99 protein-coding genes, 4 tRNA genes, 1 other RNA gene and 1 pseudogene (2 of these 105 running past the window's edge) are annotated in these 113,883 nt (G+C 68.9%); 51 read left to right on the top strand and 54 right to left on the bottom strand.

The features are described from left to right. The 5 genes in view from IPJ59_RS05990 to IPJ59_RS05970 are tightly spaced (each overlapping or abutting the next) and all read right to left on the bottom strand, a layout consistent with a single transcriptional unit that may run on beyond the window. Positions 1-326 carry the 5' portion of a GNAT family N-acetyltransferase gene (locus IPJ59_RS05990; RefSeq protein WP_293249075.1) on the bottom strand. The gene continues 307 nt to the left of window position 1, outside the view, so 326 of the gene's 633 nt are visible here — the first part of the coding sequence; its start codon is at positions 324-326; its stop codon lies beyond the left edge, outside the window. Then, positions 319-1,404, bottom strand: a complete 1,086-nt coding sequence (locus tag IPJ59_RS05985; protein WP_293249078.1) for a C45 family autoproteolytic acyltransferase/hydolase — start codon at positions 1,402-1,404, stop codon at positions 319-321. The genes IPJ59_RS05990 and IPJ59_RS05985 overlap by 8 nt, the downstream gene beginning before the upstream one ends. Next, positions 1,401-2,837: an NAD-dependent succinate-semialdehyde dehydrogenase gene (locus tag IPJ59_RS05980; protein ID WP_293270122.1), complete on the bottom strand. Its 1,437-nt coding sequence runs from the start codon at positions 2,835-2,837 to the stop codon at positions 1,401-1,403. The genes IPJ59_RS05985 and IPJ59_RS05980 overlap by 4 nt, the downstream gene beginning before the upstream one ends. Continuing rightward, the gene (locus IPJ59_RS05975; RefSeq protein WP_293249084.1) at positions 2,834-4,189 is read right to left on the bottom strand and encodes an aspartate aminotransferase family protein; all 1,356 of its coding nucleotides are present in this window, start codon (positions 4,187-4,189) and stop codon (positions 2,834-2,836) included. The genes IPJ59_RS05980 and IPJ59_RS05975 overlap by 4 nt, the downstream gene beginning before the upstream one ends. Then, entirely contained in the window at positions 4,186-5,409 is a 1,224-nt protein-coding gene (locus tag IPJ59_RS05970; RefSeq protein ID WP_293270120.1) for a hypothetical protein, read from the bottom strand. Before IPJ59_RS05970 ends, IPJ59_RS05975 begins: the two co-directional genes overlap by 4 nt. 91 nt (positions 5,410-5,500) lie before the next feature. Here IPJ59_RS05970 and IPJ59_RS05965 point away from each other — a divergent pair, with 91 nt between their 5' ends. The 3 genes from IPJ59_RS05965 to IPJ59_RS05955 are packed head-to-tail and all read left to right on the top strand — an operon-like array spanning position 5,501 to position 8,229. Continuing rightward, on the top strand, positions 5,501-6,814 hold the full coding sequence (locus IPJ59_RS05965; RefSeq protein ID WP_293270118.1) for an NAD(P)/FAD-dependent oxidoreductase: 1,314 nt from the start codon (positions 5,501-5,503) through the stop codon (positions 6,812-6,814). A gap of 60 nt (positions 6,815-6,874) precedes the next feature. Beyond that, entirely contained in the window at positions 6,875-7,729 is an 855-nt protein-coding gene (locus IPJ59_RS05960) for a hypothetical protein (protein ID WP_293270116.1), read from the top strand. Then, positions 7,726-8,229 carry a GNAT family N-acetyltransferase gene (locus IPJ59_RS05955; RefSeq protein ID WP_293270114.1) on the top strand — a complete coding sequence of 168 codons (504 nt, stop codon included), beginning with the start codon at positions 7,726-7,728 and terminating at the stop codon, positions 8,227-8,229. The genes IPJ59_RS05960 and IPJ59_RS05955 overlap by 4 nt, the downstream gene beginning before the upstream one ends. A gap of 30 nt (positions 8,230-8,259) precedes the next feature. Here IPJ59_RS05955 and IPJ59_RS05950 read toward each other — a convergent pair. Both IPJ59_RS05950 and IPJ59_RS05945 read right to left on the bottom strand, forming a co-directional pair. Further along, a tRNA-Ser gene (locus tag IPJ59_RS05950) sits at positions 8,260-8,346 on the bottom strand. Positions 8,347-8,396: 50 nt separating this feature from the next. Continuing rightward, positions 8,397-11,921 (bottom strand): tetratricopeptide repeat protein, encoded by a 3,525-nt coding sequence (locus IPJ59_RS05945; RefSeq protein WP_293270573.1) that lies wholly within the window; start codon positions 11,919-11,921, stop codon positions 8,397-8,399. Positions 11,922-12,143: 222 nt separating this feature from the next. Here IPJ59_RS05945 and IPJ59_RS05940 point away from each other — a divergent pair, with 222 nt between their 5' ends. Together IPJ59_RS05940 and IPJ59_RS05935 are read left to right on the top strand one after the other, a co-directional pair. Further along, the gene (locus IPJ59_RS05940; RefSeq protein WP_293249102.1) at positions 12,144-13,412 is read left to right on the top strand and encodes an HD domain-containing protein; all 1,269 of its coding nucleotides are present in this window, start codon (positions 12,144-12,146) and stop codon (positions 13,410-13,412) included. Between the two features lie 10 nt (positions 13,413-13,422). Then, the gene (locus tag IPJ59_RS05935; protein ID WP_293270112.1) at positions 13,423-14,055 is read left to right on the top strand and encodes a tRNA-uridine aminocarboxypropyltransferase; all 633 of its coding nucleotides are present in this window, start codon (positions 13,423-13,425) and stop codon (positions 14,053-14,055) included. Positions 14,056-14,067: 12 nt separating this feature from the next. On the opposite strand, the gene IPJ59_RS05930 is transcribed toward IPJ59_RS05935, so the two are convergent. The 3 genes from IPJ59_RS05930 to IPJ59_RS05920 form a co-directional block, all read right to left on the bottom strand. Then, positions 14,068-14,144: transfer RNA gene (locus IPJ59_RS05930), tRNA-Asp, on the bottom strand. A 77-nt stretch (positions 14,145-14,221) separates the two neighbouring features. After that, positions 14,222-15,310 carry a class I SAM-dependent methyltransferase gene (locus IPJ59_RS05925; protein WP_293249108.1) on the bottom strand — a complete coding sequence of 363 codons (1,089 nt, stop codon included), beginning with the start codon at positions 15,308-15,310 and terminating at the stop codon, positions 14,222-14,224. Positions 15,311-15,369: 59 nt separating this feature from the next. Then, the gene (locus IPJ59_RS05920; protein ID WP_293249111.1) at positions 15,370-16,200 is read right to left on the bottom strand and encodes a class I SAM-dependent methyltransferase; all 831 of its coding nucleotides are present in this window, start codon (positions 16,198-16,200) and stop codon (positions 15,370-15,372) included. Between the two features lie 52 nt (positions 16,201-16,252). Between IPJ59_RS05920 and asnB the strand changes: the two genes are divergently transcribed. Continuing rightward, on the top strand, positions 16,253-18,136 hold the full coding sequence (gene asnB / locus IPJ59_RS05915; RefSeq protein ID WP_293270110.1) for an asparagine synthase (glutamine-hydrolyzing): 1,884 nt from the start codon (positions 16,253-16,255) through the stop codon (positions 18,134-18,136). 3 nt (positions 18,137-18,139) lie between these two features. Here the strand turns inward: asnB and IPJ59_RS05910 are convergent, their stop codons facing one another. The 3 genes from IPJ59_RS05910 to IPJ59_RS05900 form a co-directional block, all read right to left on the bottom strand. Continuing rightward, on the bottom strand, positions 18,140-18,784 hold the full coding sequence (locus tag IPJ59_RS05910; protein WP_293270108.1) for a glutathione S-transferase family protein: 645 nt from the start codon (positions 18,782-18,784) through the stop codon (positions 18,140-18,142). An 83-nt stretch (positions 18,785-18,867) separates the two neighbouring features. Continuing rightward, entirely contained in the window at positions 18,868-19,671 is an 804-nt protein-coding gene (locus IPJ59_RS05905) for a metallophosphoesterase family protein (protein ID WP_293249121.1), read from the bottom strand. Between the two features lie 56 nt (positions 19,672-19,727). Then, complete coding sequence (locus tag IPJ59_RS05900) at positions 19,728-20,156, bottom strand: TfoX/Sxy family protein (RefSeq protein WP_293249124.1); 429 nt, start codon at positions 20,154-20,156, stop codon at positions 19,728-19,730. Positions 20,157-20,230: 74 nt separating this feature from the next. Here IPJ59_RS05900 and IPJ59_RS05895 point away from each other — a divergent pair, with 74 nt between their 5' ends. Then, complete coding sequence (locus tag IPJ59_RS05895) at positions 20,231-21,091, top strand: class I SAM-dependent methyltransferase (protein WP_293249127.1); 861 nt, start codon at positions 20,231-20,233, stop codon at positions 21,089-21,091. Positions 21,092-21,142: 51 nt separating this feature from the next. On the opposite strand, the gene IPJ59_RS05890 is transcribed toward IPJ59_RS05895, so the two are convergent. The 5 genes from IPJ59_RS05890 to IPJ59_RS05870 all read right to left on the bottom strand — a co-directional run bounded on the left by IPJ59_RS05890 (position 21,143) and on the right by IPJ59_RS05870 (position 29,091). Next, positions 21,143-22,360, bottom strand: a complete 1,218-nt coding sequence (locus IPJ59_RS05890; RefSeq protein WP_293270106.1) for a pectin acetylesterase-family hydrolase — start codon at positions 22,358-22,360, stop codon at positions 21,143-21,145. Next, positions 22,360-24,093: a PQQ-binding-like beta-propeller repeat protein gene (locus tag IPJ59_RS05885; protein WP_293270104.1), complete on the bottom strand. Its 1,734-nt coding sequence runs from the start codon at positions 24,091-24,093 to the stop codon at positions 22,360-22,362. The genes IPJ59_RS05890 and IPJ59_RS05885 overlap by 1 nt, the downstream gene beginning before the upstream one ends. A 66-nt stretch (positions 24,094-24,159) precedes the next feature. Continuing rightward, positions 24,160-25,437 carry a hypothetical protein gene (locus IPJ59_RS05880; protein WP_293249136.1) on the bottom strand — a complete coding sequence of 426 codons (1,278 nt, stop codon included), beginning with the start codon at positions 25,435-25,437 and terminating at the stop codon, positions 24,160-24,162. Between the two features lie 70 nt (positions 25,438-25,507). Continuing rightward, positions 25,508-27,994 (bottom strand): FG-GAP-like repeat-containing protein, encoded by a 2,487-nt coding sequence (locus IPJ59_RS05875; RefSeq protein ID WP_293270102.1) that lies wholly within the window; start codon positions 27,992-27,994, stop codon positions 25,508-25,510. A 155-nt stretch (positions 27,995-28,149) separates the two neighbouring features. After that, on the bottom strand, positions 28,150-29,091 hold the full coding sequence (locus IPJ59_RS05870) for an FHA domain-containing protein (protein WP_293249142.1): 942 nt from the start codon (positions 29,089-29,091) through the stop codon (positions 28,150-28,152). Positions 29,092-29,266: 175 nt separating this feature from the next. Here IPJ59_RS05870 and IPJ59_RS05865 point away from each other — a divergent pair, with 175 nt between their 5' ends. Together IPJ59_RS05865 and gloB are read left to right on the top strand one after the other, a co-directional pair. Beyond that, positions 29,267-30,751, top strand: a complete 1,485-nt coding sequence (locus tag IPJ59_RS05865) for a hypothetical protein (protein WP_293270100.1) — start codon at positions 29,267-29,269, stop codon at positions 30,749-30,751. Positions 30,752-30,857: 106 nt separating this feature from the next. Next, positions 30,858-31,610: a hydroxyacylglutathione hydrolase gene (gloB, locus tag IPJ59_RS05860; protein ID WP_293249148.1), complete on the top strand. Its 753-nt coding sequence runs from the start codon at positions 30,858-30,860 to the stop codon at positions 31,608-31,610. Here the strand turns inward: gloB and IPJ59_RS05855 are convergent. Next, a complete protein-coding gene (locus IPJ59_RS05855) occupies positions 31,607-32,752 on the bottom strand; it encodes an ArsA family ATPase (protein ID WP_293270098.1) in 1,146 nt (381 codons plus the stop codon). The genes gloB and IPJ59_RS05855 overlap by 4 nt on opposite strands. Further along, positions 32,749-33,768 carry an ArsA family ATPase gene (locus tag IPJ59_RS05850; RefSeq protein ID WP_293270096.1) on the bottom strand — a complete coding sequence of 340 codons (1,020 nt, stop codon included), beginning with the start codon at positions 33,766-33,768 and terminating at the stop codon, positions 32,749-32,751. Before IPJ59_RS05850 ends, IPJ59_RS05855 begins: the two co-directional genes overlap by 4 nt. A gap of 146 nt (positions 33,769-33,914) precedes the next feature. On the opposite strand from IPJ59_RS05850, the gene IPJ59_RS05845 reads away from it, so the two are divergent. Then, positions 33,915-34,823 (top strand): prenyltransferase, encoded by a 909-nt coding sequence (locus IPJ59_RS05845; RefSeq protein ID WP_293270094.1) that lies wholly within the window; start codon positions 33,915-33,917, stop codon positions 34,821-34,823. A gap of 13 nt (positions 34,824-34,836) precedes the next feature. On the opposite strand, the gene IPJ59_RS05840 is transcribed toward IPJ59_RS05845, so the two are convergent. From IPJ59_RS05840 to IPJ59_RS05830, 3 genes are all read right to left on the bottom strand, one after another. Beyond that, positions 34,837-35,883 carry a photosystem P840 reaction-center cytochrome c-551 gene (locus IPJ59_RS05840; RefSeq protein WP_293249160.1) on the bottom strand — a complete coding sequence of 349 codons (1,047 nt, stop codon included), beginning with the start codon at positions 35,881-35,883 and terminating at the stop codon, positions 34,837-34,839. Positions 35,884-35,952: 69 nt separating this feature from the next. Then, positions 35,953-36,234, bottom strand: a complete 282-nt coding sequence (locus IPJ59_RS05835; RefSeq protein ID WP_293249162.1) for a hypothetical protein — start codon at positions 36,232-36,234, stop codon at positions 35,953-35,955. Positions 36,235-36,242: 8 nt separating this feature from the next. Continuing rightward, positions 36,243-38,300, bottom strand: coding sequence for a thioredoxin domain-containing protein (locus IPJ59_RS05830; RefSeq protein ID WP_293270092.1), 2,058 nt, complete (start codon positions 38,298-38,300; stop codon positions 36,243-36,245). Between the two features lie 163 nt (positions 38,301-38,463). Between IPJ59_RS05830 and IPJ59_RS05825 the strand changes: the two genes are divergently transcribed. The 3 genes from IPJ59_RS05825 (at position 38,464) to ffs (ending at position 38,802) form a co-directional block, all read left to right on the top strand. After that, positions 38,464-38,551, top strand: a tRNA-Ser gene (locus tag IPJ59_RS05825). Positions 38,552-38,606: 55 nt separating this feature from the next. Next, a tRNA-Ser gene (locus IPJ59_RS05820) sits at positions 38,607-38,691 on the top strand. A 23-nt stretch (positions 38,692-38,714) separates the two neighbouring features. Beyond that, positions 38,715-38,802, top strand: an RNA gene (gene ffs, locus IPJ59_RS05815) — signal recognition particle sRNA small type. A gap of 104 nt (positions 38,803-38,906) precedes the next feature. Here the strand turns inward: ffs and IPJ59_RS05810 are convergent. The 6 genes from IPJ59_RS05810 to IPJ59_RS05785 all read right to left on the bottom strand — a co-directional run bounded on the left by IPJ59_RS05810 (position 38,907) and on the right by IPJ59_RS05785 (position 46,637). Next, on the bottom strand, positions 38,907-40,037 hold the full coding sequence (locus IPJ59_RS05810) for a hypothetical protein (protein WP_293249168.1): 1,131 nt from the start codon (positions 40,035-40,037) through the stop codon (positions 38,907-38,909). 119 nt (positions 40,038-40,156) lie between these two features. Further along, positions 40,157-41,578, bottom strand: a complete 1,422-nt coding sequence (locus IPJ59_RS05805; protein WP_293249171.1) for an MATE family efflux transporter — start codon at positions 41,576-41,578, stop codon at positions 40,157-40,159. Positions 41,579-41,623: 45 nt separating this feature from the next. Further along, positions 41,624-42,358, bottom strand: coding sequence for a TlpA disulfide reductase family protein (locus IPJ59_RS05800; protein ID WP_293270090.1), 735 nt, complete (start codon positions 42,356-42,358; stop codon positions 41,624-41,626). Further along, positions 42,355-43,590 (bottom strand): aspartate aminotransferase family protein, encoded by a 1,236-nt coding sequence (locus IPJ59_RS05795; protein WP_293249177.1) that lies wholly within the window; start codon positions 43,588-43,590, stop codon positions 42,355-42,357. The genes IPJ59_RS05800 and IPJ59_RS05795 overlap by 4 nt, the downstream gene beginning before the upstream one ends. Before the next feature lie 39 nt (positions 43,591-43,629). Next, positions 43,630-44,628, bottom strand: a complete 999-nt coding sequence (locus IPJ59_RS05790; RefSeq protein WP_293249179.1) for a hypothetical protein — start codon at positions 44,626-44,628, stop codon at positions 43,630-43,632. 125 nt (positions 44,629-44,753) lie between these two features. Next, complete coding sequence (locus tag IPJ59_RS05785) at positions 44,754-46,637, bottom strand: serine/threonine protein kinase (RefSeq protein WP_293249182.1); 1,884 nt, start codon at positions 46,635-46,637, stop codon at positions 44,754-44,756. Positions 46,638-47,222: 585 nt separating this feature from the next. Here IPJ59_RS05785 and IPJ59_RS05780 point away from each other — a divergent pair. The 7 genes from IPJ59_RS05780 (at position 47,223) to IPJ59_RS05750 (ending at position 53,620) form a co-directional block, all read left to right on the top strand. Next, complete coding sequence (locus tag IPJ59_RS05780; protein WP_293249185.1) at positions 47,223-47,450, top strand: hypothetical protein; 228 nt, start codon at positions 47,223-47,225, stop codon at positions 47,448-47,450. Positions 47,451-47,650: 200 nt separating this feature from the next. After that, the gene (locus tag IPJ59_RS05775) at positions 47,651-49,231 is read left to right on the top strand and encodes an alkaline phosphatase family protein (protein ID WP_293249188.1); all 1,581 of its coding nucleotides are present in this window, start codon (positions 47,651-47,653) and stop codon (positions 49,229-49,231) included. A gap of 34 nt (positions 49,232-49,265) precedes the next feature. After that, positions 49,266-51,305: a DNA polymerase III subunit gamma/tau gene (gene dnaX / locus IPJ59_RS05770; protein WP_293270088.1), complete on the top strand. Its 2,040-nt coding sequence runs from the start codon at positions 49,266-49,268 to the stop codon at positions 51,303-51,305. Positions 51,306-51,359: 54 nt separating this feature from the next. Next, the gene (locus IPJ59_RS05765) at positions 51,360-51,686 is read left to right on the top strand and encodes a YbaB/EbfC family nucleoid-associated protein (protein ID WP_293249194.1); all 327 of its coding nucleotides are present in this window, start codon (positions 51,360-51,362) and stop codon (positions 51,684-51,686) included. Beyond that, positions 51,683-52,291 carry a recombination mediator RecR gene (gene recR, locus IPJ59_RS05760; RefSeq protein ID WP_293249197.1) on the top strand — a complete coding sequence of 203 codons (609 nt, stop codon included), beginning with the start codon at positions 51,683-51,685 and terminating at the stop codon, positions 52,289-52,291. Before IPJ59_RS05765 ends, recR begins: the two co-directional genes overlap by 4 nt. A gap of 247 nt (positions 52,292-52,538) precedes the next feature. Then, positions 52,539-53,015, top strand: a complete 477-nt coding sequence (locus tag IPJ59_RS05755) for a roadblock/LC7 domain-containing protein (RefSeq protein ID WP_293250244.1) — start codon at positions 52,539-52,541, stop codon at positions 53,013-53,015. 17 nt (positions 53,016-53,032) lie between these two features. Continuing rightward, positions 53,033-53,620 carry a GTP-binding protein gene (locus IPJ59_RS05750; protein WP_293249200.1) on the top strand — a complete coding sequence of 196 codons (588 nt, stop codon included), beginning with the start codon at positions 53,033-53,035 and terminating at the stop codon, positions 53,618-53,620. Between the two features lie 5 nt (positions 53,621-53,625). On the opposite strand, the gene IPJ59_RS05745 is transcribed toward IPJ59_RS05750, so the two are convergent. Then, a complete protein-coding gene (locus IPJ59_RS05745) occupies positions 53,626-54,711 on the bottom strand; it encodes a hypothetical protein (protein WP_293249203.1) in 1,086 nt (361 codons plus the stop codon). A 134-nt stretch (positions 54,712-54,845) separates the two neighbouring features. On the opposite strand from IPJ59_RS05745, the gene IPJ59_RS05740 reads away from it, so the two are divergent. Continuing rightward, the gene (locus tag IPJ59_RS05740; protein WP_293270086.1) at positions 54,846-55,805 is read left to right on the top strand and encodes a hypothetical protein; all 960 of its coding nucleotides are present in this window, start codon (positions 54,846-54,848) and stop codon (positions 55,803-55,805) included. Positions 55,806-55,884: 79 nt separating this feature from the next. Here IPJ59_RS05740 and IPJ59_RS05735 read toward each other — a convergent pair whose 3' ends face one another. Further along, positions 55,885-57,492: a tetratricopeptide repeat protein gene (locus IPJ59_RS05735; RefSeq protein ID WP_293249209.1), complete on the bottom strand. Its 1,608-nt coding sequence runs from the start codon at positions 57,490-57,492 to the stop codon at positions 55,885-55,887. A 124-nt stretch (positions 57,493-57,616) separates the two neighbouring features. Between IPJ59_RS05735 and IPJ59_RS05730 the strand changes: the two genes are divergently transcribed. The 4 genes and pseudogenes from IPJ59_RS05730 to IPJ59_RS37570 all read left to right on the top strand — a co-directional run bounded on the left by IPJ59_RS05730 (position 57,617) and on the right by IPJ59_RS37570 (position 64,131). Next, positions 57,617-58,567 carry a M48 family metalloprotease gene (locus IPJ59_RS05730; RefSeq protein ID WP_293249212.1) on the top strand — a complete coding sequence of 317 codons (951 nt, stop codon included), beginning with the start codon at positions 57,617-57,619 and terminating at the stop codon, positions 58,565-58,567. Continuing rightward, the gene (locus IPJ59_RS05725; RefSeq protein WP_293249214.1) at positions 58,567-60,384 is read left to right on the top strand and encodes a dynamin family protein; all 1,818 of its coding nucleotides are present in this window, start codon (positions 58,567-58,569) and stop codon (positions 60,382-60,384) included. The genes IPJ59_RS05730 and IPJ59_RS05725 overlap by 1 nt, the downstream gene beginning before the upstream one ends. Continuing rightward, a pseudogene (locus tag IPJ59_RS37575) lies at positions 60,381-62,519 on the top strand (dynamin family protein); the annotation flags it as partial. The gene IPJ59_RS05725 and the pseudogene IPJ59_RS37575, both read left to right, overlap by 4 nt. 940 nt (positions 62,520-63,459) lie before the next feature. Then, positions 63,460-64,131, top strand: coding sequence for a ribonuclease H family protein (locus tag IPJ59_RS37570; RefSeq protein ID WP_293249220.1), 672 nt, complete (start codon positions 63,460-63,462; stop codon positions 64,129-64,131). On the opposite strand, the gene IPJ59_RS05715 is transcribed toward IPJ59_RS37570, so the two are convergent. The 5 genes from IPJ59_RS05715 to IPJ59_RS05695 all read right to left on the bottom strand — a co-directional run bounded on the left by IPJ59_RS05715 (position 64,119) and on the right by IPJ59_RS05695 (position 69,962). Beyond that, entirely contained in the window at positions 64,119-64,748 is a 630-nt protein-coding gene (locus IPJ59_RS05715) for an RNA polymerase sigma factor (RefSeq protein ID WP_293249224.1), read from the bottom strand. The genes IPJ59_RS37570 and IPJ59_RS05715 overlap by 13 nt on opposite strands. Before the next feature lie 93 nt (positions 64,749-64,841). Continuing rightward, on the bottom strand, positions 64,842-65,705 hold the full coding sequence (mutM, locus tag IPJ59_RS05710; RefSeq protein WP_293249227.1) for a bifunctional DNA-formamidopyrimidine glycosylase/DNA-(apurinic or apyrimidinic site) lyase: 864 nt from the start codon (positions 65,703-65,705) through the stop codon (positions 64,842-64,844). Further along, positions 65,689-66,546, bottom strand: coding sequence for a 16S rRNA (adenine(1518)-N(6)/adenine(1519)-N(6))-dimethyltransferase RsmA (rsmA, locus tag IPJ59_RS05705; RefSeq protein WP_293249230.1), 858 nt, complete (start codon positions 66,544-66,546; stop codon positions 65,689-65,691). The genes mutM and rsmA overlap by 17 nt, the downstream gene beginning before the upstream one ends. Further along, complete coding sequence (gene tsaD / locus IPJ59_RS05700) at positions 66,543-67,574, bottom strand: tRNA (adenosine(37)-N6)-threonylcarbamoyltransferase complex transferase subunit TsaD (protein ID WP_293270082.1); 1,032 nt, start codon at positions 67,572-67,574, stop codon at positions 66,543-66,545. Before tsaD ends, rsmA begins: the two co-directional genes overlap by 4 nt. Positions 67,575-67,625: 51 nt before the next feature. Beyond that, a complete protein-coding gene (locus tag IPJ59_RS05695; protein WP_293270080.1) occupies positions 67,626-69,962 on the bottom strand; it encodes a DUF4388 domain-containing protein in 2,337 nt (778 codons plus the stop codon). A 283-nt stretch (positions 69,963-70,245) separates the two neighbouring features. Here IPJ59_RS05695 and IPJ59_RS05690 point away from each other — a divergent pair, with 283 nt between their 5' ends. Then, positions 70,246-71,367, top strand: a complete 1,122-nt coding sequence (locus IPJ59_RS05690) for a rhomboid family intramembrane serine protease (protein ID WP_293249239.1) — start codon at positions 70,246-70,248, stop codon at positions 71,365-71,367. Positions 71,368-71,420: 53 nt separating this feature from the next. On the opposite strand, the gene IPJ59_RS37565 is transcribed toward IPJ59_RS05690, so the two are convergent. After that, positions 71,421-71,969 carry an RsmG family class I SAM-dependent methyltransferase gene (locus tag IPJ59_RS37565; RefSeq protein WP_366524557.1) on the bottom strand — a complete coding sequence of 183 codons (549 nt, stop codon included), beginning with the start codon at positions 71,967-71,969 and terminating at the stop codon, positions 71,421-71,423. A gap of 137 nt (positions 71,970-72,106) precedes the next feature. Here IPJ59_RS37565 and IPJ59_RS05685 point away from each other — a divergent pair, with 137 nt between their 5' ends. Beyond that, on the top strand, positions 72,107-73,189 hold the full coding sequence (locus IPJ59_RS05685) for an aminotransferase class I/II-fold pyridoxal phosphate-dependent enzyme (RefSeq protein ID WP_293249242.1): 1,083 nt from the start codon (positions 72,107-72,109) through the stop codon (positions 73,187-73,189). Between the two features lie 60 nt (positions 73,190-73,249). Here IPJ59_RS05685 and IPJ59_RS05680 read toward each other — a convergent pair whose 3' ends face one another. From IPJ59_RS05680 to rpmH, 5 genes are read right to left on the bottom strand one after another with little or no spacing between them, the layout of a single operon-like run. Continuing rightward, positions 73,250-73,807, bottom strand: a complete 558-nt coding sequence (locus IPJ59_RS05680) for a Jag family protein (protein ID WP_293249245.1) — start codon at positions 73,805-73,807, stop codon at positions 73,250-73,252. 16 nt (positions 73,808-73,823) lie between these two features. Then, entirely contained in the window at positions 73,824-75,431 is a 1,608-nt protein-coding gene (yidC, locus tag IPJ59_RS05675; protein ID WP_293249248.1) for a membrane protein insertase YidC, read from the bottom strand. Positions 75,432-75,434: 3 nt separating this feature from the next. Further along, positions 75,435-75,701 carry a membrane protein insertion efficiency factor YidD gene (yidD, locus tag IPJ59_RS05670; protein WP_463673348.1) on the bottom strand — a complete coding sequence of 89 codons (267 nt, stop codon included), beginning with the start codon at positions 75,699-75,701 and terminating at the stop codon, positions 75,435-75,437. Then, positions 75,695-76,072 (bottom strand): ribonuclease P protein component, encoded by a 378-nt coding sequence (gene rnpA / locus IPJ59_RS37560; protein WP_366524548.1) that lies wholly within the window; start codon positions 76,070-76,072, stop codon positions 75,695-75,697. The genes yidD and rnpA overlap by 7 nt, the downstream gene beginning before the upstream one ends. Beyond that, positions 76,069-76,221: a 50S ribosomal protein L34 gene (gene rpmH, locus IPJ59_RS05665; RefSeq protein WP_293249251.1), complete on the bottom strand. Its 153-nt coding sequence runs from the start codon at positions 76,219-76,221 to the stop codon at positions 76,069-76,071. The genes rnpA and rpmH overlap by 4 nt, the downstream gene beginning before the upstream one ends. A gap of 713 nt (positions 76,222-76,934) precedes the next feature. Between rpmH and dnaA the strand changes: the two genes are divergently transcribed. From dnaA to gyrB, 4 genes are all read left to right on the top strand, one after another. After that, positions 76,935-78,290, top strand: coding sequence for a chromosomal replication initiator protein DnaA (dnaA, locus tag IPJ59_RS05660; RefSeq protein WP_293249254.1), 1,356 nt, complete (start codon positions 76,935-76,937; stop codon positions 78,288-78,290). A gap of 329 nt (positions 78,291-78,619) precedes the next feature. Further along, complete coding sequence (dnaN, locus tag IPJ59_RS05655; RefSeq protein WP_293249257.1) at positions 78,620-79,723, top strand: DNA polymerase III subunit beta; 1,104 nt, start codon at positions 78,620-78,622, stop codon at positions 79,721-79,723. Beyond that, positions 79,647-80,876: a DNA replication/repair protein RecF gene (gene recF / locus IPJ59_RS05650; protein WP_366524547.1), complete on the top strand. Its 1,230-nt coding sequence runs from the start codon at positions 79,647-79,649 to the stop codon at positions 80,874-80,876. Before dnaN ends, recF begins: the two co-directional genes overlap by 77 nt. Positions 80,877-81,004: 128 nt before the next feature. Continuing rightward, complete coding sequence (gene gyrB / locus IPJ59_RS05645) at positions 81,005-83,500, top strand: DNA topoisomerase (ATP-hydrolyzing) subunit B (protein ID WP_293249263.1); 2,496 nt, start codon at positions 81,005-81,007, stop codon at positions 83,498-83,500. Between the two features lie 28 nt (positions 83,501-83,528). Here gyrB and IPJ59_RS05640 read toward each other — a convergent pair whose 3' ends face one another. Next, on the bottom strand, positions 83,529-84,014 hold the full coding sequence (locus IPJ59_RS05640; RefSeq protein WP_293249266.1) for a hypothetical protein: 486 nt from the start codon (positions 84,012-84,014) through the stop codon (positions 83,529-83,531). A 259-nt stretch (positions 84,015-84,273) separates the two neighbouring features. Here IPJ59_RS05640 and IPJ59_RS05635 point away from each other — a divergent pair, with 259 nt between their 5' ends. The 4 genes from IPJ59_RS05635 to IPJ59_RS05620 all read left to right on the top strand — a co-directional run bounded on the left by IPJ59_RS05635 (position 84,274) and on the right by IPJ59_RS05620 (position 89,934). Then, entirely contained in the window at positions 84,274-85,761 is a 1,488-nt protein-coding gene (locus IPJ59_RS05635; protein ID WP_293249269.1) for a hypothetical protein, read from the top strand. A gap of 73 nt (positions 85,762-85,834) precedes the next feature. After that, the gene (locus IPJ59_RS05630; RefSeq protein ID WP_293249272.1) at positions 85,835-86,440 is read left to right on the top strand and encodes a hypothetical protein; all 606 of its coding nucleotides are present in this window, start codon (positions 85,835-85,837) and stop codon (positions 86,438-86,440) included. Positions 86,441-86,479: 39 nt separating this feature from the next. Beyond that, complete coding sequence (locus tag IPJ59_RS05625; protein WP_293270077.1) at positions 86,480-87,904, top strand: hypothetical protein; 1,425 nt, start codon at positions 86,480-86,482, stop codon at positions 87,902-87,904. After that, the gene (locus IPJ59_RS05620; RefSeq protein ID WP_293249278.1) at positions 87,901-89,934 is read left to right on the top strand and encodes a 4Fe-4S binding protein; all 2,034 of its coding nucleotides are present in this window, start codon (positions 87,901-87,903) and stop codon (positions 89,932-89,934) included. The genes IPJ59_RS05625 and IPJ59_RS05620 overlap by 4 nt, the downstream gene beginning before the upstream one ends. An 11-nt stretch (positions 89,935-89,945) precedes the next feature. Here IPJ59_RS05620 and IPJ59_RS05615 read toward each other — a convergent pair whose 3' ends face one another. Next, positions 89,946-90,437: a CarD family transcriptional regulator gene (locus tag IPJ59_RS05615; RefSeq protein ID WP_293249281.1), complete on the bottom strand. Its 492-nt coding sequence runs from the start codon at positions 90,435-90,437 to the stop codon at positions 89,946-89,948. A 255-nt stretch (positions 90,438-90,692) separates the two neighbouring features. Between IPJ59_RS05615 and IPJ59_RS05610 the strand changes: the two genes are divergently transcribed. Beyond that, complete coding sequence (locus IPJ59_RS05610; RefSeq protein WP_293249284.1) at positions 90,693-91,187, top strand: hypothetical protein; 495 nt, start codon at positions 90,693-90,695, stop codon at positions 91,185-91,187. 64 nt (positions 91,188-91,251) lie between these two features. Here the strand turns inward: IPJ59_RS05610 and IPJ59_RS05605 are convergent, their stop codons facing one another. Beyond that, on the bottom strand, positions 91,252-92,724 hold the full coding sequence (locus IPJ59_RS05605; RefSeq protein ID WP_293249287.1) for a leucyl aminopeptidase: 1,473 nt from the start codon (positions 92,722-92,724) through the stop codon (positions 91,252-91,254). A 242-nt stretch (positions 92,725-92,966) separates the two neighbouring features. On the opposite strand from IPJ59_RS05605, the gene IPJ59_RS05600 reads away from it, so the two are divergent. After that, positions 92,967-93,332: a hypothetical protein gene (locus tag IPJ59_RS05600; protein WP_293270075.1), complete on the top strand. Its 366-nt coding sequence runs from the start codon at positions 92,967-92,969 to the stop codon at positions 93,330-93,332. Between the two features lie 89 nt (positions 93,333-93,421). Here IPJ59_RS05600 and IPJ59_RS05595 read toward each other — a convergent pair whose 3' ends face one another. Then, a complete protein-coding gene (locus tag IPJ59_RS05595) occupies positions 93,422-93,784 on the bottom strand; it encodes a hypothetical protein (RefSeq protein WP_293270073.1) in 363 nt (120 codons plus the stop codon). Positions 93,785-94,305: 521 nt separating this feature from the next. Between IPJ59_RS05595 and fsa the strand changes: the two genes are divergently transcribed. Further along, positions 94,306-94,959: a fructose-6-phosphate aldolase gene (gene fsa, locus IPJ59_RS05590; RefSeq protein WP_293249296.1), complete on the top strand. Its 654-nt coding sequence runs from the start codon at positions 94,306-94,308 to the stop codon at positions 94,957-94,959. 13 nt (positions 94,960-94,972) lie between these two features. Then, positions 94,973-95,644: a tRNA (guanine(46)-N(7))-methyltransferase TrmB gene (gene trmB / locus IPJ59_RS05585; protein ID WP_293270072.1), complete on the top strand. Its 672-nt coding sequence runs from the start codon at positions 94,973-94,975 to the stop codon at positions 95,642-95,644. Here trmB and IPJ59_RS05580 read toward each other — a convergent pair. Next, positions 95,616-96,131 carry a hypothetical protein gene (locus IPJ59_RS05580; protein ID WP_293249301.1) on the bottom strand — a complete coding sequence of 172 codons (516 nt, stop codon included), beginning with the start codon at positions 96,129-96,131 and terminating at the stop codon, positions 95,616-95,618. The genes trmB and IPJ59_RS05580 overlap by 29 nt on opposite strands. Before the next feature lie 539 nt (positions 96,132-96,670). On the opposite strand from IPJ59_RS05580, the gene IPJ59_RS05575 reads away from it, so the two are divergent. Next, complete coding sequence (locus IPJ59_RS05575; protein WP_293249304.1) at positions 96,671-97,048, top strand: hypothetical protein; 378 nt, start codon at positions 96,671-96,673, stop codon at positions 97,046-97,048. 64 nt (positions 97,049-97,112) lie between these two features. Here the strand turns inward: IPJ59_RS05575 and IPJ59_RS05570 are convergent, their stop codons facing one another. From IPJ59_RS05570 to IPJ59_RS05560, 3 genes are all read right to left on the bottom strand, one after another. Continuing rightward, positions 97,113-97,505, bottom strand: a complete 393-nt coding sequence (locus tag IPJ59_RS05570) for a helix-turn-helix domain-containing protein (RefSeq protein WP_293249307.1) — start codon at positions 97,503-97,505, stop codon at positions 97,113-97,115. A 39-nt stretch (positions 97,506-97,544) separates the two neighbouring features. Continuing rightward, the gene (gene uvrB, locus IPJ59_RS05565) at positions 97,545-99,659 is read right to left on the bottom strand and encodes an excinuclease ABC subunit UvrB (protein WP_293270071.1); all 2,115 of its coding nucleotides are present in this window, start codon (positions 99,657-99,659) and stop codon (positions 97,545-97,547) included. A 229-nt stretch (positions 99,660-99,888) separates the two neighbouring features. Then, the gene (locus tag IPJ59_RS05560) at positions 99,889-100,272 is read right to left on the bottom strand and encodes a cytochrome d ubiquinol oxidase subunit II (RefSeq protein WP_293270069.1); all 384 of its coding nucleotides are present in this window, start codon (positions 100,270-100,272) and stop codon (positions 99,889-99,891) included. Positions 100,273-100,314: 42 nt separating this feature from the next. Here IPJ59_RS05560 and IPJ59_RS05555 point away from each other — a divergent pair, with 42 nt between their 5' ends. Beyond that, on the top strand, positions 100,315-100,983 hold the full coding sequence (locus IPJ59_RS05555) for a thiamine phosphate synthase (RefSeq protein ID WP_293249316.1): 669 nt from the start codon (positions 100,315-100,317) through the stop codon (positions 100,981-100,983). Between the two features lie 95 nt (positions 100,984-101,078). Further along, positions 101,079-101,249: a hypothetical protein gene (locus tag IPJ59_RS05550; protein WP_293249319.1), complete on the top strand. Its 171-nt coding sequence runs from the start codon at positions 101,079-101,081 to the stop codon at positions 101,247-101,249. Between the two features lie 28 nt (positions 101,250-101,277). Here IPJ59_RS05550 and IPJ59_RS05545 read toward each other — a convergent pair whose 3' ends face one another. Beyond that, positions 101,278-102,483, bottom strand: coding sequence for an acetyl-CoA C-acetyltransferase (locus tag IPJ59_RS05545; protein WP_293249322.1), 1,206 nt, complete (start codon positions 102,481-102,483; stop codon positions 101,278-101,280). A gap of 164 nt (positions 102,484-102,647) precedes the next feature. On the opposite strand from IPJ59_RS05545, the gene IPJ59_RS05540 reads away from it, so the two are divergent. Then, entirely contained in the window at positions 102,648-103,361 is a 714-nt protein-coding gene (locus tag IPJ59_RS05540; protein ID WP_293249325.1) for a hypothetical protein, read from the top strand. A 4-nt stretch (positions 103,362-103,365) separates the two neighbouring features. Here IPJ59_RS05540 and IPJ59_RS05535 read toward each other — a convergent pair whose 3' ends face one another. Both IPJ59_RS05535 and IPJ59_RS05530 read right to left on the bottom strand, forming a co-directional pair. Next, positions 103,366-104,121, bottom strand: coding sequence for an ABC transporter ATP-binding protein (locus tag IPJ59_RS05535; protein WP_293250250.1), 756 nt, complete (start codon positions 104,119-104,121; stop codon positions 103,366-103,368). A gap of 5 nt (positions 104,122-104,126) precedes the next feature. Further along, positions 104,127-104,900, bottom strand: coding sequence for an ATP-binding cassette domain-containing protein (locus IPJ59_RS05530; protein ID WP_293270067.1), 774 nt, complete (start codon positions 104,898-104,900; stop codon positions 104,127-104,129). A gap of 178 nt (positions 104,901-105,078) precedes the next feature. Here IPJ59_RS05530 and IPJ59_RS05525 point away from each other — a divergent pair, with 178 nt between their 5' ends. The 8 genes from IPJ59_RS05525 to IPJ59_RS05490 all read left to right on the top strand — a co-directional run bounded on the left by IPJ59_RS05525 (position 105,079) and on the right by IPJ59_RS05490 (position 113,488). Next, complete coding sequence (locus IPJ59_RS05525) at positions 105,079-105,894, top strand: energy transducer TonB (RefSeq protein ID WP_293270065.1); 816 nt, start codon at positions 105,079-105,081, stop codon at positions 105,892-105,894. 18 nt (positions 105,895-105,912) lie between these two features. Next, positions 105,913-106,584 (top strand): MotA/TolQ/ExbB proton channel family protein, encoded by a 672-nt coding sequence (locus tag IPJ59_RS05520; protein ID WP_293249334.1) that lies wholly within the window; start codon positions 105,913-105,915, stop codon positions 106,582-106,584. Then, positions 106,559-107,008 carry an ExbD/TolR family protein gene (locus IPJ59_RS05515; RefSeq protein ID WP_293249337.1) on the top strand — a complete coding sequence of 150 codons (450 nt, stop codon included), beginning with the start codon at positions 106,559-106,561 and terminating at the stop codon, positions 107,006-107,008. Before IPJ59_RS05520 ends, IPJ59_RS05515 begins: the two co-directional genes overlap by 26 nt. Before the next feature lies 1 nt (position 107,009). Continuing rightward, complete coding sequence (locus tag IPJ59_RS05510) at positions 107,010-107,441, top strand: ExbD/TolR family protein (protein WP_293249339.1); 432 nt, start codon at positions 107,010-107,012, stop codon at positions 107,439-107,441. Between the two features lie 58 nt (positions 107,442-107,499). After that, positions 107,500-110,658 carry a TonB-dependent receptor gene (locus IPJ59_RS05505; protein ID WP_293270063.1) on the top strand — a complete coding sequence of 1,053 codons (3,159 nt, stop codon included), beginning with the start codon at positions 107,500-107,502 and terminating at the stop codon, positions 110,656-110,658. Between the two features lie 150 nt (positions 110,659-110,808). Further along, positions 110,809-112,110 (top strand): hypothetical protein, encoded by a 1,302-nt coding sequence (locus IPJ59_RS05500; protein WP_293270061.1) that lies wholly within the window; start codon positions 110,809-110,811, stop codon positions 112,108-112,110. 87 nt (positions 112,111-112,197) lie between these two features. Further along, positions 112,198-112,707: a hypothetical protein gene (locus IPJ59_RS05495; RefSeq protein WP_293270059.1), complete on the top strand. Its 510-nt coding sequence runs from the start codon at positions 112,198-112,200 to the stop codon at positions 112,705-112,707. A 67-nt stretch (positions 112,708-112,774) separates the two neighbouring features. After that, positions 112,775-113,488, top strand: a complete 714-nt coding sequence (locus tag IPJ59_RS05490) for a response regulator transcription factor (RefSeq protein WP_366524555.1) — start codon at positions 112,775-112,777, stop codon at positions 113,486-113,488. Positions 113,489-113,494: 6 nt separating this feature from the next. Here the strand turns inward: IPJ59_RS05490 and IPJ59_RS05485 are convergent, their stop codons facing one another. Then, positions 113,495-113,883, bottom strand: partial view of a hypothetical protein gene (locus IPJ59_RS05485; protein WP_293270057.1) — the final stretch only. The gene runs 595 nt beyond the window's last position; the window shows 389 of its 984 coding nt (coding positions 596-984); its start codon lies off the right edge, out of view — the gene reads right to left on this strand; it ends in the stop codon at positions 113,495-113,497.

Below are 113,883 nucleotides of genomic sequence, written 5' to 3'. Positions count from 1 at the left end.
TACGCCGGGTGGACCGCGATATCGGTGCCGTAGTACCAGGCGCCGTTGGGGTCGTGATTACCGCACTGGTGGACGCCGGTGATCGACAGGATGTTGTGCTGCGGGCGCGCGAAGTCGAAGTCGAGGAAGATGCCCGCGCCCTGACCGACCACGCGCTCGCCGTCGAGGACGACGAAGAAGCCCTCGGGGAAGGTGCGCGCCGACTCGACCGCGTCCTCGAGGTCGATGAGCTCAGTCGGGTCGGCGTGCGGGAAGCACAGGCGCTCGAGCTCGCCGACCGCCGGCGCCAGCGCCTCGCTGATCTGGACCACCTTGAACTCAGTCATGTCGACCTACCACGAAGCGCTGGAAGGGTCGGTCGGCGGGGATGCCCCACACCGCCCACAGCTCGCGCGTGTCGGGGCGGCAGATCACGGCGCCCGAGCTCTCGACGTGGAACGGCGGCGTCGAGCGGCGGCAGATCGCCCCCGGCTCGCGCAGCAGGGCCTCGAGGCCCGCATGGTCCATGTTGTCCGCCAGCAGCCGCTCCGCCGTCGCCAGCCGCTCCAGCGACGATGTCACCATCTCGGCCGAGCGCGGCGCCTCGCGGGCCTGGCACGCGCGGTCGAGGCAATGGTTGGTGTGGGCCAGCGGCAGCCCGGCCAGCGGCGTCACGGCGGCGTGGGTCGGCATCGCCTCGACGTTGTATCCGCGGCCCTGCGCGTCGAGCAGCAGGAAGTCGTGGCCGCCGGCCAGCGGGGCCCGCAGCACGCAGGCGAGCGCCGCGGCGAGCGAGTCCTGGCGCAGCACCTCGCGGACGACGAAGGGCCAGGTGACGCCGACGCGGCCGTCGGCGGCGGTGAGGTTGTTGATACCGACGCAGAGCCCGCGGTCGTTCATGCCGATCTGTCCGAGGCAGCCGGCGGTGCTAAACACCAGCGCGCTGGGTTCGTCGGATTGCCCTTCGGGCTGCAGGTCGAGCAGCACCACGTGCGGGGTCGCCGTATCGTGCATGTCCCAGGTCTGGGCGAACCACGGACCGCCGCGCCCGGGCGGGACCAGCACCGCGGTGCAATCGTCCTCCTCGGGCGCCGCGTGCCCGAGCGCCCGCACGGCGTCGACGAAGTCCGTGAAGCCGCCGACGATCACCGCCTCGGCCGCAGAGATACCCGCCGCCTCCGCCAGCGCCAGCATCTCGGCGTAGAGCTCGGGCGAGTAGGCCGCGTGCGCCGGGAGCATCGCCTCGGCGAGTCCGAGGATATCGGCCCGGGTCGCGCCGCGTCCGGCCCAGCTGCCGTTGCAGGCCAGCGCCACCCGCTCCTCGACATATTCGCGGATCGACGACGCGAGCGCGCGACCGTGGCTCGCCCCGCGGCGCTGTGCGTCGCCGCGGAGGACCAGGGGCCGCAATTCGCCGCCCCTCACGCGAGCCCCCCGAAGTATCGCGTCTTGGCCTCGACGTACTCGTGCACGCCCTCGCGGCCCGACTCCCGCCCGAGGCCCGACTGCTTGAAGCCGCCAAACGGCGCCTCCGCGGTCACCGGATACCAGTCGTTGACGCCGACCATCCCGAACTCGAGCCGCTCCGACACCCGCATCGCCGTACCCAGGTCGTCGGTGAACAGATAGGCCGCGAGGCCGTACTCGGTCGCGTTCGCCAGGGCCAGCGCCTCGTCGGTCGAGTCGAAGCGGACCACCGGAGTCACCGGCCCGAACACCTCCTCCTGGATCGCCGGCGCCGCCGCGGGCACGTCGCGCAGCAGGGTCGGGGCGAAGAAGAAGCCCGGGCCTGGCAGCGCCTCGCCGCCGACGACTGGCACCGCCCCCGCCGCGATCGAGCCGCGGACGATCTCCGCGACGCGGTCGCGCTGACGGGCGTTGATCAGCGGTCCGACGGTGCAGCGCGGGTCGAGGCCGGAGCCCACCACCTCGGCGCGGACCGCCGCCGCCATCGCGTCGACGAATTGTTCGTAGATCGAACTGTGCACATAAAACCGCTGCGGGGCGATGCACACCTGCCCACAATTGCGGTGTCGCGCCGTCACGGCCGCGCGGGCCAGGCCCGCGATGTCCTTCACGTCGGGGAACACGATCACCGGCGCGTTGCCGCCGAGCTCGAGCGCCAGCCGCGTCACCGTGCGCGCGGCGCCCTCCATCAGCAGCCTCCCGACCCGGGTCGAGCCGGTGAAGGCGATCTTGCGGCAGCGCGGGTCATCGAGCATCGCCTGGCCGATCGCGTGCGGCTCGCCGGTGATCACGTTGAGCACCCCCGGGGGCAGGCCGGCGTCGTGCAACGCGCGGGCGTAGTCGAGGGCGGTGCGCGGGGTGAACTCCGAGGGCCGAACCACCGCGCAGCAGCCGGCCGCCAGCGCCGAGGCGACGGCGCGGTTGACGTTGTAGATCGGGAAGTTCCACGCCGTGATCACGCCGACCACCCCGAGCGGCGAATAGGTGACGTCGATCCGCCGACTTGGCAGGCGCGCGGCGATCCATCGCCCGCCGAGCTGGCGCGCCTCCTCCGCGGCGGTGCGCAGATAGTTCGGCGCCCCGGCCCACTCGCCGCGCGACTGCGCCAGCGGCTTGCCCGACTCCTCGCTGGTCCGCCGCGCATACAACTCGACGCGCTCGCGGATCAGCGCCGCGGCGCGCTCGAGGATCGCCCCCCGCTCGTACGCTGTGCGTCGCGACCACGCGGGGAACGCCGCCGCGGCGGCGTCGATCGCTGTGCGCGCGTCATCACCATCGCCCCACGGCACCTCGGTGATCGCCTGGCCGGTCGAGGGATCGACGACGGTCCACCAGCGATCACCGTGGGCCGCTTGCCAGGCCCCGCCGATGAAAAACAGCTCGCGGCTCATGCCGGCCTCAGGCGCGCGGCGACGGCGTCGATCGAATGATCGAGCACCGTCATCGCCTCGGCGAATTGCTCGTCGGGCAGGTCGAGCGGCGGCAAGAAGCGCACGCAATTGGAGTGCAGGCCGGCGCGGATCGTGATGAGCCCGCGCTGCAGGGTCTCGGCGTTGACGGCCTGGGTCGCCTCGACCCACGGCTCCTTGCGCACCGGGTCGCGGACCAGCTCGATCGCCAGCATCGAGCCGAGCCCGCGCACGTCGCCGACGAAGCTCGGGTGCCGGGCCTGGATCGCCAGCAGGCGCCCGCGCAGGCGCTCGCCGAGCCGGGCAGAGCGCTGCAAGAACGCGGGCTCCGAGATCTGCGCGATCGCCTGCAACGCGGCGACGCAGGCCAGCGGATTGCCGGCGTAGGTGCCCCCGAGCCCGCCCGGGTGCGGCGCCTGCATGACCTCGGCGCGGCCGACCACCGCCGACAGCGGCATGCCGGCCGCGAGCGACTTCGCGGTGAGCAGCAGGTCGGGCACCACGCCCGCGTGTTCGATCGCCCACAGCTTGCCGGTGCGACCCATGCCGCACTGCACCTCGTCGACGACGAGCAGCATCCCGTGCTGGTCGCACAATTCACGGAGCCGCCGCAGCCAGCGCGCCGGCGCCGGATGAAAGCCGCCCTCGCCGAGCACCGGCTCGATGAACACCGCCGCCACGTGGCCCGGGTCGACGATCGCGGTGAAGCCGTGGTCGAGCTGTTCGATGTGCCAGTCGACCCAGGCCTCCTCCGTCAACTCGGCCGGGCGGCGGTAAGTGTTGGGGAAGGGGAAGCGGTACACCTCGGGCGCGAAGGGCCCGTAGCCCTTCTTGAACAGCGCGAACTTCGAGGTCATCGCCAGGGTCAGGTTGGTGCGCCCGTGGTAGGCCCCATCGAAGACGACGATGCCCTGTCGGCGGGTGAAGCTGCGGCAGATGTGCACCGCGGTCTCGACCGCCTCGGCGCCGCTGTTCATCAGCACGGTCCGGCGTGGGAGGTCGCCGGGGACGATCGCGTTGAGGCGCTCGGCGAGCGCGACCATCGGCTCGTAGCTGGCAACGATCGCGCACATGTGCAGCAGCTGACCGGCCTGTTGCTGGACCGCCTCGACCACCGCCGTCGGCGTGTGGCCGAGCGCGAGGGTGCCGATGCCGCCGGCGAAGTCGAGGTAGCGGTTGCCGTCGACGTCGGTGACGACGGCGCCGTGGGCGGAGGCGACGGCGATCGGCGTGAGCCGGGCCGCGCCGCTTGGCATGGCGGCGTCGCGGCGGGCGACGATCTCGCGGCTACGCGGTCCGGGGATCTCTGTCTGCAGGTGGATTGCGCGGGTCATTTCGGGGTCTCCTCGTTAGCGATATCGTTCGCCATATCGTTCGCCATATCGTTCGCCATGTCGTTCGCCATGTCGTTCGCCATGTCCGCGGCCCAGATGCCCTTGTCGCGCGAACTGTAGACATAGTGCGGCGTCTTCGCCAGCTCGACGCCGAGCGCCGCCACCTCGTCGTCGAACCACCGCGGATTGCCGGCTAGCAGCGTCTTGATGCGCTCGAGGTAGTCGCTCGCGCCGCCCACGTCGGCGTAGTAGCGGCGCAGGTTGTCGTAGCGAAACAGCCGCTTGAGCCGCTGGAGGTTGGTCGGCCCGGTCGGCAGCGGCAGCAGCTCGACGTCCTGCTTGCCCTTGGCCCGCCGCTCCTCGAGCCGGGCCTGGACGATGTCGACGCTGTTCTGCAGGAACTCGGGGGTGCAGAAGCAGGCGAACTCGTCGTAGAGGTGGCGAATGGTGATGCGCGCCTCGTCGATCGGCAGCCGGGCCTGGCGCTCGCGGCCCATGCGACGCAATAGCAGCATGAAGGGCACCGGGCGGTTGCCGGTCTCGGCGATCACCTCCGGCGCGCGAAAGTCGGGCTGGCGGTACGGGAAGTGGCGCGGGTCGATCACGTCGAAGCCGCCGCGCCCGTAGAACAGGATGCGCTGCAGCGACAGGCGGTCGTCGGGCGAGAAGAACTCCATCTCGGCGGCGAGGTTCAGGCGCACGCCGAAGTTCTTGCCCGGCTGGTCCGGCAGCGGCAGCTGGACCAGGCCGCGCTGCTGCAGCTGGTACAGGTACTCGACCGCGAGCTCGACCGGGGCGATGCGCAGCCAGTAGGTGAGCACGGTCCCGCGCGCCTGCGGCAGCAGGTTGATGTGGCTGAGGTACACGGTGCACAGGTCCGGCGCCCAGCTCGGGTTGTAGAGCACGGTGCCGTCCCGGACGCCGCGCAGGTTGCCGTCGCGGTCCTTGGCGACGATGAGGAAGTAGCGGCAGAAGGTGCCCGAGGGCAGCGGTTCGAACGAGTCCTCGAGCAGGAACTGGCGGATCGCGGACTCGGGCTCCATCTCACCGGTCGCGCCGAACACGTCCCACAAGATCTGGTAGGCGCGCGTGAAGTCGGGGTGGTCGGGGTGCTCGATCGACTCCAACGCGTAACGCCGGGTCTCCCGCTCGATCATCTCGACGATGTCCTGCTGATACAGGTCCTTCAGGCACAGCCGGACGCGGGTTCCGAGGGTCATGCGGTCTTTCGCGCCCCAGGATGCCCAGCTCGTCGCGCTGGTGTAAAGTGCAGCGGTCTCGGCACGCGCGGCCGCGGCCGCGGGACACGGCATGCGACAGGGCCTCATCGACGACAACCGATCCGCGTGGCTGGAGGCGCTCCCGCCCTACGAGCGCCTCCCGGCGCTGCGCGGGCATGTCAGCGCAGACCTCGCGATCATCGGCGGCGGCATCACGGGCGTGTCCACGGCCTGGCACCTCGCCGAGCGCTATCCCGACCGCCGCATCGTCCTGCTCGAGGCCCGGGGCCTCGGCAACGGCGCCAGCGGGCGCAACGGCGGCCAGGTGTTGAACGGCATCAACGGCGTCGAGCCGCGCGAGGCGACGCTGGCCCAGCGGGTGTTCGCGGCGACCTCGGCGGGCATCGACATCGTCGAGGCGCTCGCGGCCGCCTCGACGATCGACTGCGGCTTCTCACGCCGCGGCTGCCTCGAGGTCTACACCACCGAGGCCAGCGCGCGCGAGGCCGAGGCCCGGGTCGCGACGTGGCGCGACTGGGGCCTGCCGATGCGTTGGCTCGCGGGCAACGCGACCGGCAACGCGATCGGCATGCACGGCATCCACGGCGCCGTCCTCGATCCCACGGCGGGCATGGTCAACTGCGCGGCGCTGCTGCGGGGCCTGCGGCCGCGGCTGCTCGCGCGCGGCGTCACCGTCCACGAGGACACGCCGGTGCTGCGCGTCGAGCAGGGCCAGCCCGTCATCCTCCACACGGCCGAGGGCAGCGTGCGCGCCGCGGCGGTCGTCGTCGCGACCAACGCCTACACCCCGCAGCTCGGCCTGTTCACGCGCGGCATCCTCCCGCTGCACTCGCACGTCGTCGCCACCGCCCCGCTGTCGGCAGAGCGCTGGCAGCAGCTCGGCCTCGAGGGCTTCGCCGACGACCTCGATCGCATCGCCTACGGCGGGCGCATGAGCGACGGCCGCATGCTGTTCGGCGGGGGCAGCAACGCTGCGTACACCTGCAGCTTCGGCGGCTCGCCGGTGTTCCCCGCGGACGCCGGCGCCCGCAACTTCGCCGCGATCGAGGCGCGCATGCGCGGCTACTTCCCGGGCCTCGCCGACGTCCCGGTGACCCACCGCTGGACCGGCCCGCTGGCGATCACCTTCGATCGCATCTGCTCGATGGGCGTCACCGGTCCGCACCGCAATATCTACTATGCGCTGGGTTACAGCGGTCACGGCCTCGCCCTCGGCGCGCTCGCGGGCCGGGTCCTGCGCGACCTCTACAGCGACGACCACGGCCCCTGGCAGGGCCTGCCATTCTTTCAAAAGCGCCTGCCGATCATCCCGCCGGAGCCGTTTCGCTGGCTCGGCTACCAGCTCTACACCCGCCTCACCGGCCGCTCGCCGCGACAGCGCTGATATCGAGTCGGCGATCCATGGCTATCGGCCTGGTTGGGCTTCATGACAAACTCGCCCGCGATGCAGCCGCTGCGGATCGTCCCCGAAGACCTCGCGCCGGGCGACGAGCGGGCCCGCGAGCTCGACTGGTCGCGCCTGCGCGTGCAGGCCGTCCACGATCCGCGAGACCCGCTGTTCGCCCGCATCTATGACCGCCTTTGGCAGGAGTTCGGGGCCCGCGGCGAGATGGAACAACGCGAGGTGATCCGCGACCGCCTCGCGTGGGACCCACGCACGCTCGTGCACGGTCACGCGCTGCGCTACGAGCTGATCGCCGTGCTGGCCGGCGATCAGCTGGTCGGCCTGCGCGACCACACGGCGATCGTCCCGCCCAGCGCCGGGCCTGGCGCGCCGACCCGCGTGCTCGTCCACCTGTCACACGTGATCGTCGAGCCGGCCCTGCGTGGCGGCGGGCTCTCGGCCTGGCTGCGCGCGCTGCCGCTGCAGACCGCGAGGGCCTGCGCCGCGGCGGCCGGCCGTCGCTGCGACGCGATCACCCTGGTCGGCGAGATGGAGCACCCCAACGACAGCTCGCCCGACGGCTCGCCCGACGTGCTCGCTCGCCTGCGGTCGTACGCCCGCGCCGGCTTTCGCAAGCCGGACCCACTGCTCGTGCACTACCACCAGCCCGACTTCCGTCCGTCCGCGGAGATCGACGCGAGCTCGCCGCAGCCGGTGCCGTTGCTGCTGGCGCTGCGCCGCGTCGGCGCCGAACACGAGCGCTGGGTCACCGTGGCCGAGCTCCGCGAGCTCGTCACCGGCATCTACACCATGTTCGCCGTCCACCAGCGCCCCGAGCACATGGCCCCGCTGTGGGCCCAGCTGGCCGCGATGCCGCGCGAGGGCCTCATCCCGCTGCTGCCATTGCTGCCGTGACGCTTACCCGCACACCCCGCGAATCTACGATGATCGAGCCAACCACACTCCGTGTCACCCTGCGCGCCGTCGACCTCGCCGACGAGCGCGAGGTCGCGACGCTCATCGCCTTCGTGAACGCCAACTATCGCAGCCCCTTCCCGATCGACGCTGAGCTGGTCCGCGATCGCCTGCACCGCTTCTTCTGGGCTCACGACGACGCCGGCGCCCGGGTCGGCAGCGCCGCCTATGTGCGCAAGACCGCCTTCCTGGCCGAGAGCATCAAGACCGTCGTCGACCCGGCCCACCGCCAGCGCGGCGTCGGTGCCGCGATCTCGCGGGCGATCGAGGCGGAGATCCGCCGCGCCGGCTTCACCAAGGCGATGTCGACGATCTACATCGATAACATCCCGATGATCGTCATCAAGCTGCGCCAAGGCTACATCATCGAGGGCCTGCACCGCGACCACGAGCAGCCGGGCCTGCACGAATACTCGCTCGGCAAGCTCCTGACCCAGTAGTCGGGCGACGACCGACAAACAAGCTGTGAGCGGAGGAGGAGGGATTCGAACCCTCGGTGGAGTCACCCCCACGACGGATTTCAAGTCCGCTGCCTTAGACCGCTCGGCCACTCCTCCGGGGGGACGGAGTATGGGCAAGGCGCGTCGCCACGTAAAGCCCAATATTCTCAGCGCTCGCGCAGCAGCTTCTCGACTTCGGCGCGGGCGGGGGCCTTCTCGCCGGCCTGCTGCAGGTAGACCGTGAAGGCCGCGCGGGCCTCGGCGCGGCGACCGAGGTGGTGCAGCGCTCGTCCGAGCCACAGCTGCGCGTCCGGCAGCCACGACGTACCGGCGCCTGCCAGCGCGACGGCGCGGCCGAGCTGCGGCACGGCCTCGGCGTGCCGACCGAGCTCGACCGCGGTGCGCCCGGCCCAGTACAGCGCCTCGTCGGGGTTCGGGTCGTGGTCGATCGCGTGGGTGAAGCTCTGCAGCGCCTCGGGCAGCTGCTCGCGCTCGCGGAGGGCCAGGCCGAGGGCGAGGTGGGCTCCTGGCGGGACCTCGGCGGCGCGCGTGACCGTCTGCAGCTCGGCGACGGCCTCGCGTGCGAGGCCCTGGGCCAGCAGGGCGCGGCCGAGGAGGAAGCCGGCCTCGAGCAATCCGGGGTCCTGCTGACGGGCGCGGCGGTAGGCGATGACGGCCTCGTGGCCCTTGCCGCCGCGCTCGGCGATCTTGCCGGTCCAGAGCTCGACCTCGGCGTCGGGCGAGCGCGGCCGGGCCAGCCGGATCTGCGCCGCCGCGTCGCTGTTGCGGTCGCGCTCGTACAGCACGCGCGCCTTGACCAGGTGCGCCTCCCACGAGCCAGGGTTGCGCTGCAGCACCTTGTCGACGTGGCTGTCGGCCGCGTCGCGGTCGCCCTGCGCCAGCCGCAGCAGCGCGTTCATCAGCACCACGTCGTCGGGCGCGTCCGGGTCAGCCGCGTATGGCTGCACGAGCTCAGCCAGGCCCGCCAGATCGCCGTCGCGGAGGTACAGGCGACCGAGCGGAGCGACCAGACCCGGGTAGCCACCCGTGCGCACGAACACCGCCGTCAGATCGGCGCGCCCGGCCGCACCGCGGCCCTGCTCGAGCGCCAGCACCCCGCGGCGCAGCTGGGCCGCGTTGTCGTCGGGGTCGACTGCGAGGGCCGCGTCGAGCACGGCTACCGCCTGGTCTTTGCGACCTGTCTCAACGAGCAGGTTGGCGTGGGCCAGGGCCAGCGCGCGCAGGCCGGGGCGGACGGGCGCGCGCGGGTCCTCGCGCAGCAGCGCCGCGGCGCGGGTGATCGACGCCAGCGGGTCCTCGGCGCCGGCGCGCGTGCGCAACTCGGCGAGGGCGATCGCCGCCGGGACGTCAGTGGGGTCGTCGGCCAGCGCCGCGGTGAAGGCCGCCGCCGCTTCATCCATGCGCCCGCGCATCACGTGGACTCGCCCGCGCAGCACGGCGACCCGGCCGCGATCGCCCTCGGCGGCCGCGAGGCGTTCGATCGCCCGGACCGCGGTGCTCTCGTTGCCGGCGGCGATCGCCAGCTCGGCCTGCAGGGCCGAGGTCTCGGGGTCGATCGGCGCGTTGCGCAGCAGCGGCGCGAGCTCCTGCTGCACCCGCCCGAGATCGCCGGCGGTCAGCAGCAGGCGCACGCGGGCCAGCTGCGTCGCGGGGTCGGCGGGCGCCAGGTGCACCGCCTCGTCCGAGACCCAGCGCGCCTTGCTGAATTCGCCGGTCGCGGCCGCCACCTCGGCGCGCAGCAGCACGAGGCGCGCCTGGTGGACCGTGCTCGCCCCGGCGACGCGCTGCGGTAGATCTGCGAGCCGCCGCGCCGCCGCCAGACGACCGCGCTCGAGCAGCGCACGCAGCAGCGCACGCTGATACTGCGGGTGGTCCGGGTGCGCCGCCGCGGCGTCCTGCAGCGGCTCCAGCGGCGCGTCACGCCGGGCCGCCAGGGTCGCCGTCGCCAGCACCAGCGCCGCCGCGACATCGCCGGGGCGCTCGTGGAGGGCCAACGCCGCCTCGCGCTGCGCGCTGCGCTCGTCGCCGCGGCGCTCGGCCACGAGGGCGCGGTAGAGGCGGGCACGCGCGTCGTCCTCGCCGGCGAGCAGGCGCTCGGCCCCCGTCAGGTCGCCGTCGGCGAGCGCGGCGAGGCCGGCGACGCGGGCCGCCCGCGGATCGTCGGGGGCGGCCTGCGTGCGCCACACGGCGGCCGCGCTGCGACGCACCGGGTCGGGGCCGTAGCGCAGGTGCATGCACAGCGCCGCCTCGGCACGCCCGAGGCGGTCGCCCTGGGCCTCGGCCTCGGCCAGCGCTGCGAGGTAGTCGGGCACGCGGTCGGCGTCGAGGAGGGCCGCCTGCGCCTCGAGATAGCCCTCCGACCATGTCGCTCGGGACATGTCCGTACGAGCAGGTTGAACGCTGCTATCGGCGCCGAGTCCGGGCCCGCGGGTGAAGTAGAACCACCACAGCCCGAGCAGCCCGAGCGCCAGCCCGAGCAGCCCGACGTAGGCGATCGCCGGTGGTGGTGGTTGGAGCGCGTGCGGGGCCAGTCGCCGCGGGCGCGGACGCATCGTCGGTCGCAGCGAGCTCCGATTCGCCGACGGCCCCGGGCTGGCGTCCGGCGAACTCGGCGGCGTCGGGGCGATCGGCGGCTGGCTGGGTTCGCCGTGGAGGTCGTCGAGATCGAGGTCGACATCGTCGGGCCGGGTGCTCCCGGGCGGCCGCGGCGAGGCCACCACCGTCTCGATCGCCGGCGGTAGGTTGGTCATCGCCGCGAGCTGCGGCAGGTCGAGCTCGGCGCTGTTGTCGAGCTCGGTCGTCGCGGCGGTCGCCGCCGGTACGGAGATCCGGCGGACGATCTTCGGCAGCGTGAACGGCCGCGTCGAGGCCACCGGCGCCGGTAGGTCGTCGTGCTCCCCCTCGACATCCCGCACCCCCGAAGCCGCCGACGCGACCAGGACGGCCGTCGCGCCGTCGGCCCCGCCCACCTCGAGGCCCGGGCTGACGGCCGTGCGCGACGCCTCGACTGTGGCGGGTGCGGACGCGGGCTCCGCGTCCGTCGCCACGCGCGACGCCTCGAGCTGCGCAGGCGCAGGCGCGACGGTAGCGACGCGCGACGTCTCGCTCGCGCCTCCGCGGCTCGCGGTCACCGTCTGCGCAGGCGCAGCCGCAGCCGCGACCACGGGCGCAGCGCCTGGTGCGTCGCGTCTGTCCTTTGAGGCAGCTTCCGGCGAGCGCGGCGGCGCGAACAGGCCGGGCCGGGCCGGCGCGTCCGGGACCGCGGTGAAGAAGCCGGTGCCACGCCGAGCCGCACCGGCGGGCCGCGTCCCGGGCACGGCGGCGCGCGGCAGACCGGTGATCGCCGCGACGCTCGGGGCCAAGGCGGCGCCCGGGCCCGCAGCTCCGACACCCGTCGACCTGTCCCCAAGACCAGCCACCCCGGCGCCCATCGACCTGTCCCCAGGGCCAGCCGCCCCGGCGCCCTTCGACCTGTCCTCCGGGACAGCTGCGTCAGGGTCCCGCGATTCGGCGCCGGCTGGCTCGCCCGCGCCGCGCCGCCACACCGTGCCGAGGGCGACGGGCAGCACCGGCTCCGGCTCGTGCGCGTGGACCAGGGTGCCGCAGTTGGGGCAGCGCTCGAAGGTCTCGCCGTCGTCCGACAAGTACGAGCATTTGCGGCAGCGGAGCATCACGGGCGACGGGCCAGGATATCACCGACGCAGCGGAGGTACCGACGCTCGCGTCGGCTCAGGGCCTCGCCGTCGCCGTGCGGAGCTTCGCGGTGCACGACCTTGTCATGCCCTCACCGTCGCGGACATCGCGCGAGCGGTCCCGACACACCAATCGCGGCCCGGCGGCGCGGGCCATGTTTGACGGCTCGCCACGAGCGCCGCCGGTGTAGGCTGCGGCCGATGATCCTGCGCGATCCCGTTCACGGGCTGATCTCCTTCACCGGCGCGGCCGAGCGGTGGATCTCTCGGCTGCTCGCGTGCCCGGAGGTCCAGCGGCTGCGGAGGATCCGTGCGCTCGGGCTCGCGTCGCTGGCGTTTCCGGGGGGCGAGCACTCGCGCTTCGCTCACGCGCTCGGCGCGGCGCATGTCATGCAGCGCTACCTCGATCGCGTCCGCACCCTCGAGGCCGAGCTGCCGGCGCACGACCGCATCGACGACGGCACCGCCCTCGCCGCCCTCGCCGCGGCGCTGCTCCACGACCTCGGTCACGGCCCCTACTCGCACACCTTCGAGGCGGTGCTGCCGGGCGCGCCCCGCCACGAGACCTGGACCTCGCGGATCTTGCTCGACCCGGACACCGGCGTGCACCGCGTGCTCGCCGAGCTCGACGGCAGCATGCCCGCGGTGGTCGAGCGCCTCATCCACGGCGAGAGCCCGGTCGGCCACCTCGCGCGCGCCGTCTCTGGCACCTTCGACGTCGACCGCTGCGACTACCTCATGCGCGACAGCTACATGACCGGCGTCCGCTACGGCCTGCTCGACGTCGACTGGCTGCTCGCCTCGCTGCGCCTGTATGTCCCGAAGGACAGCCACAGCGCCCGCCTCGCCGTCGACGGTGAGAAGGGCCTCACGGCCGTCGAGGGCTTCTTCCTCGCCCGCCTCTACATGTACCGCCAGGTCTACCTGCACAAGGCCGTCCGGGCCGCCGAGCACATGATCGTCGCCCTGTTTCGCCGCCTCTCCGAGCTCGATCGCCAGCCCGCCACGCCGCCTGTCCTCGAGGACATCTTGCGCGGGCGCCCGGTCAGCGTCGGCGCCTACCTGCAGCTCGACGACACCGTGCTGATCACGGCGATCGCCGGCTACGCGGGCGGGCCCGACCCGCTACTGGCCGAGCTCGCCGCCGGCCTGCACGATCGGCGCCTGTACAAGACCCTGCGCCTGTCGCCCGCGGCCGACCCCGATGAGGCCCGGGCGCGGCTCGCCGAGCTGCTCGCGGCGGCCGGCCTCCAGCCGGCCTGGCTGGCGGCGATCGACTGCGTGCACATCGACGCGTACAGCGACGACGAGGCGATCGGCGTGCTGCGCTCGGGCGGCCGGGTGCAGCGGCTGGTCGACGCCTCGCCGGTGCTGCGCGGGCTCAGCCGCGAGCGCTTCGTCCACCACCGCGCCATCTTCCCGCCCCCGCTGCGCGCCCGCGTCGCCGCCGCGCTCGCCGACCTCACCTGACCCTTCGACCATGTCCCGCAAATCTTCCCGCCCTCGCTGCCCCGTCTGCGGCCTCCACCAAGAGCTGTGCCTGTGCGATGAATTGCCGGTACGCGAGCTCGCAAGCGACTTCGTGGTCGTGCAGCACAACCGCGAGCGCAACAAGCCGACCAGCACGGGCCGGGTGACGGCCGCGGTGCTGCGGGCACCGGTCCTCAACTACGGCGCGCAGGACGAGGTCTTCGACGCCAGCGCGCTCGAGCGGCCGGACACGGACTATTACGTGCTCTACCCGATCGAGGGGGCCGCGACGGTCGACGACGCCGGCACCCGGCCCGCCCCCGGTCGCCGCCGCTGCTTCGTGATCCTCGACGGCACCTGGCATCAGTGCTCGCGCATGGCAAGGCGCGCGCCGCGGGTCGAGGCCATGCCGCACCTCGCCCTCCCGCCGGGCCCGCCCTCGCGCTGGGGCGTGCGCACGCCGCCGAACCCCGCGGCCGTGTGCACCTTCGAGGCCGCCACGCGCCTGGTCGAGGTGTTGTACGGGGCCGAGGCCGCCGCGCCGATGGTCAGCTTCTTCACCGAGCTCAGCGCTCGCATGCTCGGCATGCGCGGCAGGCAGCCGGGGCACGACGACGAAAACAAAAAAGCCCCGAGTGGTTAGCTCGGGGCTCTTTGGCGGGGCGGACGGGGCTCGAACCCGCGACCTCCGGCGTGACAGGCCGGCGTTATAACCGACTTAACTACCACCCCTCCCTTGCAGCCGTTTTGGCGGCTGACAGGGACCGGGAGAATGCGGCAAGGCGCCCGGCACTGTCAAGCGCGATCCATCAGCCGGTGGTGGTGGTCCCGAGGATCGCCACGAGGTTGGCGCCCCACGGGCATTGCCCGCCGAACACCCGCTCGAGCGCAGGGTCGAGGCTATCGAGGCCGGCCAGCACCAGCGGAGTGAGGGCCCGACGCAGCGTGCCCGCGAGGTTGCCTCCGCCCACGCGCGTGCCAGCCACGCCTGGCGATGCGGAGAGATCTCCCCCGGTCGTGAGGTGATTACGGCTGGAGAGTCTGGCTCGCAGCTCGAGGCCGAGGTCGAGACCCGTGAGCAAACTCGGGATCACCACGCTGCCGGCCTGCGGCGCGCTCCACAGCGCCAGCACGGTGAGCCCGGCCCGCTCGGCCGCGGCCTGCAGCGTGCCGCGTTCGAAGAAGCAGACGTGGTCGCCGAGCTCGAGCGGCCGGTAGCGGCGGCCCCACAGCGGTCGCAGCCCGTCGCCCCAGTTCGGCACCTCGACCACCGCGAGCCCGGCGGGCGCGAGGTGGCGGCGGATCCACACCAGACCGGAAACGGGCCGACGCAGGTGCTCGAGCACGTGCGTCATCGAGATGAGGTCGTAGCGCGGCAGGCCGAGCTCGTGGGTCTCGATGTCCAGCGCGTGCACAACGTGCCCCGCCGCCAGCGCGCCCTCACCGGCCGGCGAGCGCTCGATGCCCTCGGTCTGGTAGCCGTACTCGCGCCAGACATCGAGCAGGAGCCCGGTGTTGCAGCCGATGTCCAGCGCCCGCGGGCTCGCTCGTCCATCACGTCGCGCGTCGCCGATCTGGCCACCGCGGCCGATGCGGCCGATGCGGCCGATGCGGCCGATGCGGCCGATGCTCAGGCGATCGTAGAGCGCCGCGTTGCGCCGCTTGCGGGCGCTGCCGGGCCGCTCCGTGACGTCGCCGCGGACGCGCTCGGCCCGGCCCGCGTAGTAGTCCTCGCTGAGAAATTCGGCCGCATACTGCCCGGTCGCGTGGACCTGCTTGCAGCCGCGACAGCGGACCACGCCGAGCCCGGCCCGGGCCGGCAGCAATACGGTGTGCGCCCGCACACCGCACACTGGGCAGCGCTCGACGGCCTCGATCGTGGGTGTCGCTTGAGACATGTCCTTGGGGCCAGCTCCGTTCAGGTAGGCCGATCAGCTCGGCCGATCAGCTCGGCCGATCAGATCGGCTTGTTCGCGGTGATGAGAAGGCCGAGGCCAAGCCGCGCGCCGAAGCGGCGGATGAGCCCGCGCGGGTAGATCGCCCACAGCAGGCGATGGACGCGGCCCTGATAGCGCTCCGACGGACGCATCGCCAGCAGGTCGCCGGCCAGCAGCGCCGTCTCGACGCGCACGTCGACGAAGCCCCGCATCAGCGCGTGCGCCTCGGCGACCGTGTAGGCCTTGGTCCCGGGGCTCTCGAGGTGCTCGTAGATCGCCCGTCGCGGGGTCAACCACGGGCGCAGGCGGGCCGCGCCGTGCACCGCCCACAGCAACAGCCCGGTCCACGAGGGCACGTGGTAGATCATCACGCGCGCCTCGCCACCGGGCCGCAGCACCCGCAGCACCTCGGCGATCGCGGCCGCGGTGTCGGGCGAGTGGTGCAGCACGCCGTAGGAGTAGACGAGGTCGAAGCTGGCGGCGGCGAAGGGCAGGTGCTCAGCGTCGGCGACCGTCAGCGGAGCCTCGGCGTGGCCCTCGGCGGCGACCCGCGCGCGCGCCTCGGCGAGGCTGTTGGGGCTGAGGTCGACGCCGGTGGCCCGCGCTCCGTGACGCAGCCACTGCACGAAGTCGGTGCCCGCACCGACGCCGATCTCGAGCACGTCGAGGCCGCGAGACTCGCTGAAGCGGGCGAAGCCGGGGATGTGCTCGTCGACGGCGTAGCGCTCGGCCTCGGCCTGGGCCTGACGCGCCCGCGGGTCGGGCTCGTCGAGGCCCCGGGTCCCGCAGGGCTCGCGGTCCCAGTGGGCCCGGACACGAGCCTTGAGCGCGGGGTCATCGTGCTTGTGCATGCGGGCGCCCGATCTTACTTGAGATCCGTCCTCGCGCTAAGCTCCCGCCGGCATGTGCGGGATCGCCGGGATGATCGGTCGCCACGACCCGGCCCTGCTGGCTGCGATGACCGCGAGCCTGCGCCACCGCGGACCCGACGGTGACGGGCTCTACCAAGGCGGCCCGGTCGGCCTCGGCCACCGCCGCCTCGCGGTGCTCGACCTGGCCGGCGGGGCCCAGCCGATGCGCTCGGCCGACGGTCAGGCGGTCGTCAGCTTCAACGGCGAGATCTTCAACTACAAGGCGCTGCGCGGCGAGCTGCTGGCGGCCGGCCAGGTGCTGCGCAGCGAGGGCGACACCGAGGTGCTGCTCGCCGGTTACCAGCACTGGGGCCTGGAGGGCCTGCTCGCGCGCCTGCGCGGCATGTTCGCGTTCGCCTTGTACGACCTCGGCACGCGCACGCTGTGGCTGGCCCGCGACCACCTCGGGATCAAGCCGCTCTACCACGCGACCCTGACCGACGGTGCGCTGCTGTTCGGCTCGGAGCCGAAGGCGCTGCTGTGCAGCCGGGAGATCGATCGTGGCCTCGACCTCGACTCGCTCGACGCCTACCTCGATCTCTTCTACGTCCCCCCGCCGCGCTCGATCTTCCGCGGGATCTGCCAGCTGCCGCCGGGCCACTGGCTGCGCTGGCAGGCCGGCGAGCAGACGATCGTTCGCTGGTGGGACCCGCAGCCGCGACCCGCGGACCCGCGACTCACGAGCCTGAGCGCGTGGGCCGAGGCGGTCGAGCCGGTGCTGCGCGAGGCCGTCACGCTGCACACCGTCTCCGACGTGCCGCTCGGCGCCTTCCTGTCCGGCGGCCTCGACTCGTCGGCGATCGTCGCGTTGATGGCCGAGCGCAGCAACCACCCGATCGCCACCTTCTGCGTCGGCTACGGCGCCGAGGGGGCCTCCTACGAGGAGCGACCCGTCGCCCGCCGCGTCGCCGAATTCTTCGGCGCGCAGCACCGCGAGCTCGAGCTGGACATCGACCTGCTCGGCGACCTCGCGCCGCTGGTCCGCGGCTTCGACGAGCCCTTCGGCTCGTGGGCCGCGCTGCTCAGCCACCGACTCAGCCGCTTCACCCGGGAGCACGTGACCGTCGCCCTCGCCGGCGACGGCGGCGACGAGGTGTTCGGCGGCTACCCGCGCTACCTCGGCCTGCGCCTCTCGGAGCACCTGTCCCATGCGCCAGGTGCCGCGCTGAGCCTGGCCAGCGGCGTCCTCGCCCGCGCGGGCGAGCCGACCACCGCCCGCAGCCTGCGCCGCTGGGCCCGCCAGTTCCTCGCCGGACTGCGCCTGCCGCCGGCGGAGCGCTACGCGGCGTGGGTCGGCTACGCCCCGCTCGAGGCGCGCGCGCGGCTCTACAGCCCGGCGCTGCGCGAGCGGCTGGCGAGCGCTCCGCGGCGCTCCGCGGTGGCCGCAGCATTCGCCGAACCTGACTTTGGCGACATGGTCCAACGGGCAGGTTACGCGGACCTGCGCGGCTTCTTGGCGGAGAACGTGCTGCGCGGCTCGGACCGCATGAGCATGGCGCACGCGCTCGAGGTGCGAGTGCCGTACTGCGACCGGGTCCTGGTCGAGCTGATGGCCGGTGCGCCCGCGCCGATGCGAGTGACGGCGCTGGCCTCGAAGCGGATCTTGCGACGCGTGATGCGGGGCAAGCTGCCGGACGAGGTGCTGCGGCGCAAGAAGCTCGGGTTCACGGCGCCGTTCGGGGTGTGGCTCAAGCGGGCCGAGCCGCAGATCGCGGCGGACCTGCTGCATCCGGCGCAGATCGCCCGGCGCGGGCTCTTCGATCCGGCGGAGGTCGAGCGGCTGTGGGGCGAGCACCGCAGCGGGCGCCGCGATCACAGCCACCGACTGTGGTCGCTGATCGTGCTCGAGCAGTGGCAGCGCATGTACGCGGATTGACGCTCAGGCGTCGAGCCCCGGCATCGACGGCTCGAGCCCCGGCATCGACGGCTCGAGCCCGGGCATCGACGGGTAGTTGGGCAGCGACTTGACGCGATCGATCCAGGCGCGGACCGCCGGGTAGGGCTCGAGCGACACCTTCCCCTCCGGGGCGAGGCCGACGTAGGGGAAGCAGGCGAGGTCGGCGACGGTCGGTCGCTCGAGCTCGAGCCAGGTCCGCGTGGCGAGGTGCGACTCGAGCAGGCGGAGCACCTGGCGGGTCTGCTCCTGGGCGGCCGCGAGGTTCAGGTCGACACCGAGCAGGAAGTGCAAGCGGGCCAGGTGCGGCCCGTGGTGCAGCTCGTTGGCCGCGAGCGACAGCCACTGAACGATCGCCCCGGCCTGCGCCGGGTGGCCCGGCAGCCACGCCTCGCCGCCGTACTTGCGCGCGAGGTACACGAGAATCGCCAGCGAGTCGCGCAGCACCACCTTGCCGTCGACCAGCACCGGCACCTGACCGAGCGGGTTTAGCTGCATGAAGCGCTGCGAGTGCTGCTCCCCGTGCGACAGGTCGACCGTGACCTCCTCGTAGGGCAGCTCGAGGAAGGCGAGCAGCAGCCGGACCTTGTGGCTGTTGCCGGACAGCGGGTGGGCGTAGAGCGTGCGCATCGCGGCGAGTATAGGCCCGGATCTGGCCCGTGCGTGTCCACGCAGCGGGCGACGCGTGACGGCGGCCTCACGCGGCTCGGCCGCTAGCTGGCCCGCTCGAGCAGCACCACACGAGCGTCGACGTTGAGCAGCTGCGGGCCGGTCGCGAGGGTCACGAGCGGCCTGTCCCAGTGGACATGTCCGCAGATCACCAGCACCTTGCCGCTGCCGAGGGCCGCGCGCACCTCCGGGTTGCCGCGCAGACCCGGCGAGGCGCCGTCTGGGCCCTCGTGCAGCACCAGCAGCTGCGGGCGAGCAGCCAGGCGCTGGCGCACCGCGGCGACGAAGGCCTCGGGGGCGCGGCGGTTGGGCTTGTTCGGGTTGCCACAGATGCCCCCGACGCCGGCGATGCGCAGGCCGTCGAGCAGGGCCGTGTCGCCGTCGAGCAGGTGCACGCCGGGCTCGCGGGTGAAGCGGCTCTGCTCGTGCGGCGTGCCGAACAGGTCGTGGTTGCCGGCGACGCCGGCGACCCAGCGAAAGCCGCCGGCGAAGGCGCGCCAGACCTCGCGCACGTCGCCGGTGGCGCCCATGCGGTCGGCCGCGGGGGCGGCGAACAGGTCGCCGGCGAGGACGACCCCGGTGAAGTCGGGCGGTGGGACCTGCTCGAGCTCGGCGAGGGCGGCGTACTCGAAGGCGAGCGCCTCCCCGAGCAGACGGAGCTGGCCGTCACCGGCGCGAGCGCGACCTTGCAGATCGGAGCAGATGAGCAGCGCGTCGAGCTCGGCGGGCAAGCCCTCGGCGCGGCCGCGCAGCAGCGGCAGGCGCCGCAGCTGGGTCCCCCCGCGGGGCGCCGCGTCGAGGTACTCGAGCTCGTGAAACGGCTCGCGGTCGATCTCGACGATGTGCATCGCCGGGCGAGTATGCCAAATCGCCGGGTCGATCGAGCGAGGCGTCGCGGCTCGCCTCAGCGCTCGCGGGTCGCGGTCGCGCGGCGGGCCGTCGGCTTCGCGGAGCTGTTCCGGGGCGAGCGCTTGCGCGGCTTCGCGGCCTTCTCGCGCGCGGCCTCGCGGGCGCCAGCGAGGCCGCGTGCGACCCACTCGTCGAGCTCGGCCTCGCTGCGAAAGCCGTCCGGTGCGACGTAGACGAAACCCCGCAGCGGCGTGCCGGTGAAGTCCATCGGTCGCGCGTGCGGTCGGCCCAGGGCCTCGGCGGCGCCGGTGGCTCCGGTGCGCACGACCAGGTCGTGGCCGATCACGCCGCAGCACATGCAGCCATCGAGCATCAGGGCGATGCCGCCGAACATCTGGCGCTCGTCGATCTGCTCGCGGCCCTCGGGCCCTGTGCGCAGGACAGCAGTGCGCAGGCGCTCGGCAGTGGCTTGATCGTAGGCCATCGTGGTCCTCCGTGAGGCCGGCAGTGTACACCGCGAATTGGCCCGCCCCGCCCGGGCCGTGTTAGGTCTGGCGCATGTCGCCAACGCCCGCCCGCGCCTGTCCGGCCTGCGGCCACCAGCGGGCGCGCTTCGCCTTCGCCAGCGCCGGCTTCGTGCACGTCCGCTGCGTCCGCTGCGACACCCTCTTCGTCGCCGAGCTGCCGCCGCCGGACCAGGTCGAGGCGACCTACCTGGCGCCCGACTACCACAGCACGGCGGAGGGACAGGAGCAGCGCATGCGGTCCGAGGCCGACGCCCGGGCCCGGGTGCTGCGCAAGTTCGGCTGCCGCGACGTGCTGGAGATCGGCTGCGGTCCGGGGCACTTCCTCGACGCGGTGCGCGAGCTCGGCATGCGCGTCGAGGGCGTCGACCGGGCCCGCACCGCCGCCGCCGCGCGTGCTCGCGGGCACACGATCCACGACTGCTGGTTGCAGGACCTCGCGCCGGTCGCGGCCCGCTTCGACGCCGTCGCCATGTGGGAGGTCATCGAGCATGTACCTGACCCAAAGGCCATGTTGATCAGCGCCCGCCAGTGGCTGCGCCCCGGCGGCTTTCTGGCGCTGTCGACCCCGAGCAGCAGCGGCATCCCGGCGCGCGCGCTCGGGGCCCGCTTCCCGATGGTCTGCCCGCCCGACCACCTCGCCCTGTTCAGCCGCCGGGGCCTGACCGCGCTGCTCGCCGCGGCCCGCTTCGACCCGGTGCGCTGGACCAGCTTCTCCGGCCTCGGCCGCGAGCAATTGCGCCGCGGCTTCCAGCGCTTCGGCCTCGGCAGCAGCCTGCCCGGGCGCGCGCTGGCCCGCGGCCTCGCCGTCGCGGCCGAGCTGCCCGTCCAGCTGATGGACCGCGCCGGGCTCGGCAGCGCCTTCGAGGTCTACGCCGTCGCCGCGCGCGACTGAGCCCGCGAGCCGGGTTACTGGCCTGCTTCGCTGGCCTGTCCCAAAGGACAGTCAGGGGCTGACGTGGCGGACCTCACCGGCGAGCAGGTCCTCGAGCCAATCGACCAGGCGGACACCATCGACTTCGGTGTCGTAGTAGGCCGAGTAGCCGATCCACGTGTGGTCGGTGCCGGGGATGAAGTAGCTGCCCCAGTTGCCGGTTGGCTTCATCACGGCGTCGCGCAGGTCATGCAGGCCGTCGCGAAACCGGACGCTGGTGTAGGCCGCGCCGAGGCCAGCGCACTCGTCGAGGCCAAAGCTGAAGAAGGTGCCGATCGTCTGGTCCCCCTCGCTGGAGACGAGGCCCATGCGCTGCTCGGGGTGGGCCTGGGCGATGTAGCGGATGAGCTCCGAGATGCCGCCGCCGTCGATCGCGTTGCAGCCCTCGCAGCCGGGCGGCAAGGTGTCGGCGAGTCCCCAGACCTCGCGCCACATCTGCTGCAAGCACGGCGTGAGGTACTCGTCGCGCAGCGGCGGGCCCGAGTCGTCGAGCAGCGTGACCTTGGCGGGGAACACCCGCGCCAGGCGGTGATAGTTGAAGCCCGCCCCGAAGCCGCCCGCGCTCACGCCGGTGACCAGCACATGCGGCGCCGCGCCGAAGCTGGGGACGATGCGCTCGAGGAACAGCTCGACGTTGGTGTAGCCGGCGAAGTCCTGCACGCCGACGACGTCCGCGATCTCCACCCCGGTGTTGTCGCCCGCGTGCACGTCGCCGCTGCAGTAGGGGACGTAGATGAACGACCAGTCCTGGACCGGGTTGTCGTCGCGGGCGTCGTTGAAGATGCCGCCGTGACCTTCGCCCAACCGCCACGAGACGAAGTCGTCGGCGTCGAAGTGCGGGTCGTTGGCGAGGCAGGTGAAGCCGTTGAAGCAGGCGCCGCCGCCCTCGAAGTAGATCACCAGGTTGTCGGAGGCGCCGTAACGCACACCGATGCCGGTGCTGCTGCCATCGCGGCAGCGGCTGTCCGGGAAGTCGACCCAAGTCCACACACCCTCGGGCGCGTCCGGCAAGGGCTCGCCGTCGAAGGGCGGCAGCGGCGGGTCCTCGGGCGCGTCGCTGCCGCTGCTCGCGGACGCCGAGCTGCTCTCGGACGCCCCGCTGCCCTCGGACGCCGAGCTGCTCGAAGTACCCGCGCCCGACTCGTCGTCGGCGAAGGGCGCGAGGTAGCCCTCGCCGCAGGCGGTGCCGAGCACGAGCGACAGCGACGGGACGGCGACGCGACGCCGCATCACGGCACGAGTCCGCTGCGCAGCAGGTTGCCGCGGCCGGTCGGCCACGGCAGGCAGTTCATGGCCGACCCGGGGACGCGGTAGACCTGCACGCTCTCGACCTTGTCCTCGGCGTCCTTGAGCGAGACGACGATGTCGACGACGCCGTCGCCGTCGATGTCGCCGAGGCTCGGCACCGGCATGGCGCCGCGGCGCGGCAGCGGCAGCTGGTGCAGGAGCTCGCCGGTGGCGCTGAGGATCACGAGCTCGCCGCGGTCGCTCGCGGTGCTGTAGGTGTTGAACACGATCTCCGGCGAGCCATCGGCCGAGAGGTCGCCGATCGCCACGCCGGCGGCCGCGACCACGGCGTCGTCCGTGTACTTGCGACTCCACAGCACCTGGCCCGCGGCGGACACCGCGTGGATCGCCCCGTCGAAGCCCGGGAACACGATCTCGAGGCCCGGCTCAGGGCTGATGTCGGCGACGCTGGCCTGGTTGGTGATGGCGACGATGTTGTCGCCGTAGTCCCACAGGCCCGAGAGGTAGTCGGGCAGATGTACTGGCGTCATGAAATTGGGGTGGCGCGCGCCGTCGCGGCCGACCACCCACACGGCGACGCCCTTCTCGCGGTCGGTCTGGGCCGCGTTCTGCACGCTGGCGAGCAGGATCACCTCGCGCTTGCCGTCGCCGTCGATGTCGGCGATCGCCGGCGCGGTGTTGGTGAAGTGGGCCTGCAGCGCGGTCTCCTCGTCGTCGGCGTAGCCCTGCATCGCCTCGGCCAGCTCGTGCAGATAGCGGACCCCCGGGGTCTTCTTCACCGGGTAGATCGCGGCCGCGTCGAAGGCCTCGCCGGTGCCCTCGTGGATGCTGACGTACGCGTTGTCGTGCGGCGCGACCAGGTCGGCCTTGCCGTCGCCGTCGAGGTCGCCGAGCGCCATGTTCTGGTCGTAGCAGCCGGCCAGGTAGCACTTGTCGTCGCAGCCGCTGCTGCCGGTCGCGTTGGGCGGGAAGCCGGCCACGGGGCTGCCGTCGCTGCGCCACGCGTGCATCACATCGGTGGGTCCGCCGTGGGCCGGCGCGGCCGCGAGGTCGAGACCGCCGTCGCCGTCGATGTCACCGGCGGCGAGGCTGCGCAGCTCGTCCTCCCACTCGAGCGGGAAGCCCGGGAGGACCGCGCCCGCGGCGTCGAGGAGGGTCACCTGCTGGCGCGATGCGAACGCGACCTCGAGCTTCGCGTCACCGACGAAGTCGGCGACCACCGGGCTGGACCAGATGCGACCGGCGGCCGGCACCTTCCACAGCACGGCGCCGTCGGGGCTCCAGGCGATCAGCGCCTCGCCGCGCGGCACGACGATCTCCATCGTGCCGTCGCCGTCGAGGTCGGCGATCGCGGCCGAGCCGAGCCACGCCTCCTCCCAGCGGTCCTTGAGGATCACGTTCAGCTCGGGCGCGTTGACCGTCGCGCTGCCGCCAGCGGCCTCGCAGGTCGCGGGCGGTGGTTCACCGGTGTCCGTGGTGGGCCCGCTCGGGTCGGCGCTGGGATCTCCGCTCGGGTCCGTGCTCGGGTCGCCGCTCGTCGCGCTGCTCGCAGCGCTGCTCGTCGGTCCGCCCGGATCTCCGCTCGGATCTCCGCTCGGATCGCCGCTCGGGTCACCGCTCGTCGGGGTGCTGGTGGCGCCGCTCGGGTCGCCGCCGGTCGCGGCGTCCGTGCTCGCGTCACCGCCACCGCCGCACGCGAGCAGGCTCACCCACACGCAAACACCCATGCTCGCTGTCCGCCGCATCGGCCACCTCCGAGCGGCGAGTGTATCGCGGCCCGCTCAGGCCCGGCAGACCGCCTCGGTGTCGAACTCCGCCTCGTAGTCGACGCTCGGCTGGCCGAAGCCGCGGGTCCGCGCGTACTCGTCCATAAAGCGCTGGTACAACGCGACATCGAAGGGGTCGCCGGGCCGCAGGTGCTGGTAGCGGCGCTCCACCTCGCCCTGGACGTCGGCCGTCAGCTCGCGGTCATCCATGCGCAGCAGGCCGTGCTCGTCGAGCGTCGCGTCACCTGTCCCAAGAGGCAGCCCGAGAGGTAGCTTGGTGTGGAACATGCGCAGCATCGAGGCGAGCGGGTCCTCGAAGCGCGGGCCCATTACGTCGAGCAGCTGGGCCATGTAGTACGGGACGCCGGGGATGCCGCCGGAGGCTTCGGTGACGACGGCGGGGCCCTCCACCGCGACCGCGCGGCCGCCGACGCGAGCCCGGAGCAGCTCGTGGAGGGCGCGGGTGTGAAACTCGAGGTCGGCCTTGGCGAGGCCGATCAAGCCGTCGCGATAGACGGCGGCGTTGGTCGGGTTACCGCGGTACGAGATGGTGACGAGGGTGAAGCCGGGGGCGAGCAGGTCGGCGGCGAGGAGGGCGTCGACCCACTGCTCGACGATGCGGCCGCCCATCACGTACTGGGTGGCCACGGCCTCCTCGGGGCTGCCCGGCGGGAGCGTGAACTCGGCGATGCGGGGCGCGTCGGCCGGGCCGTCGCCACGGCCGGTGAAGGTGTGGATCGTCGCCGCCTTGCCGAGCGGCTTGAGCACGCTCTGGACCACCTTGCCGGTGCGAGGGTCGAGCGCCCGCGGGGCCGCGAGGGCCCACACGAGCCCGTGCAGACGGCCGCCGAAGTGCTGTCGCAGCTCGGCGATCGTCTGCTCGCGGATCGCCGGATCAAAGGCGTCGCCGGTGAGCGAGCGGGCGACAAGCCCCAGGCCCCGCAGACGGCGCTCGATCGCCAGGCTGCGATGAAAGCCGGGCGAGCCGATCTTGCGCTGCTTGTTCGAGCTCTCGGGCTGTGGACCTGCATCAAAGGACAGGTTGAGGGTGTGCGCCCCGAAGCCGGCGGCGAGGGCCACCCGCGCCGCGCTGCCAAAACCACCCGAGCCGCCGACGAGCAGCCAGTTGCCGCCAGCGCCGGCGACCGGTCGCTCCGGCGTCGCCACGAGCGCTCGATCGACCAGCGCCGCGGCCCCCACCTGCGCGCCCACCGGGTGGAAATTGCCGGGATGGATCACGTTGCCCATCGCCGGCACGAAGCGGAACTGGAAGCGAGGGATCGCCAGCTGCATGCGCCTGCCTGTACCACAGTCGCCCTCGCGCAAGCCACCCGGATGCGGGCCGACGCGAGGGACCCCGCGCTCAGCCGGGCGGGATGCAGACCTGCGACTTGGGCAGCGAGTTGTTGACCTCGTCGCACTCGTTGAGGATGCCGTTGCCCATGCCGTCGTCGTCAGCGACCGCCCACACGGTCGCCGAGTCGAACATGCCGGGGACGGAGATCTTGACCTGCTCCGCGGCGCCGGCGACCAGCGGGCCCTGGGTCTGCACGGTGCCGAGCAGGCCGAGCTTCTCCTCGTAGAACGAGACGTTCACGCCGGGGCCGACGCCGAGGCAGCCCTGGTTGGCGACGTAGACCGAGAGGTCGAGCTTGTCGACGCAGACCCCGGCGTCGAAGTCGAGGTCGTAGGGGACGAGGTCGGGGGCGCAGAAGTCAGAGGCGCCCTGCACGTTGTTGCGGTAGCTATTGTACGGGTCGTCCATCGGCGTCGACCAGTTGTTGTCCTCGACCATCGGGATCTCGCCGACGAGGCCGACGTTGGTGATGTGGTACGAATGTTGGTTCCACACGGGGCGGGTCGAGACCCAGTTGTCGAGGCTGTCCTTGAAGACCTCGATGCCGGCGTCGGTGACCAGCGAGGCCATCGAGTCGTTGTTGGTCGAGAACACGATGTCGGCCTTGAAGTCGCCGTCCACGTCGGCGACGACCGGATACTCGGTGCGCGTGCGCGACGAGTTGCGATCCTTGAACAGCACCTCGGCGTCGGTCATGTTCTTGTCGCACTTGGGACCGGGCGGGTTCAGGGTGCAGTCGGGCTCGACGCCGGGGTAGATGCGGATATAGGCCTCGTCGTTGTAGATGACCTCGTTGCGGCCGTCACCGTCGAAGTCGAAGACGGAGGAGCCGGTCACCTGCGAGGAGTCGTCCTCGGTGGCCGCCGTCCACAGCTGGGACATGGTGTTGGTCTTGGGCGCGAACTGGAACACGGTGTAGCGCGCTGAGCCAGCGACGCCGATGTCGCGGAAGTTGTCGCCGTCGAAGTCGGCGATGTTCGGCGAGCCGCCGGTGCCGCCGGCGGGGATGTTGGCCTGGGCGCGGATGGCCCCGGTCTGGCCGTTGAGCACGTAGACCTTGCCACCGGACACGACCACCACCTCGGGCTTACCGTCGGGGTCGAAGTCGGCGACGCCGCAGAAGCCGTCGGTGGCCGGGCTGTTCCACAGCAGGGCGCCCTTGAAGTTGTTGCCCGCGACCGTGCCGCTGGTCTTGTAGGCCGAGTCGCCGCCGATGAGCTCCGGGCGGCCGTCGCCGTCCAGGTCGGCGACGCAGGAGATCGGGCCCTGACCGTTGAGGCCGATGCCGTTGGGGCCCTCCCACAGCTTCTTGCCGACGTTGCTAAACACCGCCGCGCCGAAGATGATCTCCGGACCACCCTCACCGTCCATGTTGGCGATCGCCACCGAGCCGCTGCTGTCCGCGCCGGTGAACACGTCGGACTTCCACAGCGGCTTGCCGTCGCTGTCGATGGCGATGATGTGCTTGGCCTCGCCGACCGCGACCACCTCGGGGAGCCCGTCGCCGTCGATGTCACCGACCGCGAGGTTCGAGGTGCTGTTGCTGCGGTAGGCCGCGTCGGTGACGGTCCACAGCTTCTCACCCGTATCGCCGCGGATCGCCCGGATCACGCCGTTGGAGGTGATCGTCGAGCCGGTGTAGGTGTTGAAGATGACGTCGGGGACGCAGTTGTCGTCGAGGTCGACGACCAGCGGGATCGACGAGACCTGATACCAGGTCGGCATGTCGTCGGGCGCGGGATCCCAGTGCTTCCAGGTCGGCGTGCACACCTTGTTGGTGCACACCTCGGCGACCTGGCACTGCGTGTCCATCGTGCAGGCGATCTTCTTGCGCTTGCCCCACGTGAACAGCGGCTCAGGCTTGAACACATTGGGCGGCGGGACGTACTGGCAGGCAGGGTTCGCCTTCGAGGGCAGGCACAGCTTCTGCGAGGGGTCACACACGAAGCCGTCGCCGCAGGTGCTCTGGAACGGCTTGGTCGCGCACACCTGATCCTCGCAGGCCGGCCCCGGCGTCACGCACTCGCCGAGGTAGCACAGGTCGCCTCCGGCGCAGCACTGCTTGGCGTCGCCGCAGGGCGGCGGCCCGCCGCAGTCAGGCACGCACTCGCCGTTGTCACACACCTGGTCGGCGCCGCAGCACTCGCCCGCGCACTTCTCGATGTCATCGCACACGCCGGCGGTGGTGCTGCCCGTGGCAGCGTTGGTGTCGGTCTGTGTCCCGCTGGCGCTGGGATCGCTGGACTGCGTGGTGCCGCTGGTCGGCTCGGTCGCCGAGTTCGAGTTCGAGTTCGAGTTGCTGCCCGCGGTGGTACCGGCCGACTCGCTGTCGACCACCATCGTGCCTCCGCCGGTGGGTGTGTCGGTGAGGCCGGTGAGCGAAGCAGCCGTGCTGACGTCGGCGGACTCGCCAGCGCGACCGTCGTCGCCGCAGGCGGTGAGAGCGAGCAACAGCGCGAGGCAAGGACAGGTCAAGCGGTGCGAAGACGACATCGGGCTCCTCCAGGCTAGAGACCCGCAGGTTAGCCAAAACGGGCGCGCGATGGCGCTGCGTCGATGACCGACGACGCGGGCGCGGACGCTCATGCGGACGGCGGCCAAACGCGGCCAAGCGCGGGGCCTGAAGCTGTCCCTTCAGACAGGTCTTGTCACTCGTACTCGATGACCCGCTTCTTGCGGAGCTCGACGATGAGGCGGGTGAGCTCGAGGTCGTCGCCGTTGTAAGTATCGAGGATAAAGGCCCAGCCGCGGCCCTCGGCGAGATCCTGGACGATGTCCAGCTGCTCGGGGGGGAGCGTGCGCCAGCGGACCGGCGCGGGCTGGACCAGCGCGACCTCCTGGCTGTAGCGCGGGACCGGCGTGCGCTCGGAGAGGTGGACGATCTCGTCCTGCTGGCGGGCCGACTCCATCAACACGTGCTCGATCGACGCGACCACGCGGTCGTCGCTGGCCTCGGTGGTGGCGTTGTCCAGCGAGAAGGTGCCCTTGACCCACCCCAGCATGCGCGTGACGGCCTTCTCCGGGCGCAGGCCGGGGGCGCTGCCTTCGATGCTGGCGTTGACGATGAAGCCGTCGCGCATCGACACGCGACCGACGCGGTTGGTCTCGCCGTCGCGGACCTGCAGGTTGCCGGACTTGCGGCTGGCGGCGAGGAACTGCAGGACCCCGGCGAGCGGGATCTCCTCGATGCTCCCGGCCATCGAACGATTGGAGAAGTCGACGTTGGGGCGTGCACGTGACTGCTTCTTCTCGCCGGCGCGAGGCGCCGCGCTGACCTGACTCGGCTTGGCGAGCTGCACGCTCATCAAGCTGGCGCCGATGCTGATTCGATCGCCAGGGCGGAGGCAGTGGCGCTTGACCGGCGTGCCGTTCACGAGCGTGCCGTTGCGCGAGCACAGGTCACGCACCCAGGTCCGCCGGCGCTCGATGTAAAACCGGGCGTGCTTGCGACTGACAGCGTCGTCGGCGAGCACGAGGTCGGCCTCGCTGCTGCGACCGGCGATGAAGTGGCCTCCATCGGGACCGAGCGGGAATTCCTCGCCCTTGTACTTGCCCGTCAGGAACTTCAACACGTGAATTTCCGCACTCATAGAGGTCCAGGGCAGGATAGGTTCGGAGCCACGAGGCCGTCAACCGCCGGTTATTCCGTGGCCGATGCCGCCTAAACGGGTTAGCCTGGATTGGCGGGCGAAGCTGGCCGCATGGCCTGTGAGATGCGGTGAACACGGGCTCACGGGTAGCAGTCTCGACTTCCACGGTGGTGCCATGCAGAAGCGTCTCTGGTTTCAATCTCCGAAGGCTCTGAAGGTCGTCGCGCTCGCTCTGGCGGTGTTGGGTGGCGGTGCATGCAGCCGCAACACGCTGTACGAGACCGCCGATCCCGACACGACCGGGCAAGCGCCGATGCGCACGGTCGCGGCCACGCCGGCGGCGTATCAGACGGTCCAGGTACAGAGCCAGGCCTACGCCACGCCGACGGGTGCGCCGCAGCCGCACGGGTATGCGGCGCCAGGGGACCCGGCCACGGTTGGCGCCGTGGCCGACCCCAACGCTCCGGTCGATCCGAACGCACAGCAGGCCGTGCCCGACCCGGCAGATCTGGTCGGGTACGAGACCCTCAGCGACGGCAAGCAGGTCAAGGTCGTCACCTACGTGCACACCTACCCTGAGCCGATCGAGACCTACCCGCGGGTCTACTGGTCGGACCGTTGGTACTACAACGTCAACGGCAATTTCGTGTTCTACAGCCCGTACTACGGCGGCTGGGCCTACTACTGGGGCCCCCCCTACCCGCTCGTCTACGCGTGGAACGTCTACTACCCGTGGGCCCCGTACGCCTGGGGCTACGGCTACTACGGCGGCGGCTATTACTGGGGCGGCGCCGGTTACTACGGGTGGCACGCGTACGGCGTCGCGCCGGGCTACTACCAGGGCGGCTACTACGGGAACGGCGGCTACAACCGCCCGAGTCAGCCGAGCGCCGGCGGCCCCACTGGCAGCACCCGTCACACGCAGAACGCCGCCACTGGCGGGGCGAGCGGAGGCAACCGGCCCTTCGACGACAAGCGCCCGGGCCCGGCGGGCACCGGCACCGGCGGGTCCTCACGCCCGCAGGGCCTGGCGAGCGCGCCGACGGGTGCGGGCAACCGTCCCTCGTATGGCCCCGGGGACATGTCCTCCGGGGCAGGTACGCGCCGCGTCGCTGGCCAGGCGGCGCCGGGGCTCACCAGCTCGCCGGGACGCGGTTACACCGCGCCTGGCACGACCTCCGCGTTCGCATCGAGCGCGCATGCTCCCGGCGGCGGTGCTGGCAACAGCACCGGGGCGGCGGCCTCGTATCGCCCGACCTACGCGCCGTCCTCGGGCATGGCGTACCCCAGCGGGGGTAACCGCGGCAGCGGCGGGGGCAGTTCGCCGTCGTCGAGTCACCGACCCACGTACACCGCGGGCGGCTCGCACAGCGGTGGCAGCAGCTACTCCTCGGGGCGCAGCAGTTACACCCCGTCAGTGAGCAGCGGCAGCTTCCGCGGACAGGGCGGCAGTTACAGCGGCGGCTCGAGCAGCAGCTTCGGCGGCGGTGGTCGCGGCGGTGGCGGCGGTTTCAGCGGTGGTGGCGGCGGCGGCGGTGGTCATCGCGGCGGTGGTGGTGGTTTCAGCGGTGGTGGCGGCGGCGGTGGTGGCGGCGGCGGTGGTGGTCATCGCGGCGGTGGTGGTGGTTTCAGCGGCGGTGGTGGTCACCGGGGTCGCTGAGTTTTCGGGGATCTACCGGGCCTGTCCGCAAGGACAGGCCCGAACTCGTCGTGTGGGGTGCGCTGACCCTGCCAGACACGCGGGTGCGCGGGTATGCTGCGGGCCCATGGCGACGCTGAGCATCGAGCCGATCCCCTGCCTGCGCGACAACTACGCCTATCTTATCGCCGACTCGGACACCGGCGATGCATGGCTGGTCGACCCCTCCGAGCCTGGCCCTCCGGGCGCGCTGCTGCGACGGCGCGGACTGCGACTGCGCGGCGTGCTGGCCACGCATCATCACGTGGACCACGTCGGCGGGATCGCCACGCTGCTCGACCAACACCGCGACGTCTGGGTTGCCGGGCACGCGCGCGATGAGGGGCGCATCCCACGACAGACCGTGTTCGTCGACGCGCCGGCCGAGCGCTTCATCACCACGGAGTTGCTCGTCGGCGGGCACGCGCTGCAGGCGATGTACATCCCCGGGCACACGCTCGGGGCGATCGCCTGGTATCTGCCGCCGCGGGCCGACGCAGTCGCGGGCGACGTGTTCACGGGCGACACCCTGTTCGCGGCCGGCTGCGGCCGCCTGTTCGAGGGCTCACCGACGCAGATGCACGCCAGCTTGCAGTCGCTGGTCGCCCTGCCACACGAGACCCTGCTGTGGTTCGGTCACGAGTACACGGCAGCCAACCTCCGCTTCTCCGCGGCGATCGAGCCTGACAACCTCGCGGTGACGGCCCGCGCTGCCGACTTGCCGATCTGCACGACGCCGACCACCGTCGCGCTCGAGTTGGCCACCAACCCGTTTGTGCGCGCTCGCTCGGTTGAGGAGCTGGCCGAGCGGCGCCTGGCCAAGGACGAGTTCCGCGGCTAGCCCGCGTGGACCGCGGCGCACAGGCGATCGCCGAGCTGCGCCAGGGCCGGCAGGTCGCGCAGCTCGCGGGCGAAGCTCGGCACCTGAACTTTGAGACATGTCGGATCGAGCTGGCCGGCGAACTGCGCGACCGCCTGCGCGGCAACCAGGTTCTCCGCCGCCGCCGCCGCGCGAAGGACATCCAGCTGAGCGAGCAGACGACGCCGCGGGTCACCGTCTGGATAGCGACCCGCGGCGTGTGCGAGTGCCCGTGGCGTCGCGGTGGTGACGACTTGATCGGGGTCGTCGCCGAGCTGCACGTAGGCGCGGTTGAACACCGTCGCCTGCACCCGGATGCCGCGCGCGACCAGGCCATCGTGGAGGAACTGGGCGTCAGCGAGGTTGGAGCTCATGGCCGAGGACACCAGGACAAAGGCGCTGCTGTCGGCGCGGAGGCTCCGCTGGACCTGCTCGGCGCGCTGCTGGAAGCCCTCCCGCAGGCTCATGAAGACGGCGAAGAATTCACCGAGCTCCTGAACCAGCGCGTCACCGGCGATCTTGCCGAGCAACCTGGTCGCCGCGGCGCCACCGCGGGCGAGCAGGCGCCCGCGCAGGCCGACTCCCGGGTCGCGCACGAACCACTTCACCACGCCCTCCTCGAGGAAGGTGGCGAGGCGGTTGGGCGCGTCGAGGATGTCGAGGGCGTTGCGGGTCGGCGGTGTGTCGAGGACCACGAGGTCGTATCCGGCGCCGAGCACGTCGTGCAGGCGCTCCATCGCCACATAGGCGTGTGCGGCCCCGAAGGAGCGCGACATGACGCGGTAGAGGCGGTTGTCGAGGATGCGCTGGCGGTGCTCTGGATCGCTGGCGATGCGGTGGATCAAGGCGTCGTAGCTGGCGCGGGTGTCGAGCATCGCGGCGTCGAGGTGACCCCGCGCGCCGGGCAAAGTCTCGACGGGGACCGGACGCACGGCGTCGTCGAGGCCGTCGAGGCCGAGCATGGCCGCGAGGCGGCGCGCCGGATCGATGGTGAGGACCAGCGTGCGTCGGCCCGCGCGGGCCGCCTGCAGGGCGAGCGCCGCGGCGACCGTGGTCTTGCCGACCCCGCCCGGACCGACGCACACGAGCAGCGACTTGCGATGCAGCAGGTCGTCGAGGCTCACGCCTGCTCCTGTATGTCCCATTGGACAGGCGATGGCGGGGCCGCGAGGCTGCTGAGAGCGGCGCGCCCGAGACGCCGGAGACCGGGGATGTCGAACTCGTGCGGCGCGAGACGTGGCAGAAGGGCGAGCGGCAGGTCGACCTCGTGTTGCATCTGCGCAATCAGGGTAAGGACGAGCTCGTCGCGGGCGATGGCTTGCTCGGCGAGCAGCACGTCGGCGGAGAGATCGGGCAGACCCTCCCGCGCAGCCAGCCCGGCGAGCTCAGGCAGATACGAGCGCAGCTCGCCGTCGATCGCCGACGCCGGGACGTTGTTGACGAACAATGCACCAAAGGGAACGCCACGCTCACGGCGCAGCCGGTGGTAGAGCTCGAGGGTCTCCTGAACGGGGATCTCGGCGGGCAGGGTGACGAGGTTGAGGAGGGTGCGCGCCGGGTCGGTGAAGAGGCCGGTGAGGGCGTCGACGAGGCCGCGCAGGGGACCGTCGGCCAGGAGCTCACCGACCACTCGCGGCATCTCGAGCAGCATGAGGGCGTGGCCGGTGGCGTCGAGGTCGACGAGGATCGGGCCCCAGGTCGGCCGACCTCGGGTCACGGCGCGCTCGAACAGGCGCAGCTTGTTGAGCATGACGATCTCCCGCACCGCCGGCGCGGCCCGGAACAGGCCCTGCAGTGCGCGGTTGCCGACGATCGTGCGGGCGACGCTGCGAAGCTTCACCTGGTCGGCGACGTAGTCGACGATCGCGGCCTCGAAGTCGAGGTTGGCGGCCCAGATCGTCCGGTCGGCGGTGACCGGGACGGGCTCGTGGCCGATCGGCTGAGTGGCGCCCATGTCGGCGAAGATCCCCTGCATCGTCGCGCGGTGGCCGAGCTCGACGATCAGCGGACGCAAGCCACGAGCCGCCGCCTCGGCTGCGAGCGCCGCCACGACGGTCGACTTGCCGACCCCACCCTTGCCGGTGAAGAGGAGGAGGCGGCGATCGAGCAGGTGACGAAGTGGATCTGGGCCTGACAACACGATGTGAAGCCGGGGAGGTAGCTCAGGTCGGTGGACAAGACAAACCCGATGCGACGAGAGGCCGCGCGCTGCGAGGCCGGTGCGTCGGTCGACTCACACGCGCGGCAGATCTCTCGGCGCGCGGCTGATCTAGCCTGGGCCTCGCAATGTTCGACCCGGCCGCGTGGATTCAGGCGGCGCGCCCGCTCGCGCAGATCAACATCGCCTTGCCGCTGCTGCTCGGCCAGGCGATGGCCTTCGCGGTGCTCGGTCGCTTCAGCGTGGGGCTCCTGTACTGCGCCGGGGTGTTCGGGACGCTCGCGCAGCTGGTGATCGTGTTCGTCAACGACTTCGCCGATCGCGAGACCGACGCGCACAACACCACCTTCTCGCGCTTCTCCGGCGGCTCCCGCGTGTTGCCGGAGGGGCGACTCGCACCGGCGACGCTGCGCCTCGCGGCGCTGGTGATGCTCGCGGTGTTCGTGCTGTTCTGCGTCGGGCTCGCGGTGGTATCCCGCCCGTGGGCGCCGGCCTTCGCGCTGGCGACGGCGCTGTTGGTGTGGGCCTACAACCATCCGCCGCTGCGCCTGGCGTACCGCGGGCACGGCGAGCTGCTGCAGGGGCTGGGGATCGGTGTGGTGTTGCCGCTCGCGGGCTACTACTTGCAGGCCGGGACGCTCACGGGCTTCGTGTGGCCGGCTCTGGTGCCGCTGCTGCTGCTCGGCTACGTGGGGAACATCTTGACTGCGCTGCCCGACGCGCCCTCGGACCGCGCGAGCGACAAGCGCAGCTATCCGGTGCGACGCGGGCAGTGGGTGGCGCGGCGGCACGCGCTCGAGCTGCTGGCGATGGCGGCGGCGATGAGCAGCTGGGTGCTGCCCGGGCTGTCGCTCTTGGGAACGGCGCTGGTGGCCGCGCCTGCGCTGGTGATGGCGGCGATGGCGGTGCCGCTGCTCGGCAGCGCGGACGCCGAGAACCGGACGGAGTGCGAGCGCTTCGTGCTGCTGACCGCGGGCGCGGGGCACCTGCTGGTGCTTGTGTGGGGTCTGGTGCTGGTGCTGCGCGGGCTGTGGTGAGCTGGCTCTTGGGTCAGCCGGTCTTCTTGCGCGTCTCGGCGAGGAAGCGGACGATCGTGCGCGCGTCCTCCTCGTTGACCTCGGCGCCCTCGTTCTCGACCATGCGCTTGACGATCTTGGACCAGCCGGCCTCGTCGTCGCCGCCGTGGGCGGTGACCTCGTCCTGGTCGTGGCACTGGGTGCAGCGGGCCTTGTACAGGGTCTCGGCGGCGGCGAGGTCAAAGGCGGCCGGGGCGGCCGCGGTGTCCTCGGCCATCGGCATCACGGCGACCCCGGCGGCGCGCTCGGCCTGGTCGTTGATCGCCTTCATGCGCACCTTGGCGGACTGCTGCATGTCGGGGGTGATGGCGACGAGGTAGGCGGTGACGACCGGGAGGTCGCGCTCGTCGAGCGGGTCGCCCATGATGATCGGCTTCTCGGCCATGCGCAGGACGACGTTGTACCAGCCGGGTCCGCTGCGCGGCTTGGCGAGGATCGTGCGCATGTCGTGGCAGACGGTGCACTTGCGAGTGAGCACCTCTCGGCCGTCCTCGAGGCGGCGCGGGGTGGCCAGCGCGGCGGGGTTGCTGCCCTCGGGCAGCGACAGCCCGGTCAGCACATCGCGCACGCGGTCGAGGTTCTGCGGGCTGAGGGTGTCGCCGGAGATGCTGTGGGCCCGCAATGCGTAGGGCAGCGAGAGCGAGCCGAGGATCACGGTGTTGATCAGCAGGCCGAGGCCGAGCGCCGGCAAGGCGCCGGCGAAGTGGGGGAACAGGCGGATGATCGCCAGCTTGGTCAGCAGCAGCACGCCGATGACGATGGCGCAGGTCGCGTGGATCACCGTGCGGGCCGGCAGTTCGACCTGGTACTGCCACAGGCGCGGCACCATGAAGATCATCATCGTGATGTAGATCGCGACGAAGGAGAGGCCGACGAGGCGGTGGATGTTGGTCCACAAGCGCGGGGCGGTGGAGCGGTTCCCCTCCATCGGGAAGCCCCACAGCCAGGCCTGGAGCATCACCGCCGTGACGCCGAGCACGATGAAGGCGAGACCCAGGGCGATGCTCAGAGTGCTGCTCATATGCGCGCGGCCCACGGGCCTGCGGCTACGCTCGCACGCCGGGGCGGGTGCTGTCGAGTACGCCGCGATTCAGTAACGGACCGGAGGCTTGCCCTCGCGCGCCCGCGGCGTGCGGCGCTCGAGGCGTTGCTCCCACTCGCTGGCGCTGACGGGGATCACATAGATCGTGGGGCACACGAGGCGGCGGTCGCTCGAGCCGAGGCGCCGCGCCCAGTACTCGACGTCGACGACCTGGTAGGGCGCGTCGTCGATGACGACGACCTCGTGGATCCGCGGGACGAATTGGACGTCCTCGGTGGTCTCGGTGCGAAACAGGAGCCGGCCCTCGCAGGCGTACTCGACGTAAGGCATGTCGCGGGTCAGTGTAGCGCCGACACGAGGGCACCGGGGTCCTGAAGCGGGAGGCTGCAGGTCTGGCCGCGGCACACGATCGCGGCCGGGAGGCCCTCGGCGTGGACGTAGTGGAGGCTCAGCGGGGCCGCGAGGCCAGCCCGTTCGGCCCGCGCCTGACGCGCGAGATCGGCCGCGGCGGCCGGCGATTCGGCGAGCAGCTTGACGTGCACCGCCGCTTGCGTGGCGTGGCGTGAGGCGGTGAGCAAGCTGGCGTAGGCGAAGGGCTGGGCGACCGCGCCGCGGTATCGGTGCATCACCGCCTCGGCCGTCGCGCGAGCTCCGGGCGGGCCAGCGTCGCTGAGGTCGAGGCGCAGCAACACCTCGACGAGCAGGCCGAGGCCGCTGGGGAGCGCCGAGTCGTGCTCGCACTCGCTGCGCTCGATCAGCACCTCGCCGTCATCGGCGGTCATGTAGAAGCCGGCGCTCGAGCTGGCGTGATGAGTGAGGGCGTGGTGCGCGAGGTCGCGGGCGCACTGCAACCAGCGAGGGACCAGAGTGTGCTCGTGGAGGTCGAGGCAGGCGCGGGCGAGAGCGCCGAGATCCTCGGCGTAGCCGCGGGTGTGGGTGTGACCGGCGAAGGCGGCCCGCAGCACGCGTCCGTCGGCGGTGATGTGGTGCTCGACGAGGTAGGTGGTGGCGGCCTCGGCGAGGGCGAGCCACTCGCGGGCGAGCTCGGGGCGGTCCCAGGACTCGGCGGCCTCGACGGCGCGGAGCAGGCCGGAGACGGCCAGTGCGTTCCAGGCGGTGAGCAGCTTGTCGTCGCGCAGCGGTGGCACGCGGGTGTAGCGGTGCGCGAGCAGGCGCTCACGCAGCGGGGTGAGGCGGGCGCGCAGTGCGGGCTCGGAGAGCTCGCGGGTGGCGGCCTGATCGGCGAGGCTGCGCGGGAGGTGGAGGATCGACAGACCGTGCTCGAAGTTGCCGGCCGCGGTGACCCCGTGGATCTCGGCGAAGAGCTCGGCCGCCTGGGAGTCGCCGAGCACCTCGCACAGCTGGGCCGGCGTCCAGCAGAAGAACTTGCCCTCGACGCCCTCGCTGTCCGCGTCGGTGGCGGCATGGAAGCCGCCGCTGGCGTCGCGCATGTCATCGACCAGGTAGGCGACGGTCTCGACGACCACGTCGCGCAGGAATCCCTGATCGGGCCACACGCGGCTGGCCTCGGCGTACAGGCCGAGCAGCTGGGCGTTGTCGTAGAGCATCTTCTCGAAGTGCGGCACCAGCCACACGCGGTCGACGCTGTAGCGGGCGAAGCCGCCGCGGAGGTGGTCGTAGATGCCGCCGCGATGCATCTTCGTGAGGGTATGGAGAACCGCGGTGGCGGCCGGCTCGGCGACGTCGATCGCGGGCGATCGGCTGGCCTGCAGCAGCAGCTCGAGCGCGGTGGGGTTGGGGAACTTGGGCTGGCGACCGAAGCCGCCCCACTCGCCGTCGACCTTGAGGAGCAGGTGGCGGGCAGCCTCGTCGAGGGCGTTGGCGTCGGCGAGGCTGTGCTGGACCGAGACCTGGCGGCTGTCCTCGTCGGCGAGGCGGGCCAGGTCGGCCATGCCCTCGCTGAAGTTCTCGACCTGCTGGTCGAGCTCGCCGCGGCGCTGCTGCCAGAGGTCGCTGAGCGCGAGCAGGACCTGGCGGAACGAGGGGCGGCCGTAGTTGGGCAGCGGCGGGAAGTAGGTCCCGCCGAAGAAGGGTCGCTGGTCGGGGGTGAGGAACACGGTGAGCGGCCAGCCTCCGCCCTGGCCCATGAGCTGCACGACCTTTTGGTAGATCGCGTCGATGTCGGGCCGCTCCTCGCGGTCGACCTTGATGTTGATGAAGCGGGCGTTCATCAGCGCCGCGGTCTCCGGGTCCTCGAAGGACTCGTGGGCCATCACGTGACACCAGTGACAGGCGGCGTAGCCGACCGAGAGCAGCACCGGGCGGTCCTCGGCGCGTGCGCGCGCGAAGGCCTCTGGGCCCCACGCGTACCAGTCGACCGGGTTATCGGCGTGCTGGCGAAGGTACGGGCTGGTGGTCTCGGCGAGTCGATTCACGCGTTTCTCCCGGCGGTCGGCCCGGTTATGGCCGGTTTTGCCTGTCGTGGCGTGTGCAGGCACCCCTGAAGGCGTGAGACATCCCTCAAGTGGGGGTCTTCGGGGTTCGGGGAATTCTGCTATGGTCCGCCCCCGCTCGGTCGGGCCGGAAGGGCCGACCACTGGAGAGGTGTCCGAGTGGTCGAAGGTGCCTGACTCGAAATCAGGTGTGGCGAAAGCCACCGGGGGTTCGAATCCCTTCCTCTCCGCCAAGCTTCCTGTCAACTACAGAGCCACAGCTTCGTAAATCAGGAAGCCTGCGACCAAGGAGAGGTGTCCGAGTGGTCGAAGGTGCATGATTGGAAATCATGTGTAGCGAAAGCTACCGAGGGTTCGAATCCCTCCCTCTCCGCTCCGGCCTCTAGCGCCGGATCTTATGCCCCGAGCGACGGCTCTCTCGCCAACCCCGCCAGGACCGGAAGGTAGCAACGGTAACGAGAGAACGGGTGCTCGGGGCACCTTTATTGGTTCGAAGGGCCGCCCGAGTGGCGCTGTCCGATCAGACATGTACGAAGGGACAGGCCGAGCGGACCTGTCCCTGGGACCCTCAAGCGTGGCGACGACGGCTCACTTGGGGCCGAAGAAGTACTGCAGGCTGCCGCCGAAGTAGAAGCCGGTCTGCCAGCCGCCGGTGATGTTGATGCCGAAGGTGTCCTTGATGATGAAGCGCGTGGTCACCAGCAGGTTGACGATCGGGATCACGGGGAGGTTGACGCCCTTCTTGCGGCCGAGCGCGTCGAGGTCGGCGCCGTTGCAGCCGTCCTTGGTGCACTTGGCGAAGCGGAACGGGTTGCCGCCGGCCTCGCTGTCGAGCGAGAGGGTGCCCTGCGCGGGCGAGGCTTTGCCGTTGGCCTCCATGTCCTGGTAGTGCGGGGTGCACTTGGTGAAGTCGGAGAAGTCGTCGATCGAGCTGCAGGTGTTGCCGCTGGGGCTGCCGGGTGGGTTGCCGAGCGGGGTCTGCAGGAAGCCGAAGCCGGTGATGATGCCGAGGCCGATGCCGCCGCCGCCGCCGAGCTGCCAGGCGAAGTCGGCGGTCTTGATGAGGGTGCCGCGGCCGATGAAGTCGACCTGCAGGCCGACGTGGCTAAAGTTGACCTGAGTGTAGTCGGCGGCCCCGAGTTTGGGCTTGCCGGTGATCGGGTCGGTCTCGCTGTCGTCGAGCCACAGGCCGTCGGGCGCCTTGATGCGGGCGTAGGTGACGGCCGGGACGATGTCGAGGACCTTCGACGCGCGGTAGATGTACTCGGCGCCGATGTAGAAGTTGCAGCCACCGACGCGGGTGAGCTTGTCGCCGAGCGCACCGGAGGGGATGCTGCTGCCGCGACACATCGCGTTGGTCAGGCTCTGCACGTAGCCGCGGACGGCGAAGGTGGGGATGACCGTGATGCCGCCGCGGATGCCGATGCCGTGGCGGTTCCACTTCTCGGGGGCCGGCGGCGGCGGAATCACGGGCTCGGGCTCGGGCTCGGGCTCGACCTTGGGCTGCTCGACGGGCGTGGGCGCCGGCTCGACGAGGTCCTTGGAGGGCGGGGCCTTCGAGCTGGTCGGCTGCAGCGACGGGTCTGACGAGGTCGGCGTGGCCGGAGCGGAGCTGGTGGGTGGTCCCTGCAAGGCATGGACGCGGGCGAAGGGGCTGGCCGCGGCTACGGACGGGAGCAACACGAGGGACGACGCGAGCAAGACGAGACCAGGACGCATGGGCCGTACTATAGCGAAACCGTCGCGCAAGCGGCAAAACCAGGCGTGGTTCGTGGGCGCGCGTGTGCGAGGGGTGTCACGGGCGAACGGGCGGCCCCGGCGAAGGTTCGAAGGGCCTTTTAGAGACGGATGCTGCGCCAGCTGCGGCCGGCGAATTTGAGGGCCATGGCCAGGCCCATGAGGTTCGTGTAGAGGCAGGCCGCGAGCCACACGCCCTCGAGGCCGTAGCCGAGCCTGGGCCCGAGGAGCCAGGCGAGGGGCACCAGCACGCCGAAGTGCAGGACCCCCTCGACGACCATGACGTAGGTGTTGGCGCCAGCGCCGTAGAGGGCCTGCGAGAGGACGAGGCCGGCGACCATGGCGGGCAGGCCGGCGGCGACGATGCGCACGGCCGCGGCGCCGGCCTCGGCGACGGCGGGGTCGTTCGGGGCCCAGACGCGGAGGATCTCCTGCGGGAACAGGAGGAAGATGGTGGCGATCACGAACATCGCGTAGACGCCGAGGCGCACCGACTCCCAGCCGTAGCGGGCGGCGAGGTTGGGCTTGCCGGCGCCGAGGCTCTGGCTGACGGCGGTGGCGGTGGCGGTGCCGAGGGCGATCACCGGCATGAAGCAGAGCGAGGCGGTGTCCATGAGCGCCTTGGTGGCGGCGGAGTAGGTGTTTCCGCCGGCCTCGGCGTCGAGCTCACCGACGAAGCGCATGAACAGCATGAAGCCGGCCATCAAGATCACGGTGGCCGAGCCCGAGGGCAACATGAGGCGCACGATGTCGCGGACGATCGCCCAGCGGGTGTGGGCCCAGCGGTAGAAATTGTAGCGACGGCTGGCCGGGCCGAGGCTGATGCCGATCATGATGAAGAGGCCGACGTAGGTGCTGATCGCCGAGGCCAGGCCGGCGCCCTTGAGCTCCATCGCCGGGATGCCGAGCGCGGGCGCGCCGTAGATCAGCAGGTAGTTGAGGCCGATGTTGAGCAGGTTCATCACCAGCGCGGCGTAGAGGTGCACGCGGGTGCGGCCGATGCCGTCGAAGAAGGCCTTGTAGCTGAAGGTGAGGACCATCGCCGGCACGCCGAGCATGCGCATGCGCGCGTAGGTGGTCCCGAGCTCGGCCTGCTCCGGGCTGGCCTTGGCGAGGAAGTCGATCGCGCCGGGGGTGATGAGCCAGCCGAACACGCCGCCGAACAGACCCGCGAGGGTGGCGACTAGCAGCGAGTTCCACAGGACCTGGCCGGCCCGGGCGTGCTCACCCTCGGCGAAGCGGCGGGCGGTCATCGCCTGGGTGCCGAAGGCGACGGCGCAGAAGAAGCCGCCGACGGCCCAGAAGAAGGGCATGCCCAGGCCGAGCGCGGCCTGCGAGGCGGTCGCCAGGGTGTGGTCGTCGAGGCGCCCGACCATGAAGTTGTCGGCGGCGTTGACGAAGAACTGGGTGATCATCGCCAGCATCACCCAGCTGCCGAGCGCGAGCACGCGGCGGACCAGGGGCAACTCGAGGCCGAGTTTGAAGAGGCGTGGCGGCGCGTCGCCGAGGTCGGTCAGTTGCACAGAGCGCGATGTGTAAGCGATGCGCCGGGCGCCGACAAGCGGGCGCTACGATCGCTGCTCGAGCTGGGTGCGGATGTCCTGCTCCAGCTTGCCGGCGCACTCGGGCTTGTAGCCGCGGTATGAGCCGCGGATCTGGCCCTTGGCGTCGATCACGAAGGAGAACGGGAAGTTGCCGCTCTCGTACTGGTCGGCGAGCGGCTCACCGCCGAGAGCGAGCTTGGCGGCCAGCTTGCGCTGGGTCGCGAACTCTTGCACCTTCGCCGGCTCGGTGTCGGTGGCGATGGCGATGAGCACGAGGCCGTGCTTGCGGTAGCGCCGGTACAGACGGTCGAACTCCGGCAACTCCTTGAGGCATGGCTTACACCAGGTGCCCCAGAAGTTGAGGAGGACAACCTTGCCGCGGTAGCTCGCGAGGCTGATGTCCTTGCCGTCGGGAGTCTTGAGGGTGAAGGGCTTGGCGGCCGTGCCAACGCCGGGATCGTTGCCGCACTTCGCGTCGATCTTGGTGTGGAGCGCGGCGGGTAGCGGATCGCTCGCGCTGGCGATCGGTGCAGGCGTGGGCTCGCTGGCGGTGTTCGGCGTGGGCGTGGGCTCACCCGGGGGGTCGGTCGCGGGTGGCTCGACAGCGGAGGTTGGGTCGGGCGAGAGGTCGGTGATCGCCGCTGGCTCGAGCGGAGGTGTGGTGGCGGGCGGCGTGGGCTCGGGGAGCTGCACGGCGGGCTCTGGCTTGCACGCGACGACGGTGATCACCAAACACAGCGAGAGACGAGCAGCGGTCACGCGGACACCTCCAGGGCGCGGCCGAGGGCCCGCCAGAACTCGCGCAGCTCGGGCTCGCCGGCGCGGTAGGGTAGGAGCAGGCGGATCGTGTGACCGCTGCACACGGTAGCGAGGATGCCGTGGTCGTGCATGAGACGATCGCCGATCGCGTTGCCGATCTGCTCGCCGGGGCGACCGACCTGGACGCCGATCATCGCTCCGAGACCGCGGACCTCGTGCACGCGAGCGTGCGGCTGGGCCACAGCGAGCGCCTGCAAGGTCGGGAGCTGGGCCGCCGCCGCCGCGAGCAAGCCCTCGGACTCGATGATGTCGAAGGTCGCCAGCGCGGCGGCGCAGGCGAGCGGGTTGCCGCCGAAGGTGGTGCCGTGGGTGCCCTTGCCCATCGCCTTTGCCAGCTCGCCCGCGGCGAGACACACGCCGATCGGCATGCCGCCGCCGAGCGCCTTGGCGAGCCACAGGATGTCGGGGTAGAGGGCCGGGTCGTCGCCGACGATGCGAGACCAGGCCGACCACGCGCCGACGCGACCGCTGCCGCACTGGATCTCGTCGGCGCCGAGCAGCGCGCCGTGCTCGCGACACAGACCGTGCAGCCCGACGAGGAACTCGCGCGTCGCTGGAAAGACGCCGGCCTCGCCCTGCACGGGTTCGACGAAGACACCGGCGATGCGCGGACCGTGGGCGGCGAAGGCGGCCCGCGCGGCCGCGAGGTCGCCCCAGGGCAGACGCAGCACCTGGGCGACGGCGAAGGGATCAGCCGGCTCGGACTCACCGATGCAGCGCACGTAGGGGTGACGGTACGCGGTGTTGGCGGTGAGGGAGAGGGCGCCGAGGCTGCGCCCATGAAAGGCGCGCTCGAAGGCGACGATGATGCTGCGACCGGTGGCGCGGACAGCCAGCTTGATCGCGGCCTCGGTGGCCTCGGTGCCGGAGCTACCGAGGAAGACCCGGGCGTCGCGGACCGGGAAGCGCTCGGCGAGCCGACGCGCGAGCGCCTGCTGCGGGCCCGAGGTGAAGCTGTTGGCGGCGGCGCTGAGTCGTTGCATCTGCGCGTGCATGGCGGCGATCCAGCGCGGGTGGGCGTGCCCGAGCGGCGCACAGCCGACGCCGTTCACCGCGTCGAGGTAGCTGCGACCCTCGCTGTCGATGACTCGCAGGCCACCGCGCTCGTGCGGCTCGGCGCGCTCGAGGGTGACGCCGCGGAGCGCGTAGGTCGGCCACCGGAGGTCTTGCATGGGGGAAGTGTTGGCAGGCGCGCGCGTGGGATGCAAGCCTCAGAAGGCGAGCTGGAGCCCGGCGAAGGTCACGCGCAGGCGCCCGCTGGCGGCATCGCGGGCCTTCTGTCGCTCGCGCAGCGCCGCGACCCCGAGCGCGAGCGTGATCACGGCGAGCCCGGCGGTGACGCCGATGAGCACGTTGGTGGCGCGGACGTAGCCCTTGAGCGCGTCGGCGTCGGACTCGGCGGCGACGTACTGGTCGGCGCAGACGTGGCGGCCACAGAGGTGCGACTCCCATGCGGCCTGCTTGCGCAGCGCGAGGCCACCGACCACGCCCATGGTGATGGCGCTGGCCGCCGTGAGTCCAGCGCCAGTCCAGGCGAGAGCGCCGAGGGCACGCCGTCGTCGGGCCGCGTCGGGGTCGGGCACTGGCGTGGGCTCGGGCCGCACGACCGGGGGATCGGGCCGCGGTGCGGGCTCGACAGGGGTCCGCGCAAAGCCAGTAAAGTGGATCGTCCAGGTGCCACCAGGCGCGACCTCCACGGGGATGTCAGCGACCGCGTCAGGCCGGTCGCCGAGCAAGCGCACCGCGATGCGTCCCGGCTCGACCAGCTGCGGAAAATCGGTCATCGCTACCGGCTCGCCGTTGACGAGCACGGCGCGCACTGGCTCGCTACTGTCGACCTGCAGGCGCAGCTCGCCGAGCCGCGCACGGAGCTCCTCGACCCGCCGCAGCGCGTGCGGATAGCCGGTGTCGCGGGTGCTCGACTCGTAGCCGAGGTAACGGCGAAACCAGGTCATGGTGGCCAGACGGGCGCCGGCCTTGTCGTGGGCCAAGGCGGCGTTGTAGGCCGCCTCGGGCGACTCCGCAGCGGCGAAGGAGGCCTCGAAGTTCCCCGCAGCCGCGGCGTACTCGGCAGCGTTGAACTGCTCCTTGGCCAGACGAAACAGGCGGCGGGCCTCGGCCTGCTGCTCGGACGGCTGTGGTTCGGAGGCGGACGACGCGACCGGGACCTCCGGGTCGATGGCCCCGGATTCTGCGGGCCCGGAGAGCACCACCGGAGCAGCGCGGACTGGGAACGCCAGGCCCAGTGCGAGCAGGGCGCAGAGCGCGACGCGCGAAATCTGTCCCTTGAGACAGATGGCAGAGCTGGAACATCGCGGGCGAGCAGGCCGACGCATCAATGCGGTCCGCTGGTCTTCGGGGGGCCGAAGGTGGGCTCGTCCTTGAGCTCGTCGCCAGCATCGGTGGCGGGCGGCACCGACTTCTGGCTGGACAGCTTCGTGACGCTCTTCACCGGGAGTTTGCGGGACAGCTTGGTGACCGGCTCGGGCGTCACGCGGGAGGGCTCGGGCTGGAGACTGACGTTGATGTTCTCGCTGCTGATCGGCAACAGGCTGCGCTGGCTGATCTTGTAACCGGGGCGGGTGAAGCGGACCTCGATGCGACTCTTCTCGTCGTAAGGGATCTCGATGCTGAAGGGGGTGATGCGGTCCGCGAGCTGACGCTCGAGGTCCGCGGCGACCGCCGGCGGCGCACCTGTGATCGACACCTGCGCGCCGGCCGGCTCAGACTCGAAGTTCCACACGATTCGCCGCGGTTGCGCTGGCAGGTCGGTTTGCGGCCCCGGGGGCACCACCTCGCGCGCCGGCTGCGGACGCAGCACGTCGGCCACCGGGTTGCCACCGTGTTCATCGCGCCAGGTGAACACCGCCAGCAAGATCGCCACCGCCAGGCCAGCGCCGAGCATCGGCAGACCGAGCCACCAGCCCCAGTGCCGATCGGGCCCCGTCGCCAGCGTGCGCGAGGACGAGGTCGGACCGTCATCGTCGGGCGTCAGGGTCGGGCCGCTGCCGGTGCGCGGCCGGCCGTCGCTGCCCTGGTGACGGCGAGTCACGGACGTATCGTCCGCGACCGCCGGCGGGACGAGGGCCAGCACTGGCTCACCGCGCTGCGCCAGCTCAGTGCTGGCAAGTGGCCCGGACGCGGGACGCGGGACGATGTGCATGCGCGGGCGACTGTGGGAGCGCGAGCTGCCGCGCAGCGCTGCGCTGCGGTATTTGGCCTGCTCGTCGAAGTGTTGCCGCATCAGCGCTGCGAGCTGCTTGCGCGGGTCATCGGGGCCAAGGTGAGCCAGCAGGCAGCGACGCAGGTCGGCGAGCATCGCCTCGGCAGTGGCATAGCGGTCCGCGGAGTCACGAGCGAGGGCGCGACGGAGGATGGGCTCGACGTCTGCAGGCAGGTCGGCGCGGTGCTCCACGAGCGGGGGAAGCTCGCAGCGGGTGACGCGGTCGAGGGTCTCCGCATCGGTCTCGCCAGCGAACAGACGCTTGCCCGTGAGCAGCTCCCACAAGACCACTCCCAACGCGAATAGATCCGCCGACGCGTTGACTGGCTTGCCCCGCGCCTGTTCAGGGGACATGTACGCCAGCTTGCCGCGCAAGTGACCGGTATGCGTGTGCCGCTTGCCAGTCGCCTTGACGAGCCCGAAGTCGACGATCTTGATCCAGCCGTCGAAGCCGACCATCAGGTTCTGCGGCGACATGTCGCGATGAACGAGACCGTAGGGCTGGCCGTCGGGGTCGCGCAGCTCGTGTACGGCGATCAGGCCCTCACACGCGTCGACAGCGATCTGGAGGACCACGGCCAGCGGCAAGTGCTCGCCACGCGGACGAAGTTGGCGGAGCAGCGCCGACAGCGTCTCGCCGTCGATGTACTCCATCACCATGTAGTAGAGGCCCTCGTCCTCGCCGAGGTCGAGGATGCCGGCCACGTGCGGGCTCTGGATCTTCGCCGCGATGCGGGCCTCCTCGAGGAACATCTCCACGAACTCGGGTTCGGCCGCGAGGTGCGGGTGGATGACCTTGATCGCGACCAGCTTCTCGAAGCCGGCACTGCCGGTGGCGCGACAGAGGTAGACGGTCGCCATCCCGCCGTGACCGAGGCGCTGGACGATCTCGTAGCGGCCGATGGCACGGCGCGTGGCGATCGGATCGGCGCTCGCGATCGGTGTTGCGTCCGCGTGACCGACGGGCAACACCTTCGTCTCGGGTTCGGGCTCCATGGTGGCGCGCCCCGACACTGGCGGGGCCCGATCTTCACCATACGTCAAACCCCGCGGACGATCACTCGCCGGGACGCCGCGTTGGGGGCGCTGCTCGGGGCTGTGGACCTCTGATCCGCGGCGTGGGGACGGTGGATTCGTTTGGTATGGGTGGAGCCTGGGGACCGGACACCCGCCCGCATGTCAAGCATCGCCATCGCTGGCCACGGCGGCGGTGATTTTCCATCTGTTCAAGGGAGTGATTTTTCTGTATTTCAGCTCACTGTTCTGCCCACGACAGGAGCGATCAGGGGTGAGCGCTTTGGCGCCTTCATGGGTACAAGGTGTTGAAGAGATCTCAGAGATCTGCTCGAAGCTGAAAAATACATGGAATCCACTAATTTCTAGACCTACTGATCAACGATGTTCGGTTCTGTGGATGAACGTAGTATTATTCAATATTTTCAATATGATAACGAGATTACTTCACAACCTTGCCCCCCCGCGTACTTCACGCGACCTAGGGTAGTGTGGAATGGGCCTTGCGTGTGGAGTGCGGTTGACGTAGAGGGCAGGAGAGCAGGAGCTAGGCGAAGGGAGGACACGATGGCGAAGCGACAGACCCGCAGGAGCATCTCGGTCAAGGGCATCACCTATCAGCGTCTCAAGGACTTCTGCGAGTCCTCGGGCCTCAGCGTGAGCGGCTACCTTGAGGATATCATTGCAGAAAAGTTGGACGCTGCGGGTGTCCCGGTACCGACGGTGGTCAAGCCGCGACCGACCACGAAGCTGGTCGACGGCGACGACATCGTCTCACAGCACTTCACGTTTTGATCCGCGCGCGACCTGGGCTGCCGTGGGGTCGCCGTGGGGTCGCCGTGGCCTCGTGCTCGAGCTGACGTCCGCGGGTCGCAAGAGTGTAGCCAGGTCCTGACATCGGGCGACGCCGGTTTTGATAGATTGGTCGGGCAATGACCAAGAAGTATCTGAGGATGGCGCGTGCTCAGCTGTCGCGTCGTCGGGCAATGCAAGCGATGGGCTCTCTCCTCGGGACCGCTGCGTTCGGTTGTGGTGACGCCGCGCCCGGGAACAACGACAGCAGCAGCGGGGACTCAAGCAGCGACGGCAGCGAAGGGCCTCCGACCACCGGCGAGTCGCCGAGCTCATCGAGCAGCGATGCCACGACGTCCACGAGCGGCGCCAGCGGCGAGAACAGCGAGAGCGGTGGCGAGAGCAGCGGAAGCAGCACCGGCGAGGCTGGCAGCACCGGTGACGAAACCACGGGCGAGCCCGTCGACGAGTGCGGCGGCGGGGCGCAACTCACCCCCGAACAGCTGCTGGCCGGCATCGACCACATCATCGTCCTGGTGATGGAAAACCGCTCGTTCGACCACTACCTCGGCTCGCGCAAGGCGGTCGAGGGGCTGGCGATCGACGGTCTGGTCGGCGACGAGGCGAACCTTGGGCCCGACCTCGTACCGGTGCCCGTGTTCGTGATGGACGAGTTCGAGCCGTACGACCCGCCCCATGAGTGGGACCAGTCGCACTTCCAGTTCAATCTCGGCGAGAACAACGGCTTCGCCGTCGAGAACGAGAAGAAGAACCCAGGCCACGGCTACCAAGCCATGGGCTATCACGTCCGCGAGCACCTGCCGGTCACCTACGGGCTGGCCGACAACTTCACGGTCTGCGAGCGCTGGTTCGCCGCTGTGATGGGCCCGACCTGGCCGAACCGCTACTACGTACACGCGTGCAGCTCGGGCGGCGGCAAGACCAATTTCCCCAACCCGTTCCTGAAGACTCTGTGGCACCGCTGCGACGACGCGGGCCTCAAGAGCCGGAACTACTTCGGCGATGTCCCGTGGGTCACGGGCGCCTTCCCGCTCGTGCCGACGGTGTGGGGCAAGCTGGCCGACGGTTTCAAGGGTTTCACCCTCGACTCATTGACCAACCCCAACACGCTCTCGCGCTTCTTCGACGACGCTGAGGCGGGCGACCTGCCAAACTTCGCTATCATCGACCCGGGCTTCACCTCGAACGACGACCACCCGGACCACAACATCCAGCTCGGCCAGATCCTCATCGGCTCGATCTACAAGGCACTCGCTGAAGGCCCAGCATGGGAGAAGACCCTGCTCATCATCACCTACGACGAGCACGGCGGCTTCTACGACCATGTCCCGCCCCCGAAGACCATCGATGGGGATCCCGAGTTTGCCCAGCTCGGCTTCCGCGTGCCCAGCATCGTCATCGGTCCGAGCGTGCGCCGCGGCTGCGTCAACGACCTGCAGTTCGAGCACTGCTCGATCGGCGCCACGCTGATGAAGCGCTTCGGCATCGTGGCGCTCAACGAACGCATGGCCCAGGCCCGTGACGTGTCGTCCTGCATCCACCCGGACTACATCGACAACCCCCAGCCCGGCCCACCGGTCCCACTGGTGGACGTCTCGATCTCCGACATCCTCGCCAGCGTCGGCCACACCACCAGCCAAGAGGAGCTATTTCTTGCTGCGGGCGTGACCATCGACGAGGACTTCAAGCGCAGGGTTCGCGACGACACGATGAAGCTGCTGCTGCGGGCGCAAAAGCTGGGCGTGGCTCGTCTACGGCCGTGAAGCGCCGACGCGCCCGTGCTACCGTGCGGCTCCCGTGGCCTACGTTGTCCTCGCACGCAAGTACCGCCCGCAGCGCTTCGCGGACCTTGTCGGTCAGGAGCACGTCACCCGCACGCTGGCCAACGCGATCGCCCACAACCGGGTCCACCACGCCTACCTCTTCTGCGGCGCGCGCGGCCTCGGCAAGACCACCGCAGCGCGGCTCTTGGCCAAGTGCCTGGTGTGCGTCAAAGGGCCGACGATCGACCCTTGCAACGTGTGCAACGAGTGCACGGCGGTCACCGAGGGCCGCTCGGTCGACGTGATCGAGATCGACGGCGCCAGCAACAACCGTGTCGAGGACGTTCGCAACCTGCGCGATCAGGTGCGCTACCTGCCACAGACCGCTCGCCGCAAGATCTACATCATCGACGAGGTGCACATGCTCACCGGCTCGGCCTTCAACGCCCTGTTGAAGACCCTGGAGGAGCCGCCCGAACACGTCACCTTCATCTTCGCCACCACCGAGGTCCACGAGCTCCCGGCCACGATCCTCTCGCGGGTGTCTCGCTTCGACTTTCGCCGGGTGTCCAGCGCGCATCTGGTCGCCCACCTGCAACGGATCCTCAGCAGCGAGGGCGTGAGCGTGGAGGAGGCGGGTCTGTACACCATCGCCCGCGCAGGTGACGGCTCGGTGCGCGACTCACTGACCTTGCTCGACAAGGTGCTCGCGTTCGCCAGCGACACCAACAAGGTCAGCGCCGACGAAGTCCGCGTCGTGCTCGGCGTCCCGGGTGCGCTCGCGGTCGCCGGGCTCGTCGAGGCCGTGTTGGCCCGCGACCCTACCCTCACGCTCCGCCGCTTCGACGAGGTCTTCGCGTCGGGGCAAGATCTACTAGCCCTCGCGCTCGAGTTCCTCAAGCACTTGCGCGACCTGACGATCGTCAAACTCTGCGGCACACGTGACGTCCTGGTCGATGCGAGCGACGCAGAATTCGAGCAGCTCACGACGCAGGCGGCAGGGGTCGACAGCCTGGTGCTCTCGCAGCTCTTCGACCGCTTCACCCGGGTCGTCGACGCCCTGCCCCGCACCCGCGTACCGCGGCTCGTGCTCGAGATGGGCCTGCTCGACTTGGTCCACGGTGAACCACTCATCCCGCTCGGCGATCTGATCGATCGCCTCGAGCAGATCTCGACCGGAGCCCCGGGGGGCGGCGGGGGAACTCCACGGGCTGTTTCACCCACGACGAGATCTACCGCGAGCCCTGCGCTTGCGAGGCCCCCGTCCGACCCACGCACACGCGCGGAGCCACCCACCACTGGCCGGCCGAGCGCTGACAGCTCGCCCTTCTCGAAGATCCTCGCCGGTGCGGGCCTCGTCGGCCAAGATCTAGCGGCCGTCCCCTCACCGACACCCGCCGTCCATCGGCCGCGTCCGGCCGACCATGCTCCGGAACGGGCCCCGGCGGGAGAGCCCCCGCCCTGGGATGAAGCCAGCTGGGGACCCGAGGAGCCGCAAGTAGCTTCAGAGCGTCGTCGGCAAGCTGCCGTATCGCCGCCGAACCTAACTGAGCGTCACCGCGACGAACTGCCGAAAACGGCGGCTTGCGACACAGGGTGCCCGGGCTCGCCGCAACCAGAGGCCGATGGCATCTTACAGTGGACCAAGCTGCCGCAGCTGGCAGCGTGGGAGCAGTTCCTCGGCCGCCTACAAATTCACGACGAAGGACCGCTTTTTGCAATCCTTGCCGAACTCGGCTTGGTGAAGCTCGGCGACGGCCTACTGCGGCTCGCCGGCACGGCCGTGGCCTTCGCCCGCAACCATCTCCGTGACCAGGCCCCGTTGCGAGCACACCTCGAGTCGTTGCTGCAGCAACACCTGGGCTCGCCCTTCAAGCTCGAGCTCATTGAAGGCGAGCCATCCCTGCCAGATCTGCCGAGCCTGACCCTGATCGAGGCCCGCCGACGTGAGGAACTGCAGTCCGAGGTCGAACGCGAGGCCGATGCCAACCCGCAGATCCTGGCCCTCAAAGCGCAGTTCGCCGCCCAGGTCCGGAGCGTCCGGCCACGTGTGACACCATCCCGCAGCGGTTAGGTGCGCAAGAAAAGGGTTTTGCCCCCATCAGGGTGGGCGTATGATGCCACCACCATGAGCGAGTTCGACCTCGGAGCCATGATGCGGCAGGCGCAGGTTTTGCGCGAGCAGATGGAAACCATGCAAAAGAGCCTCGACAAGGAGATCGTCGAAGGTACGGCCGGAGGCGGCATGGTGAAGGCCCGCGCTAGCGGCACCCAGCAGATCCTCAGCGTCGAACTGGCGCCAGCGGTCTTGCAGGAAGACCGAGAGATGCTACAGGACCTGATCGTCGCCGCAGTCAACAACGCCCTCGAGCGCTCGAAGGCGCTGACACAGCAACGGGTCGGCTCGCTGCTGCCCCCAGGGCTGCTCGGCCCAGGCGGTATTCCGGGGCTGTGAACGCCGGCAACGATCCACAGAACCCGCTACAGCGGCTCTCGGCTCTGCTGACTCGCCTTCCGGGCGTCGGTGAAAAGAGCGCGTTGCGCCTGGCGCTCGCGCTGGCGCGGTCGGATGGCGAGTACGTGCGGGCGCTCGCCGAGGCCATGGTCGCGGTCCATGACGAACTTCGGCTCTGCACGACCTGCTGCGACCTGTGCACGGGAGAGATCTGCGAGCGGTGCCGCGACCCGCGACGCGACAAGGGCCTCCTCTGCGTCGTCGCACAGCCGCAAGACCGCATGGCCATCGAGCGGACGGGCGCGTACCAGGGCCTCTACCACGTCCTACACGGTGTCCTCGATCCGCTCGCCGGCATCGGCCCTGCGGAGCTCAAGATCGACGCGCTGCTGCAACGACTGCACGGTGATGCGGTGCGCGAGCTCATCGTCGCCACCAGCCCCAACATCGAGGGTGACGCAACAGCCCTGTACCTGTCCAAGCTGCTGCAACCTCTCGGGGTTCGGGTCACGCGGATCGCCTCGGGGGTCGCGGTCGGCGGGGAGCTTGAGTATGCGGATCTGAACACCCTCCACCGCGCCCTGGCCGAGCGGCGCTCGCTGTGAAGGCGGAGGCGCCAGCGACGCTCGCGGTCCCCCGCGATGGACCTGCTCACTGCCGGAGTTTTGCCGCGCGCACACTGAACGTGAGACCAAGGACCGACCCCACACCCCGCAGCAGGCATCGGGAGACTCGCGTGATGGTCGTTCGGCGCGATGGACTTGCCCGGTTGAGTTTGTTACGGTTTTCACGCCGTCGGGCATCGGTCCGAAGTTCACACGTCGCGCATCAGGAGTCTGTCCCTTGAACCCGATGAATCCCCAGCTCGTGATGTTTGAAGAGGAGCTCAAGCAGATCCAAAAGATCGCTGACCGGCTCCAGCAGGATTCACGAGCAAGATCGATTCTTCTCATCGACAAGAATGGAGCGCTCGTCGCGGCCGCAGGTGCTGCTCACGAGCTCGACACGACCTCGCTGAGTTCGCTGGTCGCGGGCAACGTCGCGGCCACCGGTGGCATCGCCAAGCTGCTCCAGGAGGATGAGTTCACTGGCCAGTTCCACGAAGGCAAGGGGATGTCGATCAATCTGTCCCTGGTCGGACGGCGCATCATCCTCGTGGTGCTCTTCGACAAGAACACGACCCCCGGGCTGGTACGCTTGCGCGTGAAGCGGGCTCAAGACGAGCTGGTTCCGATCTTCGAGGAACTGGCGAAGAAGGCGCTGTCGCCCCAGTCGAGCCCTCTGCCGGACATCACGGATCAGGACATCGACAACCTGTTCAACGACTAGCGAGAGCCTTACAACCGATGTCCTTCATCAACTACAGTTCGCGTGAGATCAACTGCAAGCTGGTCTACTACGGGCCAGGTCTCTGCGGGAAGACCACGAACCTGCAGTACATCTACAACAAGACGCGTCCCGAGGCGAAGGGTAAGATGATCTCCCTCGCCACGGAGACCGAGCGGACGCTGTTCTTCGACTTCCTCCCGCTCAGCCTCGGTGAGATCCGCGGCTTCAAGACGCGCTTCCACCTGTACACCGTACCGGGCCAGGTGTTCTACGACGCCAGCCGCAAGCTGATCCTCAAGGGCGTCGACGGCGTCTGCTTCGTGGCCGACTCGCAAGAGGAGCGCTACGACGCCAACATCGAGAGCCTCGAGAACCTGCGTCTGAACCTCAACGAACAGGGCTACGACCTCGACAAGCTGCCCTACGTCGTCCAGTACAACAAGCGCGACCTACCCAACGCGATGAGCGTCGCTGAGCTGTCGAAGTCCTTGAACGGGACGCAGGTGCCTGAGTTCGAGGGCGTGGCGACCACGGGCGTCGGCGTGTTCGACACGCTGAAGATGCTCGCAAAGCTGGTGCTCGCCGAGCTCCGCAAGGGCACCTGAGCGGCTCAGGCGACCCCGAGGGGTCGCCTCACCTCGGGACGACGTACCTTCCAGATCCAGCCATCGAACAGGAAGTGAAGCAGCGACGTGCCGAGGTAGTAGACGAGGTAGAGATCGGCACCCCGGTGATCGCGGAGCAGGATGAACGCCGTGAGCAGCACGCCGATGAGCAGCGGCGCCGCCCAGAGCGGGCGCCGCAGCAACGACGCGGTGAAGCCGGTCGCTCCGTCCTGGGCGAACTTCTGCTGCCCGAAGTGGTGCACGAAGGCCACGTACTCGAGCGCGTGCGCCACTCCGAAGCACAGGTAGCCGACGATCGGCCCGTGCACGACGAACACCGCCAGCAACAGCAGGGTCGACGCGAGAAAGGTCCACCGCGGCAGGCGCTCACGCAGGCATAGCGCGGCCCGCATCTCGTGGCGTAGCCAGTACAGCAGTACCGCTAACCAGCCCGCCGCGAGCACCGCGAGCACCGCCCACGCGCCCGTCCCCGAGATCAGCGGACGGACGACACGCAGCAACAGCCGGGCGTTGGCCTGACCCGCGAAAGTCTCCGCCCTCAGCAGCAATGTGATCCAAGAGACGAAAATCACGCTGCACCACAGCAGAGCCAGGTCGCGACGACCATGCGCCGGCTCCTGCAAGCCGCACCCCGCCTTGCCGGCGTAGATGCGCAAGATACCGAAGCGCTGCATCAGCGTGTGCCACACGTTCCATGCACCCACCGCGACAAGCAACAGCTTCCAAACCATGCCGCCCGTGCCCCGACACAGGCCGACCACCGCGAACACCAGCAGCGGGGCAAGTACAAACTCGCGGGCACGCCGCCGGAAGGTCTCACCGTCGCCGTACACGAGGAGAAAGGTGTAGTGGCGATGAACGTAGGTGATCGCCAGAGCGACCAACGTGGCCCATGCCAGAGCGTCGCGCGAGCCAACCCCGGCGGCCCAGGAGCCGTCGAGACCGAGGCCAAAAACCGCCCACACATAGAACGGCAACCAACAGAAGGCCAGCAGGGTGAGGTCCCACGTGGGGCTGCGCAGCCACGCGCGCGGGCGGGCTGTTGGCGGCGGCGGCGTCAGACGGCGCATGGCGAGAGATCGACCGGGGCGAGGGCGCGTTCGGGAATTAATGGTTGGAGCGCCAGGAACGCTGTGTATTATGCCTGTCGAGAGACGCGACTCGCGCTCCCCGATCGCAGAACCTGAGCGGAGCCCCATCAACTATGCCCACGGAAGACTGGATTCAGGAATCCCTCGCGCGGCTCGAGAGCCTGGAAGAGGAGCGCAACCGGCATGAGGCCGCGTTGGAGACCGCGACGGACCCCGCGACCCTGCGGATGAACGCCCAGGCGATCGAGCGCCTCGACGCCAAGATCCGCTCGCTGTACGCCGAACTCGAGGCCGCGGCCGAGCACGGAGATGGCGGTAGCGACGACGACGATGACGATCTCGGCGACAGCAACAGTGACGCTGACAACGATGACGACGACCTCGGCGAGACCGGCGAAGGAACGACGCGCCTGTTCCGTCGCGACGACGTCGCCGCACAGGCGGCCGTGCAAGCCGTGACTCCGACCCCTGTCGCTGCCAAGCCCGCCCCTGTCGCTGCTGCTGCACCAAGGCCGACCCCCGCTCCCAGTCCCGCAGCGAACCCCTTCGGGAGCAGCGCACCAGCAGCTGCGCCCTTCTCCACCGGTCCTGCCTCGCCCTTCGGCGAAGTCGCGGCGCCCTTCCCCTCATCCGAGGGGGCCAGCTTCGGTAACTCAGCCGCGAGCTTTGACGGCAGCGGTGGCAGCAGTCACAACTATGACGACGACTCGACTGGCGGCGGCGGTGCGAAGTGGGGGATCATCATCGCTGTCGTCGTCTTGCTCGGCGGCATCGGAGGTTACCTTGCGTTGAAGGGCAAGGGCGAGGAACCGCCTCCCCCCGCGCCTACAGGCCCTACCACGGTCATCCGTGCTGGTGAGATCCCCCCCGACACCCAGGGCCCGAAGACGGTCAAGGGTAGCGATGTCGACGCGATCAAGGGCACCCAGTTCAAGGAAGGCCGCCCGCAACCCAGTGGTGGTGGCGGCGGCGGCGGCGGTGGCAGCTCAACGCCCACCGAGAAGCCGAAGAAGAAGGACCCACGGGCCAAGATCGAGTCCACCGACGATCCCTTGGCCGGCATCGACAAGTAGCTGTCCTTTGGGACAACTCTCTGGGAGGCGCCCAGCATGGATGCCTCGACCCAACGACTGCGAAGGTCGGAGCGACAGCTCAGCGGCGACCCGGATCGTCGTCGCCCTCGGCCTTGTCGTCGTTCTTGCCGATGATCGGCGCACGGAACAGCGGCGTGGTGCTCTTTGGCGCCGCGCTGTTCGGTGACTCAGGCCGCCGTGTTGGCAACGCAGATTTCGGCCCGCCCGCGACTGGCAGCGACGACAACGCTGGCCCCGCGCTCAAGCTCGAGTTGCCGCCCGTAGGCAGCACACCGAGGAGGTGGTTCGGCCGCTCAGACACCGCGGGCAACGCGGGCTTGCGCCTGACCATGGGCACATCGACCTCGGCCATCTTGGCCGCCGGCATTGGCTCAGGCGCGATGGTCGGCAACTCTGCCAAGATCTTGCTCGCGTCGATCGTCTGAGGCGCTGCGGCAGCAACTGCCGGGTTGATCAACGAGATGCTCTGCGGCTCCGCCACGCCTACGGGCTCCGCAGAGATCGCCGTGAGGATCGAGTCCGCCTTCGCTACCGGCTCGGGTTCGTTGCTCTCGTGCGCCGCCGAATCCTCGTCGATCGAGAAGGCGCTAGCCTTCGCATCTCGAGCGTCCTCAGCCTTGCGCGTGCGCGACTCAGGGATGTTGAGCATCGAGCGCTCTTCATGAGTCAGCTCGCCGTCGACCGACTTGCTCGAGATCACTGTCCCGGCCGGACGGAAGCTGGTGGTCGGGTTGTCGAGCTGCGCCTGCTCACCCGCGCCGATCTCCCCCGAGACGATCTCACTCGCCGCCAGGTCGCTCGAGACGACGATCGTCGTGCGTCGTGAACGTGAACGTCGCTCACGCCGAAGCTGGGCCTCGATGAAGGTCTGCAGCCCCTTTCGCGCCCGCATGACCAGATCCTCGACCACCGGATCCACGTCGGCACCCTGCTGGATGATCTGCACCTGCTCGAGCAGCTCCGAGGCCTCATCGATGCGCTCTGTCTTTTGCAACGCGAGGGCCAGCGCCGCGAGCACCCGCGGATGATCGCCGATCGTCTTACGGGCGGACTCGATGTACGCCAGCGCTTGCTTGTTCTTCTTCTGCGACTCGACCAGCAGCACGATGCCGAGGTCGAGCTGGTCGCGGGAGACCAGCATGTTCTCCTTGGCGAGGCGCTGCAGGAGCTCGCGGGCCTCGGCGCGCTCGCCAGCCACCACGAGCGCGTGTGCCTGGGCGCTCACCAGCATCACCGCATCCGGCTGGCGAATCAGCCGCGCCGTCTCGGCGAAGTTGGCAGCCGCTGCCTTTCCATCGCCGACCTTCAGCTGAAGGATGCCCTCGTGCAGCGTGCGCCAAGCCGTCGGCGCGAAGAACTGCACCACCGGCTTGCCTGGCAGCCGCTGAAGTAGCTCCGCTGCGGCCCGCGGGCTAGCGGCCTGCACATCGCGACCGATGCGCTCCAGCCGCGCCAACAGAATCGCGGGCAGCAGGAAGAATAGTCCGAGACCCGCGAGCACCAGCACAACGCGCAACGTGGTCCCGGACACCAGCAGTCCCGCCACGACGAGTGCCCCTGGCAGCAAGACCTGCACGATGCGTCCCTGTCTCGGCCTGCCACTGCGCGTCCACAGGTGCGACGGCACGCTGACGGCCGGGAGCTCAATGTGCTTGGCAGCAGCCATGGGACCGTTCGTTGCCGGGCATACCTAGATCAGCGGTGCGCCGCAAGCTGGTTCGCGTGCCTGTCGCCACCTTTTTGGATCTTGGCGACGACAGATCTGGCGGCTGCCTGGTAAAATCACTCCAGTGACCTCCAACCTCGATCTTGGCCGCTTCGTGCAGCGCCGGCAGTTTCGCTCCTTCGAGCAAGATCTGGCCCGCGTCACTTACGCCTACGGCGTCGACGTCCGCCGTTTTCACTGGCTCAACCAGTCGATGACAGCCCAGACATTGATGCGCGCGCTCGAGCTGCGCTGGAGCGCCGTCGCCGAGGAGTTGATGCGAGAGGAGTTGCAGGTCCCCGAAGGTGCCGTCACCCTGCCATTTCTGCAAGAGATCGTCAGGATCGCCGAACTGCTCCGCGTCACCCTCCCTGCCGTCCGCCTCGTCACCCCCTCTGCACGCGGTCGCTGGCCCCTCGTCACCCCGCTCGGCAACGCCCGCAACAGCGACGATTGGCTTGTCGTCGACGCCCTCGCCCTCGCCGAGCTCGCCCCACCCCAACGCGCCTTCCTCCTCGCCCAGGGCCTCGGCCACATCCAGTGCGGCCACGCAGCGCTGTTCATGGCCCACTACGTCTCCCACCGCGAACACCGCGGCCACACGGCCCTCCGGCTCGTTCTTCGCTCCTTCAGCCGCCTCGCCGCCTTCTCGGCCGACCGCGCCGGCTTGCTCGCAGCGGGCGAATTTGCCCCCTCCGTCGCGGCCCTCGCCCGCAGCAGCGAACAACTCCCACCCTGGTATCCGAGCCTCGCCGACCTCGCTGAACGCAAGCGAGCCCTCGAGGAATTCAACCACAGCCGCGTCGTCGCTCGCGTCCGCTCGAGCCGCCGCTTCGTGCAGGACCACCCGTCCGTGCACGAGCTCGTCGACCAGCTCATGCACGCCAGCGAACCCGTCGCCCTGCCTGTGGACAAGACCAGCGAGCCCGCGAAGGCCACCCCGCCACCGATCGCCGCCGGATACGAGGTCCCGGCCGACGCATGGCCGCTCGCACGCTGCGACCAGCGCCTCACCCTGCGCCTGGGGGTACTGTGATGACCAGCGAGACGCCGACCCTCGGCCTCCGCGACAACGCGCGTGAACTCGCCGACATCGCCACCCAGCTCGGCCTCCCCGGCCTCGGCGAGCACATCATCGCCGACACCGCCCGCCGCCTCGATCACGCCCAGCTCCGCGTGCTCGTCCTCGGCGAGATCAAGCAAGGCAAGAGCACCCTGATCAACGCCCTGCTCGCTGAGGCACTGCTCCCGAGCGGGGTCACGCCCACCACCGGCGCTGTCGTCCAGATCGTCCGCGACGAGCACCTCGGTCGCTTCCTCGTCGCCCCCGACGGCACTCGCAAGCTGCTCGAGCCTGACCACTTCTCCCGGCTCGCACGTGGCAAGGAAGAACACGTCGGCACCCTCCTCGTCACCACCCCGAGCGAGCACCTCCCGCCAGGTGTCGAGCTCATCGACACCCCCGGCATCAACGACCTCGAACGCTTCCGCAGCCTCATCAGTCGCGGCGAGCTGCCCCGCGGTGACGCGATCATCCTCGTCCTCGACGCCACCCAGGTCCTCAAGCTCACCGAGGTCGCCTTCCTGCGCGACGCCCTCACCGCGGTCGGCGGCACGGAGGGCACTGGTGCCACCCTCCTGCTCGCCCTCAACCGCATCGACCTCGTCCCCGAGGCCGAGCGAGGCAACCTCCTCGACCACATCCACCGTGAACTCAGCGCGGTGCTGCCTGGCGCCGTTGAGGTGTTCACCACCGATGCCCGTGGCGCCAGCAAATCCCCGGGCAGCGACACTCTGGGCGTGCGCGAGGTCCAGCGCCTCCGAGAGCGTATCCGCGTGCTTGCGAGCCAGGGCGCCACCGTGCTCCCGACGCGCGCGCGTGCCAGCCTGCAACGCAGCGTCGACCTGCTGCTACACCACACCGCCATCGAGGCCCGGGCCCTGCGACTGGAGTCGGCCGCGCTGCAGTCCGAGCTGAAAGCGGTGCGCGAGACGCTCGTGCAGCGACGTCTCGACCTCGACGAGATCGAGGCCACGATCGCCGACGGTCGGGCGAAGATCGCCCAGGGTTGCCACGACAACCTCGCCAGCTTCCGCGTCGAACTGCAGACCTCGATCCTCGCCCAGCTCGAGCGCAGCGATCTACGCCAAGCCGCAGATCTCCTCCCCGGAGCGATCCAGGACGCCCTCCTGCACTTCACCTACCACGAGGCCGAACGCCTGCGCCTGGCCCTTGAGCAGCTCACGCGCGACGCGATCCACACCTGCGGCGAGCAGGCCCAGCGCCGCCTCGCCGAGACCATGCTCAACCTTGGATTCCGCGGCCCCGTCGTTCAGCTCCAGCCGCCGTCCGTCGGTGTCGAGGCTGGCACCCTCGCGGTCGGCATCGCCGGCACTGCGGTCATGTACTTCGGCAACCTCGTCGCCGGCCTGCTCATCACCGTCGTCGCCCCGCTCGCCACCATGTTCCTGCGCGAGCGTTCGATCCGCGCCCTCCGCGAGGCCGCACGCGAGAGCGTCCCTCACGCGCTCAGCCGCAGCTTCTCCGACCTCGAAGCCACGCTCCTCCGCGCCATCGACAGCCACATCGCCGGCCTCCGCGAGTACATCGTCCTCGCCCACAACCAGCTCGGCGCCCATCTCCAGGCCCTGCTCGAGCGCGCCGCGGCCCTCGACGCCCTCGCCCTACCACCTGGTGACCTGTCTGCAAAGCCAGGCGAGTTGCCCACCAAGCCAGCCGCACCCGATCCCCGCCAGACCGCCCTCGCGGAGCTTCGCGGGCTCGAACAGCGCCTCGAACAGCTCCGCGGCGACCTCGCTGCGCACGCCTCTTCACCGAGCCCCTCCGCATGACCAACGGCAGCGACGACCACCCCAAGGACGACCCCGCAGGCCCAGCCAACACCCTCCGATCTGTCGGCTCCGCGCTCGGCGGCTGGGCCAAGCGCGTCGGCAAGGCGATCACCGAAGTCGCCGGCCCGCAGCAGCCCGAGGAAGTCGCGCGCGCGCTCACCCAGGCCCATGACCTCCGCCGCGCCGGCCAATTCGCCACCGCCCATGAACGCCTCCAGGCACCGATCAAGACCCGGCCCAACGACCCCAGCCTGCTCCTCAGCCTCGCCCTCACCCTCATCGAACAAGCCCTCGTCACCCCCGCGCGCATCGATGTCCTGAGCGCCTTCGCTGAAGGCCTCGGCAAACGCGGCGAGCGTAACGTGGGCGGCCCGCTCGTCGAGGCCACGGAGCACCTCCTGCGCAGCGAGTTCGATGCCAGCCTCGACGCCCTCCGCCGCGCACGCAAGCTGCTCGATGAGCTCGGCGGCTCGCTCCAACCCGAGACCCGCTTCGTCTTTCACCTGCTCACCACCCTCGCGCAGGCCCACCGTGGCCGACACGAACGCGCCCTGCTCGAGCTGCACAAGACCCGCGCACGCCTCCCCGAGGGCACCCACGGCCCCCTGCGTCAGCTCCTCATCGCCGAGGGCGCTCAGATCTCCCTCGCCGCCGAGAGCGTCGACGAGGCGATCGCCTGGCTCAGCAGCGAGGCCGAACCACCGACCGCGAGTGATGGCCAACCGGCCACACCCAGCGACGACGCCCGGACCGCCCACGCCTACCTCGCCCTCGCCCTCGCCGCCAAGGGCGACCGCCTCGGCTCCGAGGCCGCGCTGGCGAAGGTCGACAGTGACGACCCCGCATGGGACGAGCTCCGCATCCGCATCGGCCTGTGCCTTGGGACAGGTCCCGAGAGCCAGCCCGAACGCACCCGCGAGCTCGCCCTCCGCCACCTCCAGCGCGCCTCCGAGGACCCACGCCGCCAGCGCCTGTGGGCGCTCGCCGAAGCCGCCACCTGGCCAAGCAGCGGCGCAGCAACGCCGATCGCCGGCCGCAGCGCCTGTCTCGACGCCCTCGCCATCGCCGCCCGTGCCGCCCCGGCCGACCTCCTCGAGCGTTACCTCCACGAGCTCGCTCACCTGTCCCTTCGGGCAGATCTCCGTCCACCCACCCTCGTCGCCGCGATCCGCAAGCAGCTGCGCGACAGCCCGACCGCGCCCGAGGAGCTCCGCCTCGTCCATGTCCGCAAGCGCCTCGAGGAGCGCGACGAACAGGTCGGCGAGGACTTCCTGCCCGGACCGCCACCACGTTTCCGCGCCCAGGCCGACCTCGGCGGCCCCTGGGGCCCCGACGAGATCTCACCGATCCGGGACGCTGGCTCGCGCCTCACCGTCGTTCGCAGCCAGCGTGCCCTCGCCTCCGCCGAGCTGTGCCTGCAACGCAATCTGCCCGAGGCCGCACAGGAGTACCTCGTCGAGGTGCTCACCGAATTCCCCGAGCACGAGCACGCCCGCGCCCTGCTCACCGAGCTCGCACGCCCTGTCGAGAGCAACCGCCTCGAAGATCTCCTCACCGCCGCTACCACCCTGCTCGCCGCCATGCCCGGGCGGATCCTCGGCGTCCCGCTGAGCGGCGTACAGGACGCCCTCTCCGGCGTCATCGCGGCGCGCGAGCGCCTCGCAAGACCGCTGACGATCGCCATCATGGGCGAGTTCTCGTCCGGCAAGAGCACCTTCATCAACGCCCTGCTCGGTGAGGCCGTCGCGCCCATGGGCGTGCTGCCCACCACCTCGACGATCAACCTGTTTCGTCGCGGGCCCAGCGGCAGCGCGCGCGTCCACTACCGCGACGGCAGCATCGCCACCATCGCCCGCGACGAGGTACACACCTTCCTGCAACACCTCGACGACATCGAGGCCAGCCGGATCCGCCACATGGAGATCGAGCGCACCGGCTCGCGCCTCGGCGAGGCCGCTGTCGTCGACACCCCCGGCCTCAATGCCCTCGACACCTTCCACGAGCGAGTCACTCGCGAGTTCGTCGAGGAGGCCGACGCGATCATCTGGATCTTCTCCGCCACCCGCGGCGGCGCGGCCTCCGAGGGCAGCGCCCTCAAGAGCGTCAGCGCCGACGGCCGCCAGGTCCTCGGTGTGCTCAACAAGGTCGACACCCTCGACGCCGAGGAGCGCGTCGAGCTCGTCACCTACTTGCGCGAACAGTTCGGACAGATCCTCCTCGACGTCCTCCCGATCTCCGCCAGCGCCGCCCTCACGTTGCGCACCGCCGAGGGGAACCACAGCGACGACCCCTTCGTCGCGGTAGAGGACGCCCTCGAGCGTCACTTCTTCGAGCGAGCCCGCGAACTCAAGCGCTCGCTCACCACCCGTCGCCTCGCCGACGCTCTCGGCCACGCACGCGAGGTCGTCCTCGCCGCCGCCGACGCCCTCGACGCCAAGGCCGACGACGCCGCCCGCGGCGACGCCAGCGACCCTGGCCAGCTCGAGTTCCGCCTCGTCAGCTTCGCCGACACCGTGTACGGCCAGATCCTCGGCCTCGACGACGTGCTCACCCGCGAGTGCCTCGCGCTCGGCATCCTCCGCGCCGGCTCTGCCCCCGCGCGCGCCTTCCTCGCCCCGCAAGACGCCACCTACCTCGCAGCTGTCCTTCGGGACAGCATCCTGCGCGCCCTCCAGACCGCCCTCGCCGACCTGACCCAAACGCCAGGCGCCGACGCCCTCGCCGACGTTCTCACCGGCCGTCTCGTCCCCTGGGCCAACGGCTTCCTCGACAGCCTCGACTCCTCCGGCTTCGTCGCCAGCCTCGTCATCGAACACGGCCCCACCGTCGCCAAGGGTGAGGCCGCCCTCCGCGAGCGCTACCGCGTCGCCCTCCAGCCAGTCGCCGCCAGCTGGCGCAAGTTCATCCGCGGCCTGTTCCGCCACATCCGGCAGGCCCACCGACAGGCACGCCACACCGCGGCCTCGGCCCCGCGCCCGCCGCCACGTCGCCGCCTCAGCCTGCTGGCAGCCCCCAACCCAGCGATCGCGTGTACGGCCTCGACGCGGTGCTCGGCAGCCTCGAGAGGGTCGCTCCATGAGCCGCAGCGATCGCGTGTACGGCGTCGACGAGGCCGGCCGCGGACCGATCCTCGGCCCCATGGCCCTCGCCGTGGTCCTCCTCGACGAGGCCGGCGGGATCGCCCTCCGCGAGCTCGGCGTGCAGGACAGCAAGCGCTTCGGCTCCGGCGCGAAGGCCCAGGACCTTCGCGCCGGCCTCAGCGCGCAGATCCACCGCCACGCCCTCGCCTCCGCCTGCGAGCTCGTCCCCGTCGAGATCATCGACGAGCATACCTTCCGCGGCCAACTCAATCGCCTCGAGCAGGACGTCGCGCTCCGTCTCCTGCGCCGACTCGAAGCCCCTCAGACCGCCACGATCATCTGCGACGGCGCCAATCTCTTTCGTCCGCTGCAGCGCCACTTTCCCCGCCTGCAAGCCGTCAACGACGGCGAGTCGGCCCACGTCGCCGTCGCCGCCGCATCGATCCTCGCCAAGCACGCCCGTGACGCCGCCTTCGCCGAGATCTGCGACCGCTACCACGCCGAGTTCGGCCCCGTCGCCGGCGGCGGCTATGCCAATGCCGCCACCCGTCGCTTCCTCGACGCCTACGCCCGCAGCCACGGCGGTCTCCCACCCGAAGCTCGCAAGAGCTGGGGCGCCGAGAAGCTCCCCAGCGACCAGCTCACGCTCGCAGCTCAGCCGTCGTGAAAATCGGCGAGCTCGGTGCGCAGCTTGTCGAGCGCGTAGCGCATCCGACTCTTCACTGTGTTCTCCGGCGCGCCCACGATCTCACCGATCTCCTTGAACGACAGCCCGCTCACCTGCCGCATCAGGAACACCTCGCGCTGATCGTCGGGCAGCAGGTCGATCGCCCTGGCGATCCGTCCGCGGATCTGCGGCGCCGCGGCGGCGTCATCGGTGGCGACCTGATCCGCCGCCACCGAGTCCAACATCGCCGGACCATCCTCACTCCCGTCTCCCCGTCGCGGCGCGTCGAGTGACACCGTGCGTCGGAACTTCGCCCGACGACTCTCGTCCACGCACAGATTCCGGGCGATCGTGTACACCCAGGTCGTGAACTTCGCCGTGTGCTCGTAGCGGTCCTTCGACCGTACCACCCGCAGGAACACCTCCTGCAACATCTCCTCCGCCCGACTCCGGTTCTGCACGCTGCGCAGCAAAAAGTTGAACAGCCCTCGGCGGTGCCGCACAACCAGTACATCGAAGGCCCGCACCTCACCGTCGCGGAAGCTCGCCATGAGCACCTCGTCGGTCCGCGCCTCCTGCGCCATGGATGTCGGGCCAGTGCTGTGGACTTCGTCCATTCCGTCGGAGCTGCGGCGCCAGTGTGCGCCCATGCCTGAATCTCTGGCAAGCGGTCTGTTTCGCGCCCACGGCGATGCCCAGCGTCCAGCGCCTCAGCGCAACAAGCGAGTCCTCGGCCTCGCCTGGTCGCGGGGACAGAAAGCCCCGCTGCGCCCGCCCGATACAAAGCCACGCAACGCCTCGCCGCAACGCGGGCATGCCTCGCCCGCTCGCCCATACACCCTCAGGTCGTCCTGATTGCGACCGACCTCACCGATCACGTTGCGAAAATCCTTGAGCGTGGTCCCGCCGTTCTCGATGCCCTGCCGCAGCACGCCGACGATCGCCACTGCGAGGCGGTCCCACGCGCTGCGATGCAGACGACGCGCCTCGATCTGCGGGTGGATGCCCGCGAGGAACAACGCCTCGACCGCATAGATATTGCCGAGCCCCGCGATCGCCTCCTGATCGAGCAACGCGTCGCGGATCGGTCGCGCCGACGCACCGAGCCGCGCTTGCAGCAGCTCGCCGGAGAGGTCCGGATCGAGTGGCTCGGGCCCGAGCTCACCGATCGGCGGGCTCGTCATGAGCGTCTCCCACGGCCCCGCTCGCAGGCCGCCGAAGCGCCGCGGATCGACCAGTCGCAGCTCGCGTCCGTCGGCGAAGCCCAGGGCCAGGTGGGTGTGTAGCACCCGCGGCTGCGATGCGATCGCAACCCCACAACGCCCGCTCATCCCGAGGTGGATCACCAGCCCGAGCGGCGCATCATCAGCCCCACGAAACGACCACACGATGTACTTACCCCGCCGCCCCACCGCCCCTGGTGTCGCCCCACGCAGGCACTCGAGGTTCTCGCTCTCCCAGTGCTTGCCGATGCGCAGCTTGAACGCGCTACGCCACAGCGAGCAGACTGGGGCTTGCAACTTCGCCGCGACCAGACCGCGGCGAACCGATTCGACTTCAGGGAGCTCCGGCATCGCCGCTCGCTCCCTCGGCCTCGCGCGCCCGCTGCAGCGCCGCGAACTCCTCGGGCCCCAGCCGCTCGGGGCGGATCCCCGGATCGACGCCCGCCACCGCACACCAGCGCAACGCCGCATCACGCCCTGCGAGCGAGGTCAACGCGTTGCTCAGCACCTTGCGCCGCTGCTGGAACGTCGCCCGCACCAGCTGCTGGAAGCCGTGCGCATCGGCCACCTCGCCCCGCGGCTGCGGGTGCGGGTCGAGCCGGATCACCGCCGAGTCGACCCGCGGCGGCGGCAGGAAGCAGCCCCGCGGCGCCGCGCACACGCGAGTCACCGCCCGCACGCGAGACATCACCGCGGTCACCCCACCGTACTCGCGCGAACCCGGCGGCGAACAGAGCCGGTCGGCCACTTCCTTCTGCACCATCACCACCCACGGTCCAGTCCACGCGTGGTGATCGAGCAGCACGAACAGCAGCGGCCCGGTCAACTGGTACGGCAAGTTGCCGACGATCGCCGGCGGCGTCACCTGGTCCTTCGCCGCCGCCGCGTAGTCGAAGCGCACCGCGTCGGCCTCGTGCAGCACCAGGTTGGGGCGATCGCCGAGCTCCGCCCGCAATACCGTGCACAGGTCGCGATCACGTTCGATCGCCCACACCTCCGCGCCCGTAGCGAGCAGGTGGTCGGTCAGGGTCCCGAGCCCCGCGCCGATCTCCACCACGCGCATCCCGGCGCGCGCCCCCGATGCGCGCACGATCGCCTCGTGCACCGACTGCGCATGCAAGAAATTTTGCCCCCAACTGTGCCGAGCATGCAGCCCGTGGCGCTTGAGCAACTGTCCTGGCGAGTCAATCATCGGCGCACCTCATCGATCGCCCCGCTGGCGAACACCCGCACACCCGGGGCCAGCCCGGCCTGCACCCGCAACGCAGCAGCCGCCGCGATCATCGCCGCATTGTCGCCGCAGTAGCGCAGTTCCGGTGTCCACAACTCGAAGCCGTCCTGGCGTGCAGCGGCCGCCATGGCCTCGCGCAGCCCGTGATTCGCCGACACACCGCCGACGATCGTCATGGCCACGCAGCCAAACTTACGCCGGGCCAGCCGCGCCTTCATCACCAGGACGTCCACCACCGCTGCCTGAAACGACGCGCAAAGGTCCGCCAGCGCAGCGCGCGAACTTGGCTGCCCGTGCTGTTGCAGGTGCACCGCGACCGCCGTCTTCAACCCCGAGAACGAGAATTCGAAGCGCTGGCGGTCGAGCATCGCCCGGGGAAACGCGATCGCCTGTGGATCTCCCTCGCGCGCCAGCCGGTCGATCACAGGCCCGCCCGGGTACCCGAGCCCGAGTAGCTTGGCCACCTTGTCGAAGGCCTCACCAGCCGCATCGTCGCGGGTGCTGCCGAGCACCTGGTAGCGAGCGAGCCCCTCGACCAGCACCAGCTCGCTGTGCCCACCCGACACCGACAGCGCCAGATGCGGTACGAAGTCTCGCGCCGCCGTCGCATGGTCGCCGAGAAACGGCGACAGCAGATGGCCCTCCATGTGGTGGATCCCGTGCAGCGGCAACCCGGTCGCCAGCGCCAGCCCCTGCGCCATCTGCACGCCCACCAGCAGCGCCCCCACCAGCCCCGGGCCCTCCGTCACCGCCAACGCGTCGAGCTCGTGCAGCGGCAACCCGGCCTGCACGAGAGCCGCGCGCAGCACCGGCACCGCCGCCGTCAGATGATGTCGACTTGCGAGCTCCGGCACCACGCCGCCGTACGCCGCGTGGATCGCCACTTGCGACGCGACCACGCTCGCACGCACCTGCAGGCCCTCGACGACGGCACATGCAGTCTCGTCGCACGACGACTCGATGGCGAGGATCTTCGGTCCAGCACGCACGCCGGCAGGGGCGTAGCGCGCTTTCGCGGCGAGTTCAAGCGTAGCGAGCGCCTATTTCCCGCGCTGCAGCTGCTTGAGCGTGCCACGGATGCTCGCCGCGTAGCGAGACTTGGGCGCGAGCTCGAGAAACTTCTCATACGCAGCGATCGCCGCATCCGTCGCGCCGCGCTCCTGTTCGATCACACCGAGCGCCAGCTGGGCGTCGGCCAGCCCCGGGTCGCTGGCGATCGCTGCGTCCACCGCCTGCTTCGCCGCCTCAAGGTCCTTGCGCTCGATGAGCACGTTGGCCTTGAGCAGCAGCGCTGGCGCATGTCGCGGGTCCATCGCCAGCGCCGCTTCGACCGCAACCAGCGCCTCCTTCAGCTTCCCGGACATGTACAGCTTCGAGGCCCGCTCCACCTCCTGTTTCAACGCTGCTGGATCTGCCCCTGGCTGAACTGGCAGGGGCGGGGGCGGCACCGGCTCCTCGACCACCGGCTTCTCAAGCACTGGCTTCTCGACCACCGGCTTCGCAAGCCGCGTCGCCACCGGCACCTTCGTCTCCACTTGGGTCGGTGCGATCACCTTCCCCTCGCTGGCGGCTACCACTGATCGGTTCGTGCGTCGGTTCATGTCCCACGGCTTGAGCAGCACGATCACAACCACACCCAACGCCGCCACGAGGAGCCAGCCCCACAACAACGATGGCGGCTGTGGTGTTGTCTCCACCTCGCGCTCCGTCTCGGCGCGCAACTCCTCGGCTGGACTGGTCGCGCTCTGGTTCAAGGCGGCGACCAAGGCGCTAAGACGACCCATGTCATCCGTGCTCTCGGCGAGCAATTGAGGCGGGGTCTCGTGGGGCCAGGTGTCGGACGCCGTGGCCGGCGGCGATGAGTCGACCGTCGTGCTGCTCACGGTGCTATTCGCCGCGATCGACGCGGACCCGGACGCGGACGCGGAAGATCGCATCTCGATCTCCCGCGAACGCACGATGATGGACGATGACGGCGAGTGCGTTCGAGCGTCCGGTCGCGCCTCGGCGGCCTCCGACTGCAGCTCGCCGAAGGCCTCCGCGCGAGCGGTCCCCATCGGTAGCGCGACCAACCCGTCGACCGCCTCGAGGCGTCGGACCGTCGTCGACTGAATCATCACGCTGGTCGGCGCCTTGTCGGTGCGCCGCTGGCGCCCGCTGGTCATGGCGATGACCTTCCCGTCCTCAGGCAGCTGCGGCTCACGTACATCGTCGGGGATCCCACCCACGAGTACATCATCGTGGTCGACGTTGGCGCTGAGGTTCGGAAAAGGCAGCGGATAGCTCGGCAAGGGCGGTAGGTCGGCGACGCTGGTCAGCGGCTTCGCCGGGTCGACCGCGACCACAGGCAGGGGCGGTACACCGGCGCGGGTCACGGCTGGGTCCCATGCCTCGAGGTTCGCAACCGCTGGATCGTCGTGCTCCTCCTCCGCGCTCGCCTTCTCATCGGTGAGCAGGCCTTCGAAGTACAGGCCACCGATCGCCTCCAGCGCCTCCAGATCATCGGCCCCGCTGTCGTCAATGATCTCAACGATCGTCCGCCGGCCGTCAAAGCGACGCAGCAGCGCCAGCTGAACCGGGCTCAAGGGCTCTGCTCGTCCCGCCAGCAACCGCTGATCCACCGTCAACACATGGTCGAGGGGCGGTAAGCCCTCGAGCAGACGCACCCACTCGTCGATGCGTCGCATCCCCTCCATGAGCAAGCTCTGCGTCGTCTCCTCGATGACGCCGGCCCGGCTGATATTGCGGAACTCGACCTCGAAGGTCCCCTCGTTGATCCCGAGCAGACGGTAGACCGCCGCCGCCGCCTGCAAGCGGCCCATCTTGGCGTCGATCACCCGTCCGTCGCGAAACCACACCGTCGCGTTGCCGAGGTCCGTCTCAAACTCGATCGTCCCGCTCTTCCGCGAGATCTCGATCGTCTGGAGCAGGTCGACGATCGCCATGTCGGCCAGCTGCCCGCTGAATTTTGTCCGCGCATCCTTGCGACCGAGACGCTCCTGCTGCTTGCGCTGCAGCAGCATCTTCACCCGCGTCGTGACCTCCTTTACGTAGATCGGCTTGGTCAGGTAGTCCTCAACCCCCAGCTCAAGTCCGCGGACCTTGTCCTCCAGCTCGGTGGCGCTGGTGAGGAAGATGAACGGGATCGCCGCCCAGCGAGGGTTCTGTTTGACTGCTCGACAGAATTCGAAGCCATCCCCACCCTGCAGCTGCGTGTCCGAGATGATCAGGTCCGGCTCCGCATGCTCGAGGTACTGCAGCGCCTTCGCAGTTGTGTCGGCGCTGGTGATGCTGAAACCTGCCCGACGCAGGCTCACCTCCAGCACCCGCAAGTGCCGGGCATCTCCGTCGACGAGCAACAGGTTCTGACGTGCCATCGTCCGGTCCCTCTACCGCTCCCCGGCCGCACATGGACCCGGGCCAGACACCGCCCGCAGCTCGCGTCTTCGGCCCACTGGGATCACGATCAAACCCACCCGGACAGTCTTCACGATAACCACCAGCCCGCCCGGCCCGCAAGCCAGACCCAGCACGCCTCCTGGGGCAATAGTGCTCCCAGACGAATTATCTGTCCCAAAAGACAGGTAAGACCTGCCCTGCTCGCAAACCTGGGCCCGTGAGCCATCATGGGATCGCGCGGCATCTGCTAGGGTCCTGCCCGTGCAAGCTGACCACGCGGCCAACGAGGGCTACATCATCGATGCCTGGTGGCGCCGCCTCCCGCAGCGCCCCGCCACCGCCGGTCTGATCATGCTCTGTGTGCTTGCGTATACAGCGACTCTCGTAGGTGCCGTCGCCAGCTCACCCGATCCCCTCACCACACTGCTCCATAGCATCTGGACCCTCGAAGGCAGCGAGCCTGTCCTGATTCGCCTCGGCGCCCTCGAACTCACGCACGTGTGGCTCGACGGCGAGTGGTGGCGCGTCGTCTCGGCGGGCCTGCTCCACGGATTCTTCATCCACCTCCTGCTCAACGCCCTTGCCCTCGGCTCATTGGGCGACTGGGTCGAGCACGCATGGGGCGCATGGCGCACGCTCTTGATCTTTGCCCTCTCAAGCATCGCTGGCTGCCTCGCCTCACTCGTCTGGTGCGAGTCCAGCATGGTGGTCGGGGCGTCAGCGGGCGCCCTTGGCCTCGCTGGTGCCCTCTTGGTGGGTCGTCGCTTTGGCTCACAACCATTGCAGACGAAGCTAGAGCCAATCTCCAGCTTCAGCTTGGCGTTCCTGATTCTGGTCTGTCTCATCCTCGGCGCAGTCGTCCCATGGATGGCACAGGCCGGGCATATCGGCGGCCTGGTGATGGGTCTGGTCCTGGGAATTTCGCTGGTTGTTCGCCGGACAGCATGGCGGATCGCCATTGGCTTGGCAGTGGGCGCGTCGCTTGCGATCCTGTCGCTCGTTGGCGCGTCGCCACCATGGCCAGCGGCGGTGCATCAATTCCTTGGACTCCGTGCGCTCTCCGACAGGGACACCACAGCTGCGGTCGGCCATTTTCAAGCCGCTCTTGAGTCCGATCCCAGCAACGCCCAGGTCCTCAACACCGTTGCTTACCAACTGGCCCTCGAGAGTAGGGAGCTCGACTATGCCGAGGACATCGCCCTGCGGGCTCTGGCACTCGAGCCGACCAACCCGAACTTCCTCGACACTCTGGGCTGGATTCTGTGCCAGCGTGGCGAACCCCGACCAGGAGTGCCGCTGCTTCGCGCAGCGGTGTTCCTGGCACACGAGTCAGTACCCGAGATTTCCGATCACATTGCCGCCTGCGTGAATAGCGCAGAGTAGGAGACCTCCGATGTTTCACGTGAAACATCGCCGTGAGTTCAAGGCGCGATGTTTCACGTGAAACATCGATAACCACGAACGGACCACTTCCCACTATCAACCGAGTCCACAGCACGCCCAACGGGGTCGGGATCTCCACCATGGAGGTGAGCAAACGTAATCCCGCCATCCACGAGCAACACCCGTGAGCGCTCGATCCAATCCCCAGGCGCAAACACTGCCCGCGCCGACGCCCAATCGAAGCGCTCCCCCTCGAGACCACCCACTCCTCCAGCCCCCAGCCGCCCCCGAACCACCCGGCCACCAACCCCAAGCTCCGCCATCATGAGTTCGAGAAATGCGGCACGCCGATCTCGCGGCTCCACCAGTACGGTTTCCACTGGCAAACAAGAAGCGACAATCAGCCCCGGAAACCCCGCCCCCGACCCAACATCGATCCATCGCCCGCCTACACATCCCAAACGATCCGCCAGTGCGACTACCCCAAGGCCCTCCGCGACCTGCTCCGCCAGCGCCGGCAGGTCCTTAGCCCCACTCAGATTCATGGCCCGCCCGAAGCGAAGCCACTGCTTCGCAAGTCCCTCCAACTTCTCCCAGGGCATCTCACGCCGTATCCCGATCGCCACAAGACGTGACTCCAACAGGTGTTGCAGATTGTCATTGGCCACGGCTCCGAAGTTAGAACCCCACCAACCAATCCCTGTCAAGCGTCATGCCGACATCCTTGGACCGCCGCCTCTTGGACCAACTCGCCGAACAGGAACAACTCGGCCTGGCCCGTACCCCCCCCATCATCTCCCAACGACGGGGCGTTCGCTATTGCCTAGGAGACCACCAAGTCGTCGGCTTCTGCAGTAACGACTATCTCGGTCTCGCCAATCACTCCCTCCTGAGCAAGCCGCTCATGGCGCCGAGTGGTGCCACTGCATCACGCCTGGTGTGTGGGGATCTCCCTGAACACCGATCCATCGAACTCCGACTGGCCAGTCTCGCCGGAGCTGAGGATGCAGTGCTGTTTCCGAGCGGCTTCCAGCTCAACGTAAGTGTCCTCGCCGCCCTGATCCAACCCCCCGATCTCGTGCACAGCGATGCCCTAAACCACGCAAGCCTCATCGACGGCCTCCGTCTTTCCCGCGCGAACGTTCAAATCCTTCCACATGGCCAGGCACCACAGCCCAAGAGCATGGCCTGGTGGATCACCGAGGCCCTCTTCTCCATGGACGGCGACTACGCCGACCCCGCGGCGCTGCGAGCCCACATTGCCGCCGATGGCTGTCTGTACTTGGATGAGGCCCACAGCTTCGGGCTCTTCACCAATGATGGTCACGCAACGGGACTCGCCGGTGCACATGGGATAAAGCCGACTGCTTTGATCGCCACGCTTGGCAAGTCCTTTGGCTGCGCTGGTGCCTTCGTCGCCGCATCCACCACCGTCTGCAAGTGGATCCGCGCGACAGCACGCAGTTTCGTGTTCAGCACGGGGACATCCCCGCTACTCGCTGCGCAACTGCACCAAGCCATCAGTCTGGTCGAGAGCCCTGAGGGCCAGCTCCAGCGCGAAAGGCTGTGGGCGAATGTTGAGCAATTCGCCGCTCAACTCGGTGTCCCCAACCCGCATTCGCCCATCTTCCGGCTCCTACTTCCAAGCAATGACGCAGCCATCGATCTGAGTGCTCGCTTGCTTCACCGCGGCTGGCACGTACAGGCGATCCGTCCTCCCACCGTGCCCCATGGGACATCTCGACTACGCATCACAATAACCGCCGCGCACGAGCCGAACCAAATTGAAGCCTTCGCAACAGACCTCCGTACGCTTCTATAAGCGAATGACCGACACTCCCAAGACGGAAGCACCGGTCATTCTCCGACAAGCGTCAAGCTGTCACGCCCGGACGTCGCCACTCTCTGAACGTCGTCCGTCGCCGTCACGCGCCGGGAACACCACAACGTGGCGGAAGCGGCCTTCACCCTCCGACTCGGTCCGTAGCCCGTCGATCTCCATGAGCGTCATGTGCACAACTCGCCGCTCCATCGCTGACATCGGATCGAAGTGGTACGGACGACCACTGCTGAGCACCTTCTGCCCGACGCCCTGCGCGAGCTCCTTCAGGGTCTTCTCACGGCGCATCCGGTAGCCGCCGACGTCGAGCGTGATACGCATTCGATCGAAGCCCTCTGCCTGCAGCACTCGTAACGTCAAGTACTGCAGAGCATCGAGCGTCGCACCATGACGACCAATCAGCAGGCCGCCGTCCTCCTCGCTGGTGTTGAGGTCACAGTGGAGGCCATCTTCCTCAATGTCGATGTCGACCTCCACCTCAACGCCTAGAAGGCCGAGGACGGACTCAAGGAATGAACGGACGACAGGGACGGCCTTGCCGTAGTCTTGGTCGGCGTTGGCGGTGGTTTCGGCGGGAGCCGCTTGCTTGGAGTCAGCCATGGTTTCTTCAACTCTCCTAGGACTTCTTGGCGGCCGACGGTGCCTGCGAGGGGCGGAGTTGGATTACCGTCTGGACCAGCGACAGCAGCACGTTGGCGAAGATATAGACGCACAAACCCGACGGCAAGAACAGCATCATGACCGTGAAGATGATCGGCATCATCCACGCCATCATCTTGGCCTGCTCATTATCCACGCCAGACGGCTGGATCTTCATCTGAAAGTACATCAGGGCGCCCATCGCCAGCGGCAGGATGTAGTAGGGATCCTGCTGGGTCAGATCAGGCAGCCACAGGAACGGCTCCCGATACAATTCCACGGCCGTGTTGAGCATCGCGTAAAGGGCGATCCAGATCGGCAGTTGGATCAGCATCGGCAAGCAACCGGCGAGCGGATTGACACCTGCGCGCCGAAAAAGATCCTGCATCTCCTGGGCCTGGCGCACCCGATCGTCAGCGTACTTCTTCTTGAGGGCCTCAAGCTCCGGCTGGACCTCGCGCATCTTCTTCATCGAGCGCATCTGCTTGAACGTCAGTGGCAAGGTCACAACCTTGACCACAACCGTCAGCAAGATGATCGCCACCCCCCAGATGCCGGTCAGATCGTAAAAAACCCGCAGCAGCCACAGCATCTTCTCGCCAAGGAAGCGCGTAAGGCCGCCGAACCAGCCCCAATCCACCGCGTCCTCGAGATGCACACCCGGCACCACTGCGTAGCGCTCGAGCCGCTCCATCTCTTTTGTGCCTAAGTACAGTCCGAACTCGTAGGTCCGTGACTCATTCGGCTCAAGGATGACAGCGTTGGAGCCGATCGTACTGACGAGCATGCCGCCATCGTCGCTGACCCGAACCTCGCACATCTGCACGGGGTGCGTCGGAATGACCGCCGACACAAAGTACTTGCTGTCCAGCGCAGCCCAGCGAATCTGGCCGCGAACCACACCGGATTGGCCGCTCACGTCACTGGCCGCGAACTCCTCGACGTCATCCGCCGTGGCACATAGGCCGCGGTGCACATCATAGCTGCTCGACTCCTTCGGTAGACCGTATTGGCTCTTGAGCAACATCCGGTGGCTCTGCCGCTTGCTCGAGCGGTTGAGCACCTTCACCTGAAGCTGCCCCTCGTAGCCCTCGGTAAGCTTGAGATCGCCGAGAACCTCGACGTCGAGATCCTTGTAGCGAAGGCTCCATGTGGAGTCCGTCTTGCCAACGACCTCCCACCCAGCCATGCGTGGCATGCGAAAGTCCGTCTCGTTGGCATCGAAGCCAATTGCCAGCGAGTCGGCACCAGCGAGGTGCAGGAAGTCGTCTCCCGGGCCTTCGGCATGCTGGAACTGCTTGCTCAGCAGTTCCGTCCGGCGGATGATGCCGCCAACGTTGCTGACGTCGAGCGCGATGAACTCGGTCTTGAGACGGTGTGTCTGCGCTGGCGTCTCAGTGAGCGGCTTGGAATCAGGCCGCCCGTCGAGCGCCTTGGCGTCCGTCGTCGTGGCCTTGGCCTCGGTGGTGGTCTCCGCGGACTTCGTCTTCGGCTCAGGCGTCGGCGGCGCGAGGAAATTCGCGTAGACGATCCAGATGAGCACGGAGACGACGATCGCCAACAGTGTACGGCGCTGAAAATCCACGACTCAGCAGTTCTCCAGATGAGAGGGGGAGGTATCCATGGCAGGAGCAAGCTGTCGCGGCGGCGGCAGATCGAGGCCCCCCGGGTTCCATGGATGACAGCGCAGCAGCCGACGGACCGTCAGCCATCCGCCATGAAGGGCTCCATGGTCGCGAATACAGGCGCAGGCGTAGTGCGAGCAACTTGGCGAGAATCGGCAACATGGCCCCACCAACGGAGAGATCCCCAGTTGGTAGAGGCGGATGCAGGCGATCATGATCTTGCTCAGCATGCAGCTCCAAGCGGAGGTCGCTTGCTCAGGGCGTTCATCGCTAGCATCACGTCGGCGTACCCAACTGCTGCTGCGCTCTGCTTTGCGACCCAGACCATATCGTAACCGGGTGTAAAGCTGCCACGCTTCCGGCGGAAAGCCTCTCGAACGAAGCGTTTTATGCGATTTCGCACAACCGCGCACCCCACCTTGCGCGTCACGGTGACTCCCAACCGGGGGGGCATGAGCCGATCTTCTGGCGGCCGGGAGGCAGGTGGCACCACGAACACGAGAAAGTGGCGCAGATGATGCTTGCCGCCTGCGCCCTGAATGCGAAGAAACTCCCTGCGCTTCTTCACGCGCAGCGCCGCAGGGAACCCTTCCAACCTCACTTGCCGCCGATCGCCACGCTCAGACGCTTGCGGCCACGACGGCGGCGCGCCGCCAGGATCTTACGACCACCACGTGTCGCCATCCGAGCACGGTAGCCATGGGTACGAGCACGGCTGAGGTTATGAGGCTGGTAGGTACGCTTCGACATGGGAGTCTTTCGAGATTCAGGCCCAGGGCCGACGAGGAACAGCAGGGACCAGGAGCGCCTCCTGTAGTAGAGGCACGGGCCCGGACGAAGGGGCCGGATCGATACCAGCGCGCCCCCAGTCTGTCAACGCAGCGACGCACACGGGAACTCGACCCGCTGTCTCCAGATCACCCCGATCCTGACGCACATCGTGTCCGCGCGCGCTTGGCACACCTACACTGCCGCCTAGATCCGACTTTTACCAGTGCCCCTAAACTGGCTTCCCAAGCCCACTTGCGACGACGAAGACGCGCAAATCCGCTTGGTCCGGACGTCCCTGCGCGACCTGGCCCGAAGCGCGCAAGATTGTCCTGTGATCCCAACTGGATCCACTCCAGAGACCCGACGTCCCCGGTCGTTCCCGAGCGAGGCCCCGGACCACCCTCCCACCCAAGATCCGCTTAGATCCCGAGCCCTTATAAATTCTCCACGGCGCACGTCTTGTCCCGGGCCACCCAGCCCGAGTAGAAGACTCCTCCCGCGCCACTCCGAGCGCGGTCACAACCTAGCCCCCCGCTAGTCTGCCGGCGCACACGCACCCCCGCCGCTTGGAGCGCCCATCCCGGGCCCTCTCACAAGCTGTGGGTAACTTTCCTTATGCGTCGGTGATCTCGTTGTAACCCCACATTTTTCTGGTTCTCCACAGCCCTTTCGAAGCTGTGGATGGAGGATCCATGAGCGATATTTGGAGCGAGGCACTGCAAGGTCTACAACCGCGCCTCGGAGCCCAGACCTATGACCTCTGGTTGCGCCCGATCGCGCTCCGCCGCGTGACCGGCACCCATCTTCACCTCACCGCACCGAATCGCTTCATGAAGGAGTGGTTCGAGAACCACTACTTGGGCGTGGTGCTCGACGAACTCCGGGCGCGCACAGCCCAGACCTATGACGTGGAGATCGAGGTAACCACGGAACCAACGCCCGCTCCACTCCCCAACGCGACGACCCCACCGCCACCGCGACCGCTGATCACCGCTCCGCCGCCCCAACTGTCGGGCCGCTACCGTTTCCAGAACTTCATCAAGGGCGCCGGCAATGAACTCGCCGCCTCGGCCGCGTGGGCCGCGGCGAACGAACCTGGCACGCGCTTCAACCCCTTCTTTATTTACGGCGGCGTCGGCCTCGGCAAGACCCACCTGCTGCACGCGATCGGTCACCACATCCACGCCACCCGACCCGAGCTGCGCATCGTCTACCAGAGCGCCGAGCGCTTCATGAACGAGTTCATCGCCGCGGTGCGCTTCAACCAGTTCGACGAGTTCCGCAGCCGCTACCGCGAACAGTGCGACGTGCTGCTCATCGACGACATCCAGTTCATCGCCGGCCGCGACCGCACCATGGATGAGTTCTTCCACGTCTTCAACGTGCTCTACGAGGCCGAGAAGCAGATCGTCGTCACCGCCGACCGCATGCCCTCTGAGATGCAGGGCATGGAGGACCGCCTGATCTCTCGCCTCAACTGGGGGCTCGTCGCCGACATCAAGCCGCCCGATCTTGAGACCCGCATCGCCATCCTACGCCAGAAGGCCGAGCACGACCGGATCCCGATCTCGGACGACGTCACCCTGCACCTCGCCAGCATCGTCCGCTCCAACGTACGCGAGCTCGAGGGCTCCCTGGTCCGGGTCTCCACCCTTGCCGGCCTCAAGAACGTGCCGATCACCTGCGACTTCGTCAGCGAGCTTCTCGGTGCGCCTGCGGTAAATGCGCAGCCTCCGCCGGTCAGCATCGAGAACGTGCAGAAGACCGTCGCGGCGCACTTCTCCGTCCGCATCACGGACCTCAAGGGTCCGCGTCGTCACCAGGGCATCTCACGGCCACGGATGATCGCCATGTACCTCAGCCGCCAGCTCACGGGTGCCAGCTTCCCTGAGATCGGCCTTCGTTTTGGCGGCAAGGACCACTCCACCGTCATTAACGCGTGCAAGCGCATCGAGAGCATCCAGAGCGACGACCGCGAGCTGCGGGCCACGGTCGACACTCTGCGACGCCAACTCACCAGCGACACCTCCACGGTCGCCACGATGTAGCCCTCCCTCACAGGTCACGAATGCCGGTCCCTCCCATGGTGCCCGGCGTTTTTTCATGGGCTGAGCACGACCTACCCACAGCCCCCTGTGGACTCCGCTGCGAACAAGCCGGGGACTGAGAACTGGCCCTCGACTTGGGGGAAAAAAGCCCACTACTCCCCCGCACCCCACACTCGTGAAATTTCCCGATTTACGAATCTTCTCGACGCGATACACTCGGCCGTCACCGTTCCACACCGCCGATCAGGACGACGAGAATTTTAAATTAAGACCTTAAGATCCTCCACTCTACATGCGCTCCACCTTCACCCCGATTTGACGAGGCCTCGATGGAATTCGAGATCGACCAGTCCAGATTCATCTCCGCTCTCGGCTTGGCCCAGACCGTCGCCGACAAGCGCAGCAACAACCAGCCTATTCTCGCCAACGTGCTCTTGCGCGCGACCAAGGACAACAAGTTGGTGTGCAGCGCCACCGATATGATGATCTCCGTCACCGAGACCATCCCTGTCGAGGTCAAGACTCCGGGTTCCTTGACTCTCGGCGTACGCTACCTGCACAACGTCGTGCGCACGCTTCCCGCGAAGCCACTTCGGATCAAGGGTCTCGACAATCACTGGGCTCAACTCAGCGTCGGGCGCAGCGAGTTCAAGCTCATGGGTCAGGCGCCCGGAGACTTCCCGGAACTGCCCGACACCCGAGGCATCCGCTTCACTCGGGTCCCCGGGCACACGCTTGCCGACTTGATCCAGAAGACTCAGTTCAGCGTGTCGACCGATGAGGCGCGCGTGAACCTCAACGGCGTCCTCTTCGAGAGCAACGGGGAGCTCGCTACGATGGTCTCCACCGACGGCCATCGCCTCACCAAGTTGTCGCTGCCGCTAGTCGGTCCGAAGCTCGAGCGCGGCATCATCATCCCTCGCAAGGGCATGCTCGAGATCAAGCGAGTGCTCGATCGTGTCCAGGGTGAGGTCGGTCTGGCCGTTGATGGTCAGCACCTGTACTTGCAGGCCGACGAGCTCATGCTCTCGGTCAAGCTCAACAACGTCGTCTTCCCGCCGTACGAGCAGGTCATCCCGCGCGAGTTCCGGCGCCGCGTCACAGCTCTGCGTGAGGAGATGATCGACGTGCTCAAGCGTGCCGAGGTCATGGCCCCGGAAAAGACCGCCACCGTGCGCATCGAGCTCGACAAGGGCAGCCTCAAGCTCACCGCCGACAACCCGGATCTCGGCGTCGCTCACCAGGAGATCGAGATCGAGTACCAGGGTGAGCCGTTGGTCGCTGGTTTCAACGCCCGTTATCTCATTGAGGTGCTCGAGGTGATGGACACCAAGCAGGTCCACCTCGACTTCCAGGGTGAGCTCGACCCTTGTGTCCTGCGTCCGGTCGAGGGCCCCGACTACCTCGGCGTCGTCATGCCGATGCGGATCTGATCTGCAGCTTCAGCACCTCAGCATCCGCGAGTTTCGTAACCTGAGCGCGGGCGAAGTCCACTTCGGCCCGCGCTTCACTGTGTTGCACGGACACAACGGCGCCGGCAAGACCAACGTTCTCGAGGCGCTCTATCTTGTCGCTACCCTCCGCTCCTTTCGCAGCGCTGACTTCAGTCCGCTCGTGCGTCAGGGTCAGTCCGAGGCGCGTGTCGAGATCACTGGCCTCGATGCCCGCGTCGGCATCAGCTCGCGCCTCGTCGTCCAGTTGATTCGAAGTGAGCGTCAGACGCGGCGGGTTGCTCAGGCCGACGGCAAACTGGTTCGATCCGGCCTCGACTTCTATGGCCGTCTTCGTGCCATCCTCTTCACCCCCGAGGATCTGGGCGTGCTACGCGGCGCACCCACTGGTCGACGGCAATTCCTCGATCGGGTGCTATTTGCCCGTGAGCGCACACACATTAGCGATGTCCAAGACTACGAGAAGCTCCTGCGCTCGCGCAATCGGGTGCTCCGCGATGAAGAGGGCTCGCCTCGGACCCGCGACGACCTTTTGGCGACGTACGAGGTCGGTCTTGCCGAGGTGGGTGGAAGGATCTGGACGCGACGTAGCCGCCTGCTTACCGATCTTCATGACCGCTTCGCGGCCGCTTTCGCGGGCATCCATGGGCGCAGCCTGCCAGCCACGGTTCAGTACGTGAGCAAAGTCGGCGCACTCGACGGTCGGGTCGCTCAGGAGGTGCTCGCCGACGCGTTGCGCGACAGTCGGCGTCACGACCTCGTACGCGGCACGACGACTGTGGGACCGCATCGTGACGACTTCGACATGCAGCTCGGCGAGCAGACGGCGAGCAACTTCGCCTCGCAGGGTCAGGCCCGCGCACTGATCCTCGCCTTCAAGATCGCTGAGTTGCAGGCCGCGCGCGAGCTCACGGGCGAGGCACCGCTGCTCTTGCTCGACGACGTGTCCAGCGAACTCGACCCGGAGCGTTCAGCGCAGTTGTTCACGGCGCTTGTCCGTGAGGCTGGGCAGTGTGTGTTGACCACCACGGCCCCCCACTTCATCGGCCTCGAGCCAGGTCAAGATTGCCGCTACATCAAGGTCACCGGCGGCCGCATCGAGGCCTCCGGCGCTGCGCCCTCAAACGGCCCCTGACGGGCCGATTGCGGGGCGAATTCCGGCGAATTCCGGCGCCGTCGATCTTGGCCAACGACCCCTGTCCGTGGTACCTTCGCCGCGCCGTTTTCGCCGCGATTTCGCCGCGTTGTGGGCCCACGCTATCCATGTCTGAGACCGCCAAGACGCAAGCCTCTGAAGACTACAACGCCGACTCGATCTCGGTGCTCGAGGGCCTCGAGGCCGTACGCAAACGACCGGGCATGTACATCGGCGACACCAGCGACGGCTCGGGTCTCCACAAGATGGTCTTCGAGGTCGTCGACAACTCAATCGACGAGGCCCTGGGCGGTCACTGCGATGTGATCGAGGTGCTCATCCACCCCGACAACTCCGTCTCTGTCGAGGACAACGGACGCGGCATCCCGACGGGCCCCATGGAAGTTAGCGGCAAGACGGTCGACGCCGCCATCGTGATCCTCACCGTCTTGCACGCCGGCGGAAAGTTCAACAACAACTCGTACAAGGTCTCTGGCGGCCTGCACGGCGTCGGCGTGTCCGTGGTCAATGCCCTCAGCGACCGTCTCATCCTCGACATCTGGCGCGAAGGTAAGGCCCATACCGTTCGCTTCGAGCGCGGTGACCCGGTCACCGAGGTCCAGCTCGTCGGCCCCTCGGATCGTCGCGGCACTCGCGTGACCTTTCATCCGGACCCGCTGATCTTCGCCACGACCGAGATCGACTTCGAGATCCTCGCCAACCGCTTCCGCGAGCTCAGTTACCTCAACAGCAACGTCAAACTCACCCTCCGCGATCTCCGCAACGGCAAGGAGCGCGTCTTCGACGGCGAGGGCGGCGTGCCCAGCTTCGTCAAGCTGCTCGCACAAAACAAGGAGCAGATCGGCGACCTCATCGAGTTCAACGAGGACATCGCCTTCGAGCTCGACGGCAAGGCCTCGGTCCTCGGGGTTCAGATCGCCTTGCAGTGGACCGACGCCTACCAGGAGACGATCCTCTGCTACACCAACAACATCGCCAACCGCGACGGCGGCACCCACCTCACCGGCTTTCGAACAGCCCTGACCAAGGTGGTCAACGCCTACGCTGGCGAGAGCGGCGCCCTGAAGGGCCACAAGGGCACCCTCGCCGGTGAAGAGGTACGCGAGGGTCTGGTCGGCGTCGTCTCGATTCGCCACCCCGACCCGAAGTTCAGCTCGCAGATCAAGGACAAGCTGGTCTCTGGTGAAGTTACCGGCCTCGTGTCCACCGTCGTCACCGAACAACTCGGTCGTTACCTCGAGGAGAACCCACGGTCGGCAAGGCTGATCGTAGAGAAGGCGCTTCTGGCCGCCCGTGCTCGCGCAGCCGCTCGCAAAGCCCGCGAGACCATCACCCGCAAGGGCATCCTCGACGGCCTCTCATTGCCCGGCAAGCTCGCCGACTGCCAGGAGCGAAACCCCGAGATGGCCGAGATCTTCATCGTCGAGGGCGACTCGGCCGGCGGTTCGGCCAAGCAAGGCCGCGACCGCAAGACCCAAGCGATCCTCCCGCTCCGCGGCAAGATCCTCAACGTCGAGCGTGCCCGCGTCGACAAGATGCTCTCCAGCCAGGAGATCATCACCCTCATCACCGCGCTCGGCACCGGCATCGGCCCCGACAACTACGACATCAGCAAGCTCCGCTACCATACCATCGTCATCATGACCGACGCGGATGTCGACGGTTCGCACATCCGCACCCTGCTGCTGACGTTCTTCTACCGCCACTTCCCCGACATCATCGAGCGCGGCCACCTCTACATCGCCCAGCCGCCGCTCTACAAGGTGAAGTCCGGCAAGACCGAGTCGTACATCAAGAACGACGCGAGTCTCGAGGACTTCATCATCAACAACGCTGTGGACAGCATGCGCCTATCGATCGGCGATCACTTCGTGATGCCGGAGGTGCTCGGAGAGATCGCCCGCCAGGGCTCGCGTTACCGCCAACTGGTCGAGTCCATCGCTCGCGAGCACCGCTCGCCTGTCGTCGAGAACCTCCTCGACGCTCTCCACCAAGGCACCGTCAAGCCCGATGTCTTCGCCGATGCAGCCGCGCTGCCCGAGTTCGCCGAGCGCCTGCGTAATGGCATCGCCCAGCAGATGCCGCTCGCTCGCCTGAGCTTCGAAGTCGTCGAGGACAAGGCCGAGCTGCCCCGCACGACCGCCGGGGCCACGCTTGCACGTCAGGCGATCAAGCTGCAGATCATCGCCGATGGCGTCTCCCAGTACGAGATCATCGACCACGAATTCGCCGTCTCGTACCCCGTGCAGGAGATGCTGAAGATCCGTCACTATATGGATGGTCTCGGGACCACCCCTTACCGCCTGTACCGCGGCCAAGACATCGTCGCCGAACCGAACCGTCTTGTCGACCTCGTTCAACATGTAGGCGAGCTCGGCCGCACCGGCCTGCAGATCCAGCGCTACAAGGGCCTCGGCGAGATGAACCCCGAGCAGCTGTGGGAGACCACGATGGACTCCACCCGTCGCGCCCTGCTCAAGGTCCGCGTCGGTGACAACGTCGACGCGGACAACGTCTTCTCCGTGCTCATGGGTGACAACGTCGAGCCGCGTCGCGAATTCATCACAACCAACGCGCTCAACGCCCGCAACCTCGACATCTAGGGCCCCAGCGCCTCAACCGGGCGCCTTATCAACCGGGCGCCTTGTCCCACGGCACCTTGTCGCCACAGTGCAGCATCATCATGCCGTGGTAGGGGTTCACGATCTCCCCGCTCTTCTGCACCCAGTGGGCCCCCTTGTTGTTGAAGGCCATGGGGCAGAACACCACCTCGAGGCCAGCACGCTCGTCGGCGTGTTGCTTGAGGTACACGATGAGCCCCATGCTCATCTTGGAGAAGGCGAGGCGGGCCGTGTCGATGTCCTGCGCTGCAACCCGGCCCGCACCAGCGATCACCTCCTCGACGCCTGGCTGCGACTGCACCGGCTCGGCCGCGACTACGACCCGCGCTGACAGCTGTGTCAGCCCGTCAATGCTGTCACGCGCCAGCGTCTCCTGAATCGCCACGTACGGCGCCGTCATCGGCTCCTTACCGGCGATCGGGGCTGGCGCGACCTCGTTGCCTGGACCACAGGCCGAGCCGATGAGCAGGGAGAAGACCACGAGTCCACGCAGCATTTCTCCGGCGTACCACAAGCGGACCGACCTGAGGTAGAGTCCGCCGGGATCGCTCATGCACGCGCTCGTCCTGGTCACCGGCGTCTGGCTCATACAATCGCCGCCGCCTGATCGCCAGCCCGATGCGATCCCCCTCGCTAGCCCTGATCCAAGCCAGCTTGCGGAGTCGTCTGCTCCTCCGCCAACTACGGGCGGTGGTTTCTTCGGGGCCGAGACCACCAGCGCGGTCCCCGTGTCGGGTCCTGTAGCGGCCCCGCCGATGCCGCCGATCGAGGAACTCCCGCCGCGTCCAGGCGCACCCGCGAAGGAGCCCCGGATCGTCCTCGGCGGGGCCAAGGACCGCAAGCCGATCGCCGGCGGTGGCGCTGGATTCTTCGACCCCGGCAAGCTGAGTGACGACAGCACCGGTGGCGGCAGCATCCAGGTGCGCGGTTACCTAGGCTTCAATTTCGCGGTCACCCAGCGCACCAACACCGCGATGCACAACGCGGCCGGCGGCTTCGATCAGCTCAAGACGCTCCCGTACTTCGGTGGCGGCGCCGCCAATCTCTATGTCGGCGCACCGATCTACGCCGACGTCGTCTACGCACGCATCGCCTTCGAGTTCATCTCGATCCCCCGCGCTGCGCCGGGCTCAGCCGATGTCTCTCCGGCCTTCAACCCGGTCATCTTGATGGAGGCCGCCGCCCTCGAGGTCAACCCCTTCGCCTGGGCGAGCAAGGCCCCGCGATGGTTCAGTGAGGGCTTCAAGCTGTCCGGCGGCGTGTTCGTGGTTCCATTCGGCATCGAGGACGAGGAGCACGACGCCCCGGTGCGCTGGTGGGCCACGCGTCCGCTGGCCATGAGTGCCGGTCGTATCTACCCTGGCACCTGGATCGACATCGGCGCGACGATCAAGTGGAAGCCCACCTTCGGCTCCGGCAAGCCGATCCGACCCCTCGAGATCGACGTCGGCATCCTCAACGGCGACGCCTGCACGCAGACCCGCAGCAACGACCTCCTCTACCGCTACCAGCCGGTCGGTCAAGTCGATGAGACCTGCGAGCGTCGTCTACGGGACGTCGAGAAGGTCAACCGTGGTGACGGCTCGGTGCTCGGCATCGCCCCGGACAACAACGGCAACAAGTCCTTCGTCGCCCGCGTGATGATCCGCCCGCTGCCCGCCCTCAACTTCGGCGGCTCCTTCGTGTGGGGCAAGCACCCGGAGAGCACCTTCATCGTCAGCAGCTTCCTCGGTCAGACCTTCGTCGACACCAAGCAGGCCGCGACCTGGCGCGCCGGCGCCCACCTCGATCTCAACTTCGACGAGATCTTCCAGAGCCGGTATCCGCTGCCGCATCTGCGTGGTGAGGTCGTCTACGGCGTCGACGCTGCTGCTGCGCAGGACCCCAAGAACCCGATCCTCGCCGACCGCCACATGCTCGGTGGGTACATCCAGGTCGCTCAGCCGCTGTGGCGGCGCAAGAAGACGCGCCTCCCCGGCCTCATCGTCCAGTACCGCTTCGACCACGCCGACCCCGACCTCTCCGTTCCGGGGCGCACCGCCAAGGGCGTGGCCATCAACCCCGACTTCTCCGACTCGTTTCGCTACGACGAGGCCCTGCAGGCGCACGTCGTTGGCCTGCGTTTCCCGGTCTTGCCTCGCTTCACGCTCAAGGCCGAGTACGCCTTCGTGCGCGAGGACGGCGGGCGGCAAAACCGCCTCTACAACGACAACTTCAACTTTCAGGCGGTGGCTGACTTCTAGGGGCCGTGAAGCTTTCGCGCGACTTGACGTCCCTGGCCTCCGCGGCGATCGTCGCTCCGCCGGGTACAAGCCAATGTTCAAGCGTCACGCGGTCCAGCTCGGTCTCTCGCTCCTGATGTGTCTCGCCCTGCCCGCACCCCCGAGCGAGGCGCACCTCGCCAAGTGGGGCTCATGGGAGGTCACCCACCGCAACTTGATGAAGCTCTTCCCGGACGCCGACCCCAACGCCTGGCGGATCAAGCGCTATCAGTACTCCGACATCGAGGTGAAGTACCTCGAAGCACAGCTCGGCTTCGAGTTGTATCCCGAGGACAAGCAGCCCGAGTTCTTCATCGCCCAGGACGCTGTCGGCAACTTCCTCGGCGTCGCCATTTTTATCGACCCGCGCACCAAGCCGAAGATCCTCGACGGAGGCATCCTCACGCTCGAGGTCGGCATCGGGGTCAACGCCGCCGGCAAGATCAACCGCATCAAGGTCTACGACTACCGCGGCAACCTCGAGCTCACCCAGGACGCCTTTCTCACCCAGCTGCGCGACAAGACCCTGGACAGCGAGTTCACGATGGGGAAGGGAGGCCTGGTTGCGGTGGTTGGCGAGCCGGACGAGAGCCAGCTCGTCGGCAACGCCGCTCGTGAGGCCCTCTTGTTGATGAAGGTCGCGCTCGGCCGGCGCGAGTGAAGCTCCGAGCATCCGCCCACGTGTGCTAGCGTGCAGGGTATGCTGTCGCGCTGTGCGCCGCTGGTCCTCGTCCTCCTGGCCGCGTGTCTCCCCGACGGTCTGTCGAACGTCACGGAGACCGGGTCGACGGGCGACCCAGGGACCGGCGAGCAGCCGACCAGCGGCGGCGACACGCCGGGCCTGTTCGCCTGCGACAGTCCTCCCTGCAAGCTGGTCATGGTCAGCCAGACCCTCGACGACCGCGTCGACATTTACGATGTCACCGGCACACCGAGCCTGCGCGGGCGCATCAGCCTCGACCTGAAGCCCGACCCCTCCGGCCAGCAGATCAGCGGCAATCTGCTCGACGAGCCCTACGAGCTGGCCCTCACCGCAACCAGCCTCATCGTCACGATCGGTCACTACCCCGACACCGACCAGGGCTCGTTGATCCGGTTCCCCCTCACCGCGTTCGCCGATGTCCCCGCGGGAGGGATCTTCACGGTCGACCGCTACTTCACGGGCGGCAGCTTCTCCGACGGCGTCGCTGAAGTCGCCCACGGACGGCGCGAGGGCATCTTTCTGCTTCCCCATCCCAGCGGTCGCCTGCTCGTCGGTGTGTTCGCCAACGACCTCAAGACCACCGAGTGGACCAACCCCAGCTCGCTGCTCGTGCTCGACTCGGACCTCGCCGCGGTGCCAGCCAGCATCGACCTCGGCGCGCTCGACAAGCCCTGCATCGGCGCGTGGCACCTCGCGGCCCTCGACGCCGAGGTATCCCGCGTCGCCGTCGCCTGCGACGGCAGCGATTCGGTCGCGGTGCTCACGCTGCCAGGCGACTTCGCCACTGCCAGCATCCAGGATGCCGCCGCTGGCGTAACCGGATGCGGCCTCAACCTGAGCAGCGGCCTCTGGACCACCCAGTTCGTCGCGGCCGACGGCGCTGGCAATCTCATCGCCGTCCAGTCCCAGCTCGCCGAGTCGCCGCGTCTGTGGCAGGTGCACCCCGACTGCAGCACGGGCAAACCCTCGCAGGATGCCCCTCCCGGGCTTGAACAGGTTCGTCTGCTGCGCGAGCCGGTGCTGCTGCGCGGGGGTAGTGGCGACGCTGCACGCTGGCTGGTCGCCTCCGGTCCGACCGACCCTGGTGTCGTGATCGTGAAGGGCGGCGCCACGCCGACGATGTGCGGCAGGCTCGGTGGTCTCGATCTACTCGCCGCTGCCAACGCCCCGTGGGCCCTCGCGCTCGACGCCTCCGGCGAGCACCTGGCCATCGGGGCAGGTCCGCCGAGCAACCCCGAGCTCGCCGAGGGCCGGGGCCAGGTGTTGTGGGCGACGCTCGACCGCAGCAAGCTCGACGCCTGTGAGGTCGCGGCCACTGACCTCGTCGACCTCAACGCTGGGCGCTTCCTGGTCGGCGCGCCCGAGACCTGGGTGCGCGCCCCCAACGTCGTCGTGATCGCCGAGATCGGAGCCGCCTCATGACCAGCCCTCGCCGTGTCCGCCTGCCGATCCTCGACACCCAGGCCACCACGGAGGACGATCCCCTCCAGTTGCTCCGCGGAGGTCGATTCGCTCGGGGTTTCGCCAGTGTCGTCGCCGTGCTCACGCTCGCGTGGATCGTCGGCGCCCGCGTCGAAGCGCGAGAGGCCGACGGGTTGCTCGCTCACTCGCTGCTGCGCGTCCACCCGCAGGTCCAAGCGCTCGCGCTCGAGATGCAGACGCCGCCGCCTCCGCCGGTCGAGGACATCACGCCGAGCAAGAATAAACCTGTCTCTGAGGACAGATTTGGCCGCAAGCGGACCAGCACTGGCGCGTTGGTGTTGTCCGAAGACGGGGGCGGCGAGGAGCCCACCGGCCTCAACGCGATCCAGCTCGGGGAGATCCGCACTGGCGGCTTCTTTGATCCGACCGCCTTCGACGACGTCAAGGCCGTCAAGAAGAAGGCCTACGTGCATCTGATGCCGGGGATCCCCAACGAGGCCTTCTTCGTCGGCGTGATCGTCATCCTGCTCGCCTCGTTCACCCTGTTCGAGCGGCGTGGTGCCAAGCAGCGCAGCTACTGGAAGTTCGAGCTAACCCGGTGGTCGCCGCTCGCGCGGGCGATGAAGAGCCGGTGGTTCCAGCCTGCGGTTCAGCTGCCGGTCGTCATCGCCTTCCTCGCGGTCATCGTGATCGGCCTCGTCGGTTCGCAGGAGCCGGGCCGCAACCTCGCGCCGGTGCTCACCTGGAACATCTGGTGGATCGGCCTCATCTTCATGGTGCTGCTGTTCGGCAACCTGTGGTGCTACATGTGCCCATGGACGGCGATCCCGGACTGGTTCATGCGCCGCGGCTTCACGCCGGTCCGCAAGATCGCCAGCCTGGGTCGCAAGTACCCGCGCTTCAAGCTGTGGATGTGGCCGGCGATCGTCCTGTTCGCGGTCGCTACCTGGCTCGAGATCGTGTTCGATGCCGCCAATCGTCCGTGGCTCACCTCGGTGCTCGGCATCGTGATGATCGTGCTCTCGTGGCTGCTGCTCGTGGTCTACGAGCGCAAGGCGATGTGCCGCTACGTCTGCTTCGTCGGCCGCGTCACGGGCCAGTACGCGATGATGGGCATGGTCGAGCTGCGCCGACGCGACCCCGAGGTCTGTAAGGCGTGCAAGACGAAGGACTGCTTCCATGGCAATGAGCGCGGCTACCCATGCCCGACGCACGAGTTCATGGGGGCGATGAACGAGAACGAGTACTGCACGCTGTGCACCGAATGCGTGAAGAGCTGCCCGCACGACAATATCGGCCTCAACCTGCGCAGCACCGGCGCCGACGTGCTAAGTCGTCATCGCAGTCGCGCCGACGAGGCCTACCTCGCGCTGCTGGTCTTCATCGTCAGCGCCTTCCACGGCGCGGCGATGATCCCCCTGTGGATGGAGTGGGAGTCGGCGCTGCGCGGCGCCATCGTCGACGCCGAGCTGGCGTTGCTGGGCGCTGAGCCGCTCGGCTTCGCCGGCAGCCACGGCGGCAGCATGACCTTCACGCTGATGATGCTGGCCTGCATCGTGCTGCCCGGGCTGCTCTACTGGCTGCTCTGCGTCGCGATGCGGCTGGTCAGCGGCCGTAGCGACATCAGCACGCGCAAACTGTTCATCAAGTTCAGCTACACGCTGCTGCCGATCGCCCTCTTCTATCACCTGGCTCACAACGCGGTGCACGTGTTCTGGGAGTGGTCGAAGGTCCGGCGCCTGATCTCCGATCCGCTCGGCTGGGGGCACGATTTCTTCGGGACCGCTCGCGCGCCGCTGACGGCCCTGTGGTCACCCGAGAGCATCTGGTACCTGCAGGTCGCCCTGGTCATCATCGGCCATGTCTACGGCATCTATGTCGCCCAGCGCGAGGCGGTCCGTGTCTACGGTGGCGACCGCAAGGCCGCTCTGCGCGTTCACCTGGTGATGATGGTCGGCATGATCGGCATGAGCATGCTCAGCCTGTGGCTGCTCGCTCAGCCGATGTTCATGCGCACAGCCGACTTGTGAGGGGCGCCGGCTTACTGCAGCGGGAACATGTCGTCGAGCTCCTGGACCACCGTCGCGTGCTCGACACCCTTCGCCAGCGCGAGCTCTTGCACGAGCAGGGTGCGGGCCGTGTCGAGCATCTTGCGCTCGCCGAAGCTGAGGTCTTTGTCGCTCCGCAGGATGCAGAGGTCACGCAGGACCGCCGCGATCTCCATCAGCGAGCCAGTCTTGATCTTCTCCATGTACTCGCGGTACCGCCGGTTCCAGGTGGCGGTCGAGATCTTTTCACCCCGACGCGTTAGAACGCCGTAGACTTCCTTGATCTGCTGCGCTCCGACGATCCGCCGGAGCCCGACGGCGGTCGCGTTGCTCTTCGGGACCATGACCTTCATGTCATTTTCGAGGACTCGGAGGACATAAAACTCCATCGCGGAGCCGGCAATTTCTCGCCGCTCCAGTCCCATGACTTCTGCCACACCGTGGCCGGGGTAGACGGCCTTGTCACCGATATTGAAATCGCCCATGAGAGGTCGAGCTCAGTGCCTTCAAGGGAGAGCAGCCCGGATCGGCCCAAAAGTAGCGCCAGGCTATCATTTTGGCGCGTCATGTCAACGGCCGTGGCTCGCTCCCGAGCATGCGCCGGTGTTCACGGCGGACCTCGGCCGGTAGCCGCGAGATGACTGTGAGTTGACCAATGGCCATTGGACCCCATAAACCGCACGCTCGCGCTGTCACGCAGCATTCTTGAACCATCGAACGGCTTCCCTATGATGCACCGCATGTCTCGCCCCTTCGCCTCCACGCTGTCGCGCCTGGTCGCTGGTCTCATGCTCTGCGGCACACTGGCCTGCGCCATGACGCCGGAGCGTCTGCCCGACCTGGACCGCAAATTCTACTACAACCTGCCGAACGCCAACGACAAGGCGGCCTTCCTCAAGCTGCAGGACACACAGCGGCAGTCGTTCCTTGAGCAGAAGGGGCTGTGGGGGCGCTGGTCGGAGCTGTCGAACGAGGAGCGAGCGGCCGTGCAGCGCGGCGAGGTGAAGGCTGGTCAGAAGGAGTTCGTGGCGTTCATGGTGTGGGGCCCGCCCGCGGACAGCCAGGGCAGCAAGTCGGTCGAGCGGGCCGTCCGCTTCCACACCTTCATCCGCTGCACGAGCGGCCCCCGGGTGGGCAAGTACGTACCGAACAACCTCGACTGCGACGGCACCTCGAGCGAGATCGAGATCGCCGTCGAGAACAACGTCATCACCGAGATCAAGTTCCTGAACTGATCACCTGACCGAAAGAACCTGGCCCGGGCGACATGTGCTTCGGATCAGGTCAGGCCGGGCGTGGTCAGCGGAGAAACTCGAGGATCGTGGCGACCGCGTAGCCGGATCCGCCCTCGTCGTTGACACCGAAGGGCTTGCGGACCATCGCCGGCCCGGCGATGTCGACGTGCACCCAGCGTTGACCCTCGGTGAACTCGGACAGGAACAGGCCAGCGGTGACGGCCCCGCCCCAGCGCTCGCCGGTGTTGCGCATGTCGGCGATCGGGCTCTTGAGCTGCTCTTTGAGCGCCTCCGGCAGCGGCAGGCGCCAGGCGTCCTCGCCGGCGCGCTCGCTGGCCGCCAGCCACTGCGTGCACAGCTCATCGTCGCGGGACATGACGCCGGCGATGTGCGGCCCGAGGGCGACGATGCAGGCGCCGGTGAGCGTGGCGAAGTCGAGGGTGTAGGTCGGCTGCAGCTTGCCGGCGTACACGAGCGCGTCGGCGAGGGTGAGGCGACCCTCGGCGTCGGTGTTGTCGATCTCGACGGTCTTGCCGTTGGAGGCGGTGAGCACGTCACCGAGTTTGTAAGCGTTGCCACCGATCATGTTCTCGGTGGCGGCGACGATCGCGTGGACCTCCCATGGCACCGCGAGCTGGGCCGCACCCTCGAGCGCGCACAGCACCGCGGCCGCGCCGCCCATGTCCATCTTCATGCCCATCATCGCGTCGCTCGGCTTGAGCGACAGGCCGCCGGAGTCGAAGGTGACGCCCTTGCCGACCAGGCAAACGCGGCCCTTCGCCTCGCCCTTCGGCGTGTAGCGCAGGTGGATGAACTTGAGCGGCTGCGGGCCGCACTGGGCGACACCGAGGTAGCAGCCCATGCCGAGCTTCTCGCAGTCCTCGCGCTCGAGCACCTTGAGGGTGACATCGGCGACGTCCTTCAGTCGGGCGACCACCGCGGCGGCAAACTCAGCGAGGTAGGTCGGCGTGACCTCGTTGGCGGGGCCGTTGACGAGGTCACGGGCCTGGGCGACGGCGTGGGCGATCGTCTGACCACGGGCGAAGCCCTCGCTGGCGGCGGCGTGCTCGCTGACCACCGTTACTCGTTGCACGGTCGAGGGCTTGCGCCGTGCTTCGGCGATGTAGCGGTCGTAGCGGTAGGTAGCGAGCTCGAGGCCCTGGGCCAACAAGTTGCCGAGTTGGGGCGGGGCCGGTGCGAGCCCGGCGACTTGGCGGAGATCGAGGACGAGCTGCTGACTGCCGACCTGGGCCGCCCGGAGCGCCTCATAGGCCAGACTACGCCAGCGGCTGGGTGTCGGGGCGTCAGTCCCGAGGCCCAGCAGAACGACGGTCTGCAGTGAACCTTCGCGCTCTCGGGCGAAGCGGAACTGTTCGCCGGTGCGGCCAGTGAAGCGCCCGGCGACGGCCGCCTGTGCGGTCGGGGCGCCGAACAGGCGCTCAACGATGGTGGCGCAGTCGGGGCTCGCAAGCACCACCACGAGGGTCTGAAGCGCGGCCGTGGCGGGATCCTGGGAGGTCCAGTCGATGCTCAGCATGTGTCTCCTGCCTTGTCGCCCACCAGCGCGCTAGCTGCAAGCGACGCCATCTGAGTGGGCAAGGGGACCTGCGCATGAGGCCCACGCGAACTGCGCGAGAGGATAAGCGTGTGTCAGGTCACGCCGATGCTCAAAAAGGCCTCATCGTCCTACAAGAGTCGTTCACCTTCGTATAATTGAGTGAAAAAGATGTTAATTGGCGTTGACACTACGTGAGACTTATATGTAACTACTGAGCACCGTTGCCCCTGAAGGAGGGACCAAACGTTATGGCGCTCGAACAAAACGACCCGACCACGCCCGAGGTTGACAAGAAGACCTCCAAGCGCAAGACCGCGAAGAAGAAGGCTGCCAAGAAGGCTGGTGCCAAGAAGGCCAGCAAGAAGACAGCTGCCAAGAAGACCGCCAAGGTCGCTGCCAAGAAGACCGCGAAGAAGGCGGGCAAGAAGGCCGCGAAGAAGGCGGGCAAGAAGGCCGCAAAGAAGGCCGCCCCCAAGCGCGCTTCGAAGAAGGCCGGTTCCAAGGCCGGTGGCGCGAAGAAGACCGCAAAGAAGGCCGGCAAGAAGACCGGCAAGAAGACTGCTGCCAAGCGCGGCGCTGCCGCCTGAGGCAACCGCCTCAAGGCCCTCCGGGGCCTGAAATCGCCGAAGGTCGCCCGACCTCGGCGATTTTCTTCGTTTGCGCGCCGGACTGAGAGCTACTCGTCCTCGTCGTCGCCCAGCTCGTCCGCCTCGTTCTCGTCCTCGCCCTCGTAGATCGCCATCTCGGTAGCGAAGGCACGCAGGTTGGCATACGCGCGTGGCCCCGCGAACAGCAGCACCGGGTTGGGTGCGTCGGCGATGCTCAGCGCGTGCGCCAGGGCTTCGGCCAGAACACCACGGAGGCGCGAAGTGGGACCGGCACCGTCGATTCGCAGCCAGGTGTGCGCGAGTCCGCCCACAGCCGGTGGGGTGTACGGGCGCCCTGCGCCATCGAAGGCCGGCAAGATCACCTGCATCCCGAGCTTGCGCGCCAGCGACAGCGCCTGCGCTGGCTCCCACAGCCCCTCCGCTTCCCACACCAGCTCGAGGCCCTCGGCCGCGCGTGCGGCGACGAACGCGGCCAGGCGGGCCTGGTTGGTGGTGCTGGGGGTGAAGCTCGCAGGCGTGCGCAGTACGACCCGGGTCGCCGCGAATTCCTGGGCGCAGCGCAGCGTGGTCTGCCAGGCCTCGCGGACCTGGGGGAGTCCTGCAGGTGGCCGAAGCGCCGCGGCTCACCGGGCAGTGCACGGGTGGCGAGCTCGCGGAGGTGGTCTTCGGGGCCGTGGCTGACGAGGTGCCAGACGTACGGCACCAGGCTGGCCTGCGGGTGCACGCTGCGGATGTGCTGCGCGACGGCCCGGGCTCCGGCGGCGCGCGGCGGGTTCAGCAAGGAGGAGCGGAGCACCACCAGAGACACTGGGTCGGACTCGCGGCCGGCGTTGAGGGCCTTCTCGTCGCTGGCGAGGATACCGAGCTTGGGTGTGGGCATGAGGGGCGGCGAGGCTAGTGCGGACCGCCAGCATTGACAAGCGCGGCCCGCCGTGTGTTACCACCCCGGCCCATGAAGCTCTTCATCGACACCGCTGACATCGCGGAGATCCGCGAGGCCGCCTCGCTCGGCCTCCTGGATGGCGTCACGACCAACCCCACGCTGGTCGCCGCGACCGGTCGACCGATGCGAGAGGTGCTCGCCGAGATCTGTGACCTGGTCGACGGACCCGTCTCGGGCGAGGTGCTCTCGACGAAGTACCAGGAGATGCTCGACGAGGCCCACGAGCTCGCCGCCATCGCCCCGAACATCGTCGTCAAGATCCCGCTCATCGCCGACGGCCTGCGCGTGGTCAAGGAGCTGACGGCGGAGGGCATCCGCACCAACGTGACGCTCTGCTTCTCGCCGATCCAGGCCATGCTCGCGGCCAAGGCGGGGGCCACGTACATCTCGCCCTTCGTCGGCCGCCTCGACGACGTCGGCCATGACGGCATGGACACGGTCGCGCAGATCGTCGAGATCTACAACAACTACGAGTTCGACACCGAGGTGCTGGTCGCGTCGGTGCGCTCGCCGACCCACGTGCTCGAGGCGCTGCGCCTCGGGGCGGACGTGGCCACGATCCCGCTGAAGATCATCCACCAGCTGATCAAGCACCCGCTGACCGACGTGGGTCTGCAGCGCTTCATCGCCGACGCGGCCAAGATCCCGCGAGAGAAGCGCTGATGTCCCCCGGGACATGGTCCCGGGGACAGGTGAGTCCGTGCGAAAAATTCGTCAGCACGTCAATCCGCTGGGCGAGCACTTCATGCACGTGCGTGCGCGGCCCGTGGAGCGCCCGACGCGGCTCGCCGCCGGGTGCCGCGTCGAGGTCGAGCTCGGCTGTGCGGACGCGGAGTTCAGCTTTCAGCTGGCCGCGGCGCGCCCCGACTGGCTGATCGCCGGCCTCGAGATCCGCGAGCCCTGCCTGGCCCGCAACCGCGTGCGCGCGCAGGAGCTGGGCCTCGACAACCTCGTCTTCGGCTACAGCAACCTCAACGTCGACCTCGACCGCGTGTTCCCGCCGCGCACCGTCGACCGCTTCCATCTGCTGTTCCCCGACCCGTGGTTCAAGGAGCGCCACCACAAGCGGCGGGTGATCGAGCCGGGGCTGGTCGAGACGATCGCCGGGCAGCTGCGTGATGGCGGCGAGCTGCACGTCGCCAGCGATGTCTTCGAGGTGGCGCTCGAGATCATGGAGGTCGTCGAGGCCAGCCCGCGCCTGCGCAACCTCATCGAGCCGTGGAGCTTCTGGCGCGGCAACCCCTTCGAGGCGGCCAGCCGGCGCGAGCAGACCACTCTCGCCCGCGGTCAGCGGGTCTGGCGGATGCGCTACGGGCTCGTCACTTCGTCGCAGGCGCCAGAGCGCTGAGCTCGGGCAGGGGGAAGGCGTCGGGCAGCTCGATGCACTTGCCGACCCGCTGGATCTCCGCCTTGGGCTGCTCGCCGGCGGCTTCGGCCGTGGCCACGCGCTCGGCGAGGGTGTCGATGCAGCTGCAAAAGGTCAGCGAGGGCTTGCGGACCTCGGGCTCGGCGCAGCGGGCGTGGTGGCGGTCGAGGCTCCAGCGCAGGAAGGGTTGGCGGCAGTCGAGCGCGGGGTACTCGACGGCGAGCACGCACTCGCAGAGCTGCTCGTCGCGCTCGAGGTCGAGGGCCTCGCTGCAGACCGCTTGCATGTACGCGTCCTCGGCTCGCAGGCGCTGGTCGTAGTCGCCGGCGCTGCCGAGCACGCTGGCCATCAGACTCGGGAGCAGCAGCCAGGCGAGCAGCGCCACCACGGGCAGTCCACACAGCACGCCGACCAGCAGATCCCGCCAACGGGACCGTGGTGGGTGATCGAGGTCGGCGAGCATCGGCATGGCGTTTGCCCATTGTAACGCGGTTTTCGCGCTGTGGGAGCCTCGCAGTGCCGAGACGACGACAGGTCCGATCGCAGGGGGATCACTGCGCCGCCCGGGTCCGGGCTTTGGGCTTGTGAAGCCGCGGCCACCGTATGATACTCCGCGACGTCGGCGCCCCGCACGATGGAAGCAGACGTATGAAGGCCTCGTTCACCGCACGGATCACTTGTTCTGTTCTGGCCGCGACCCTGGCGGCGCTGCCCTGTAACGAGGCGCTCGCGGCCCCGGGACCTGCGCCTGCCCCGGCCACGACGCCGGCACCGTCAGCCACCCCGGCCCCGGCGCCAGCCACCACGGCTCCGGCTGCTCCAGCACCGGCAACCACACCGGCAACCACACCGGCAACCACACCGGCAACCACACCGTCCGACCCGAACCAGCCAGGCGACGCGCCTTCGGCTGTTACCGGGCCGGGGGAGACGCCGACCGAGGTTCCGGGCGATGCGCCACCGGCCGAGCCCGAGGCGCCGGCCGAGGCCACGCCGCCGCCTCCCGTTGTGCCGGAGGGGCCCGAGCGGCCGCCCGAGCCCACGGTCGCCAACGGTAAGTACAAGGCCAAGGGGACGGGCCTCATGATCGCCGGCGGCACGCTCTTCGCTCTCGGCCTCGGTGGCTTGCTGTCGAGCTACTTCCTCACGCGTTGCGACGCGCCGGCCAACACCTTCGCTTGCAAGCAGCACCACAACAACACCTTCGCCGTACCGGCCACCGGTGCCGCGGCTCTGCTGGGCGTCGTGCTGCTGGCGGTCGGTGTCGGCTACCGCTTGCGCTACAAGAAGTGGGAGCGCTGGACCCCCGGGACTGCCCCGAAGACCGCGCTTTATCCGACGATGCTCCGCGGCGGTGCGGGCGTCGGCTACACCGTCAAGTTCTGATGCGGGCCGCGTTGGGCTCCCGGCGCGCAGCGCTGTGAGCGACCCGGCTCCGGGCGCGTAGCGCTCAGCGTTGCGAGCGACCGAGTATGACCCCGGCGATGTCGACGAGCAGGTCGAGCTCGTGCGGTTCGGCCCGCTGGGCGAGGGCGCCGAGCCGCGACTTGAGCGCGCTCTCCGGGGCCGAGCTCGGGGCGCTGGGGGCGTCTGGCAAGAGGCCGGCGAGCAGTACGCCCATGCCATCGGCGATGCGGAGCAGCGTGCGCAGGCCCGGGCTGGTGTAGTGACCGTTCTCGAGGCGCGACACCATATCGGTGGCGATGCCAGCCGACCTGGCCACCGCCTGTTGGGTGAGGCCACGCTCCTCGCGGATGGCGCGGATGCGCAGGCCCAGTTTGACCATGTAGCGACGTTCGTGGAGTTCGCGGGCCTCGGCTTCGGGCGGGCGGTCTTCGGCCATGGAAGCGACGATGCCACAAGCGCCTGAGGGCCGGCGCGCCTAGATGAACTCGAGCTTGCGGGCCTCGAGCACCCGGATGCGGTCGCGGAGCTTGGCGGCCTCCTCGTAGCGCAAAGCCTTGGCCATCTCGGTCATCTGGGCCCGTAGCTCGGCGATGCGGGCGCTGAGTTCCTCTGGGAGCAGGTCGGGGTCGGAGAGCGGGCCGAGGCCGATCGGGAGATCAGAGGGTTTCTGTTTGCGGGTGGTCGCGGAGGGGTCGGGTTTGGCGTCGGCCTCGAGCGAGTTGATCGGCGCGTGGGTGCTGCGGGGCACGATGCCGTGCTCCTCGTTGTAGGTGGCCTGGGCGATGCGACGGCGATCGGTCTCCTCGATGCACGCCTTCATGCTGTTGGTGACGCGGTCGGCGTACATGATGACCTTGCCGTGGAGGTTGCGAGCGGCGCGGCCGCAGGTCTGGATGAGGGACTTGGCCTCGCGCAGGAAGCCCTCCTTGTCGGCGTCGAGGATCGCCACGAGGCTGACCTCGGGCAGGTCGAGGCCCTCGCGCAGCAGGTTGATGCCGACCAGCACGTCGTACTCGCCGCGACGGAGGCCGCGGAGCAGCTCGACGCGCTCGAGGGTCTCGACGTCGGAGTGGAGGTAGCGGACGCGGATGCCGAGGTCGCTGTAGTACTCGGTGAGGTCCTCGGCCATGCGCTTGGTGAGGGTGGTGACGAGCACGCGCTCGCCCTGGGCCGTGCGCAGGCGGATCTCCGCGAGCAGGTCGTCGACCTGGTTGCCGCTCGGTCGCACGAAGATCTCCGGGTCGAGCAGGCCGGTGGGGCGGATGATCTGCTGGACCACGACGCCCTGCGTCTTGCCGAGCTCGTAGTTGCCGGGCGTCGCGCTGAGGAAGATCGTCTGCTTGCCGCGCTGCTCCCACTCCTCGAACTTGAGCGGGCGGTTGTCGAGCGCGGAGGGCAGGCGGAAGCCGTGGTCGACGAGGGTCGTCTTGCGGCTGCGGTCGCCGGCGTACATGGCCCCGACCTGGGGGATCGTCTGGTGCGACTCGTCGACGATCGTGAGGTAGTCGTCGGCGAAGTAGTCGAGCAGCGTGGGCGGCGGCTCGTTCGGCTTGCGGCCGGTGAGGTGGCGCGAGTAGTTCTCCACGCCGGAGCAGAAGCCCATCTCCTCGAGCATCTCGAGGTCGAACATGGTGCGTTGTTCGAGGCGCTGGGCCTCGACGAGGCGGATCTTCTCCTTCAGCTCGAACAGGCGGACCTGCAGCTCCTCCTTGATGCCCTGGATCGCCTTGCGCATCTGCGAGGCCGGGGTCACGTAGTGGCTGGCGGGGAAGATGGTGACGCGCTGCATGGTGCCGCGCGGGACCCCGCGCAGGGCGTCGACCTCGCGGATCGTCTCGACCTCGTCGCCGAAGAACTCGATGCGCACGGCGGTCTCGTCCTCGTAGGCGGGGAACACCTCGACGACGTCGCCGCGCACGCGGAAGGTGCCGCGGTGGAAGTCGATGTCGTTGCGCTCGTACTGCATCTCGACCAGGCGGCGCAGCAGCTGGTCGCGGTCGAGGGTCTGGCCGACGCTGACGGTGGCGACCATGCCGTAGTAGGCCTCGGCCGCGCCGATGCCGTAGATGCACGACACGCTGGCGATGATGATCACATCGCGTCGGCTGAGCAGCGAGTAGGTGGCCGCGTGGCGCAGGCGGTCGATCTGCTCGTTGATGTTGGAGTCCTTCTCGATGAAGGTGTCGGTCGACGGGATGTAGGCCTCGGGCTGGTAGTAGTCGTAGTAGGAGACGAAGTACTCGACGGCGTTGTCCGGGAACAGCGCCTTGAACTCGCCGTAGAGCTGGGCGGCGAGGGTCTTGTTGTGGGCGAGGATCAGGGTGGGGCGCTGGACCTCGGCGATGACGTTGGCGATCGTGTAGGTCTTGCCGCTGCCGGTGATGCCGAGCAGGTGCTGATAGCGGTCGCCGCGGCGCAGGCCCTCGACGAGCTCCTTGATCGCCTGCGGCTGGCTGCCTGCCGGCGGGAACGGGCTGGCGAGGCGGAAGGGCCGGTCGGCGGCGATCGTCGGACGGACGGCGTTGCTGAGGTCCCAGTCCTCGCCGGGGTTGTCCATCGACACAGGGGTGCTGCGGCTGCTGCGGGCCATGGCGGTGCAACATAGCAGCGGGTCGATCTGGCGCGAGGACGCGCTCCGCCGCGACTCCTCACGCGCGTCGCGGGCGGGACTTGAACACGACGAACGTGCTGCGCGAGGACCCAGCCGACGACGATCAGGGCGACCTGCGACATCGCGGCGACTCGGGCGGCGCGGAGGCGACGGCGCAGCAGCAGCACGATCGCCGCGAGCGCGGCCAGGCCGGTCGACAGGTGCAGCGTCACCGCCCACGGGCTCGCGCTGAGGCCGGCCTCCAGGCGACGATGAAGGTGAGCAGCGCGGTCGCTGCGACCAGGCCGGCGGAGACCAGGGCGCGCCGATGGAACATGTCCGAAAGGTCAGGGTCTGCGCGGGCCGCGTCGGCGAGGTAGACGGCGGCGAGGAAGGCGAACAGGCACAGGGTGAACAGGCCGGCGGCGAACGGGAACGGCGCCGCCAGCCACTCGGAGATGAAGTCGGTGCGCACGCGGCCTGTGCTGGGGTCGAGGGCGATGCCGGTGGAGAGGGCGCCGAGGGTGATGGGGGTGCCATCCCGACCATCGCGAAGATGATGTGGGAGGCCAGCGACATCGCCATCTGCGCGCGCGGCGAGGAGGTCGGTCATGACGGGCTCCCGGAGCTCCCGCTGTGATAAGCAGGCGCGGCGATGGCGGGGCTGTACGTGATCCTCGACTGGCCGCACGCGGGCGGGCTCGACGCGGCGGCGGCGGCCCGCGGGCTCGTCGGCGACCGCCCGGAGGGGCCGGGCCCGCGGCTGTTCCAGCTGCGCTGCAAGGGCGTCGACACCTCTACGCGGATCGAGCTGATCGAGCAAGTTGGGCCGATCTGCCGCGCGGCAGGGGTGCCGCTGGTCGTCAACGACGACGTCGAGGCGGCGCTGGCCCGGCCGGCGTGGGTCGATGGTGTGCACCTGGGTCAGGGCGACCTGCGTCGCCTCGGCTCACCCGCGATCTGGGCCGGGAGCATCGCGGCGCTGCGTGGGCGGGGTCTCGTTGTCGGGTTGTCGACCCACGACCTCGCGCAGGTACGCGCGAGCGAGGTGTTGCCGGTCGACTACATCGGCTTCGGGCCGGTGCTGGCGACCCGCTCGAAGGCGCTGCCGGAGCCCTGTGTCGGCTTTTCCGGGCTCGCGGAGGCCTGCGCTGCGGCCTCGCGCCCGGTGGTGGCGATCGGGGGGCTGGACGCTGCGGCTGCCGTGCAGGCGGCGAGCTGCGGCGCGGCGATGGTGGCGACGATCGGCGCGCTGGTGGCCGCCAGCGTCGGGGAGATCCACGCACGCGTGGTCGCGCTGGCGACGGCGCTCGCTGCGGAGTGAGCTGCGCTCCGCGAGAGCTCGCGCGTTACCCCTGTCACTTTCGGGGCGCGACCTTTGACGCTGCTCTGGCGCTGCACCTCCGTTATCGTGACGGCGTGTCCGACGAGCCGGTTGTCGTGGTCCGCAAGCGGGTGCGGACCGGGCCACTGCCCATGATGCCGCGTGAGGACCTCGAGCCAGCCCCAGGCCTCGAGGGCCGCTTGCCGCTGCTCTTCTTGATCGGCTTCCTCGTGCTGGTCGCCATTCAGGTCGCGCTGGCCCTGTGACGGCGACAGCGCGGCTCTGGGCGCCGGTTCAGCCCGCGTTCTCGAGCACGACGGCGATGCCCTGGCCGCCGCCGATGCAGGCCGAACCGATGGCATAACGACCAGCGCGCCGGGCCAGCTCGTGCACGAGGTGGGCGGTGATGCGGGCCCCCGAGGCGCCGAGCGGGTGGCCGAGGGCGATGGCGCCGCCGTCGACGTTGGTCTTGTTGCGGTCGAGGCCCAGCTCGCGCTCGCAGGCGATGTACTGCGCGGCGAAGGCCTCGTTGATCTCGATCAGGTCGAGGTCGGCGAGGTCGAGGCCGGCGCGGGCCAGGGCCCCGCGGATCGCCGGGACCGGGCCGATGCCCATGAGCGTCGGGTCGACGCCAGCGACGTGCCACTGCACGAGACGCGCGAGCGGCTTGAGGTTGTGGCGCTTGACCGCCTCCTCGCTGGCGATGATCAGCGCGGCCGCGCCGTCGCAGATGCCCGAGGCGTTGCCGGCCGTCACGACGCCGTCCTTCTTGAACGCCGTCGGCAGCTTGGCCATCGACTCGAGGCTGGCGTCGCGACGGGCGTGCTCGTCGGCGCTGAACATCGTGACGCCCTTGCGGCCCTTGAGCTCGACCGCGGCGAGTTCGGCGGTGAAGCGGCCGCCGTCCTGCGCCGCGGCCCAGGTCTGCTGGCTGCGCAGGCCGTACACGTCGCAGTCCTCGCGGGTGATCTTGTACTTCTCGGCCAGGTTCTCGGCGGTGATGGCCATCGCGCAGCCGGCGTAGGGATCGAAGAGCGAGGACCACAGCGTGTCCTCGAGCTTGCCGTCCTGACCGAACTTGGTGCCCCAGCGGATGCCGCGGACCGCGTGTGGGGCCTGGCTCATGTTCTCGGTGCCGCCGACCAGCACGACCTCGGCGTCGCCGAGCAGGATGTCCTGGGCGCCGTTGACGATCGCCTGGAAGCCCGAGCCGCACAGGCGGTTGACGGTGAGGGCGGGCACCGGCACCGGCACGCCGCTGCGCAGGCCGACGTGGCGGGCCATGTACAGCGCGTCGGCCGAGGTCTGCGAGACGTTGCCGATGCACACCGCGTCGACGATCTCCGGGCTGACGTTGCCCGCGCTCAGGGCGGCCCTGGCGGCGACCACCGCGAGGTCCGTGGCCGACAGCTCTTTCAACGCTCCGCCGAAGGTCCCGAACGGGGTGCGCTTGGCCGCGACGATGTAGATGGCACGAGACAGGGGCTTTTTCGTCAGCATCGCCGTCAGTATGGGGGGCGGCTCTCGGCCGACGGACGCGCGATTCGGTTGAGCATCCTCACGGTTTGCGGCAACAATGGTGGCGGTTGCTGATCGCTCATCTCATCGTGTCCCTCGCGCTCGCCCCTGCAGGCGAGCCCACGTCGGCAGCGAGTCCGCCAGGCGTGAGTCCATCGGCCACGAAGGACCCGCGCGACACGCCGGTGCTCACGCGACTTGAGCTTCCGCAAGGTCCCGTCGCGCCGAACCACGACCCGCCCAGGTCGAGGCTGCGGCGCTACCTCACCCGCGATGTCGCTCGCTCGGCGCGGCACCTCGACCACGGCGTGCTCGCGGTCGCGGTCGGTCTCGGCACGCCGCACATCTATCGCCTCGAGCTCTCGCTCGGCCTCCTCGACCACCTCACCCTCGGCGTGACGGCCCACTGGTTGCCCAGCCAGCGCGTGCCCAATTGGACCCCGAAGGCCGCGCTGGCGTTCTTCCGCGGCCGCTTCCTCGAGGTCGGCGCGACCTACCATCAGGTGCTCTACCCGCCGACCGCCGACGACGGCGACCCGACCACCTTCGAGTTTCAGCGACGGGCCCACTACGCGCTCGCCCACGTCAGCCTGTCGCAGGCGTGGTTCACCGGCGGCGTCGACCTCGGCTGGGCTCGCGGGCGCGAGGCCTTGCCCTTATTGACCGTCGATGATGTCGCCGCCAACCGCTTCTACGCCGTGCGCGACCGCTTCGCCGGTGGCATCCACCTCCGCTTCGGCACGCGGCGCGTCGGCGCGATCGCCCAGGTGACCTTCCCGTACACCGCCGCGGAGCTGGTGTTGGACCTCCGCTTCGGATTGTTCGAGCTGCGCAGCCGCGGCGGTTGGCGGCAGCTGTAGCGCCTCAGGGCAGGCGCGGCACGGCGGCCCGCAGCGCGCGAGAGACCGGGTGTTGCGGCGCGGCGATCAGTTCGCGGACGGGGCTCCGCTCGACCACCTCGCCGGCAGCGAGCACGAGCACCTGGTCGACCGTACCTGGTAGAAGGGACAGGTCGTGCGTTACCATGAGCAGGCCGAGGCCGTCGCCTCGCAGCTCGCGGAGCAGGTCGATCAGCGCCCACGCGACCGGACGGTCGAGCGCGCTGGTGATCTCGTCGGCCAACAAGATCGCCGGCTCGGCCGCGAGGGCGCGGGCCAGGGCGACGCGCTGGCGCTGGCCGCCGCTCAGCGATCCGGGCGATCGCCGCGCGAGCGCGGGGTCGAGGGCGACGCGGCGCAGCAGCGCGTGGAGCTCCGGGGCCTCGGCGTGCCAGCGCGGCAACCCGGTCAGCAGCCGCGCCTCGTCGATCAGCGCGGCCACCGGCAGCTGCGGGTGCAGGGCCGCCAGCGGGTCCTGCCAGCACAGCTGCACGCGCCGTCGCAGCGGCCGCCACGCCTCGGTCGGTGCGCCGACCAGCTCGCGGCCGCCGAAGCGCAGCGAGCCCGAGATCCCCGGCTCGAGGCCCACCAGCGCCCGCAGCAGCGCCGACTTGCCCGCGCCCGAGGGCCCCACCACCGCGATCGCGTCGCCGCGGCGCAGCTCGAGGTCGAGGTCGCGGATCACCGTGCGAGTACCCAGCGCGACGGTGAGGCCGCGCACCGAAAGTGTCTCCCGGGACATGTCCTTCACGACCTGGTCTCCAGGACATCCACAAACAGCGCATCGGCTCGACGGGCCGCGGCGACCAGCGCCTGCGTGACCGGGTGAGCTGGCGCGGCGATCAGCCCCGCGAGCGGCCCGGCCTCGACCACCCGCCCCACGTCGAGGACGACGGCCCGCACACACAGCCTCGCCGCGAGTGCGAGGTCGTGGGTCACGAACACGAGCTCGGTCGACCGCGCGGCGCAGCTGACCCGCAGGGTGTCCACGAGCTGCGCCTGCGCGATGGTGTCGAGCGCCGAGCTCGGCTCGTCGGCCAGCAGCAGCGCCGGCCGACAGGCGAGCGCCAGGGCGAGCGCGACCCGCTGGGCCTGTCCGCCGCTGAGCTGATGCGGGTAGCGGCGCAGCAGCTCCTCCACGACGCCGACCTGTACCAGCAGCGACGCGGGCGAGTCGTCGCGGTTGTCGTGCACGCGCAGCAGCTCGCGCAGCTGGGCCTCGACCCGGCGCACCGGATCGAGGCTGGGCCCGGCGTCCTGCGGGAGCAGGCACAGGCCGCGACCCCGCAACCCGGCGACGGTCCGGAGATCGTCGAGCCGCGCACGACGACCATCCTTAAGGACGAGCTCACCGCGGACAGTCGACCGCGGCGGCGCTAGCCCGAGCATGCATCGCAGCGCGAGACTCTTGCCGGCGCCGGATGGACCCAGCAGCGCGAGCGGACCGTCGACGAGTTCGAGGTCGATGTCGGCGAGCAAGCTGCGTGAGTTGAGCGCACAGCCGAGGCCGAGGACCTGCACGCGGCGATGGTACGTGCAACACAACGCGCCCGTAAAGCGACACTCAGGCTGGGCTACGCGCGTCTGTGACGGTGCCGTCACGAACGTCTGATCGCGGCGCGCCCAGACCGATGTCACGAAGATGGAACATTCGTGCCATCCCTGTGCAAACGCCATTCTTCATCCTCGCCGCGTCTCGATGTTCCACGGCTTCGATCCCGCGACCCGCGACCAGGTGCTCGAGCGCCGCAACAAGCGCTCGCTGCTCATCACTGGTGTGGCGTACCTCGCCTTGTTCGGCTCGTGGCTCGCGCTCGATCGCAGCAAGGAGAAGACGGTCGAGGTGCTGCTCGAGCCCGAAGTGAAGGACTTCGCCGTCCAGGAGGAGCCCGAGCCGGAGCCCGAGGAGGAGCCGCCGCCGCCCCCTCCGCCAGACATCGCGCCCAAGCCCAAAGCCGACAAGCCCAAGCCCAAACCCAAGCCGGAGCTCCCCAGGGTCATCCCGGAAGGCCCGCCCCCCGAGACGGACAAGCCCTCCGAGGACAAGAACTTTGGGACAGGTCAGAACCCCGGCGCCGGCCAGGCGAAGAAGCCCGAGGTGAAGAAGCCCGAGGTGAAGAAGCCCGAGGTGAAGAAGCCCGAGCCGCCCAAACCCGCTTCCGAGCCGATCGATCCGACCAAGCCCGTTGACCGGCCTGAGAAGGCCAGCGTGCCGCAGCCAGACGCCGGCAACAAGCCGCCCGCGTATCCACAGGAGCTGCGCGACGCCGGCGTCGAGGGTGAGGTGGTCGTCAAGCTGCACGTGCATCGCGACGGCACGGTCAAGGGCGCCAAGATCCTGCGCTCCACGAACACGGCGACCGGCGAGGACGAGAAGACCGCCGCCGACAAGGCCTTCAAGGGGGCCGTCATCGCCGCGATCAAGGCCTGGAAGTACTCGCCGTCGAAGCTCGACGGTGAGCCCATCTCGGTCTGGATCATCGTCAACTTCCCCTTCAAGCTCACCGCCGGCTAGCGCCCGAGGAAACAAGTCATGGATATGTCACTCGTTGAAATCTGGCACAGCATGGGCTTCGTGGCCCGCGTTGTCGCGGTCTCGCTCGTCGGCATGGGCTTCATCAGCCTCTTCGTCGTCATCGAGCGCATGCTGGTGCTGGCCCGCACCGAGCGCGAGTCGCTGCTGTTCGCCAGCAAGGCCCGCCCGCTGCTCGACGCCGGCGCGGCCGAGCCGCTACGGGACCTCGCGCGCGGCTTCCCCAGGAACCCGCTCGCCCGCGTCACCGCGATCGGCATCGACACCTACGAGGCCAACATCGACGGCAAGGACCCGATCGAGCTGACCCGCCGCGAGCTGGTCCGCAAGCTCGAGGTGTTCAGCGCCGAGGCCCGCCGGGGCATGGGCATGCTGGCGTCGATCGGCTCCACGGCGCCCTTCATCGGCCTCTTCGGCACCGTCATCGGCATCATCACCGCCTTCCAGGGCATCGCCTCCGCGGGCGGCGGCGGCCTCGGTGCCGTCTCCGCCGGTATCGCCGAGGCGCTCATCGTGACCGCGGTCGGCCTGGTGGTAGCGATCGCCTCGGTGCTCTTCTACAACTCGCTGTCGGGCCGCTTCGATCGCCTCGACATGCGCATGCAGCACGCCGCCGGCGAGCTCGTGGATTACCTGGAGGGGGCCAATGGGGGCAGCGCTCGACACGGGTAAGGGCAAGAAGGGCGTCCGCCCCAACATCAACGTCACGCCGCTGGTCGACGTGGTGCTGGTGCTGCTGATCATCTTCATGGTGATCATCCCCAACATGCAGGACGGCAAGCCGATCGAGATGATCAACGTCCTCAATCCTGACAAGGACAGCGAGGCGAAGGACGAGCCGCTGACCGTCACCATCGACCGCAACGAGCACTATGTCGTCGATGACGCCGAGCTGCCCCGCGCCCAGGCGATCGCCCAACTGCAGCAGGTCTACGCCAACAGCCCCAAGCGCAAGCTCCTGATCCGCGCCGACGCCAAGCTGCATTACGCAAAGGTCCGCGAGTTCTTCAAGGACGTGCAGAACATCGGCTTCGGCGGCGTCGCCCTCGCGGTCGGCACCCAGCGCAAATGGGACGGCGGCGCGGAGGTGAAGTGACATGGCGATCAACCTCGACGGAAACTTCAAGAAGCCGCGGATCCAGCCCGAGATGAACGTCACCCCGCTGGTCGACGTGGTCCTCGTGCTGCTCATTATCTTCATGGTCCTCGCCCCGGTCATGAGCAAGAGCTTCTGGGTCCGCCTCCCGCCCAAGGACGACAAGGAGGAGCAGCTCGACGCGGCCAATGACCCGAGCAAGCCGTTGGTCCTCACCATCGACGCCGAGGGCAAGACGTTGATCAACAAGATCGAGGTCGAGCGCAGCGAGCTGCCTCGAAAGCTGATCCGCATGCTCAACGCTCGCCCCGATAACACCCTCTACCTCGACGGCGCCGACGAAGCAGAGTTCGGCCATGTGCTCAGCGCCGTCGACCTCGCCAAAGAGGCGCAGGCGTGGCCCATCGTGTTCCTCACGAGCAAGATGGAATGACGACACCCTCGCGACTCCACTGATCATCCGGCCGCCTCGAGCGCCACCACAGACCATCATGCCCTTGCCCGACCGCAAGAGCCCGTCGTTGCTTGCCGCGCTCGCAACGATCGGGATCGGTGTATCCGAAACCCAGGCCGCTGGCCCACGCGACTACGAAGGTCCCCAGGGCTGGAGCGTCGACGGTGAGTCAGTCCCTCCACCACCGGACCAGGCGCCGCCTGCCGGGGGCGACTTACCCGTCGAGGACGCGCCGGTCGTACCCAGCGAGCCCGCACCGGCCGAGCCCGCGCCAAGCGAGCCCGCCGCGCCGCCGCCCGAGGAGGACAGCGGCTGCGCCGACGGCGACTTCTGCGTCGAAGATCTGACGACCGATGAGGCGGCGCTCAAGAAGGAGATGGCGCCGAAGGCCGCGCCGAAGCTCGCGGGGCCGAGCGGCACATTGTCCGGGCGGATGCTCGACGCCACCAGCGGCTCGCCGCTCATCCGCGTCAACGTGATCGTCGTCGGTACCTCCTACAAGACCAAGACGGATATCGACGGCCGCTATACCCTGTCGGTCCCGCCGGGCACCTACCAGGTGCGCATCTGGTACGACGCCTATGAGGGCGTCACGATCTCCGGCGTGGTCGTCGCGAAGGACGACACGGTCGCTATCAACCGCGACATCAAGCCGATCGCCGGCATGACCCAGACCGTCGCCGTCACCGCGGAGATCAACAAGGAGAGCTCCGCCGGCAAGCTGGTCGAGCGCAAGAAGTCGGTCGCCGCGCGCGACATGATGAGCCGCGACGACATCCGCAAGTCGGGCGGCGGCGCGACCTCGGCGGTGGCGCGCCGCATCGTCGGCAGCACGATCGTCGGCGACCGCTTCCTGTTCGTCCGCGGCCTCGGCCACCGCTACGGCAACACCCTCTTCGACGGCGCCCGCCTGCCGAGCCCCGACCCCAACCTGCGCACCGTGCCGCTCGACATCTTCCCGTCGGGCGCGCTGTCGGCGATCAACGTGCAGAAGACCGCCACGCCCGACGTGCCTGCCGACTTCGCCGGCGCCTCGGTGCAGCTCGAGAGCCGCGAGACGCCGGACAAGTGGACCTTCCAGATCGACGGCCGCTTTGGCATCAACACCCAGGCCAGCTTCCAGTCGGGTCTGCGCGGCGACCATTTCGCCGGTGACAACTTCGCCGCGGGCAACCTGGGGCGCGACCTCCCCGACCTCTACAACACCAAGCAGCCGATCCGCGCGACGTCGATGAACGGCGACCAGCAAGCGTTCACGCCGCAGCAGATCGAGAAGTTCGGCGAATCGCTGCCCTCGCTCAACACCGCCGTGCGCCGGCACACCGCCTTGCCGAACTTCGGCGGCGGCGTCCAGCTCGGCAACACCTTCAAGCCCTGGGGCACCCGCCTCGGATTCCTCACCGCCCTCAACTACGCCAACTCGACCCAAACCCTGAGCGAGACCTATCGCATCTACAACACCGAGCAGCCGACCCAGGGCGGGCCCTTCTCGCTCAACACGCGCAACCCGGATGTCGACATCCAGGGCACCAAGACGACCCAGAACGTGCAGGTCTCCGGCCTCGGCCTGCTCAAGTGGAAGCTCGATCAGAACAACCGCGTGAGCCTGCTCGGCCTCTATACCCGCGACGCAGACAACGAGTCGCGCGTGCTCGAGGGTCGCCTGCGGACCACCTGCGGCGAGCAGTTCTACTGCCGCAACACCCGCCTGCGCTACATCATGCGCTCGGTGCTGTTCACCCGGCTGGGCGGCAAGCACGAGATACCGGCCGCCAAGGGCTTCACGATCGAGTGGTTCGGCTCGTACGCTCAGGCCCGCCAGGACGACCCGTTGCTGCGCGAGATGCTGTTCTACAGATCCGTCGGCGACACGCCGCAGGACAGCAACTACAACGTCGATACCAACGAGTCGGGCAAGTTCCAGTTCTTCAAGCTCCTCGACCACGCCGGCAGCGGCGCGCTGGACTTCACGGTCCCGTTCAAGCAGTGGGGGCAGCTCGAGTCGCGCTTCAAGTTCGGCGCGTGGGCCGAGGCTAAGCGCCGCACCTTCGGCGTGCGCACCTTCGACTTCGAGCCGCGAGGCTTCGGCGGGCAGCTGCCGTCAGGTACCGGCAACATTATCAATGCGGGGACGATCGGCGATGGCAGCGGCAGCCCCGAGCCGTTCTCGATCAAGGAGGTCACGCGGCCGGGCGGCCAGGACGGCTATGCCGGCAAGCAGGAGGTCTACGCCGGCTACGCGATGCTCGACCTGCCGCTGGTCCGCTGGCTGCGGATGGTCGGCGGGGCTCGCCTCGAAGCCAACCGGATCCGCGTCGAGCCCTTCGATGTGTTCGGCGGGGCCGTCGACGCCAAGGCCAACGCCCAGATCCGCACGCTCAACGTGCTGCCCTCGCTGAACCTCATCTTCGCCGCGCGCAAGGACATGAACGTCCGCATCGTCGGCGCCGAGACGGTCGCCCGTCCCGAGTTCCGCGAGCTCGCGCCCTTCGTGTTCACAGACTTCGCCGGCGGCTTCACGGTCCAGGGCTACTCGAAGCTGACCGCGACCAAGATCTGGAACGCCGACATGCGCTGGGAGTGGTTCCCGAGCGCCAACGAGGTGCTGGCCGTCAGCGTGTTCTACAAGCACTTCGACGCCCCGATCGAGCGAATGATCGCCACCAGCCCGCGGCTCCAGACCTACCGCAACGCTCGCTTCGCCAACAACGTCGGCGTCGAGCTCGAGGGTCGCAAGAACCTCGAGTTCATCAGCAAGTCGCTGCGTGACCTCTCGCTCGGCGTCAACTTCGCCTATATCTTCTCTCGCGTGCAGATCGCCGCCCCCAAGGAGGGCGACCTGCTCGCGCCGACCTCGACCCAGCGCTACCTCGAGGGGCAGTCGCCGTATGTGTTGAACGCCTACCTCGGCTACGACAACGAGCGCAGCGGCACCAACGCCCGCGTCCTCTTTAACACCTTCGGCCGTCGGATCGCCTTCGTCGGCGGCAATCACCTGCCTGATGTCTACGAGCTGCCGATCCACACCATGGACGTGACCCTCGCCCAGCGGGTCTACAAGGGCCTGTCGCTGTCGTTTAGTGCGTTCAACCTGCTCAACTGGCGCCAGCGCTTCGTGCAGGGCGAGAACAACGACATCTTCTACACGACTCGCCGCGGCATCTTCTTCCTGGTCGGCCTCAGCTACAGCATTTGACGCGCCGCGGATGTAGCACTCGCGTCACTGCTCCGTGGATCTTGCGTCACCTCGCTCTGTTAGTAGAGAGCAGCCCAAAGTTCAGAAGCAACAGGAGACCATCCCATGCAGCGAATCACCATTCTTGTCGGTTGTTTGACCCTCTCTCCGATGCTCTTCGCCTGCGGTGACAGCGGAGGTGACAGCGCCGAGGCCTCGGACACCGCCACCACCGATCCGACCGCCGGCGGCGAGGAGGAGTGCGACAGCGAGATCAGCGAGAGCATCGAGGTCGATACGCGGTGGGCCTGCGACCACACGCTCAGCGGTATCGTGGCGGTGAAGGGCGGCGTCACCCTCACGATCGAGCCGGGCGTCACCATCAAGGGCACGACCGGCAGCGCCCTGGTCATCGGCAAGGGCTCGCAGCTGATGGCCGAGGGCACTGCTGACAAGCCGATCGTCTTCACATCATCGCAGCCCGACGGCTCGCGCGGCCGCGGCGACTGGGGCGGCGTGGTGCTGCTCGGCCAGGCGCCCAATAACCTCCAGACCGGCACCGGTGCGGCCGAGGGCCTCGACGCCAACGACCCCGATTATCAGTACGGCGGCAGCGATGCGAGCTCCAGCTGCGGCTCGCTCAAGTACGTGCGCGTCGAATTTGCCGGCTTCGAGCTGACGAAGGACAACGAGCTCAACGGCATCACCTTCTACTCTTGCGGCTCCGGCACCAAGGTCGACTACGTGCAGGCCCACATGGGCGCAGACGATGGCATCGAGGCCTTCGGCGGCAACTGGAGCGGCAAGCACATCGTCGTCACCGGCGCGCTGGACGACAGCTTCGACGCCGACCAGGGCTACACCGGGAGCCTGCAGTACATGTTCCTTCACCAGGACCCCGCGACCGGCAACTATGGGCTCGAGTGGTCGGACCAGAAGGACAACCTCGACGCGATCCCGCGGACCAAGCCGATCGTCTCGAATGTGACCTTCATCGGCACGGGGACCAGCGACCCGCTCGTGATGACCAAGAGCGGCGCGATCAAGCTCAAGGAGGGCACGGCCGCCGGCATCCACAACTCGATCTTCGCCTACTCGTACAACGCCGCCGTCGAGCTCACCGAGGCCGCGACCGAGGCGGTCGCCGACAAGGGCGAGATCGCGATCACGGACAACATCTTCTTCAAGAACTCGGTCGCGGACGACGGCGCGAGCCCCTACCTGACCAGCGATGGCTCGGCGTGGGACCTCAAGGGCTTCATCGAGGACCCCGCGAACCGCAACCAGATCGACGTCGACCCCAAGCTCGGCAGCTACACCTGGGGCTCCGCGAACATCGTCCCCGCCGCGGGCTCGCCGGCCCTCGGCAACGGTCGCGGCGTCCAGGGCCTCGAGACCACCGATTATATCGGCGCGGTCAAGGACGCCACCGGCGACTGGACCAAGGGCTGGACCAACTTTATCGCCAAGTAGGTCGCCAAGCAGGTCGCCAGGTCGCCAGGAGCAGGGTCGACAAGTCGAGGCCTTATGCGTACCAGAGATGGCCGCCACCTCGTCGCCGTGCTCGCACTGCTGTGCGGGTGCGGCGATGTCGCGACCGCGCCATCGCCAGCGCCCGCGGTCGAGGATTCGTCACCGCTGCAGGGCGGACTCGGTAGCCTCGACGCCATCGGCCAGGCGGTGGTCGACGGACTCAACAATCGCGACGAGGCGGCGCTGAGCGCTCTGCTCCTCACGGAGCCGGACTTCAAGGGGCGGCTGTTCGCCGTGCTCGCCAATCACCCGAACGCGGCGCAGATGGGCCCGGACCTGCTGTGGGACATGCAGCGGCGGGGCGGGGCCGATGAGCTGGCGCGGGCGCTCGAGCGCTTCGGCGGTCAGGATCTGCGTTATGTCGGACTCGAGCCCGAGCGGGTCGAGGTCGGGCCCGGTGTCCGCTTCCATCGCCGCCCGTTGCTCGTCGTCGACGAGCGGCGCGGCGAGCGGCGCAAGCTACAGGTCCTCGGATCGATCGTGGAGCACCTGCCTTCGGGCAGCTTCAAGCTCATCACCTACCGATTCCGTGATTAGGAGAGTCACCGCGATGTCGCGAGTCTGTGGCGAGACAGGTCACCTTGGCGTGCAACAACAAGATGCCATGTCGAGCACGATCCTCCTCGTCGACGACGAGCAAGATATCGTCGAGACCCTGCGCTACAGCCTGGAGCGCGAGGGGTACAACACGCTGTCGGCGCGCAGCGGCGCGGCGGCGATGAGCTACCTGGGCCAGAGCCACACGCCTGACCTGGTGCTCCTCGACTGGATGTTGCCCGACATGTCCGGCACCGAGGTGTGCCGAAACCTCCGAATGGTCGAGCGCACCCGCCGGATCCCCGTGATCATGGTGAGCGCGCGCAGCGAGGAGATCGACCGCGTCGTCGGCTTCGAGCTCGGCGCTGACGACTACGTCACCAAGCCTTTCAGCGTGCGCGAGCTGCTGCTGCGCATCAAGGCGATCCTCCGGCGTCGCGCCGCGGACACCGCCAGCGCCAGCGAGGACGCCCACTTCGACCGCCTGCGCGTCGACTTCGAGGGCCATCAGGTTTGGATCGACGAGCAGCGCGTCGCCCTCACGGCGCTCGAGTTCCGCCTCCTGGCCACCCTCATCGCCCGTCGTGGTCGGGTCCAGACGCGCGACATGTTGCTCAACGACGTGTGGGGCGTGCAGGTCGACGTCACGACCCGCACAGTCGACACCCACGTGCAGCGCCTGCGCAAGAAGCTCGGCGACGCCGGTAACTACATCGAGACCCTCCGCGGTGTCGGCTACCGGTTCCTCGTGCCCGACGGCGGCAGCAGCTCCGGCGAGTGACGGGACTCAGCGGCGGCAGAGGTCGCCGCGTGGGCTCAGACCGGCCCCATCCAGGATGAACTGCGGGGGGATCTTCGCGGGTGCGAGCGGCCGCGTGGGCTCCGGCGTGGGACCGTCGGCGCTGGCCTCGGGATCAGGTTCGGCGCCCGTGTCGGCCTCATCGCTCGCCGCCGTGTCCTCGTCTTCCCAGCCCGCGTCGTCGCTCTCGGCCGGGCTGCTCGCGTCGTCCAGGATGGGCTCCGGGATCTGCGAGCGGTAGCGAATGCTCACCTTCTCGTCGCGACGTCCGTTCGGGCGCGATACCCACGTGCTCGCCGGTAGCACCGTGGTGCCGACCGGTCGCAGCTCCTCATGGCGCAGCGTCCACACGCGTGTGAGCGCAGCCGAGCCATTGC

The sequence above is a fragment of the Nannocystis sp. genome, assembly GCF_016714285.1.
Lineage (GTDB): Bacteria > Myxococcota_A > Polyangia > Nannocystales > Nannocystaceae > Nannocystis.
This window is presented reverse-complemented; position numbering and strand designations above follow the sequence as displayed.

Coding starts and splice junctions, on each gene's coding strand:
- IPJ59_RS05980 (WP_293270122.1), bottom strand. CDS start 2,837: ATGAGCCGCGAGCTGTTTTTCATCGGCGGGGCCTGGCAAGCGGCCCAC.
- IPJ59_RS05975 (WP_293249084.1), bottom strand. CDS start 4,189: ATGACCCGCGCAATCCACCTGCAGACAGAGATCCCCGGACCGCGTAGC.
- IPJ59_RS05970 (WP_293270120.1), bottom strand. CDS start 5,409: ATGACCCTCGGAACCCGCGTCCGGCTGTGCCTGAAGGACCTGTATCAG.
- IPJ59_RS05965 (WP_293270118.1), top strand. CDS start 5,501: ATGCGACAGGGCCTCATCGACGACAACCGATCCGCGTGGCTGGAGGCG.
- IPJ59_RS05960 (WP_293270116.1), top strand. CDS start 6,875: ATGCAGCCGCTGCGGATCGTCCCCGAAGACCTCGCGCCGGGCGACGAG.
- IPJ59_RS05945 (WP_293270573.1), bottom strand. CDS start 11,921: ATGCTCCGCTGCCGCAAATGCTCGTACTTGTCGGACGACGGCGAGACC.
- IPJ59_RS05940 (WP_293249102.1), top strand. CDS start 12,144: ATGATCCTGCGCGATCCCGTTCACGGGCTGATCTCCTTCACCGGCGCG.
- IPJ59_RS05935 (WP_293270112.1), top strand. CDS start 13,423: ATGTCCCGCAAATCTTCCCGCCCTCGCTGCCCCGTCTGCGGCCTCCAC.
- IPJ59_RS05925 (WP_293249108.1), bottom strand. CDS start 15,310: ATGTCTCAAGCGACACCCACGATCGAGGCCGTCGAGCGCTGCCCAGTG.
- IPJ59_RS05920 (WP_293249111.1), bottom strand. CDS start 16,200: ATGCACAAGCACGATGACCCCGCGCTCAAGGCTCGTGTCCGGGCCCAC.
- asnB (WP_293270110.1), top strand. CDS start 16,253: ATGTGCGGGATCGCCGGGATGATCGGTCGCCACGACCCGGCCCTGCTG.
- IPJ59_RS05910 (WP_293270108.1), bottom strand. CDS start 18,784: ATGCGCACGCTCTACGCCCACCCGCTGTCCGGCAACAGCCACAAGGTC.
- IPJ59_RS05905 (WP_293249121.1), bottom strand. CDS start 19,671: ATGCACATCGTCGAGATCGACCGCGAGCCGTTTCACGAGCTCGAGTAC.
- IPJ59_RS05900 (WP_293249124.1), bottom strand. CDS start 20,156: ATGGCCTACGATCAAGCCACTGCCGAGCGCCTGCGCACTGCTGTCCTG.
- IPJ59_RS05895 (WP_293249127.1), top strand. CDS start 20,231: ATGTCGCCAACGCCCGCCCGCGCCTGTCCGGCCTGCGGCCACCAGCGG.
- IPJ59_RS05890 (WP_293270106.1), bottom strand. CDS start 22,360: ATGCGGCGTCGCGTCGCCGTCCCGTCGCTGTCGCTCGTGCTCGGCACC.
- IPJ59_RS05880 (WP_293249136.1), bottom strand. CDS start 25,437: ATGCAGCTGGCGATCCCTCGCTTCCAGTTCCGCTTCGTGCCGGCGATG.
- IPJ59_RS05875 (WP_293270102.1), bottom strand. CDS start 27,994: ATGTCGTCTTCGCACCGCTTGACCTGTCCTTGCCTCGCGCTGTTGCTC.
- IPJ59_RS05870 (WP_293249142.1), bottom strand. CDS start 29,091: ATGAGTGCGGAAATTCACGTGTTGAAGTTCCTGACGGGCAAGTACAAG.
- IPJ59_RS05865 (WP_293270100.1), top strand. CDS start 29,267: ATGCAGAAGCGTCTCTGGTTTCAATCTCCGAAGGCTCTGAAGGTCGTC.
- gloB (WP_293249148.1), top strand. CDS start 30,858: ATGGCGACGCTGAGCATCGAGCCGATCCCCTGCCTGCGCGACAACTAC.
- IPJ59_RS05845 (WP_293270094.1), top strand. CDS start 33,915: ATGTTCGACCCGGCCGCGTGGATTCAGGCGGCGCGCCCGCTCGCGCAG.
- IPJ59_RS05840 (WP_293249160.1), bottom strand. CDS start 35,883: ATGAGCAGCACTCTGAGCATCGCCCTGGGTCTCGCCTTCATCGTGCTC.
- IPJ59_RS05835 (WP_293249162.1), bottom strand. CDS start 36,234: ATGCCTTACGTCGAGTACGCCTGCGAGGGCCGGCTCCTGTTTCGCACC.
- IPJ59_RS05810 (WP_293249168.1), bottom strand. CDS start 40,037: ATGCGTCCTGGTCTCGTCTTGCTCGCGTCGTCCCTCGTGTTGCTCCCG.
- IPJ59_RS05795 (WP_293249177.1), bottom strand. CDS start 43,590: ATGCAAGACCTCCGGTGGCCGACCTACGCGCTCCGCGGCGTCACCCTC.
- IPJ59_RS05785 (WP_293249182.1), bottom strand. CDS start 46,637: ATGGAGCCCGAACCCGAGACGAAGGTGTTGCCCGTCGGTCACGCGGAC.
- IPJ59_RS05780 (WP_293249185.1), top strand. CDS start 47,223: ATGGCGAAGCGACAGACCCGCAGGAGCATCTCGGTCAAGGGCATCACC.
- IPJ59_RS05775 (WP_293249188.1), top strand. CDS start 47,651: ATGGGCTCTCTCCTCGGGACCGCTGCGTTCGGTTGTGGTGACGCCGCG.
- IPJ59_RS05765 (WP_293249194.1), top strand. CDS start 51,360: ATGAGCGAGTTCGACCTCGGAGCCATGATGCGGCAGGCGCAGGTTTTG.
- IPJ59_RS05755 (WP_293250244.1), top strand. CDS start 52,539: ATGAATCCCCAGCTCGTGATGTTTGAAGAGGAGCTCAAGCAGATCCAA.
- IPJ59_RS05750 (WP_293249200.1), top strand. CDS start 53,033: ATGTCCTTCATCAACTACAGTTCGCGTGAGATCAACTGCAAGCTGGTC.
- IPJ59_RS05745 (WP_293249203.1), bottom strand. CDS start 54,711: ATGCGCCGTCTGACGCCGCCGCCGCCAACAGCCCGCCCGCGCGCGTGG.
- IPJ59_RS05740 (WP_293270086.1), top strand. CDS start 54,846: ATGCCCACGGAAGACTGGATTCAGGAATCCCTCGCGCGGCTCGAGAGC.
- IPJ59_RS05735 (WP_293249209.1), bottom strand. CDS start 57,492: ATGGCTGCTGCCAAGCACATTGAGCTCCCGGCCGTCAGCGTGCCGTCG.
- IPJ59_RS05725 (WP_293249214.1), top strand. CDS start 58,567: ATGACCAGCGAGACGCCGACCCTCGGCCTCCGCGACAACGCGCGTGAA.
- IPJ59_RS37570 (WP_293249220.1), top strand. CDS start 63,460: ATGAGCCGCAGCGATCGCGTGTACGGCGTCGACGAGGCCGGCCGCGGA.
- IPJ59_RS05715 (WP_293249224.1), bottom strand. CDS start 64,748: ATGGACGAAGTCCACAGCACTGGCCCGACATCCATGGCGCAGGAGGCG.
- mutM (WP_293249227.1), bottom strand. CDS start 65,705: ATGCCGGAGCTCCCTGAAGTCGAATCGGTTCGCCGCGGTCTGGTCGCG.
- rsmA (WP_293249230.1), bottom strand. CDS start 66,546: ATGATTGACTCGCCAGGACAGTTGCTCAAGCGCCACGGGCTGCATGCT.
- IPJ59_RS05695 (WP_293270080.1), bottom strand. CDS start 69,962: ATGGCACGTCAGAACCTGTTGCTCGTCGACGGAGATGCCCGGCACTTG.
- IPJ59_RS37565 (WP_366524557.1), bottom strand. CDS start 71,969: ATGCCCTGGGAGAAGTTGGAGGGACTTGCGAAGCAGTGGCTTCGCTTC.
- IPJ59_RS05680 (WP_293249245.1), bottom strand. CDS start 73,807: ATGGCTGACTCCAAGCAAGCGGCTCCCGCCGAAACCACCGCCAACGCC.
- yidD (WP_463673348.1), bottom strand. CDS start 75,701: ATGCTGAGCAAGATCATGATCGCCTGCATCCGCCTCTACCAACTGGGG.
- rpmH (WP_293249251.1), bottom strand. CDS start 76,221: ATGTCGAAGCGTACCTACCAGCCTCATAACCTCAGCCGTGCTCGTACC.
- dnaA (WP_293249254.1), top strand. CDS start 76,935: ATGAGCGATATTTGGAGCGAGGCACTGCAAGGTCTACAACCGCGCCTC.
- dnaN (WP_293249257.1), top strand. CDS start 78,620: ATGGAATTCGAGATCGACCAGTCCAGATTCATCTCCGCTCTCGGCTTG.
- gyrB (WP_293249263.1), top strand. CDS start 81,005: ATGTCTGAGACCGCCAAGACGCAAGCCTCTGAAGACTACAACGCCGAC.
- IPJ59_RS05640 (WP_293249266.1), bottom strand. CDS start 84,014: ATGCTGCGTGGACTCGTGGTCTTCTCCCTGCTCATCGGCTCGGCCTGT.
- IPJ59_RS05635 (WP_293249269.1), top strand. CDS start 84,274: ATGCCGCCGATCGAGGAACTCCCGCCGCGTCCAGGCGCACCCGCGAAG.
- IPJ59_RS05630 (WP_293249272.1), top strand. CDS start 85,835: ATGTTCAAGCGTCACGCGGTCCAGCTCGGTCTCTCGCTCCTGATGTGT.
- IPJ59_RS05625 (WP_293270077.1), top strand. CDS start 86,480: ATGCTGTCGCGCTGTGCGCCGCTGGTCCTCGTCCTCCTGGCCGCGTGT.
- IPJ59_RS05620 (WP_293249278.1), top strand. CDS start 87,901: ATGACCAGCCCTCGCCGTGTCCGCCTGCCGATCCTCGACACCCAGGCC.
- IPJ59_RS05615 (WP_293249281.1), bottom strand. CDS start 90,437: ATGGGCGATTTCAATATCGGTGACAAGGCCGTCTACCCCGGCCACGGT.
- IPJ59_RS05610 (WP_293249284.1), top strand. CDS start 90,693: ATGTCTCGCCCCTTCGCCTCCACGCTGTCGCGCCTGGTCGCTGGTCTC.
- IPJ59_RS05605 (WP_293249287.1), bottom strand. CDS start 92,724: ATGCTGAGCATCGACTGGACCTCCCAGGATCCCGCCACGGCCGCGCTT.
- fsa (WP_293249296.1), top strand. CDS start 94,306: ATGAAGCTCTTCATCGACACCGCTGACATCGCGGAGATCCGCGAGGCC.
- trmB (WP_293270072.1), top strand. CDS start 94,973: ATGGTCCCGGGGACAGGTGAGTCCGTGCGAAAAATTCGTCAGCACGTC.
- IPJ59_RS05580 (WP_293249301.1), bottom strand. CDS start 96,131: ATGCCGATGCTCGCCGACCTCGATCACCCACCACGGTCCCGTTGGCGG.
- IPJ59_RS05570 (WP_293249307.1), bottom strand. CDS start 97,505: ATGGCCGAAGACCGCCCGCCCGAAGCCGAGGCCCGCGAACTCCACGAA.
- uvrB (WP_293270071.1), bottom strand. CDS start 99,659: ATGGCCCGCAGCAGCCGCAGCACCCCTGTGTCGATGGACAACCCCGGC.
- IPJ59_RS05560 (WP_293270069.1), bottom strand. CDS start 100,272: ATGACCGACCTCCTCGCCGCGCGCGCAGATGGCGATGTCGCTGGCCTC.
- IPJ59_RS05555 (WP_293249316.1), top strand. CDS start 100,315: ATGGCGGGGCTGTACGTGATCCTCGACTGGCCGCACGCGGGCGGGCTC.
- IPJ59_RS05545 (WP_293249322.1), bottom strand. CDS start 102,483: ATGCTGACGAAAAAGCCCCTGTCTCGTGCCATCTACATCGTCGCGGCC.
- IPJ59_RS05535 (WP_293250250.1), bottom strand. CDS start 104,121: ATGTCCCGGGAGACACTTTCGGTGCGCGGCCTCACCGTCGCGCTGGGT.
- IPJ59_RS05525 (WP_293270065.1), top strand. CDS start 105,079: ATGTTCCACGGCTTCGATCCCGCGACCCGCGACCAGGTGCTCGAGCGC.
- IPJ59_RS05520 (WP_293249334.1), top strand. CDS start 105,913: ATGGATATGTCACTCGTTGAAATCTGGCACAGCATGGGCTTCGTGGCC.
- IPJ59_RS05515 (WP_293249337.1), top strand. CDS start 106,559: ATGGGGGCAGCGCTCGACACGGGTAAGGGCAAGAAGGGCGTCCGCCCC.
- IPJ59_RS05510 (WP_293249339.1), top strand. CDS start 107,010: ATGGCGATCAACCTCGACGGAAACTTCAAGAAGCCGCGGATCCAGCCC.
- IPJ59_RS05505 (WP_293270063.1), top strand. CDS start 107,500: ATGCCCTTGCCCGACCGCAAGAGCCCGTCGTTGCTTGCCGCGCTCGCA.
- IPJ59_RS05500 (WP_293270061.1), top strand. CDS start 110,809: ATGCTCTTCGCCTGCGGTGACAGCGGAGGTGACAGCGCCGAGGCCTCG.
- IPJ59_RS05490 (WP_366524555.1), top strand. CDS start 112,775: ATGTCGAGCACGATCCTCCTCGTCGACGACGAGCAAGATATCGTCGAG.